This is a genomic window from Actibacterium lipolyticum (assembly GCF_900184935.1).
GTDB lineage: Bacteria > Pseudomonadota > Alphaproteobacteria > Rhodobacterales > Rhodobacteraceae > Actibacterium_A > Actibacterium_A lipolyticum.
On record NZ_FXYE01000001.1, the window covers coordinates 1470864 to 1584054 of the forward strand.

The 113191-nt window shown below is 57.6% G+C and carries 111 protein-coding genes, 1 tRNA gene and 2 riboswitches (1 of these 114 running past the window's edge); of the genes, 58 read left to right on the forward strand and 54 right to left on the reverse strand.

The genetic code is table 11. The annotated features are described in order from the left end of the window. The 4 genes in view from COL8621_RS07255 to COL8621_RS07270 are tightly spaced (at most 10 nt apart) and all read left to right on the forward strand, a layout consistent with a single transcriptional unit that may run on beyond the window. On the forward strand, positions 1-672 hold the 3' portion of the coding sequence (locus COL8621_RS07255; protein WP_093966585.1) for a carbohydrate ABC transporter permease. It extends 318 nt beyond the left edge of the window; the window shows 672 of its 990 coding nt (coding positions 319-990); its start codon lies beyond the left edge, outside the window; it ends in the stop codon at positions 670-672. A 10-nt stretch (positions 673-682) separates the two neighbouring features. Next, on the forward strand, positions 683-1819 hold the full coding sequence (locus tag COL8621_RS07260; RefSeq protein WP_093966586.1) for a carbohydrate ABC transporter permease: 1137 nt from the start codon (positions 683-685) through the stop codon (positions 1817-1819). Beyond that, complete coding sequence (locus COL8621_RS07265) at positions 1816-3471, forward strand: alpha-glucosidase family protein (protein WP_370804573.1); 1656 nt, start codon at positions 1816-1818, stop codon at positions 3469-3471. Before COL8621_RS07260 ends, COL8621_RS07265 begins: the two co-directional genes overlap by 4 nt. Before the next feature lie 8 nt (positions 3472-3479). After that, complete coding sequence (locus tag COL8621_RS07270) at positions 3480-4565, forward strand: ABC transporter ATP-binding protein (protein ID WP_093966587.1); 1086 nt, start codon at positions 3480-3482, stop codon at positions 4563-4565. A 48-nt stretch (positions 4566-4613) separates the two neighbouring features. Here the strand turns inward: COL8621_RS07270 and COL8621_RS07275 are convergent, their stop codons facing one another. From COL8621_RS07275 to COL8621_RS07285, 3 genes are read right to left on the reverse strand one after another with little or no spacing between them, the layout of a single operon-like run. After that, the gene (locus tag COL8621_RS07275) at positions 4614-6014 is read right to left on the reverse strand and encodes a TRAP transporter large permease (protein WP_093966588.1); all 1401 of its coding nucleotides are present in this window, start codon (positions 6012-6014) and stop codon (positions 4614-4616) included. A 7-nt stretch (positions 6015-6021) separates the two neighbouring features. Then, on the reverse strand, positions 6022-6654 hold the full coding sequence (locus tag COL8621_RS07280) for a TRAP transporter small permease subunit (protein WP_093966589.1): 633 nt from the start codon (positions 6652-6654) through the stop codon (positions 6022-6024). A 56-nt stretch (positions 6655-6710) separates the two neighbouring features. Continuing rightward, positions 6711-7715, reverse strand: a complete 1005-nt coding sequence (locus COL8621_RS07285; protein WP_093966590.1) for a C4-dicarboxylate TRAP transporter substrate-binding protein — start codon at positions 7713-7715, stop codon at positions 6711-6713. 121 nt (positions 7716-7836) lie between these two features. Between COL8621_RS07285 and COL8621_RS07290 the strand changes: the two genes are divergently transcribed. The 5 genes from COL8621_RS07290 (at position 7837) to COL8621_RS07310 (ending at position 14935) form a co-directional block, all read left to right on the forward strand. Continuing rightward, entirely contained in the window at positions 7837-8613 is a 777-nt protein-coding gene (locus COL8621_RS07290; protein WP_093966969.1) for an HpcH/HpaI aldolase family protein, read from the forward strand. Between the two features lie 84 nt (positions 8614-8697). Then, complete coding sequence (locus COL8621_RS07295) at positions 8698-9669, forward strand: TDT family transporter (RefSeq protein ID WP_093966591.1); 972 nt, start codon at positions 8698-8700, stop codon at positions 9667-9669. A gap of 77 nt (positions 9670-9746) precedes the next feature. After that, entirely contained in the window at positions 9747-11201 is a 1455-nt protein-coding gene (guaB, locus tag COL8621_RS07300; RefSeq protein ID WP_093966592.1) for an IMP dehydrogenase, read from the forward strand. 49 nt (positions 11202-11250) lie between these two features. Further along, complete coding sequence (locus COL8621_RS07305; protein ID WP_093966593.1) at positions 11251-12423, forward strand: RsmB/NOP family class I SAM-dependent RNA methyltransferase; 1173 nt, start codon at positions 11251-11253, stop codon at positions 12421-12423. Positions 12424-12652: 229 nt separating this feature from the next. Further along, positions 12653-14935 (forward strand): ATP-binding response regulator, encoded by a 2283-nt coding sequence (locus tag COL8621_RS07310; protein ID WP_093966970.1) that lies wholly within the window; start codon positions 12653-12655, stop codon positions 14933-14935. Between the two features lie 12 nt (positions 14936-14947). Here the strand turns inward: COL8621_RS07310 and COL8621_RS07315 are convergent, their stop codons facing one another. Next, entirely contained in the window at positions 14948-15556 is a 609-nt protein-coding gene (locus tag COL8621_RS07315; protein WP_093966594.1) for a hypothetical protein, read from the reverse strand. Positions 15557-15736: 180 nt separating this feature from the next. Between COL8621_RS07315 and recA the strand changes: the two genes are divergently transcribed. The 3 genes from recA to COL8621_RS07330 all read left to right on the forward strand — a co-directional run bounded on the left by recA (position 15737) and on the right by COL8621_RS07330 (position 19881). Beyond that, positions 15737-16807, forward strand: a complete 1071-nt coding sequence (recA, locus tag COL8621_RS07320; protein ID WP_093966595.1) for a recombinase RecA — start codon at positions 15737-15739, stop codon at positions 16805-16807. Between the two features lie 130 nt (positions 16808-16937). Next, a complete protein-coding gene (alaS, locus tag COL8621_RS07325) occupies positions 16938-19592 on the forward strand; it encodes an alanine--tRNA ligase (protein WP_093966596.1) in 2655 nt (884 codons plus the stop codon). 1 nt (position 19593) lies between these two features. Continuing rightward, positions 19594-19881 (forward strand): DUF1330 domain-containing protein, encoded by a 288-nt coding sequence (locus tag COL8621_RS07330; RefSeq protein ID WP_093966597.1) that lies wholly within the window; start codon positions 19594-19596, stop codon positions 19879-19881. A gap of 40 nt (positions 19882-19921) precedes the next feature. Here the strand turns inward: COL8621_RS07330 and typA are convergent, their stop codons facing one another. The 7 genes from typA to COL8621_RS07365 form a co-directional block, all read right to left on the reverse strand. Then, positions 19922-21742 carry a translational GTPase TypA gene (gene typA / locus COL8621_RS07335; RefSeq protein ID WP_093966598.1) on the reverse strand — a complete coding sequence of 607 codons (1821 nt, stop codon included), beginning with the start codon at positions 21740-21742 and terminating at the stop codon, positions 19922-19924. 81 nt (positions 21743-21823) lie between these two features. Next, entirely contained in the window at positions 21824-22159 is a 336-nt protein-coding gene (locus COL8621_RS07340) for a DMT family transporter (RefSeq protein ID WP_093966599.1), read from the reverse strand. A 10-nt stretch (positions 22160-22169) separates the two neighbouring features. Further along, positions 22170-22787 carry a YitT family protein gene (locus COL8621_RS07345; protein ID WP_093966600.1) on the reverse strand — a complete coding sequence of 206 codons (618 nt, stop codon included), beginning with the start codon at positions 22785-22787 and terminating at the stop codon, positions 22170-22172. A 103-nt stretch (positions 22788-22890) separates the two neighbouring features. Continuing rightward, entirely contained in the window at positions 22891-24105 is a 1215-nt protein-coding gene (locus COL8621_RS07350) for an NADP-dependent isocitrate dehydrogenase (RefSeq protein WP_093966601.1), read from the reverse strand. A 115-nt stretch (positions 24106-24220) separates the two neighbouring features. Further along, positions 24221-24799: an HD domain-containing protein gene (locus COL8621_RS07355; RefSeq protein ID WP_093966602.1), complete on the reverse strand. Its 579-nt coding sequence runs from the start codon at positions 24797-24799 to the stop codon at positions 24221-24223. Then, entirely contained in the window at positions 24796-25029 is a 234-nt protein-coding gene (locus COL8621_RS07360) for a hypothetical protein (RefSeq protein ID WP_093966603.1), read from the reverse strand. Before COL8621_RS07360 ends, COL8621_RS07355 begins: the two co-directional genes overlap by 4 nt. A gap of 21 nt (positions 25030-25050) precedes the next feature. After that, positions 25051-25704 carry an alpha/beta hydrolase gene (locus tag COL8621_RS07365; RefSeq protein ID WP_093966971.1) on the reverse strand — a complete coding sequence of 218 codons (654 nt, stop codon included), beginning with the start codon at positions 25702-25704 and terminating at the stop codon, positions 25051-25053. Between the two features lie 156 nt (positions 25705-25860). On the opposite strand from COL8621_RS07365, the gene iscR reads away from it, so the two are divergent. The 12 genes from iscR to COL8621_RS07420 all read left to right on the forward strand — a co-directional run bounded on the left by iscR (position 25861) and on the right by COL8621_RS07420 (position 34513). Next, positions 25861-26322: a Fe-S cluster assembly transcriptional regulator IscR gene (gene iscR, locus COL8621_RS07370; RefSeq protein ID WP_093966604.1), complete on the forward strand. Its 462-nt coding sequence runs from the start codon at positions 25861-25863 to the stop codon at positions 26320-26322. A 3-nt stretch (positions 26323-26325) separates the two neighbouring features. Beyond that, entirely contained in the window at positions 26326-26781 is a 456-nt protein-coding gene (locus COL8621_RS07375) for a hypothetical protein (protein ID WP_093966605.1), read from the forward strand. Further along, entirely contained in the window at positions 26782-27843 is a 1062-nt protein-coding gene (locus COL8621_RS07380) for a cysteine desulfurase family protein (protein ID WP_093966606.1), read from the forward strand. A gap of 39 nt (positions 27844-27882) precedes the next feature. Next, on the forward strand, positions 27883-29412 hold the full coding sequence (gene sufB, locus COL8621_RS07385; RefSeq protein WP_093966607.1) for a Fe-S cluster assembly protein SufB: 1530 nt from the start codon (positions 27883-27885) through the stop codon (positions 29410-29412). A 34-nt stretch (positions 29413-29446) separates the two neighbouring features. Further along, on the forward strand, positions 29447-29758 hold the full coding sequence (locus tag COL8621_RS07390; RefSeq protein ID WP_093966972.1) for a heavy metal-binding domain-containing protein: 312 nt from the start codon (positions 29447-29449) through the stop codon (positions 29756-29758). A 10-nt stretch (positions 29759-29768) separates the two neighbouring features. Further along, complete coding sequence (locus COL8621_RS19370; protein ID WP_268875509.1) at positions 29769-29903, forward strand: hypothetical protein; 135 nt, start codon at positions 29769-29771, stop codon at positions 29901-29903. Positions 29904-29966: 63 nt separating this feature from the next. Further along, positions 29967-30722: a Fe-S cluster assembly ATPase SufC gene (gene sufC / locus COL8621_RS07395; protein ID WP_093966608.1), complete on the forward strand. Its 756-nt coding sequence runs from the start codon at positions 29967-29969 to the stop codon at positions 30720-30722. Beyond that, the gene (gene sufD / locus COL8621_RS07400; RefSeq protein WP_093966609.1) at positions 30722-32011 is read left to right on the forward strand and encodes a Fe-S cluster assembly protein SufD; all 1290 of its coding nucleotides are present in this window, start codon (positions 30722-30724) and stop codon (positions 32009-32011) included. Before sufC ends, sufD begins: the two co-directional genes overlap by 1 nt. Continuing rightward, positions 32012-32524, forward strand: coding sequence for a YIP1 family protein (locus tag COL8621_RS07405; protein WP_093966610.1), 513 nt, complete (start codon positions 32012-32014; stop codon positions 32522-32524). Then, entirely contained in the window at positions 32524-33126 is a 603-nt protein-coding gene (locus COL8621_RS07410; RefSeq protein WP_093966611.1) for a Yip1 family protein, read from the forward strand. The genes COL8621_RS07405 and COL8621_RS07410 overlap by 1 nt, the downstream gene beginning before the upstream one ends. Next, positions 33119-34339 (forward strand): cysteine desulfurase, encoded by a 1221-nt coding sequence (locus COL8621_RS07415; protein ID WP_093966612.1) that lies wholly within the window; start codon positions 33119-33121, stop codon positions 34337-34339. The genes COL8621_RS07410 and COL8621_RS07415 overlap by 8 nt, the downstream gene beginning before the upstream one ends. A 97-nt stretch (positions 34340-34436) precedes the next feature. After that, positions 34437-34513, forward strand: a tRNA-Arg gene (locus COL8621_RS07420). A 15-nt stretch (positions 34514-34528) separates the two neighbouring features. Here COL8621_RS07420 and cobF read toward each other — a convergent pair. The 7 genes from cobF to cbiE form a co-directional block, all read right to left on the reverse strand. Continuing rightward, positions 34529-35284, reverse strand: coding sequence for a precorrin-6A synthase (deacetylating) (gene cobF / locus COL8621_RS07425; RefSeq protein ID WP_093966613.1), 756 nt, complete (start codon positions 35282-35284; stop codon positions 34529-34531). A 66-nt stretch (positions 35285-35350) separates the two neighbouring features. After that, complete coding sequence (locus COL8621_RS07430) at positions 35351-36028, reverse strand: energy-coupling factor ABC transporter permease (protein ID WP_093966614.1); 678 nt, start codon at positions 36026-36028, stop codon at positions 35351-35353. A gap of 85 nt (positions 36029-36113) precedes the next feature. Beyond that, positions 36114-36327: riboswitch (cobalamin riboswitch) on the reverse strand. A 17-nt stretch (positions 36328-36344) separates the two neighbouring features. Continuing rightward, the gene (gene cobA, locus COL8621_RS07435; protein ID WP_093966615.1) at positions 36345-37070 is read right to left on the reverse strand and encodes a uroporphyrinogen-III C-methyltransferase; all 726 of its coding nucleotides are present in this window, start codon (positions 37068-37070) and stop codon (positions 36345-36347) included. Then, complete coding sequence (locus COL8621_RS07440; protein WP_093966616.1) at positions 37067-38377, reverse strand: cobyrinic acid a,c-diamide synthase CobB; 1311 nt, start codon at positions 38375-38377, stop codon at positions 37067-37069. Before COL8621_RS07440 ends, cobA begins: the two co-directional genes overlap by 4 nt. Then, a complete protein-coding gene (cobM, locus tag COL8621_RS07445; RefSeq protein ID WP_093966617.1) occupies positions 38377-39159 on the reverse strand; it encodes a precorrin-4 C(11)-methyltransferase in 783 nt (260 codons plus the stop codon). Before cobM ends, COL8621_RS07440 begins: the two co-directional genes overlap by 1 nt. After that, the gene (locus COL8621_RS07450; protein WP_093966618.1) at positions 39156-39518 is read right to left on the reverse strand and encodes a cobalamin biosynthesis protein; all 363 of its coding nucleotides are present in this window, start codon (positions 39516-39518) and stop codon (positions 39156-39158) included. The genes cobM and COL8621_RS07450 overlap by 4 nt, the downstream gene beginning before the upstream one ends. Then, positions 39515-40702, reverse strand: a complete 1188-nt coding sequence (gene cbiE / locus COL8621_RS07455) for a precorrin-6y C5,15-methyltransferase (decarboxylating) subunit CbiE (RefSeq protein ID WP_093966619.1) — start codon at positions 40700-40702, stop codon at positions 39515-39517. Before cbiE ends, COL8621_RS07450 begins: the two co-directional genes overlap by 4 nt. Here cbiE and COL8621_RS07460 point away from each other — a divergent pair. Beyond that, entirely contained in the window at positions 40701-41450 is a 750-nt protein-coding gene (locus tag COL8621_RS07460) for a cobalt-precorrin-6A reductase (RefSeq protein ID WP_093966620.1), read from the forward strand. The genes cbiE and COL8621_RS07460 overlap by 2 nt on opposite strands. Here COL8621_RS07460 and cobJ read toward each other — a convergent pair. Genes cobJ through COL8621_RS07495 form a run of 7 tightly spaced genes read right to left on the reverse strand, consistent with a single transcriptional unit; the run spans position 41426 to position 49317 of the window. Further along, complete coding sequence (gene cobJ, locus COL8621_RS07465) at positions 41426-42163, reverse strand: precorrin-3B C(17)-methyltransferase (protein ID WP_093966621.1); 738 nt, start codon at positions 42161-42163, stop codon at positions 41426-41428. The two genes, COL8621_RS07460 and cobJ, sit on opposite strands and share 25 nt — an antisense overlap. Then, positions 42160-42879, reverse strand: a complete 720-nt coding sequence (locus COL8621_RS07470) for a precorrin-2 C(20)-methyltransferase (RefSeq protein WP_370804574.1) — start codon at positions 42877-42879, stop codon at positions 42160-42162. The genes cobJ and COL8621_RS07470 overlap by 4 nt, the downstream gene beginning before the upstream one ends. 2 nt (positions 42880-42881) lie before the next feature. Further along, a complete protein-coding gene (locus COL8621_RS07475; RefSeq protein WP_093966623.1) occupies positions 42882-43511 on the reverse strand; it encodes a precorrin-8X methylmutase in 630 nt (209 codons plus the stop codon). Beyond that, positions 43511-44665 (reverse strand): precorrin-3B synthase, encoded by a 1155-nt coding sequence (cobG, locus tag COL8621_RS07480; protein ID WP_093966624.1) that lies wholly within the window; start codon positions 44663-44665, stop codon positions 43511-43513. Before cobG ends, COL8621_RS07475 begins: the two co-directional genes overlap by 1 nt. Next, positions 44662-47907, reverse strand: coding sequence for a cobaltochelatase subunit CobN (gene cobN / locus COL8621_RS07485; RefSeq protein ID WP_093966625.1), 3246 nt, complete (start codon positions 47905-47907; stop codon positions 44662-44664). The genes cobG and cobN overlap by 4 nt, the downstream gene beginning before the upstream one ends. A gap of 6 nt (positions 47908-47913) precedes the next feature. Continuing rightward, positions 47914-48948: a cobalamin biosynthesis protein CobW gene (cobW, locus tag COL8621_RS07490; protein ID WP_093966626.1), complete on the reverse strand. Its 1035-nt coding sequence runs from the start codon at positions 48946-48948 to the stop codon at positions 47914-47916. Between the two features lie 6 nt (positions 48949-48954). Then, entirely contained in the window at positions 48955-49317 is a 363-nt protein-coding gene (locus COL8621_RS07495; RefSeq protein WP_093966627.1) for a DUF1636 family protein, read from the reverse strand. A 98-nt stretch (positions 49318-49415) separates the two neighbouring features. Further along, positions 49416-49637, reverse strand: a riboswitch (cobalamin riboswitch). A 37-nt stretch (positions 49638-49674) separates the two neighbouring features. Between COL8621_RS07495 and cobO the strand changes: the two genes are divergently transcribed. Together cobO and COL8621_RS07505 are read left to right on the forward strand one after the other, a co-directional pair. Continuing rightward, positions 49675-50295 carry a cob(I)yrinic acid a,c-diamide adenosyltransferase gene (gene cobO / locus COL8621_RS07500; RefSeq protein WP_093966628.1) on the forward strand — a complete coding sequence of 207 codons (621 nt, stop codon included), beginning with the start codon at positions 49675-49677 and terminating at the stop codon, positions 50293-50295. Positions 50296-50566: 271 nt separating this feature from the next. Beyond that, the gene (locus COL8621_RS07505) at positions 50567-52012 is read left to right on the forward strand and encodes a cobyric acid synthase (RefSeq protein ID WP_093966629.1); all 1446 of its coding nucleotides are present in this window, start codon (positions 50567-50569) and stop codon (positions 52010-52012) included. Here the strand turns inward: COL8621_RS07505 and bluB are convergent. From bluB to COL8621_RS07530, 5 genes are read right to left on the reverse strand one after another with little or no spacing between them, the layout of a single operon-like run. After that, a complete protein-coding gene (bluB, locus tag COL8621_RS07510) occupies positions 52009-52632 on the reverse strand; it encodes a 5,6-dimethylbenzimidazole synthase (protein ID WP_093966630.1) in 624 nt (207 codons plus the stop codon). The two genes, COL8621_RS07505 and bluB, sit on opposite strands and share 4 nt — an antisense overlap. Beyond that, positions 52619-53605 carry a threonine-phosphate decarboxylase CobD gene (gene cobD / locus COL8621_RS07515; RefSeq protein WP_093966631.1) on the reverse strand — a complete coding sequence of 329 codons (987 nt, stop codon included), beginning with the start codon at positions 53603-53605 and terminating at the stop codon, positions 52619-52621. Before cobD ends, bluB begins: the two co-directional genes overlap by 14 nt. A gap of 12 nt (positions 53606-53617) precedes the next feature. Continuing rightward, the gene (gene cbiB, locus COL8621_RS07520) at positions 53618-54559 is read right to left on the reverse strand and encodes an adenosylcobinamide-phosphate synthase CbiB (RefSeq protein ID WP_093966632.1); all 942 of its coding nucleotides are present in this window, start codon (positions 54557-54559) and stop codon (positions 53618-53620) included. Continuing rightward, positions 54556-55383 carry a hypothetical protein gene (locus tag COL8621_RS07525; RefSeq protein ID WP_093966633.1) on the reverse strand — a complete coding sequence of 276 codons (828 nt, stop codon included), beginning with the start codon at positions 55381-55383 and terminating at the stop codon, positions 54556-54558. Before COL8621_RS07525 ends, cbiB begins: the two co-directional genes overlap by 4 nt. Next, complete coding sequence (locus COL8621_RS07530; protein WP_093966634.1) at positions 55371-55961, reverse strand: histidine phosphatase family protein; 591 nt, start codon at positions 55959-55961, stop codon at positions 55371-55373. The genes COL8621_RS07525 and COL8621_RS07530 overlap by 13 nt, the downstream gene beginning before the upstream one ends. 51 nt (positions 55962-56012) lie before the next feature. On the opposite strand from COL8621_RS07530, the gene cobU reads away from it, so the two are divergent. Genes cobU through cobS form a run of 3 tightly spaced genes read left to right on the forward strand, consistent with a single transcriptional unit; the run spans position 56013 to position 58310 of the window. After that, the gene (gene cobU, locus COL8621_RS07535; RefSeq protein WP_093966635.1) at positions 56013-56528 is read left to right on the forward strand and encodes a bifunctional adenosylcobinamide kinase/adenosylcobinamide-phosphate guanylyltransferase; all 516 of its coding nucleotides are present in this window, start codon (positions 56013-56015) and stop codon (positions 56526-56528) included. Next, positions 56521-57546: a nicotinate-nucleotide--dimethylbenzimidazole phosphoribosyltransferase gene (gene cobT / locus COL8621_RS07540; protein WP_093966636.1), complete on the forward strand. Its 1026-nt coding sequence runs from the start codon at positions 56521-56523 to the stop codon at positions 57544-57546. Before cobU ends, cobT begins: the two co-directional genes overlap by 8 nt. Positions 57547-57563: 17 nt before the next feature. Beyond that, complete coding sequence (gene cobS, locus COL8621_RS07545) at positions 57564-58310, forward strand: adenosylcobinamide-GDP ribazoletransferase (protein ID WP_093966973.1); 747 nt, start codon at positions 57564-57566, stop codon at positions 58308-58310. 7 nt (positions 58311-58317) lie between these two features. On the opposite strand, the gene COL8621_RS07550 is transcribed toward cobS, so the two are convergent. From COL8621_RS07550 to mepK, 5 genes are all read right to left on the reverse strand, one after another. Beyond that, a complete protein-coding gene (locus tag COL8621_RS07550; RefSeq protein ID WP_093966637.1) occupies positions 58318-59175 on the reverse strand; it encodes an NAD-dependent epimerase/dehydratase family protein in 858 nt (285 codons plus the stop codon). Beyond that, the gene (locus tag COL8621_RS07555; RefSeq protein WP_176438462.1) at positions 59172-60005 is read right to left on the reverse strand and encodes a glycosyltransferase; all 834 of its coding nucleotides are present in this window, start codon (positions 60003-60005) and stop codon (positions 59172-59174) included. The genes COL8621_RS07550 and COL8621_RS07555 overlap by 4 nt, the downstream gene beginning before the upstream one ends. Then, positions 60005-61225 (reverse strand): NAD-dependent epimerase/dehydratase family protein, encoded by a 1221-nt coding sequence (locus tag COL8621_RS07560; RefSeq protein ID WP_093966639.1) that lies wholly within the window; start codon positions 61223-61225, stop codon positions 60005-60007. Before COL8621_RS07560 ends, COL8621_RS07555 begins: the two co-directional genes overlap by 1 nt. 163 nt (positions 61226-61388) lie before the next feature. Beyond that, positions 61389-61904 (reverse strand): hypothetical protein, encoded by a 516-nt coding sequence (locus COL8621_RS07565; protein WP_093966974.1) that lies wholly within the window; start codon positions 61902-61904, stop codon positions 61389-61391. A 95-nt stretch (positions 61905-61999) separates the two neighbouring features. Next, positions 62000-62566, reverse strand: coding sequence for a peptidoglycan L,D-endopeptidase MepK (gene mepK / locus COL8621_RS07570; protein WP_093966640.1), 567 nt, complete (start codon positions 62564-62566; stop codon positions 62000-62002). A gap of 336 nt (positions 62567-62902) precedes the next feature. On the opposite strand from mepK, the gene COL8621_RS07575 reads away from it, so the two are divergent. The 4 genes from COL8621_RS07575 to COL8621_RS07590 all read left to right on the forward strand — a co-directional run bounded on the left by COL8621_RS07575 (position 62903) and on the right by COL8621_RS07590 (position 67187). After that, positions 62903-64513, forward strand: a complete 1611-nt coding sequence (locus COL8621_RS07575; protein WP_370804576.1) for a L,D-transpeptidase family protein — start codon at positions 62903-62905, stop codon at positions 64511-64513. A gap of 77 nt (positions 64514-64590) precedes the next feature. Then, positions 64591-65682: a UDP-3-O-(3-hydroxymyristoyl)glucosamine N-acyltransferase gene (gene lpxD, locus COL8621_RS07580; RefSeq protein ID WP_093966642.1), complete on the forward strand. Its 1092-nt coding sequence runs from the start codon at positions 64591-64593 to the stop codon at positions 65680-65682. Between the two features lie 33 nt (positions 65683-65715). Next, positions 65716-65982 carry an acyl carrier protein gene (locus tag COL8621_RS07585; protein WP_093966643.1) on the forward strand — a complete coding sequence of 89 codons (267 nt, stop codon included), beginning with the start codon at positions 65716-65718 and terminating at the stop codon, positions 65980-65982. After that, positions 65979-67187, forward strand: a complete 1209-nt coding sequence (locus COL8621_RS07590; RefSeq protein WP_093966644.1) for a beta-ketoacyl-[acyl-carrier-protein] synthase family protein — start codon at positions 65979-65981, stop codon at positions 67185-67187. The genes COL8621_RS07585 and COL8621_RS07590 overlap by 4 nt, the downstream gene beginning before the upstream one ends. 76 nt (positions 67188-67263) lie before the next feature. Here COL8621_RS07590 and COL8621_RS07595 read toward each other — a convergent pair whose 3' ends face one another. Beyond that, positions 67264-67884: an invasion associated locus B family protein gene (locus tag COL8621_RS07595; RefSeq protein ID WP_093966645.1), complete on the reverse strand. Its 621-nt coding sequence runs from the start codon at positions 67882-67884 to the stop codon at positions 67264-67266. Positions 67885-67968: 84 nt separating this feature from the next. Between COL8621_RS07595 and COL8621_RS19130 the strand changes: the two genes are divergently transcribed. Next, complete coding sequence (locus COL8621_RS19130; protein WP_176438448.1) at positions 67969-68145, forward strand: hypothetical protein; 177 nt, start codon at positions 67969-67971, stop codon at positions 68143-68145. Between the two features lie 166 nt (positions 68146-68311). Beyond that, positions 68312-69853, forward strand: coding sequence for a helicase HerA-like domain-containing protein (locus tag COL8621_RS07600; RefSeq protein ID WP_093966646.1), 1542 nt, complete (start codon positions 68312-68314; stop codon positions 69851-69853). A gap of 16 nt (positions 69854-69869) precedes the next feature. Here the strand turns inward: COL8621_RS07600 and COL8621_RS07605 are convergent, their stop codons facing one another. From COL8621_RS07605 to COL8621_RS19375, 4 genes are all read right to left on the reverse strand, one after another. Then, a complete protein-coding gene (locus COL8621_RS07605; RefSeq protein ID WP_093966647.1) occupies positions 69870-71174 on the reverse strand; it encodes an HlyC/CorC family transporter in 1305 nt (434 codons plus the stop codon). A gap of 64 nt (positions 71175-71238) precedes the next feature. After that, complete coding sequence (locus COL8621_RS07610; RefSeq protein ID WP_235823763.1) at positions 71239-72150, reverse strand: site-specific tyrosine recombinase XerD; 912 nt, start codon at positions 72148-72150, stop codon at positions 71239-71241. Positions 72151-72158: 8 nt separating this feature from the next. Beyond that, the gene (locus COL8621_RS07615) at positions 72159-73622 is read right to left on the reverse strand and encodes a hypothetical protein (RefSeq protein ID WP_235823764.1); all 1464 of its coding nucleotides are present in this window, start codon (positions 73620-73622) and stop codon (positions 72159-72161) included. Between the two features lie 61 nt (positions 73623-73683). Beyond that, positions 73684-73818, reverse strand: a complete 135-nt coding sequence (locus COL8621_RS19375) for a hypothetical protein (RefSeq protein ID WP_093966650.1) — start codon at positions 73816-73818, stop codon at positions 73684-73686. 156 nt (positions 73819-73974) lie between these two features. On the opposite strand from COL8621_RS19375, the gene COL8621_RS07625 reads away from it, so the two are divergent. Continuing rightward, positions 73975-74490 (forward strand): shikimate kinase, encoded by a 516-nt coding sequence (locus COL8621_RS07625; RefSeq protein ID WP_370804587.1) that lies wholly within the window; start codon positions 73975-73977, stop codon positions 74488-74490. A gap of 2 nt (positions 74491-74492) precedes the next feature. Then, on the forward strand, positions 74493-75608 hold the full coding sequence (aroB, locus tag COL8621_RS07630) for a 3-dehydroquinate synthase (protein WP_093966652.1): 1116 nt from the start codon (positions 74493-74495) through the stop codon (positions 75606-75608). On the opposite strand, the gene COL8621_RS07635 is transcribed toward aroB, so the two are convergent. Together COL8621_RS07635 and ssb are read right to left on the reverse strand one after the other, a co-directional pair. After that, positions 75605-76681 (reverse strand): site-2 protease family protein, encoded by a 1077-nt coding sequence (locus COL8621_RS07635; protein ID WP_093966653.1) that lies wholly within the window; start codon positions 76679-76681, stop codon positions 75605-75607. The two genes, aroB and COL8621_RS07635, sit on opposite strands and share 4 nt — an antisense overlap. A 34-nt stretch (positions 76682-76715) precedes the next feature. Next, positions 76716-77231 (reverse strand): single-stranded DNA-binding protein, encoded by a 516-nt coding sequence (ssb, locus tag COL8621_RS07640; protein ID WP_093966654.1) that lies wholly within the window; start codon positions 77229-77231, stop codon positions 76716-76718. A 208-nt stretch (positions 77232-77439) separates the two neighbouring features. Between ssb and COL8621_RS07645 the strand changes: the two genes are divergently transcribed. Next, positions 77440-78015 carry a lytic transglycosylase domain-containing protein gene (locus tag COL8621_RS07645; RefSeq protein WP_093966655.1) on the forward strand — a complete coding sequence of 192 codons (576 nt, stop codon included), beginning with the start codon at positions 77440-77442 and terminating at the stop codon, positions 78013-78015. A 54-nt stretch (positions 78016-78069) separates the two neighbouring features. On the opposite strand, the gene COL8621_RS07650 is transcribed toward COL8621_RS07645, so the two are convergent. The 7 genes from COL8621_RS07650 to miaA all read right to left on the reverse strand — a co-directional run bounded on the left by COL8621_RS07650 (position 78070) and on the right by miaA (position 87764). Further along, positions 78070-79260: a leucine-rich repeat domain-containing protein gene (locus tag COL8621_RS07650; RefSeq protein WP_141137858.1), complete on the reverse strand. Its 1191-nt coding sequence runs from the start codon at positions 79258-79260 to the stop codon at positions 78070-78072. Positions 79261-79380: 120 nt separating this feature from the next. Then, on the reverse strand, positions 79381-81468 hold the full coding sequence (locus COL8621_RS07655) for a dipeptide ABC transporter ATP-binding protein (RefSeq protein WP_093966975.1): 2088 nt from the start codon (positions 81466-81468) through the stop codon (positions 79381-79383). An 11-nt stretch (positions 81469-81479) separates the two neighbouring features. Next, complete coding sequence (locus COL8621_RS07660) at positions 81480-82880, reverse strand: ABC transporter permease (protein WP_093966657.1); 1401 nt, start codon at positions 82878-82880, stop codon at positions 81480-81482. 11 nt (positions 82881-82891) lie between these two features. Next, positions 82892-83977 (reverse strand): ABC transporter permease, encoded by a 1086-nt coding sequence (locus COL8621_RS07665; protein ID WP_093966658.1) that lies wholly within the window; start codon positions 83975-83977, stop codon positions 82892-82894. A 113-nt stretch (positions 83978-84090) separates the two neighbouring features. Further along, positions 84091-85749 (reverse strand): ABC transporter substrate-binding protein, encoded by a 1659-nt coding sequence (locus tag COL8621_RS07670; RefSeq protein WP_093966659.1) that lies wholly within the window; start codon positions 85747-85749, stop codon positions 84091-84093. Between the two features lie 235 nt (positions 85750-85984). Then, a complete protein-coding gene (locus COL8621_RS07675) occupies positions 85985-86770 on the reverse strand; it encodes an AraC family transcriptional regulator (RefSeq protein ID WP_093966660.1) in 786 nt (261 codons plus the stop codon). A gap of 121 nt (positions 86771-86891) precedes the next feature. After that, on the reverse strand, positions 86892-87764 hold the full coding sequence (gene miaA, locus COL8621_RS07680; protein WP_093966976.1) for a tRNA (adenosine(37)-N6)-dimethylallyltransferase MiaA: 873 nt from the start codon (positions 87762-87764) through the stop codon (positions 86892-86894). Positions 87765-87856: 92 nt separating this feature from the next. On the opposite strand from miaA, the gene pyrH reads away from it, so the two are divergent. From pyrH to lpxB, 13 genes are all read left to right on the forward strand, one after another. After that, positions 87857-88594 (forward strand): UMP kinase, encoded by a 738-nt coding sequence (gene pyrH / locus COL8621_RS07685; protein ID WP_093966661.1) that lies wholly within the window; start codon positions 87857-87859, stop codon positions 88592-88594. A gap of 59 nt (positions 88595-88653) precedes the next feature. Beyond that, positions 88654-89220: a ribosome recycling factor gene (gene frr, locus COL8621_RS07690; RefSeq protein ID WP_093966662.1), complete on the forward strand. Its 567-nt coding sequence runs from the start codon at positions 88654-88656 to the stop codon at positions 89218-89220. 24 nt (positions 89221-89244) lie between these two features. Next, positions 89245-89970, forward strand: a complete 726-nt coding sequence (gene uppS / locus COL8621_RS07695; RefSeq protein WP_268875510.1) for a polyprenyl diphosphate synthase — start codon at positions 89245-89247, stop codon at positions 89968-89970. After that, the gene (locus tag COL8621_RS07700; protein WP_093966664.1) at positions 89970-90761 is read left to right on the forward strand and encodes a phosphatidate cytidylyltransferase; all 792 of its coding nucleotides are present in this window, start codon (positions 89970-89972) and stop codon (positions 90759-90761) included. The genes uppS and COL8621_RS07700 overlap by 1 nt, the downstream gene beginning before the upstream one ends. Positions 90762-90764: 3 nt before the next feature. Beyond that, positions 90765-91943 (forward strand): 1-deoxy-D-xylulose-5-phosphate reductoisomerase, encoded by a 1179-nt coding sequence (gene dxr, locus COL8621_RS07705; protein ID WP_093966665.1) that lies wholly within the window; start codon positions 90765-90767, stop codon positions 91941-91943. 17 nt (positions 91944-91960) lie between these two features. After that, entirely contained in the window at positions 91961-93298 is a 1338-nt protein-coding gene (rseP, locus tag COL8621_RS07710) for an RIP metalloprotease RseP (RefSeq protein ID WP_093966666.1), read from the forward strand. A gap of 101 nt (positions 93299-93399) precedes the next feature. Beyond that, the gene (locus COL8621_RS19380) at positions 93400-93528 is read left to right on the forward strand and encodes a hypothetical protein (protein ID WP_268875511.1); all 129 of its coding nucleotides are present in this window, start codon (positions 93400-93402) and stop codon (positions 93526-93528) included. Between the two features lie 141 nt (positions 93529-93669). Then, positions 93670-96006: an outer membrane protein assembly factor BamA gene (gene bamA / locus COL8621_RS07715; RefSeq protein ID WP_093966667.1), complete on the forward strand. Its 2337-nt coding sequence runs from the start codon at positions 93670-93672 to the stop codon at positions 96004-96006. After that, the gene (locus tag COL8621_RS07720; protein ID WP_093966668.1) at positions 96006-96584 is read left to right on the forward strand and encodes an OmpH/Skp family outer membrane protein; all 579 of its coding nucleotides are present in this window, start codon (positions 96006-96008) and stop codon (positions 96582-96584) included. The genes bamA and COL8621_RS07720 overlap by 1 nt, the downstream gene beginning before the upstream one ends. A 79-nt stretch (positions 96585-96663) precedes the next feature. Then, entirely contained in the window at positions 96664-97122 is a 459-nt protein-coding gene (gene fabZ, locus COL8621_RS07725) for a 3-hydroxyacyl-ACP dehydratase FabZ (RefSeq protein WP_093966669.1), read from the forward strand. Between the two features lie 6 nt (positions 97123-97128). Next, entirely contained in the window at positions 97129-97926 is a 798-nt protein-coding gene (gene lpxA / locus COL8621_RS07730) for an acyl-ACP--UDP-N-acetylglucosamine O-acyltransferase (protein ID WP_093966670.1), read from the forward strand. Between the two features lie 4 nt (positions 97927-97930). Next, positions 97931-98761, forward strand: a complete 831-nt coding sequence (locus COL8621_RS07735; protein WP_093966671.1) for an LpxI family protein — start codon at positions 97931-97933, stop codon at positions 98759-98761. Continuing rightward, positions 98758-99933, forward strand: coding sequence for a lipid-A-disaccharide synthase (lpxB, locus tag COL8621_RS07740; protein WP_093966672.1), 1176 nt, complete (start codon positions 98758-98760; stop codon positions 99931-99933). Before COL8621_RS07735 ends, lpxB begins: the two co-directional genes overlap by 4 nt. 42 nt (positions 99934-99975) lie before the next feature. Here the strand turns inward: lpxB and mnmA are convergent, their stop codons facing one another. After that, complete coding sequence (mnmA, locus tag COL8621_RS07745) at positions 99976-101124, reverse strand: tRNA 2-thiouridine(34) synthase MnmA (protein ID WP_093966977.1); 1149 nt, start codon at positions 101122-101124, stop codon at positions 99976-99978. Between the two features lie 123 nt (positions 101125-101247). Here mnmA and sciP point away from each other — a divergent pair, with 123 nt between their 5' ends. The 5 genes from sciP to COL8621_RS19385 all read left to right on the forward strand — a co-directional run bounded on the left by sciP (position 101248) and on the right by COL8621_RS19385 (position 106878). Beyond that, positions 101248-101535: a CtrA inhibitor SciP gene (gene sciP, locus COL8621_RS07750; protein WP_093966978.1), complete on the forward strand. Its 288-nt coding sequence runs from the start codon at positions 101248-101250 to the stop codon at positions 101533-101535. 86 nt (positions 101536-101621) lie between these two features. Beyond that, the gene (gene ctrA, locus COL8621_RS07755) at positions 101622-102335 is read left to right on the forward strand and encodes a response regulator transcription factor CtrA (protein ID WP_093966673.1); all 714 of its coding nucleotides are present in this window, start codon (positions 101622-101624) and stop codon (positions 102333-102335) included. Between the two features lie 104 nt (positions 102336-102439). Beyond that, the gene (gene ligA, locus COL8621_RS07760; protein WP_093966674.1) at positions 102440-104560 is read left to right on the forward strand and encodes an NAD-dependent DNA ligase LigA; all 2121 of its coding nucleotides are present in this window, start codon (positions 102440-102442) and stop codon (positions 104558-104560) included. Beyond that, positions 104557-106647: an ATP-dependent DNA helicase RecG gene (gene recG, locus COL8621_RS07765; RefSeq protein WP_093966675.1), complete on the forward strand. Its 2091-nt coding sequence runs from the start codon at positions 104557-104559 to the stop codon at positions 106645-106647. The genes ligA and recG overlap by 4 nt, the downstream gene beginning before the upstream one ends. Positions 106648-106755: 108 nt before the next feature. Continuing rightward, positions 106756-106878, forward strand: a complete 123-nt coding sequence (locus COL8621_RS19385; protein WP_268875512.1) for a hypothetical protein — start codon at positions 106756-106758, stop codon at positions 106876-106878. A 179-nt stretch (positions 106879-107057) separates the two neighbouring features. Here COL8621_RS19385 and COL8621_RS07775 read toward each other — a convergent pair whose 3' ends face one another. Continuing rightward, positions 107058-107510 carry an iron-sulfur cluster assembly scaffold protein gene (locus COL8621_RS07775; RefSeq protein ID WP_093966677.1) on the reverse strand — a complete coding sequence of 151 codons (453 nt, stop codon included), beginning with the start codon at positions 107508-107510 and terminating at the stop codon, positions 107058-107060. A 66-nt stretch (positions 107511-107576) separates the two neighbouring features. On the opposite strand from COL8621_RS07775, the gene hisI reads away from it, so the two are divergent. Then, a complete protein-coding gene (hisI, locus tag COL8621_RS07780) occupies positions 107577-107933 on the forward strand; it encodes a phosphoribosyl-AMP cyclohydrolase (protein ID WP_176438449.1) in 357 nt (118 codons plus the stop codon). A gap of 2 nt (positions 107934-107935) precedes the next feature. On the opposite strand, the gene gluQRS is transcribed toward hisI, so the two are convergent. From gluQRS to gyrA, 3 genes are all read right to left on the reverse strand, one after another. Beyond that, positions 107936-108793 carry a tRNA glutamyl-Q(34) synthetase GluQRS gene (gluQRS, locus tag COL8621_RS07785; protein ID WP_093966679.1) on the reverse strand — a complete coding sequence of 286 codons (858 nt, stop codon included), beginning with the start codon at positions 108791-108793 and terminating at the stop codon, positions 107936-107938. Next, positions 108790-110127 carry a methylenetetrahydrofolate--tRNA-(uracil(54)-C(5))-methyltransferase (FADH(2)-oxidizing) TrmFO gene (gene trmFO / locus COL8621_RS07790; RefSeq protein WP_093966680.1) on the reverse strand — a complete coding sequence of 446 codons (1338 nt, stop codon included), beginning with the start codon at positions 110125-110127 and terminating at the stop codon, positions 108790-108792. The genes gluQRS and trmFO overlap by 4 nt, the downstream gene beginning before the upstream one ends. Positions 110128-110296: 169 nt before the next feature. Beyond that, positions 110297-113035 carry a DNA gyrase subunit A gene (gene gyrA, locus COL8621_RS07795; RefSeq protein ID WP_093966681.1) on the reverse strand — a complete coding sequence of 913 codons (2739 nt, stop codon included), beginning with the start codon at positions 113033-113035 and terminating at the stop codon, positions 110297-110299. Positions 113036-113191 lie beyond the last annotated feature (156 nt).

A 113191-nucleotide genomic window follows, 5' to 3' on the forward strand; every position in this document is an offset into this window, starting at 1 on the left:
CGCAACAACTTCCTTTGGTTAATTGTTGTTCCGGCGGCGTCCACGTTTTTCGGTTTGATGGCAGCTACGCTGACAGACCGGATAAAGTGGGGCAATATCGCCAAGTCGCTGGTCTTTATGCCGATGGCGATCAGCTTTGTCGGCGCGTCTGTGATCTGGAAGTTCATCTATGACTATCGCGGCGCGGGCGAGGAAATCGGCGTGCTGAACGCGCTGGCCAAGGTTTTTGGCGTCGCACCGCAGGCGTGGATGACGCTGGAGCCGTGGAACAACTTTTTCCTGATGATCGTGCTGATCTGGATTCAGACCGGGTTTGCCATGGTCATTCTGTCGGCCGCGCTGCGTGGCATCCCCGAAGAGACGATCGAGGCGGCAGTTATCGACGGTGCATCGCCTTTTCAGATTTTCATGAAGATTAAGGTTCCCCAAATCTGGGGCACAATCGGCGTGGTCTGGACGACGATCACCATTCTGGTGCTGAAGGTATTCGATATCGTGCTGGCGATGACAAATGGCCAGTGGGGAACGCAGGTTCTTGCAAACCTTATGTTCGACTGGATGTTCCGTGGGCTGGACTATGGCCGCGCATCGACCGTTGCACTTGTGATTATGGCGTTGGTGACACCGATCATGGTGTGGAACATCCGTAATGCCCGCCGAGAAATGAGCTGAGGGACACAGCATGGATAACATCGTTGGACAACGCTCAGCACTGACGTGGGCCGTAAACTTCGCCGTGATCTTCATGGTGGTTCTGTGGACCGTGCCAACATTTGGCCTATTGGTCAGTTCGTTCCGGGATCGCGATCAGATCACGACAAGCGGCTGGTGGAAGTCGCTGGTGTCGTCAGAGCAGAACATTATCGTCCGCTCGCAAGAGCCTGAAAAGAATGTGAAAGATGGCGACCTTTATGTGCTTGAAGGGAACATCTTCGACGCGACCAGCGGCGAGGTGCGCGCCTTTGGCGTGAACTCTCGTGAACCGATGGCGTTTCTTCCTGGCGCAGTGGCCGAGATGGCCAAGGGACGCACAATGACCGTGGCCGAAAACGGTGACTATCGTATCACCTCAGTCGAAGAGATGACGGGCACGCGCGGAATCCGCATCTTTGCCACCTCGGTCACGCCGCCTAAGTTCACGTTGGACAACTACGAACGGGTGCTGTTTTCCGAAGGTATCTGGCGATCATTCATCAACACCTTCACCGTGACGATCCCGGCCACCGTTATTCCGATCCTTATCGCGGCCTTCGCGGCCTATGCTTTGGCGTGGATGGAATTTCCAGGCAGGGCGCTTTTGGTGGCGGCAATCGTTGGGCTGTTGGTTGTTCCGCTGCAAATGGCGCTGATCCCGCTTTTGCGTCTGCACAACAGCATTGGCATCGGCAAAGAGTATCTGGGGATATGGCTGGCCCATACCGGCTTTGGCCTTCCTCTGGCGATCTATTTGCTGCGCAACTACATCGCGGGATTGCCGCGAGAGATTATCGAAAGTGCCCGCGTCGACGGCGCAACTGATTTCGAAATCTTCCGTCGCATCATCCTGCCCCTAAGCTTTCCGGCGCTGGCGTCTTTCGCGATCTTCCAATTCCTTTGGGTCTGGAACGATCTGCTGGTCGCCACCGTCTTTCTTGGAAATACCGAAGAACAATTGGTTATGACCGGCCGGCTGCGCGAACTTCTTGGGTCGCGTGGCGGGGACTGGGAAATTCTGGCCGCCTCTGCCTTTGTCTCTATCGCGGTACCGCTGTTGGTGTTCTTCACCATGCAACGCTACCTCGTACGGGGGCTGTTGGCAGGGTCGGTCAAAGGTGGATGAAAAGCGAAATGACCCTCAAGACAACAAAACAACTGCCCGGAGATCCGGATTGGTGGCGCGGCGCGGTGATCTATCAAATCTATCCGCGCAGCTATCAGGATAGTAACGGCGACGGCGTGGGGGACTTGTTGGGCATCGTGCGTCGTTTGCCCTATATCGCGTCGCTTGGCGTTGATGCGATCTGGATATCGCCGTTCTTCACGTCGCCGATGAAAGACTTCGGCTATGACGTCAGCGATTACTGCGATGTCGATCCGATGTTCGGAAACTTGGCTGATTTCGATGCCGTTATCGACATGGCGCACCAGCTTGGCATTCGCGTGATGATCGACCTTGTGCTGTCGCACACGTCTGATCAGCACCCATGGTTCGTTGAAAGCCGCGCAAACCGGGATAATGACAAAGCCAATTGGTATGTCTGGGCCGACCCAAAGCCGGATGGCACGCCACCGACGAATTGGCTGTCGATCTTTGGTGGATCATCTTGGCAGTGGGATGCGCGGCGCCTGCAATACTATCTGCACAACTTCTTGGTCGAACAACCCGACCTGAATTTCCATGAGCCTCAGGTTCAGGACGCGCTGCTGGACGTGGCGCGCTTCTGGCTGGATCGTGGGGTGGATGGGTTCCGCTTGGATACGATCAACTTCTACGTTCACGATGATCAACTGCGCGATAACCCGGCACTTCCGCCTGAAAATCGCAACGCAAGCATCGCGCCTGCGGTGAACCCCTATAATCATCAAGAGCATCTTTACGACAAAAACCGCCCCGAAAACTTCGACTTCCTGCGCAAACTCCGCGCTGTGATGCAGCCCTATAACGCGGCAGCCGTGGGCGAAGTAGGCGACGCGCAGCGCGGGCTAGAGATCATGGGGCAGTACACCGCTGGCGATGATCTGATGCAGATGTGTTACGCGTTCGAATTGCTGTCAGGTGACCGCCCAAGTGCGGCATACGTGAAAGACGTGATGGATCAGGTCGCGACCGTGGCTGCCGATGGCTGGGCCTGCTGGGCCTATTCCAATCACGACGTGGTGCGCCATATCACCCGCTGGAACCTTTCGTCGGCTGCGGCGCGGCTGTTCCATACGATGATGGTGTGTTTGCGTGGTTCGGTCTGTATCTATCAGGGCGAAGAGCTGGGCCTGCCCGAAGCGGAGGTTTTGTTCGAAGACCTGCAAGATCCCTATGGCATCGAATTCTGGCCCGAATTCAAAGGGCGCGACGGTTGCCGCACCCCGATGGCGTGGGTCAGTGACAATCAGAACGCAGGGTTTTCTGACGGTGCGCCATGGCTTCCAGTCTCGCACGAGCATTTGCCGCTTTCCGTGGCAGAGCAGGAGGCAGCCCCTGACGCGGTGATCCACCATTACCGGCGTGCAATCGCCTTCCGTCATGCGCACGAAGCGCTGGCAACGGGCGAGATGACCGACCTGACCGTTGACGGCAACGTGCTGAGCTTCATCCGCAAAGGGCAGGGCGAAGAGGTGTTCTGTGCCTTTAACCTGAGTGATCAGCCGGCCGAAATTCGGCTGCCTGATGGCACTTGGGGGACCGTTGGTCAGGATCTGAATTCCGCACAGGCTGACGCAATCGGCAACGCACAACTAGGGCCATGGCAAACATGCCTTGCGCTGAAAAAAGGTTAGGGGGACCAATGGCAAACCTGAAACTCAGCGGCGTGGCCAAATCTTACGGCAATGTCGAAGTCCTGAAAGACATTAACCTTGAAATCGAAACCGGCGAACTGGTGGTGTTTGTTGGTCCGTCGGGTTGCGGTAAATCCACGCTTTTGCGCATGATCGCTGGGCTAGAGCGTATTTCAGGCGGCACCTTGGAAATCGACGATCAGCGCATGAATGATGTCCCTCCGTCGCAGCGTGGTATCGCGATGGTGTTCCAGTCTTACGCGCTTTATCCGCATATGACGGTGCGCGATAACATGGCATTTGCCCTGAAGATCGCCAAAAAGACGAAAGACGAAATTACCGCCGCAGTCGAAAAAGCGGCGCGTATTCTGCAGCTGGAAGATTATCTAGATCGCTTGCCCAAAGCCCTGTCTGGCGGTCAACGACAACGTGTTGCCATTGGCCGCGCGATTGTTCGCGATCCAAAGGTCTACCTGTTTGATGAGCCGCTTTCGAACCTGGATGCGGCGTTGCGTGTGGCCACACGGATCGAGATTGCGCAGCTGAAAGAGGCGATGCCAGAAAGCACCATGATCTATGTGACCCATGATCAGGTGGAGGCGATGACGCTTGCCAGCCGCATCGTCGTATTGGCGAATAAGGGGATCGCTCAGGTCGGCACGCCGCTTGAACTATATGAACGTCCCGAAAACGAATTCGTGGCGCAGTTTATCGGCAGCCCAGCGATGAACCTTTTGCCCGGTAGGGTCATAAAGACGGGCGCGCAAACAACCGTTCAGTTGCAGGGCGAAGGTGTGGCGGTTTCGGATATTGCGACAGTGGCAGACGACCTTGGTAAACCCGTGAACGTTGGCGTGCGCCCCGAAGATTTTGTGCTGACTGACGGCCCGGCCGTGCTGGATGGTAAGGTCGATATTGTCGAGGCATTGGGCGAAGTCACGCTGTTGTATTTTGTCCCCGAACGCGGGCAGGACCCAATCATTGCCAAGTTGCCGGGGATTCACGGTGAGTTGCGCGGGAACAGTGTCAAGCTGACGGCAGACCCGTCCAAGGTTCATCTGTTTATGGATGGGAAATCGCTGCTTTATCGATAAGCGGCAGAACGTTGAACGAAAGGCCCCGCAAACGCGGGGCCTTTTTTGTTAAACTTGGCTTGGTAGCCACAGAACAATCTGCGGTGCGGCAACCAGCACCGCGATGGTGATCGCGTCGGCGATGAAGAACGGCGTGACGCCCTTGAACACGTCTTGCACGCTTAGGTCTTCGCGTACGCCTGCCACCACAAAGCAGTTCAAACCGATGGGCGGGGTGATCAGGCAGAACTCGGCCATTTTGACCACCAGAATTCCGAACCAGATCGCGCACATGGGGCCCGACATGCCAAAGGCGCTATCTGCCGCTGAAACGAACTCGCCCCCGTTCAGGGCCATCACGGCGGGGTAGACAACCGGGAGCGTCAGCAACAGCATCCCGATCGCGTCCATGAACATGCCCAACACCGCATAGGCCAGCAGGATTAAGACAAGCGTCAGCATCGCGGGTTGGTTCAGCGATGTGATCCAGTCAGAGAAGGCCGCGGGAAGTTCTGCGAAGCCTAGGAAGCGGACATAGATCAGCACGCCCCAGATGATCGAAAAGATCATCACGGCCAGCTTGGCGGTTTCTAGCAACGCGTCGCGCAATTGCGGCCACCGCATGCCGCGATAGATCGCCATACAGAATACGACGAACGCGCCCAATGCGCCGCCTTCGGTTGGCGTGCCCCATGCGTCGCCGCCAAACGGGTTGTAGATGAAGAAGATGATGATCAGCACAACAAAGGCAATCGGCGCTGCCGGGGGCAGAGAGCTGAATCGCTCTTTCCAGGTGTAGCCGCCGACGGGGGGGCCGAAATTCGGGACCGTAAGGGCCAAGCCAACGATCAGTATCGCGTAGATGAACGCAGACACAACTCCGGGAATGAACCCAGCGAGAAGGAGCTTGCCAACATCCTGTTCAACAATGATCGCATAGATAACCAAGATCGCCGATGGCGGGATAAGCGAGGCAAGCGTTCCGCCCGCCGCAACAACACCCGCTGCGAACCGCTTGTCATAACCAACCTTCAGCATTTCAGGAATGGCGATGCGCGCGAAAACTGCGGCGGTGGCAACCGATGCGCCAGACACGGCGGCAAAGCCAGCGGTCGCAAAGACCGTTGAAACCGCAAGCCCCCCGGGCAGCCAGCCGACCCACCGTTTGGCGGCCTCGAACAGTGCCTTGGTCAGCCCGGCGTAATAGGCAAGGTAGCCAATCAGGATGAAGGTCGGGATCAGGCTTAAGGCTTGGCTCGATACTTTGGAATGCGGGACTTGGCCTGCAATTTTAACGCTGATTGTCAGGGCTTTGCCAAAGCGTTCGGGGTCATAATCAAACTGGTTCCAGCGCAGCCAGAATAGGCCGACCAGCCCCGCCAAAGCCGCAGCAAAGGCCACACGCATCCCAAGAATGACAAGCACCAGAAGGCCGCCGGTCACATAAAGGCCGATTTCGATGGGTTCCATGATGTTCTTATCCTTGCGCGCCAGAGACGGCTTCGGCCTCTGCTGCGGCTTGTTCTGCTGCCGATTGAACCAAGGGAACCGCAACCGGTTCGACCAAGCCCAATATGAACGCGCGACCGTAACCCCAAAGCTGCAACATCAAGCGCAGCGACAGGACCGAAAACGCGACCGGAACTAGCAATTTCGCGGGCCAAATCGGCAGTGAAATATCCATCGAGCTGTCGCGGCTCCACAAGGGGGCGGCAAAATCAAAGCTGCGTTGGAAGTGCGCCCAGCTGCCCCAAACAAGCAGCACCATCAGCACCAGAATTGCGAATGTTGTGATGAATTCCGCAGCCCAGAGCAAGCGTCCACGAAGGATTCCCACAACCATATCCATGCGGATGTGGCCACCGGCGCGCTGCGTATAGGCGATCCCCATGAAGGCGATCAACGGCATCGCCTGTTCGATCCAATCCACATAGCCGGGAAGCGGTTGGTTGAAAAAGTTGCGACCAGAGACCGAAACGACCGCAAGCAGCATCAACAAAAAGACCGCAGTGCCGCTTACCAGTGCCAGCACGCGTTCAACGCGGTTAAGCGCGACATCCAGACGGCTAAGAAGAGAGCCATCTTCAAGAACTGAAGAGCTGCTTGCCATACCCTATCCCTTAATGTTTGCAGCCCACATTAGATGTGGGCTGCAAGTTTTTGTTTTTATTCGGAAAGGGTCTTCAGAACCAGATCGTAAAGTTCCTGTGCGGGCAGGCCGCGCGCAGTGTTTTCTTCGATCCAGGCTTGTGCCGCTGGCCCTGCGGCAGCTTCGCGGAATGCTGCAAGGTCTTCGTCGGAATAGGTGATCTGTTCGATTCCGTTGCCTTCCAGCTTGGGCCACCACGCGTCCATCGTCGCGCCGTTGTAGTTATCCAAGTAGTGTTGCATCGCCTCGTCGATGGAGCTTGTCAAAGCATCGCGATGCGCATCGGACAGGCTTTCGTAGGCGTCGATATTCACCACAACCGGGCAGTTTACGGTGCCGGGGTTCAGGTTTGTTGTCCACCATTTCGCGGGCTCAATGGTTCCGAACGAAAGATGTGCGTGGGGCGCGAACGCGACCGATTTCACCACGCCGCTGTCAAGCGCCTGACGTGCTTCTGAGGATGTAACGGATGTTGGAACCGCACCAAGCGATGCAAGCGCCGCGCCGACGCCGCCAACGGCGCGTACGGTCAGGCCGTCAAAATCTGCAAGCGTGCGCGGAGGCGTGCCAACACCAGCAACGTTATATTGCGGCAGAGGCGAGGACATCAGCAGCCTCGCGTTCCAGCGTGCCAAATCAGCCTTTGTCGCAGGGTGGTTATAGACGGCGTTGGAAACCTTGATCTCTGCTTCCAAAGAATCGACGCCAAGGAACGGCAGTTCCAGAACGGTGATTGATGGGTTCTTATCGCGGTGATACCCTGCGCAGAACTGGGCCATTTCAAACGCGCCGATCGAGATGCCATCAAGGTTCTCGCGGTTTTTCGATAGACCGCCGTATGAGATGTTCATGGTGAATTCGCCGTTGGTCTTTTCGCTAACCAGTTCGGCCAACTTCTCTACGTGCTCGGTAAACGCGCGACGCTTGCCCCAAAGCGAGACATTCCATTCATCTGCCAATGCTTCTGTCGCAAAGGCAAAGCTCATCCCTGTAAGGACGGTGAGGCCCAGAGTCTTTTTCATGATATTCCTCCCAGAATTATTATTGGTCCGTACCTTAGCGGCGGACCCACTTGCGTAAAGGGAAAATTTGACCTTTTGCGGAACTGACGAAATGCTGCACGAAACTTTACAGGAGTCGCCCATGCCCGCGCCACGCAACGATTTGAAAAAAGCTTTGGCGGACGGGAAGATGCAGATCGGTGTTTGGTTGGCGATGGGCAGCGCGGTATCAGCCGAAATTGCTGGCAGTGCGGGGTTCGACTGGTGTCTGGTCGATGGTGAACACGCGCCGTATGATCTTGCGCTGATCCGCACGCAGCTTCAGGCGTTGGCGGGCCATGATACCTCGGCGGTGGTGCGCGTTCCTGTTGGGGAAGAGTGGGTTATAAAGCAGGTGTTGGATATTGGTGCGCAAACCATCGTTGTGCCGATGGTCGATACCGGCGAACAAGCCCGCGCCGTGGTACGTGCCGCGCAATATCCGCCCAAGGGTACGCGGGGAGTGGGGGCCAGTCTGGCCCGTGCCTCGGGGTTCAGTGCGATCAAAGATTACCCAAAAACAGCGGATGAGCAGATCTGCGTCATTGTGCAAGCCGAAAGCCAACAAGCTCTTGGTAACCTTAAAGATATCTGCGCTGTGGATGGGGTTGATGCCGTCTTTATTGGCCCGGCTGATTTGTCTGCGGACATGGGGTTCCCCGGCGAACCTGGGCACCCGCAAGTCAAAGCTGCGATCAAAGATGCGATCGGGCGCCTACGCGCATCGGGCAAGGCCGTTGGGGTGATCACGTTCAGCCCCGACGAATTTGCCTATTACGCTGATCTTGGGGTCACGTTTCTGGGCGTGGGCGGCGATGTCACGTCGCTTGGTAATGCGTTGCGTGGGCTCGCAAGCGTGGCGCGCGATGCGGTGTCGTAAGGACATGTGCGACCATGCAGCGCCTCGCGCGGGGTCGGGCTTTGTGCACAGTGGAAACGAAACAAACACCGAGGGAGCATCCTGATGTTGCAGGCACCGCAAAAGGTAAGATTTGGCGACCAAGTCCCGCCTGCGATTTTCCCGTCGATTTTCGGGCTGTTGGGGTTGGGCTTGGCATGGCGCCGGGCGACCGACGCGTTTCAAGCCCCAAGCGCGTTTCCTGATCTTATTCTGGGCGCGGTTACGTTGCTGTTTATCTTTGCGACCTTCGCCTATCTGCTGAAAATATCTCGTCGCCCCAAAGTCGTGGTCGAGGATTTGCGGATACTGCCGGGTCGGGCCGGGCTGGCCGCGATGGTGTTGTCGGTTTATCTTTTGGCGGCTGTGTTGGTTCCGATGAACCCGGCGATCGCGCGGGGCGTTCTGGGGGCGGGGCTTTTCGCGCATATCGTTCTGGTGATCTTGGTGCTGCATAGCCTGATCACCGGGCCAGCCGAGCAGCGGCAGGTTACACCGATCTGGCATCTTCACTTTGTTGGATTCATCATCGCGCCATTGTCGGCGATCCCACTTGGGTATCAGGCAGCGTGCGAAGTTGTGCTGTATGTGACGGGGGCAATTGCGGTTGCCATCTGGTGTGTCAGCGCGGTTCAGATTATTCGTCGCGATCCGCCACCACCACTGCGCCCGCTGCTGGCAATTCACTTGGCCCCGGCCAGCCTTCTTGGCACGGTTTCCTTGATGCTGGGCCATATTCCCGCGGCGCTGGTTTTTGCAGGGTGGGGCGCGCTTGTTCTTGCGGCTTTGCTGTTGCGCGCACGCTACCTAACGGCGGCCGGGTTCAGCCCACTGTGGGGGGCGTTTACCTTTCCCCTTGCGGCTTACGCGTCGCTGTTGCTTTTGTTAGCGGCGGCGGTTCAAAGTCAGGGGCTGCGTGTTGCTGGCGGCATTGCGCTGCTTGCTGGTACGCTGATCATTCCAGTCATCGCCGTAAAAGTCATGCAGGCATGGGCAAAAGGCGGATTGGGGGCAAAAACCAACGCCGCGCGCGTATAACCGCGCAAAGGGGCTTCCCTTTCCCTGCAGCCCATGAAATAGGGAAGCGCCAAACGAAAACTCCCAAGGAGCACCCCATGGAGATTCGCGAGGCGCTTACCTTCGACGACGTATTGCTAGTTCCGGCGGCCAGTTCTGTGCTGCCCTCAACCGCTGACACGGCCACGCATGTGACCAAGTCTATCCGGTTGAATATTCCGTTGCTCAGCTCGGCGATGGACACAGTGACCGAGGGCCGGATGGCCATCGCAATGGCGCAAGCGGGCGGCATGGGTGTGATCCACCGCAACCTGACAATTGACGAGCAGCAGCAAGAAGTGCGGCGCGTCAAACGCTTCGAAAGTGGCGTTGTTTACAGCCCGATCACTTTGACCCCGGATCAGACGCTGGCCGATGCAAAAGCATTGATCGAGCGTTACAATTTCACCGGTTTCCCAGTCGTGGACGAAAATGGCCACGTCGTTGGTATCGTCACCAACCGCGATATGCGCTTTGCATCTGACGACAACACCCCGGTTCGGGTGATGATGACGTCCGATAATTTGGCAATGCTGCACGAACCCGCAGACCGTGGCGAGGCACTGAGCCTGATGCGCGCGCGCCGGATCGAGAAGCTGCTGATTACCGATGGCAAAGGCAAGCTGACTGGCCTGCTGACCCTGAAAGACACCGAACAGGCGGTTCTGAACCCACAGGCGTGCAAAGATGAACTTGGCCGCCTGCGCGTTGCAGCAGCGACAACAGTGGGCGACGCGGGCTTCGAACGCTCCGAAGCTCTGATCGACGCTGGGTGCGACCTGATCGTGATCGACACGGCGCATGGCCACTCTGAAGGGGTTGCGATTGCGGTTGAGCGTGTGAAAAAGCTGTCCAATGCGGTTCAAGTTATCGCAGGTAACGTCGCAACCGCCGAAGCCACGCGCGCGCTGATTGGTGCGGGCGCGGATGGCATCAAGGTTGGCATCGGCCCCGGTTCGATCTGTACAACGCGTATGGTCGCTGGTGTGGGTGTACCACAGCTGACCGCGATCATGGATTGTGCGGCAGGGGCGCGTGACAGCGGGACGCCGGTTATCGCAGATGGCGGCATCAAATTCTCGGGCGATTTCGCAAAGGCAATCGCGGCGGGGGCATCTTGTGCCATGGTCGGCAGCATGATCGCTGGTACCGATGAAAGCCCGGGCGAAGTTATCTTGTACCAAGGCCGCAGCTATAAATCCTATCGCGGGATGGGCAGCTTGGGTGCAATGGCGCGTGGCTCTGCTGATCGCTATTTCCAGAAGGATGCGGCGTCTGACAAGCTTGTGCCGGAAGGCATCGAAGGTCAGGTGGCATACAAGGGCTCTGCTGGCGCAGTAGTTCACCAGTTGGTTGGTGGCCTACGTGCGGCGATGGGATACACCGGTAATGCAACCGTTGATGAGATGCGCACGAACAGCAATTTTGTGCGGATCACCGGTGCGGGACTTAAAGAAAGCCACGTGCATGATGTTCAGATCACGCGCGAAAGCCCCAACTACAGAGTGATGTAATGAATACAATGGTTTGCGGTGATAAGTTGAAGTTAAAAGTGGTGGGCGCATGACGCCCGCCGCACGCGTTGCCGCAGCCATTGAGATTTTGGATGATGTGCTTGCCGGTGCTGCCGCCGAAAAGCAGCTAACGACTTGGGGGCGGCAAAACCGCTTTGCTGGCTCCAAGGATCGCGCCGCCATTCGCGACCTTGTGTTCGATGCACTTCGCTGTATGCGCTCCTACGCGGCGCTTGGTGGGGCTGAAACCGGGCGTGGCCTTATGATTGGCGCACTTAGGGCCGCGGGCGATGACCCCGCAGCGCTGTTTACCGGCGAAGGCTATTCGGCGGCGCCATTGACTGAAGCCGAACAAGCGCTGAACGTCGAAATGGGCGGCCTTCCAGAGGCTGTTGCGCTGGATTGCCCCGATTGGCTGGTGAAACCGCTTCAGAACAGCCTTGGCGCAGATTTCGCCGACGTGATGCAGCTTTTGCGTCAGCGTGCGCCCGTTTTCCTTCGGGTGAACCTAAGGAAGTGCACCGTTTCCGAAGCTCAGGAAAGATTGCGCGAAGAGGGGATCGAGACGACCCCCAGTGACATTTCGCCGACGGCGCTTCGCGTGGAAACCAACCCCCGGCGGGTGCAAAACAGCCAGCCATTCCTTGAAGGCTTGGTAGAGCTTCAGGACGCCGCGTCGCAGGCGATCACGGATCACCTTGAAATTAACGAAGGTGCGCGTGTGTTGGATTATTGCGCGGGCGGCGGCGGTAAGACCTTGGCAATGGCCGGACGTGTCACGGCTGAATTCTATGCGCATGACGCGAATCCACAACGTATGCGCGATTTGCCTGCACGGGCGGGCCGCGCTGGCGTTCATGTCGTCGTTTTAGACACGGACGAGGTTGCTGACGCTGCGCCTTTTGATGTCGTGCTTTGCGATGTGCCATGTTCTGGCAGCGGTGCTTGGCGGCGAAGCCCCGAGGGGAAGTGGCGATTGGATGACGCCGCGCTTCAGGAACTTGTTGATTTGCAGTCACAAATTATAGATCTGGCAGCGAATTTTGTCGCGCCGGGTGGGCTGTTGGCATATGCGACATGCTCTTTGTTGAACGCGGAAAACGATGACCAGACAGATGCGTTTTTGGCGCGCAATGCGGGGTGGGAAGCGGTGTCTTCCTTACGGTTCACGCCTTTGGATGGTGGTGACGGTTTCTTCACCAAACTGTTTCGACGCAGTTAAGCACTGGTCACTAAACCCTAGGTTGCTAAGTTGAGGCTCTTAAGGCCGGATTAACTTTATCGCGGCGAAATGAGAGAAACTCGAATCGCAGCGGAGGGCACCCGTGTCATTTCTGGCACCAGATTTTAATCCGATAGCCCGACGGGCAGAGGTGTTTGCAGCCTATTGTGGGCAGTTTTTGCTAATTTCGCTGGCGCTTTTCATCGGGGCGTTTGTTGTCACGGAGCCAATGCTTTCGCTGGGATTGCTTGCATCGGGGACAACCCTGGTTGTGATGGTTGGCGTGCTGTGGGGCACGTCGCGTAGCACACGCAAGGTGGCGACCGCTACAGTTGCGCTTGCGCGTGCCTTTTCTGAAAAAGATGCCGCACCTGGCGTCGCGACCAACGAGCTGGGTCAGGTCACATATCAAAACCCGGCGGCGTTAAAGAGATTTGGCGCTGAAACCAACGAAACGCTTATCCGCGCATTGGGAGAGCTTTTTGCAAACCCGGCGGGCGTCGTACATCGCCTTCAATCGCGCGCGCAGGCCCAAGGCGGCGCATTAGAGGATGTCGTGACTCGGCGCGGTCATGTTCGGGTGTCCGTCCACACATTGAAGGGCGGCGCGTTTTTCTGGCGCTTCGATGAACTGGACGACCGCGGCGGCGGACGCGGGGCAGAGGGGCTTAGCCTGCCTATGCTTACGGTAGGGCGTAACGGCACCATTCTGTTTATGAACGACGCCGCGCGTACGTTTGCTGGTGGGCGCGTCAAATCACTTGGGCAGGTTTTCACCAACCTTCCGATCCGATCCGGCGGTATCAACGAGGTGAAGGGCCGTAGTGGCGCAAAGTCAGCCAGGGTCGTTGAAATCGAAAACAAGGCCGGGCGGCGTGAAGTCTATTTCTTTCCCATCGACATGGCCGACGAAAATAGTGCGCTTGGGGATCAGTTCTTTGATGCCCTGCCAGTCGCGTTGTTAAAGCTTCAGCCAAATGGGCAAGTGACAATGTCCAACCGGCTTGCCCGCGGGCTTTTGGGTCATGGGCCGGGAGAAATTCAGTTCCCTGATTTGGTCGAAGGCTTGGGGCGTTCTGTTCTGGATTGGCTTGCCGAAGTGTCTGAGGGACGTGCCGTGCGTCGGGCTGAGGTGCTGCGTGTAAAGCGGGACGACAAAGAAGTCTTCCTTCAAGTCTCCCTCGAAAAGAACCCGGAGTGTGGAGAGGGTGAGCTGATCGCTGTTTTGCATGATGCGACAGAGCTAAAAACCCTTGAAGCGCAGTTTGTGCAAAGCCAGAAAATGCAGGCGATTGGCCAGCTTGCTGGCGGGGTGGCGCATGATTTCAACAACCTTCTGACAGCGATATCGGGCCATTGCGATCTTCTGTTGCTACGCCATGATCAGGGTGATCCTGACTTCGGCGATCTTATGCAAATCAATCAGAACGCCAATCGCGCGGCCAGTCTGGTTGGACAGTTGCTGGCATTCTCGCGCAAGCAAACCCTGCGGCCTGAGGTTGTGGATCTGCGCGATACGCTGACTGATCTGACGCATTTGCTGAACCGTTTGGTTGGCGAGCGTGTTCAGTTGACCGTTTCTCACGATCCGAACCTTGGGCAAATCCGTGCCGACAAGCGCCAGCTTGAACAAGTGATTATGAACTTGGTCGTAAACGCGCGCGACGCGATGCCCGACGGTGGCGAGATTCGTATTGAAACTGGGATGCACCATCTTACCGAACCGCTTCGCCGTGACAGGGCGGTGGTATCTCCGGGCCACTACGTTTTAGTCCGGGTCATCGACGAAGGCACGGGGATTGCGCCCGATAAGCTGTCGAAAATCTTCGAACCGTTTTTCACGACCAAAGGCGTGGGTGAGGGGACCGGGTTGGGGCTTTCGACTGCTTATGGGATTGTGAAGCAGACCGGTGGTTTCATCTTCGTCGACAGCGCACAGGGCAGCGGGACCTGCTTTACCCTCTATTTTCCGATGCACGAATTTGGAACGGCGCCAGAAGCCGTAGAGGCTGGATTTGAAAGCGTGCCCGCGCAGGTCGATAAGGTTCTGGCCCCTGTGGCGATGGTGAAAGATTCAGCTCAGCAGGGTTCGCGTTCTGATGTTGCAACCCGTCCGGACAACCAGATGACCGATGGGTTCCGTCAGGGAGAGGGTGTGGTGCTGTTGGTCGAGGATGAAGCGCCGGTTCGGGCGTTCGCCTCACGCGCTCTTCGGATGCGTGGGTTCACAGTCCTTGAGGCAGAAAACGCAGAGCAGGCCTTGGAGGCGCTGGAGGATAGCAAGATCGCCGTCGATGTGTTTGTGACCGACGTCGTGATGCCCGGAATGGATGGCCCCAGTTGGGTGCGAAAGGCCTTGGAAACGCGCCCGGATACACGCGTTGTCTTTGTCTCGGGCTACGCCGAGGATTCGTTTTCTGATACGCAGGCGCGCATTCCAAATTCGGTGTTCCTGCCCAAACCGTTTTCACTGAACGAACTGACGACGACAGTAAGGGAGCAGATTCCATAGTGCCTGATAGGGTTACAGGCCGCCGTTGCGGAGTCTTTCATAAAGCTGAAAATCTTCGGCACGCTCGATCAAAAGACGCTCTCGAAGTTCATCAGAAAGATCCAGAGGGCGCGACGGGGATACGTTTATTTGCGGGGGTGTTTCGACGAGGAAGCCAAGTTTTTCCGACAAGAAGTTTTGCAGACCTTCTTGATCGCGGTAATCAAAAAGGTGATCGATTACAACTTTGCCCGAGCCGTCTGAGACAAAGCGCGCCTGCGATCCGACGCTTGCCCAATCGGGCTGATTTTCTGACAAATATCCTTCGACGAACGTGTTGAAGTCCACTTCGGCAGTCGAGTTGGACCGCCCAGCGATTGCGTCACGGCTTCGATAGCGAAACCAGCTTCCCAGCCAGTCGATCGGTTCGCGCATTACGGCCAAGGTTCTGATTTTATTCGCGCCAGCATTTGTTACGGCCGGAAGGAATTTTTGCTTAAAACGGCGCGCTGCCATGTGTTTCGCGTTTGACGGGTGGCGAATAACCATGTCTGCGCGTGAACCCAGCAGGGACTCATACGCCTGAGTGCCAGTTTTGGGCACTGCCAACATCGCAAGCTGTGCCTTCCAAAAAACCATCATCGCGCAAAGCCCCATATTTCCCTTGGTTGTAAACTACTTCTTAACCTTGATGGCCTGAACATCAATACATGAGAATTTTATTGAAATGTTCTCCTTTTGCCCTCATACAGTTGAGAACAAGAGGCGAACACGAGCAATCATTGCCGCCCGGATGCGGGTGTGGAATAAGGATGCATAACAATGGCCACGGCGGATCTTCTGGATATGAGCGACAAGCGCAATACCGATAAACAAAAAGCCCTAGACAGTGCATTGGCGCAGATCGAACGGCAGTTCGGCAAGGGCTCCATTATGAAGCTCGGCGGCGAGAATGCGCTGACAGAGATTGAGGCGACTTCGACCGGATCCCTTGGGCTTGATATCGCCCTTGGCATTGGCGGCCTGCCAAAAGGTCGGATCATTGAAATTTATGGTCCTGAAAGCTCTGGTAAGACGACTTTGACGCTTCACTGCGTTGCGGAAGAGCAGAAAAAAGGCGGCGTTTGCGCTTTTGTTGATGCTGAGCACGCGCTTGACCCGCAGTATGCCAAAAAGCTGGGTGTGAACCTGGAAGAGCTGCTGATTTCGCAGCCGGATACGGGGGAACAGGCGCTTGAAATCACGGATACGTTGGTGCGTTCCGGTGCCGTAAGCGTTGTTGTTGTCGACTCTGTTGCGGCGCTGACCCCGAAAAGCGAACTTGAAGGCGAAATGGGCGATAGCTCTGTCGGTGTGCATGCGCGCCTGATGAGTAAGGCAATGCGTAAGCTGACCGGCTCAATCGCGAAGTCGAATTGCATGGTGATTTTCATCAACCAGATTCGGATGAAAATTGGCGTCATGTTTGGCTCGCCGGAAACGACAACGGGCGGTAACGCGCTTAAGTTCTATTCTTCGGTTCGCCTTGATATCCGGCGCATCGGCTCGATTAAGGATCGGGACGAAGTTGTTGGTAACGAAACTCGGGTGAAAGTCGTTAAAAACAAAGTCGCGCCTCCGTTCAAGCAGGTCGAATTTGATATCATGTACGGCGAAGGAATTTCCAAGAATGGGGAACTACTTGATCTGGGTGTGAAAGCCGGGATCGTGAACAAGTCTGGCTCTTGGTTCTCTTACGGGGATGAGCGGATCGGCCAAGGCCGAGAGAACGCTAAAAACTTCCTGAAAGAACACAAAAGGATCGCGCTTGAGATCGAAGATAAGATCCGCGGCGCACATGGGCTTGAGTTCGATATGCCTGAAGCGGATAGCGACGACATTCTTGAATCGTGATTTGACGCTGCATTTATGAAACGAGGCCGGGGCAAGTAAGTCGCCGGCCTTTTTCTTGCGGTGGACAGGCTCGTCTCACAGGGATAAACGAAGCTGATCCGATTAGCTTGCCCGGAAAGGCCAGAAGAGTATGCCGAGCCTGAACGAAATCCGTTCTACCTTCCTGAACTTTTTCGAAAAGAACGGCCATGAGGTGGTGGATAGTTCCCCACTTGTGCCGCGTAATGACCCGACGCTGATGTTTGCGAATTCGGGGATGGTTCAGTTCAAAAACCTGTTCACCGGGGTGGAGCACCGCGACTATACCCGTGCGACGACCGCGCAGAAATGTGTGCGGGCAGGCGGCAAACACAACGATTTGGATAACGTCGGCTATACGGCGCGCCACCACACTTTCTTCGAGATGCTGGGCAACTTTTCCTTCGGCGATTACTTTAAGCACGAGGCGATCCCATATGCATGGGACCTGCTGACCAAAGACTTTGACATCCCGAAAGAAAAGCTTTTGGTCACGGTGTATCACACCGATGACGAGGCTGCCGAGATTTGGAAAAAATACGCTGGCCTGCCGGACGAACGGATCATCCGTATCGCGACAGATGACAACTTTTGGATGATGGGCCCAACGGGCCCCTGTGGGCCTTCGTCGGAAATTTTCTTTGATCACGGCGAACACATTTGGGGCGGACCTCCGGGTTCTGCCGATGAAGATGGCGACCGGTTCATCGAAATCTGGAACCTCGTCTTCATGCAGTTTGAGCAGTTCGAAGATGGGCGTCGTGAAACGCTGCCGAACCAATCAATCGACACGGGCATGGGCCTTGAACGGATTGGCGCGCTGCTTCAGGGCAAGCACGACAATTATGACACTGATTTGATGCGCAGCCTGATTGAGGCATCTGCACACGCGACTTCGACTGATCCGGACGGCGCGGGCAATGTGCACCACCGTGTGATCGCGGACCATCTGCGCTCTACTTCGTTCCTGATCGCGGATGGCGTGATGCCGTCGAACGAGGGCCGCGGATATGTTCTACGCCGGATCATGCGCCGCGCGATGCGCCACGCGCATCTTCTGGGTGCGAAAGACCCGGTTATGCATCGGTTGGTGCCGGCGTTGGTCACTCAGATGGGCGCCGCCTATCCAGAGCTTGGCCGCGCGAAGGCGCTGATCGAAGAAACGCTAAGCCTTGAAGAAAACCGGTTCATTCAAACGCTCGACCGCGGTCTTCGGTTGCTGGACGATGAGCTTGAGCGGCTGCCTGAAGGCGCGGAACTGCCCGGGGAAGCAGCGTTTAAGCTGTACGATACTTATGGCTTCCCGCTGGATTTGACGCAGGACGCGCTGCGCGAAAAGGGCCGGGCCGTCGACACGGCGGGCTTTGACGCGGCAATGGCCGAACAAAAGGCCAAAGCACGTGCAAGCTGGGCCGGTTCGGGCGAAACCAAAGATGCCACGATCTGGTTTGACCTTGCTGAAGAGCATGGCGCGACGGAATTCCTGGGCTATGACACCGAAATCGCAGAAGGGCAGGTCATTGCTGTCGTCAAAGACGGTGCTGCGTTGACCGAGGCCGCACAGGGCGACAGCGTTCAGGTCGTTGTGAACCAGACGCCATTCTACGCGGAATCTGGTGGGCAAATTGGCGATACTGGTCTTCTGAAGACGGAGTCAGGCGCGGCGCGCATTACAGATACGCGCAAGACCGCCGGGATTTTCATCCACTTTGCCGAAGTGGTTGAGGGCAAGATTCTGCCGGGAGAAGGTGCGGAGTTGCAGGTGGACCATACCCGCCGCAGCGCGATCCGCGCCAACCACTCGGCAACGCACCTGTTGCACGAAGCTTTGCGCGAAGAGTTGGGCGATCACGTCGCGCAGCGCGGGTCTTTGAACGCTGATGACCGTTTGCGTTTTGACTTTTCCCACGCGAAGGCACTGACCGCTGAAGAGGTTGCCAAGGTTGAGGCCGACGTGAACGCGATGATCCGCCAGAATACGGTTGTTGAAACACGGATCATGACCCCGGACGACGCGCGCGAAATTGGTGCTCAGGCGCTGTTCGGCGAGAAATACGGGGACGAGGTGCGCGTTGTTTCAATGGGACGTGCCGACACGGGCAAAGGTGCCGATGGCAAAACGTATTCCATCGAACTTTGCGGCGGGACCCATGTAAAACAGACCGGTGATATCGGGCTGTGCGTGGTGCTGGGCGACAGTGCATCATCCTCTGGTGTGCGCCGGATCGAGGCACTGACCGGGCAGGCGGCGTTGGACCATCTGTCTGCGCAAGACAGCCGTCTAGGCGAAGTCGCTTCGACGTTGAAGGCGCAACCGGCAGAGGTTGTGGACCGTGTCAAAGCATTGATGGACGAACGCAAAGCGCTTGCCAATGAAGTGGCGCAATTGCGTCGCGAACTGGCAATGTCAGGCGGTGGTTCAGATGCGCCAGAAGCCAAAGATATCAACGGGGTAAGCTTCGTTTCTCAGGTGCTTTCGGGCGTTTCGGGCAAGGATCTTCCTGCGCTGGTGGATGAGCATAAGGCGCGTCTTAAGTCCGGTGCTGTCTTGTTGATCGCGGATGCGGGCGGCAAAGCTGCGGTGGCCGCGGGCGTTACCGATGACTTGACTGCAAAGGTTTCCGCCGTTGATCTGGTTAAGGCCGCCGTAGTCGAACTGGGTGGCAAGGGTGGCGGTGGTCGCCCCGATATGGCGCAGGGTGGCGGCAAAGACGCTGCAAATGCAGACGCTGCAATCAAAGCCGCAGAAGCGGTCATCGGAGGCTGATATGGGCGCACTTTGGATCGCACACGTAACCGTCACAGACGAAGAGTCCTATGGCAAATACGCCAAGCTTGCCGGCCCGGCGATTGCCAAACATGGCGGTTCTTTCCTTGCACGCGGTGGGCGGTTTGTTCAGCTTGAGGGGAAAGAGCGCCCGCGCAATGTCGTCGCGCGTTTCCCGTCCCTTGAAGTGGCAGAGGCGTGTTACCACAGCCCAGAGTATCAGGAGGCGCTAAGCCACGCCAAAGATGCTTCGGAACGAGAGTTACTTGTCGTCGAAATCAGCGAATAATTAAAAAAGCCCCGGTCGATGTGACCGGGGCTTTTTTGTATTAGCTTGCAGCGCGCGCTTGGCGCTTACGCTCGTGCGGATCAAGGAAGCGTTTGCGCAGACGGATGGCGTTCGGCGTTACCTCTACCAGTTCGTCGTTGTCGATATAGGCAATCGCCTCTTCCAGTGACATGCGTACTGGCGTCGTCAGGCGCACGGCGTCGTCGGTGCCGGATGCGCGAACGTTGGTCAGTTTCTTGCCCTTCAGCGGGTTAACCTCAAGATCGTTTTCACGGCTGTGTTCGCCGATGATCATGCCGGTATAAACCTGCTCTTGCGCGCCGATGAACATCTTGCCGCGATCTTCGAGGTTCCACAGCGCATAGGCGACAGAAACGCCCGCATCCATGGAAATCAGAACACCAGCACGGCGGCCAGGGATCGGGCCTTTGAACGGTGCCCATTCATGGAACACGCGGTTCAGAACGCCAGTGCCGCGGGTATCGGTCAGGAACTCACCGTGATAGCCGATCAGGCCACGCGACGGGACGTGGGCGATGATACGGGTCTTGCCCGCACCAGCAGGGCGCATTTCAACAAGGTCGCCCTTGCGCGTACCTGTGATCTTTTCGATCACCGCGCCAGAGTATTCGTCATCCACGTCGATGGTGACTTCTTCGATCGGCTCCATCTTCTGGCCGTCTTCTTCACGGAACAGAACCTGCGGACGAGAGATCGAAAGTTCGAACCCTTCGCGACGCATGTTTTCGATCAAAACGCCCATCTGAAGTTCGCCACGACCGGCAACTTCGAACGCTTCGCCGCCGGGTGTGTCGGTGATGCGGATAGCAACGTTAGATTCGGCTTCTTTCATCAGGCGATCACGAATGACGCGCGACTGAACTTTTTTGCCGTCTTTACCTGCCAGCGGGCTGTCATTGATGCCGAAGGTCACGGTGATGGTGGGCGGATCGATAGGCTGCGCCGGGATCGCTTCGGTGACCGAAGGCGCACAGATCGTGTCGGCAACGGTTGCCTTGGTCATACCGGCCAGCGAAACGATGTCGCCTGCTTCAGCTTCGTCAATCGGCTGCTGCGACAGGCCACGGAACGCGAGGATCTTGGTGACGCGGAAGTTTTCCACCAGCGAACCGTCACGCGAAAGCGCCTTAACAGATTCACCAGCCTTCAGTGTGCCGCTTTCAACACGACCCGTCAGGATGCGGCCGATGAAAGGGTCAGAGCCAAGCGTGGTCGCCAGCATGCGGAAAGGTTCGGCCTTATGCTCGATCTGCTTAGGGGCAGGGACGTGCTTCACAATCAGGTCGAACAGCGCGGTCAGGTCCTTGCGGGGGCCTTCAAGGCTGTCGTCGGCCCAGCCAGAACGGCCAGAGGCGTAAAGATGCGGGAAGTCCAACTGTTGGTCGTCAGCACCAAGGTTCGCAAACAGATCGAACACTTCGTCCAGCGCACGGTCAGGTTCGGCGTCGGGCTTATCAACTTTGTTCAGCACCACGATTGGGCGCAGGCCAAGTGCCAGCGCCTTAGAGGTCACGAACTTTGTCTGAGGCATGGGGCCTTCGGCGGCGTCCACCAGAAGGACAACACCGTCAACCATGCTAAGGATGCGCTCTACCTCGCCGCCGAAGTCGGCGTGGCCGGGGGTGTCGACGATGTTGATACGGGTTTCGCCGTATTCAACGCTGGTCGCTTTGGCCAGAATGGTGATCCCGCGCTCGCGCTCCAGGTCATTGCTGTCCATGGCGCGTTCGGTGACGGCCTGGTTTTCCCGGTAGGTGCCGGATTGTTTCAGAAGCTCGTCCACCAGTGTCGTCTTGCCGTGGTCAACGTGCGCGATGATCGCGATATTGCGAAGGTCCATTGGGGCCTGCCTGCGTAAAAAGAAAGAGGTTGGCGCCGCGATACATGCTGCAAACGCAAAAGACCAGAGTCGAAACGACGGTTAATGCGTCGCAGTGTCCGAGAATAGGTGAATTACCACGATTCCAGCGATGATCAGGCCCATTCCGATGGCTCCGGGCAAATCGACCTTCTGGCCGAACACGACCCAGCCAATGGCCGCAATCAACACGATGCCGACGGCGGACCAGATCGCATACACAATTCCGACGGGCATGTATTTCAACGTCAGCGACATGAAATAGAACGACAAGGCATAGCCCACCAACACAACGATCGAGGGCAGGGGCCGCGTGAATTGCTGGCTGGCCTGAAGGGCGGTGGTGCCGATAGTTTCAGTGGCAATTGCAATCAGTAGGAAAAGGTAATGGTTTGGCATTGTGTGGGCCTCATCGGGCGATATAGCGATCGCGGCGGTGATTGGTGGTAATCATTATATTCAACACCAGTGCGCCGATCAGCGAATAGACAACAACGTCAGTCGGAAACAAAAATGCGGCAAGCGTGAAGACACAGGCGTCGAACAAAATCTGGGTCCATCCGGCCTTAAATCCATATTTATCTTGAAGAAAAAGCGCGACTATCCCAACGCCGCCAAGGCTGGCACCGTGTCGAAACAGTGCCAACAGCCCAGCACCGGCTGATACACCAGCCAGCACAGAGGCGGCCAACGGGTCCACCTGATCGAAGACAACGAAATGGGGCATAAGCTCTGCGAAGGTGGAAAGCAGGCCGACTGCGGCGAAGGTTTTCAAGGTGAACCGCAGCCCCATCCGGCGCAGGGCAAGGATGTAGAACGGCAGGTTCAGCAGAAAGAAAACGAGCCCGAACCGGATGCCCGACGTATAGCTGATGACAAGCGAAAGCCCCGCGATTTGACCGGTGATCAATTCAGCGCTGTGAAGCAGGTGGACGGACATCGCAACCAACAGTGCGCCTACCGTGATACCTTGTGCATCCTCCCAAAGGGAGTGCTGTTCTGCGGGGGGTGATCCAAGTAAAAGCATGGGGCAAGCTTTCGACTGCCCGCGCTGATTTGTCCAGTAGGACAAAAACGCATAAGGGCCAACGAAACCGCTGGCCCTTATGATTGATCAGGACTTGGGCGGCTTAACCGGCCAGTGCCTTGTTCAGGTTTTCGTCGATCTTTTCAAGGAAGCCCATCGTTGTCAGCCAGCTTTGGTCTGGGCCAACCAGCAGCGCCAGATCCTTTGTCATGAAGCCGCTTTCGACAGTGTCCACGATGACTTTTTCCAATGTCTCGGCGAACGTCTTAAGAGGTTCGTTCCCGTCCAGCTTGGCGCGGTGTTTCAGTGCGCCGGTCCAAGCGTAAATGGACGCGATGGAGTTGGTCGAGGTCGCTTCGCCTTTTTGGTGCTGGCGATAGTGGCGCGTTACGGTGCCGTGGGCGGCTTCGGCCTCTACGATCTTGCCGTCCGGTGTCATCAGCTGAGAGGTCATCAGACCAAGCGAGCCAAAGCCCTGTGCCACAGTGTCTGACTGAACATCGCCGTCATAGTTCTTACAGGCCCAGACGAAACCACCGTTCCATTTCATCGCGCAGGCGACCATGTCGTCGATCAAGCGGTGTTCGTACCAGATGCCCGCGGCTTTGAACTTTTCTTCGAACTCTTGTTCAAACACTTCCTGAAACAGGTCTTTGAAACGGCCGTCATAGGCTTTCAGGATGGTGTTCTTGGTGGATAGGTAAACCGGCCAGCCAAGGTTCAGGCCATAGTTCAGCGATGCGCGCGCAAAGTCGCGGATCGAACTGTCGATGTTGTACATCCCCATGGCAACGCCGGCTTCTGGGGCGTCGTACACGTCTTTTTCGATCACGGTGCCGTCTTCACCAACGAATTTCATCGTCAGCTTGCCTTTGCCCGGGAACAGGAAGTCGGTCGCGCGGTACTGGTCGCCAAATGCGTGGCGGCCAATGACAATCGGCTGGGTCCAGCCGGGAACAAGGCGTGGAACGTTCTGACAGATGATTGGCGCGCGGAACACGACGCCGCCAAGGATGTTGCGGATCGTCCCGTTGGGCGAACGCCACATCTGTTTCAGGCCGAATTCTTCGACGCGCTGTTCATCAGGGGTGATGGTGGCGCATTTAACGCCAACGCCGATTTCTTTGATCTTGTTGGCCGCGTCGATGGTGATTTGGTCATCGGTGCGATCACGCTCTTCGATCCCAAGATCGTAGTACAGCAGGTCGATATCGAGATAGGGCAGGATCAGCTTTTTCTTGATGAAGTCCCAGATGATCCGGGTCATCTCATCGCCGTCAAGCTCCACGACCGGGTTTTCAACTTTTATTTTGGTCATTCACTGGCCCTCGTTAATTTGGGAAACATTTGCTGACGTCATAACGCAAAGCGATGCCTTGGGAAAGCGGTATGCAAATGTATACAGAATTTTGTGGTGATGAGATGTGGGGGTGTTATCGCGCGCTGAAATGCGCGGTAATCAGCCCCCGAAGGTGTTCCCACAGGGCGGGGGAACCGCGCGCGACTTTCGCGCCGACGCGCTCTGCGATCTGCTGTTCAGAGACATCATAATCGACCCAGCTTCCGCCGCCATTTGCCAAGTTCTGCAGGACGGGTTGCATGCGGTCCACGGATTTGGCGAACACTGCGTCGGGGCTTTGTGCGGCTTCAAACTCATCCCAAAGGGCGCGCATTTCTACCGCTGTGTCAGTGGGTAGAAGGCTGAACAGGCGATCAGCGGCTTGTTGTTCGGCCAGTGCCAGCGCCTCTGCGTCGTGGTCGCCGTGAATGGGCGCGTCGCCTGCATCGATTTCGACCAAGTCGTGGATCAACAGCATGCGTATGACACGGTCGATACGCACGCCGGGTTCGGCGTGTTCAGCAAGCGTCAGCGCATAAAGAGCAACGTGCCAGCTGTGTTCGCCTGAATTTTCTTTTCTGGAATTGTCGCTAAGCGAAGAGGCGCGTGAAACCGACTTTAGCTTGTCGGCTTCGATCAAGAACGCCAACTGCTGCGACAAACGCTCGCTCACTCAGGCGTGTCCGCGCTGGCTGCAGCTTGGATTTTGCCAAGCAGGAATTTCCGTGCGCGGGCTTCTGCAAGCCGCACACGGATAGATGTTAGATACGCTTCTTCGGTGGTTGTTGAACTGTTGCCCAGAACCTTGGCGACTTCGGTAATCAGTTTTTCATCGCCAAGCTTTTCGGCAGCTTCGATTGCGTCTTTTGCCAACGCATCGGCCAGATCTTCAACAACACCCATGTCGCGTCTTTCCTTCTTCGTTTAGCGGGAGGTTTCCGTCAAACGGCGGCGCACGTATTGATCAACATTGCCGATCATCGTGTCCATATGCGGCTCTTCAAAGAAGTGACCGGCACCTTCAACCTCTTCATGGGTGATGGTGATGCCCTTCTGTTCATGCAGCTTTTCAACCAGCGCATGGGTATCCGCAGGTGGCGCTACGCGATCGGCCGCACCGTTGATGATTAGGCCCGAGCTTGGGCAAGGCGCCAAGAACGAGAAATCATACATGTTCGCGGGCGGGGATACGGACACAAAGCCGGTGATCTCAGGGCGGCGCATCAACAGCTGCATCCCGATCCATGCGCCGAAGCTGAAACCAGCAACCCAGCAATGCTTGGCGTTTTGGTTCATCGACTGCAGGTAATCCAGCGCCGAGGCTGCGTCTGACAGCTCGCCAATGCCTTGATCGTATTCGCCCTGACTGCGACCAACGCCGCGGAAGTTAAAGCGCAACACGGTGAAACCCATGTTGTAGAACGCATAGTGAAGGTTATAGACGACCTTGTTGTTCATCGTGCCCCCGAACTGTGGGTGCGGATGCAGAACAATCGCGATCGGCGCGTCTTTCGCCTTTTGCGGATGGTAACGACCTTCAAGCCGCCCTTCGGGGCCGGGGAAGATGACCTCGGGCATATATTTCTCTTCGACTGCGGCGGCGGAACGGCATTCTTGACGAATTCGCTCGGGCAACCTAGAACAATTCTAAATCCGGCTCGTTCGCCGGTTTCGGGTGGATAGGGAGGTAATGACCCTTCTGCCTTCAGTCAACCATTTGCAGGGGGTAACCCGATGAAACTCAGCACTAAGGGCCGCTATGCAATGGTTGCGCTTGCCGATTTGGCACTGCAGCCCGAAGGTGGGCTGACGTCTTTGGCTGAAATTTCAAAGCGTCAGAATGTTTCATTGCCGTATCTGGAACAGTTGTTCGTCAAACTCCGCCGGGCAGAGCTGGTGGAATCAGTGCGCGGACCTGGGGGCGGGTATCGGCTTGCGAAATCTCCGTCTGACATTCGTGTGGCTGATATTCTGTGCGCCGTGGATGAAACGGTCAGTGCGATGCACACAGGCGCGGGTGCGTCTGGTGGCGTGTCGGGCAGCAGGGCCCAGTCGCTGACCAACCGTCTGTGGGAAGGGCTTTCCGCCCATGTCTATGTTTTCCTTCACCAAACGCGCCTTTCGGATGTGGTGAAAAACGATCTGGCCCCATGTCCGGCTGTGCCAAATATCTTTGCTGTGGTGGACGAGGACTAAGCAGTGAAAGGGCTTTCGCATCTTCCTCCGATTGTTGGGCGTAAGGGCATCGACCTTACTGCCTTGCCGACGGACGACGCGAATGTGTTGCATGCCGTTCTGGAAAGCGTCGAGGGGCACAAAAAGTTTTCGGCGCGCATTCACCGGCTTGCTTACGCGGGCCTTACAGACGCCGAGGCGTTTGTGTACCTGTCCCGTCTGTGTGGTTACGGCATCGAAGCCAACCGCCGCAGAAGCTGGTTTGGCGGGCGGGTGTGGAATTATGCCATCGGTCAGTCCGGCCAATATGTCACAATTCCGGGCCGCATCTTGATCAAGCTTTTCCGGGATGCAGAGTTGGCGATTCCCAGCTGGATGCGCCCCGAATGGCAGTATGACCTGCGTTTGGATTACGCAGAGGCATTTCGCCAGACCTATCAAGCGGCGTTCAATGAAATGCACGAGTTGGAGGTAGCATAGATGGCACGCGCTTACCTCGACTTTAACGCAACGGCTCCGGTCCGGCCCGAAGCTAAGGCAGCGATGATTGCCGCGATGGATTTGGTTGGAAACCCGTCATCGGTTCACAGTGAAGGGCGCGCGGCCAAAGCTGCTGTTGAAAAAGCCCGCGAACAGGTGGCCATCGCAGTGGGTTGTAAACCGGTTGAGGTGATCTTTACCGGCGGGGCGACCGAAGCGGCGATGGTATTGGATCGTTTGCCGGGAAATCCCGGCGTGGCAGTGCAGGGCACCGCCCACGATTGTCTGTGGGCGCATCGCAGCGACAGTGCCGACAACGCCAGCGTTTATGCCATGGGTCTGGCCAACAGCGAAACCGGTGTGATCGCCGACGTGCCGCGCAAGGTTGATGGCGCATGGCAGGTTGGCACGCAGTCGTTCGAGTATCTGTTACTGGATGTCGTTCAGGCGATTGGCCGCGTCCCGTTTGCCTTTGGGTGGAGCGGGGCAGACATGGCGCTGATCTCGGCCCATAAGTTCGGCGGGCCAAAGGGCGTTGGCGCGCTGATTTTGCGACAAGGTATTGATACCGCGCCGCTTACTTTGGGCGGGGGGCATGAAATGGGCCGCCGTTCTGGCACGGAAAACGTTGTGGGTATCGCCGGTTTCGGTGCCGCGATCGAAGCCGCGATGAGTGATCTGGAACAAGGGAAGTGGGCGCGCGTTGAAAAGCTGCGCGATACGCTGGAAGCAGCCATTGTAGCCGAGGCCAAAGATACTATTTTTGTTGGGAAAGACGCGCGTCGCCTTCCCAATACCGCGTGTTTTGCGGCGCCCGGTTGGAAGGGCGAAACGCAAGTCATGCAGCTTGATCTGGCGGGATTTGCAGTCTCGGCCGGGTCTGCCTGTTCCAGCGGCAAGGTAAAGGTCAGCCGCGTATTACAAGCCATGGGGTACGACGATGTGACGGCAAGCTCTGCTATCCGCGTGTCCCTTGGCCCCGACACAACAGAAGATGAAATCAGCCGGTTCACCGATGCGTGGCTGGCACGACACGAAAAATTCCGCGCGCGCGCGGCTTGAAGATCAAGCGCCCCAGTGGCGCGGAGAGGAAAGACGACCATGGAATCCGTAGAACCGACCGAATTGGAAGTGCGCGAAGGCGTGGACCGCGAAACGGTTGAAACCGTTAACGCGATGGCCGGAAAATACAAATACGGCTGGGAAACCGAGATCGAGATGGAATACGCCCCCAAAGGCGTAAACGAAGACATCGTCCGCCTGATTTCCAGCAAAAACGAAGAGCCAGAGTGGATGACCGAATGGCGCCTTCAGGCGTTCCGCCGCTGGGAACAGATGGAAGAGCCAACGTGGGCCATGGTCAACTATCCTGAAATCGACTTTCAGGATCAATATTACTATGCCCGCCCGAAAAGCATGGACGTAAAGCCCAAGTCGCTGGACGAGGTCGATCCAAAGCTGTTGGCGACATACGAAAAGCTGGGCATCCCGCTGAAGGAGCAGATGATCCTTGCTGGCGTTGAGGGCGCTGAAGACGCACCGGCCGAAGGGCGCAAGGTTGCTGTGGACGCTGTGTTTGACTCGGTTTCTGTTGGTACGACCTTTCAGGCAGAATTGAAGAAAGCCGGCGTGATCTTCTGTTCGATCTCCGAAGCAATCCGCGAACATCCTGAGCTGGTGAAGAAATACCTCGGCTCGGTCGTGCCGCAGTCCGATAACTTCTATGCCACGCTGAACAGCGCCGTATTCTCGGACGGTTCGTTCGTTTACGTGCCGCCGGGCGTGCGCTGCCCGATGGAACTGTCCACCTATTTCCGTATTAACGCGGAAAACACGGGTCAGTTCGAACGTACGCTGATCATTGCGGATAAGGGCTCTTACGTGTCCTATCTGGAAGGCTGCACCGCGCCCCAGCGTGATGTTGCCCAGCTTCATGCCGCTGTGGTTGAGATCATCATCGAAGAAGACGCCGAGGTGAAATACTCCACCGTTCAGAACTGGTACCCCGGTGATGAAGAAGGCAAAGGCGGCATCTATAACTTCGTGACCAAACGTGCCGATTGCCGTGGTGATCGTTCCAAGGTGATGTGGACGCAGGTTGAAACCGGCTCTGCCGTCACGTGGAAATACCCGTCCTGCATCCTGCGCGGTGCCGAAAGTCAGGGCGAGTTTTATTCTATCGCGATCACCAACAACATGCAGCAGGCCGATACCGGCACCAAGATGGTTCACTTGGGCAAAAACACCAAGTCGCGGATCGTTTCCAAAGGGATCAGCGCGGGTAAGGCCCAAAATACCTATCGCGGGCTGGTGTCCATGCACCCCAAGGCAAAAGACAGCCGGAACTACACCCAGTGTGACAGCCTACTGATCGGTTCTGAATGCGGGGCGCACACGGTTCCATATATCGAGGTCAAGAACAACAGCAGCCGCGTAGAACACGAGGCGACGACGTCCAAGGTGGACGACGATCAGCTGTTCTATTGCCGCTCGCGTGGGATGGACGAAGAAGAGGCCGTCGCACTTGTCGTGAACGGGTTCTGTAAGGAAGTGCTGCAGGCGCTGCCGATGGAATTCGCGATGGAAGCGCAGCAACTTGTGGCGATTTCGCTGGAAGGGTCTGTGGGATAATCCCACAGGCTGTGCCCAACCCGGAGGATTGATGATGATCGTAACAACCACACCCTCGGTCGAGGGGTACCAGATCGCCGAATACTATGGCGTCGTCGTTGGCGAAGCCATCCTTGGTGCGAACGTGTTCCGCGACTTGTTCGCAGGGATCACCGATATCATCGGTGGCCGTTCAGGTGCGTATGAAAAGTCGCTTGGCGAGGCACGGGAAACGGCCCTTCGTGAGTTGGAAGACCGCGCAAGCGCCCTTGGTGCTAACGCGGTTGTCGGCGTCGATCTGGATTACGAGGTGATCAACAACATGCTGATGGTATCGGCATCGGGCACCGCAGTGAAAATCGGCTAGGGCGGTCAGGATGAGCGACGAACATAACCTGATCGAAACGAAGGAGTTGTCGTCGTTTGGTCCTGCCTTCTGGGTCTGCATGAATATGACCGTCGGCGGAGCGCGCGTTCCGCTGATGTCACACCAACATAAACAATCTGCTTAATTCGGTTCCGACGGATTTGACGAAACAAAAGTCCGTAGCCGATCGCAATATGGAAGAGTAAAAATGCTAGAAATCAAAAACTTGCACGTGAAACTTGAAGAGGAAGACAAGCAAATCCTCAAAGGCGTCGATCTGACGGTCGAAGCTGGCAAGGTTCATGCGATCATGGGGCCGAACGGATCGGGCAAATCGACGCTGTCTTATGTTTTGTCTGGTCGCGACGGGTACGAAGTCACCGCTGGTTCCGCCACGCTGGACGGCGAAGACCTGTTGGAGCAAGAACCTGAAGAGCGTGCCGCCGCTGGCCTGTTCCTTGCGTTCCAATACCCCGTTGAGATTCCCGGCGTTGGCAACATGACCTTCCTGCGCACCGCAGTGAACGCACAGCGCAAAGCGCGCGGCGAAGAGGAAATGAGCGCGGCTGATTTCCTTAAGCTTGTTCGCGCGAAGGCCAAAGACCTTAAAATCGACGCTGATATGCTGAAACGCCCCGTCAACACCGGCTTTTCCGGTGGTGAGAAGAAGCGTAACGAGATCCTTCAGATGGCCATGCTTGAGCCAAAGATGTGCATCTTGGATGAAACCGACTCTGGCCTTGATGTTGATGCGATGAAGCTGGTGTCCGAAGGCGTGAACGCGCTGCGCGACGAAAACCGGGCGTTTCTGGTGATCACCCACTATCAGCGCCTGCTGAACCACATTAAGCCTGACGTTGTGCACATCATGGCCAACGGCCGGATTGTGAAAACGGGCGGTCCAGAGCTGGCGCTTGAAGTCGAAGAAAACGGTTATGCCGACATTCTGGCGGAGGTTGCGTAATGGCGCTACCCAAAGCAAAAGAAGACGCGACGGTAGCCCGCATCGCGGGCCTGACGCGGCTGGAAGGGGCCGGTTGGCTGGATGGTGCGCAAGCTGACGCAATCACTCGACTGCGTGCCATGGGGATGCCCGGGCGTCGCGACGAATACTGGAAATACACGGACCCAACCAGCTTGGCGTCGGTTGACCCGGTTCCGGCTGCTGTGTTCGACACATCCGACGAAGCACCGATCTTTGATGGGATCGATCGTCTGAAAGTGGTTTTCGTCGATGGGGTCTTTGATGCGGATGCGTCCGATGACCTGTCGATGGAAGGGATCGAGATTGAGCGCCTTCAGGATGTTGCCAAGACCGATATCCACTGGGCCAAAGACCTGTATGGCGTCCTTGAAACACGCGGGCAAAACCCGGTGGATCGCCCGCTTGCGGTGCTGAACACTGCCTTTGCCACGGATGGTATCGTGATCAGAGCGACGGGCAAGGCTGCGAAGCCCGTTCACATGATTTATCTACATAAATCAGATAGTTCCGACGCGATCCTTCATCATCTTGTCAAGGTCGAAGAGGGCGCAGAGCTTACCGTTCTAGAGAGCGGCCCAGCGGCAGCACGCTTTAACCAAGCGATGGAGGTCGAGGTCGCGGATCGTGCAGATTTCCACCACATTCGCGCGCAGGGTCGTGACCATGAACGCCGTGCGGTGACGCATATCTTTGCGCGTCTTGGCACCGAAAGCCTGTTCAAATCGTTCACGATGACTGCGAACGGTGTGATGACCCGCAACGAAGCCGTGATTGAGCTTACCGGCGATGATGCCTCGGCTCATATCGCGGGTGCTGCGATGGGCGATGGTGACTTTCATCACGATGACACGATTTTCATCACCCATGACGCGGTGAACTGCGAAAGCCGTCAGGTTTTCAAAAAGGTTCTTCGCAACGGGGCAACGGGCGTATTCCAGGGTAAAATCCTGGTGAAAGCGGGCGCGCAGAAAACTGACGGTTACCAGATCAGCCAATCGCTGCTTCTGGACGATGACGCGCAGTTCCTCGCCAAGCCAGAGTTGGAGATTTACGCAGATGATGTGGCCTGTTCACATGGCTCCACATCCGGCGCGATCGATGACGAGGCGTTGTTCTACCTGCGTTCGCGCGGTGTGCCCGCAGGGCAGGCGACTGACCTTCTGACGCTGGCGTTTCTTGCCGAAGCGATTGATGAAATCGCGGACGAAGCGATTGCGGACGAAATCCTGTCGCGTCTAGAGGCTTGGCTGACAAGGCGCCGGGGCTAGATGGCAATCACGACGGAGATATTGCGCAGTTACCGTGCGCCACGTGCGGTCCTGCGACGTCAACTGGCGGGTGGCGCGCGGGAAGACCGCGCGCTTATCTACCTGTTTGCCGCTTGTTTGATCATCTTCATCTCTACGTTGCCGCGCTTGGCCAGAGAGGCGCATCTTGCCCCTGAAATCCCACTGGATGCACGGGTCGGTGGCGCGATGTTGGGCTGGATTTTCATTGTACCGTTGGCAATGTACGGGCTGGCCGCGCTTAGTCATCTGATCGCCAAACTGTTTGGCGGGCAGGGCGGATGGTACGGCGCGCGTCTTGCGCTGTTCTGGGCTTTGCTTGCGGCATCGCCTGTGTGGCTGTTTCACGGCATGGTTGCCGGGTTCATCGGGCAAGGGGCGGCGTTGACTGCGGTTTCGGCTGTCCTTGCAGTCGCTTTCTTCTATATCTGGCTGTCAGGTCTGCGCGAAGCCGAAAGCGTTGCCGAAAACGAATCCACCTCAAAGGGAAGCTGATGAGTGAGACGTTGAAATCGCTGGCCATCATGGCACGTGACACTGTTCGTGACCCTAAAGAGGGCGCGCGTCGCGTGCTTTCCATTCCGATCCCACGGGATGCATTGTGGCAAGCGCTTGCGTTGGTCGTGATCCTTGGGTTGGTGCAGACATATCTGAATGGTGTGTTGATGCCCGGGCCCGTTGATCCGATGACATCAACGTTTCGCGATGCGCCGTTGAAGGGCGCGATCATCGCTGGGCTGGCGACGGTGGCGATGGTTATCGCGCTTCATCGCGTTGGCCGATTGTTCGGTGGCACCGGGGATTTTGACGGCGCGCTAAGGCTTATTGTCTGGCTTCAGGCAATTATGTTGATTTTCAACATGATACAGCTTTTTTTCCTTGTCACGATACCGCCTTTGGCTGTCCTGATGGGGGCTGTGAACCTGGGCCTGCTGCTGTGGCTTTTGACGAACTTCGTCACTGTGCTACACGGGTTTCGGTCGCTGTTTCCCGTGTTCATCATGATCATGGTCACGGCGTTTTTCCTTGGGTTCTTCTTCTTCTTTCTTCTCTCACTCTTTGGGTTAATCACCCTGCCGGAGATCCAAAATGTATGATCTTGCCGCTGTCCGCGAAGATTTCCCAATCCTCTCTCGTGAGGTGAACGGCAAGCCGCTTGTCTATCTTGATAACGGCGCCTCGGCGCAGAAGCCTCAGGTTGTGATTGATGCCGTGACGCAGGCGTATTCCATGGAATATTCCAACGTTCACCGCGGGTTGCATTACCTTTCGAACCTAGCCACCGAAAAGTATGAGGCCGTGCGCGGCACTGTGGCCAAGTTCCTTGGCGCGAAGGATGAGGATGAAATCGTCTTCACCTCGGGGACGACAGAAGGCATCAATCTGGTTGCATATGGCTGGGCCATGCCGCGCCTAAAAGCCGGGGATGAGATTGTTCTAAGCGTGATGGAGCATCACGCAAACATCGTCCCGTGGCACTTCTTGCGGGAACGTCAGGGCGTAGTTCTGAAATGGGTTGATGTGGATGCCAATGGCGACCTCGACCCGGCCAAAGTCCTTGATGCGATCGGGCCAAAGACCAAGCTTGTCGCTCTGACCCACATGTCAAATGTGCTGGGCACGGTTGTGGACGTGAAACCGATCGTTGATGGCGCGCATGATCGTGGTGTGCCGGTGCTTCTTGATGGGTCGCAAGCGTCTGTTCACATGCCCGTCAATGTTGATGAGATTGGCGCAGATTTTTACGCGATCACCGGGCACAAGCTTTACGGCCCTTCCGGTTCCGGCGCGATCCACATCAAGAAAGAGCGGATGGCCGAAATGCGCCCGTTCATGGGCGGCGGCGACATGATCCGCGAAGTGCACAAGGATGTGGTGACCTATAACGACCCGCCCATGAAGTTTGAGGCAGGCACCCCCGGTATCGTTCAGCAAATCGGCATGGGCGTCGCGCTTGAATATATGATGGGTCTGGGAATGGAAAACATCGCGGCGCATGAAAAGGCGCTGACCCAATACACGCGCGACAAGCTGGATGGGCTGAACTGGCTGAATGTTCAGGGAAAATCTGCGACCAAGGGCGCGATCTTTTCGTTCACGTTGAATGGGCCCGCACATGCGCATGACATTTCGACGGTGCTTGATAAAAAGGGCGTCGCCGTGCGCGCTGGCCACCATTGCGCCGGGCCGTTGATGGATCATCTGGGCGTCAGCGCGACCTGCCGCGCGTCATTCGGGCTGTACAACACCACCCAAGAGGTTGACGCTTTGGTGGACGCGCTGGAACTGTGCCACGAGCTGCTTGGCTAGCCGGGCAGGGCAGAAACTGCCCTCGATCAATTTTCCGCCCTGCACGTAGGAGTTACGCGTTGCAGGGCGCTGACCTTTGTCATATATGACCGCTCAGGCACCCGTAGCTCAGCTGGATAGAGCGCTGCCCTCCGAAGGCAGAGGCCAGAGGTTCGAATCCTCTCGGGTGCGCCAAAACTCTATCTAAATTTAGCCGCCACGACGCAGCATGTAGATATCCATCAGCCAGCCGTGCTTGGCGCGGGCTTTTGCGCGGGTGTCCAGAATCGTTTCGCTGATTTCGGACAGGGGGCCGGAAAGGGTGATTTCCTCGGCCATGCCTGCATACGCGCTCCACCAAATGGTGATGCCTTCGGGGGGCAGGGTCTGGAACGCACAGGTGCCGTCCAGCATGATTACCAATGTATCAACGCTCGCGGGCCATCCGCCGTCGCGCAGGCGGCGGCCTGTGGTGATCGTGACAGGTGCGCCGATTTCGTTCAGCGGGATCGCGTGGCCAGCCGTCAGCGCCTGAATGGACGTCATGCCAGGGATCATGGTCACGCGAAGCGGCATCACGGTTTTCACACGCTCAGCGATGCGCAACGTGCTGTCGTAAAGCGATGGGTCACCCCACACGAGGAACGCAACGCGGCCCGTCTTTCCCAACTGGGTTTTGATTTCATTGGACCAAACAGCGGCAATTTCATCATGCCAGTCGTCAACCCCGCCCCGATAATCAGGGTTTTCGGCGTCCCGTTTAGGTAGGTCGAAATCGTGAATTCGTGTGGTGGGGTTGGTCAGAACATCGGCGCAGATGGCGCGGCGCAGTTCGACCAGATCGGATTTGTTTTCGCCCTTACGCGGGATCAAAATCAGATCGGCAGAGTTGAGCGCCTGGATCGCCTGCAGGGTCAGGTGCTGCGGATTGCCGGTTCCGATGCCGACCAGAAGAAGCTCAATCATATCAGACCCCTAAAAAGAAAGACGGCCCCGAATAGGAGCCGTGCTGTCGTAGAATTATGTGCGATTTCAGCCGGCGTTATAAACGCGTGGGGTCATCAGGGCGCTGATGCGTGCGCCTTTCAGCGCCTTGGCACCTGCCAGAACAGCCAGATCAACCAGCGGCTCAATCGCGACGACCAGCATGTATGCGCCACCGAAGGTGGATACGGCTGCGATGTTGCCTGCGGTGAAACCTTGGCCATAGAACGCCCAGAACGCGACCCAAGCGACAACGCCGCCTTGGTATGCTGTGGAAAGCGCCAGCGCCTGACCGTACTTCAGGTCAACATAGGCGGTGTTCGGTGCGATGATCTTTTTGGCCAACGCTTGCAGGGCGAACAGTGGCACCAACAGCGTTGTCAGGTTCATGCCGTACTGTGGCAGGTCAAACGGGGCAAGGAACATGCCCTGCGCCAACAGGCCCAGCGACAGGCCGATGGCCGCTGGGGCCGCGCCAAACATCAAGAACAGGGTCGAGCCGAGGATGAAGTGAACCTCAGACACACCAACTGGATAGTGCGGCAGGATCTGAAAGAAAGTCAGAACCAACAGCGTGGTCATCACGCTGCGGATGGCCAGACCGGAAAAGCGGCTTTCGCGCACGGCGTCAGCGGCAAGTTTCAGCCCGTAAGTGGCAGCACCCGCTGCGGTGGCATAGCTAAGCGCAAGCTTTGCGCCTACGACGATACCTGGTTCGATATGCATGTCTTTTTCTCCCTGCCGTCTCACCCGACGACGATTTTGGTATGAAGCCAGCCGCGCGGCTGGACGATGTCGGTTTGCACGGGCGATCCCATGCGGCGTGACGGCAGGTCTCCTGACTTGCGGGTCGTCGCTTTCCCGGGCCTTCCCAACCAGATGGTCAGTGGCGTTTTCCGGGCACGCTCGCCGTTTACAGTTGCGGGGGCAGTCACGGATTTGGCGCCTGATGGCTACACCTCACCGTGTTCCCTTTTGATCCCTTGGCTTTTTGGCCGCTGGGAACCGTCACTTAACGAATGTCACGCAGGCCAAGCCGCTGTCAAGCGTCGGGCGAAGCCAGTGCGCCATAAAGAATAAGCGCGGGCGTGGTTCCTGCGGAATTGGTAAGATATTCAGCCAATTCTGCGATAGTATGCCGCGCAAGGCGTTGATCAGGCGTTGAAACCGCTTCGGCCAGCAGGGCGGGCGTTTCGGCGGGCAGGCCAGCTTCGATCAGGCGGTTCACCAGCCCGGCAAAGGTGCGTTTTCCCATGTAGACCACCGTTGTCGCGCCCGGATCGGCAAGGGCGGCCATGTTCAACCCTTCGGGCAATTCGCCAGTGACGTCGTGCCCGGTGACATATTGAACCCGGCGCGCGGTCAGGCGGCGCGTCAGCGGAATACCCGCCGCCGCAGCCGCGGCCGAGGCCGCAGTGACGCCGGGGATGATTTCATAATCAATGCCAGCGGCGCGAAGGGCGACAATCTCTTCCTCCAACCGCCCAAAAACGCCTGCGTCGCCTGATTTCAGGCGCACGACCTTTTGGCCGGTAATCGCATAATCCACCAACAACTGACTGACATGATCTTGCTTGGGAGAGGCGCGTCCGGCGCGTTTTCCCACGCCAACCAGATCGGCACCGTCGCGCGCGTGGCCAAGGATCGGGCCAGAGGACAAATCGTCAAACAAAACGGCATCGGCGGACTGAAGGCGATTAACCGCCTTTAACGTCAACAACTCTGGGTCGCCGGGCCCAGAGGATACAAAACTGACGAAGCCGGTCATTCTGCCTCCGCGATCAGATGGAAGAAACTGCCCGTCGCGTTCCCGCGGCACGAGCCGGTTTCAGGAACGTCAGTGCCATTCGCATCACGCACACGGGCCAAGGGCGCGTCGGGTTGTTCAAGGATGGTGGAATAGTGAAACTCATGCCCGCGCAGTTGCGCGCCCGGTGCATAGCCGGGCAGGGGTGCGGCCAGTTCTGCCTGACGATACCCCAGATGCATCTTCCGCTTTTCATAGGATGTCACCAGCCCCAGCAATCCTGCCATTTGGTGGCGCACACCGTCTTTGTCGATCAGGCCCGCGCCCATGGCCATGTAGCCGCCGCATTCGCCGTGAACGGGTTTTGTTTCGGCAAAAGACTGCATCGCGTCACGGAATGTCTGGGCCGCGGCCAGCTTGCCTGCGTGCAGTTCCGGGTATCCTCCGGGCAACCAGCACACATCGGCGCGATCATCTGGTGCCTCGTCGGCAAGCGGGGAAAACGGCATAACCTCGGCCCCGGCAGCGCGCCAGCTTTCCAGAAGATGAGGGTAGACGAAGGAAAACGCCTCGTCGCGGGCAAGGGCGATACGTTGGCCGGGCGGCGGCGTGTTCGTTGGGGTGACGTTAAGTACGTTTGTGGTCTGTGCAGAGGCCCGCAGGGCGGCAATGTCGATATGTTCAGCAATGAACGCGCCCGCCGCGTCCAAAATCCGCTCTAACTCTGGCTGTTCTTCGGCTTGGACCAGCCCAAGATGCCGTTCCGGCATTTCAACGGTTTTCAGGCGTGGCAGTGCGCCGAATACGGTGATCCCCGCAGCCTCCATCCCGGCGCGGACCAACGCTTCGTGGCGGGGGCTGGCGACGCGGTTCAGAACAACGCCTGCCAGTTTGGTGTCGGGCCGCATCGCCGCAAAACCCATTGCCACAGCGGCGGCAGATTGCGCCTGTCCCGATACATCCAGCACCAGCACCACGGGCCAGCCCGCAAGGGCCGCAATATCCGCGCTGGCCCCGGTGCCGGTTTCACCCGGCTGGGCAACCCCGTCAAACAGGCCCATCGACCCTTCGGCCAGAATAAGGTCCGCACCATCAGCCGCGCCCAGCAATCCGGCGATACGCCCTTTGCCCATCGACCAACTGTCAAGGTTCACGGATGTGCGCCCGGCGGCCGCGCGGTGAAACGCCGGGTCGATATAGTCCGGCCCGCTTTTGAACGGCTGAACGGCAACGCCTTGATCACGCAGCGCGCGCAACAGGCCCAGCATCAGGGTGGTTTTGCCCGTGCCCGACGCAGGGGCAGAAATTAACAGGCCAGCGGGCAGCATTATTCACCCTCCGGGAAGCGCGGCTCGGTTCCGACGGGGCGGAAACGGCGGTCATAGTCGCCCGCGTAAAGGCAGCTTTCGTTGAACTCTTCGGCACCAATGGCGTGCCCAACGAGGATCAAGGCGGTGCGCCCGCGTTCCCCTTCGGTGGCTTCTTCAAGCGTTTCCAGCGTTGCGCGTACAATGCGCTGATCGGGCCAAGTGGCGCGCCAAATGACGGCGACGGGGCAATCCGCGCCGTAATGCGGTGTCAGCTCTTCGATGACACGTTCCAACACATGCACGGACAGGTGGATGGCAAGGGTCGCGCCGGTGGCCGCGAAATTGGCCAGCGTTTCGCCGTCGGGCATCGCGCTGGCGCGGCCTGACGTGCGGGTCAGGATTACCGACTGGGCAACGCCTGGCAGGGTAAGTTCCGCGCCCAAAGCTGCCGCAGCTGCGGAAAACGACGGGACACCCGGCGTCACGTCATAGGCAATGCCAAGCGCGCGCAATCGGCGCAGTTGTTCGCCCATTGCCGACCAGACAGACAGATCACCCGAATGAAGCCGCGCGACGTCCTGACCGTTGGCATCGGCTTCGGCGATTTCGGCCATGATTTCGTCCAGTGACATGGAGGCCGTGTTCACAATCTTTGCGCCTTCGGGGCAGTGCGACAACAGCGCCTCGGGCACCAGCGAACCGGCGTAAAGGCAAACCGGGCAAGCGGCGATCAGGTCGCGCCCACGCAGGGTGATAAGATCGGCAGCGCCGGGTCCTGCACCGATGAAATGCACTGTCATTGCGAAATTCCTTCTGCGATCGCGGCAGTTGCCATGCCGTCTTTTGATGATACGCGCGGGCCCAACAGTTGCGCACCGGGGCCTGCGGCGGCAAGGGCCGCAGCCTCAGCCACCGAGCCGGTGCCGAATTGGGCCATGACGCGGTCAGATTGGGTTATGGTTTGTTGGGCTGCAAGCTCGGCTGGCGACACGGCGACAAGCGGCAGGGTCATGCGTTCGCTAAGGGTAACGATCTGCGGCGCTGCTGCTTTCACCTTTGCGGTGGCAAGGGCCTGAACGTTACCGCCAGCGGCTTCTAGCGCCTCTTGCAGCGAAGAAACGGGGGCATTTTCGCGAAAGCCGATCCCTGCAACCCTCATCGTGTCACGCTCCATTGGACGACGGGGCGGGCGCGGGCCCAGCCGCGCATGCGACCCAGCGGTTCGGCCTCTGCCAGTTCAACCCGCATCAGAGAGCCGCCCTTGTCGGCGTGCCAATTTGTGAACAGCATTTCGGTTTCAAGCGTCACCGCATTGCCCACCAGACGCGTGCCTTGCGGGATCCGTTCCCAGACGGCCGTAAGCAGCGCGTCAGAGGCACCGCCGCCAATGAACACAGCGTTTGGGGTGGGCAGGTCGTCCAGACGGTCGATGGCCTTGCCCTCAACCGCGGATAACCGATGCGCCAAGCCGAAATCCGTGGCGTTTTGGGTGATGTTGAGCATTCGATCCGCGCGCGCCTCGACAGCGGTGGAGGTTGCGGACGGCGCGGCAAGGCACCATTCGACCGAGACAGAGCCAGAGCCAGCCCCCAAATCCCAAAGCCGTTCGCCGGGGCGTGGGGCAAGGGCAGACAGCGTTAGCGCACGAATGGGCCGTTTGGTGATCTGCCCATCATGGGCAAACGTATCGTCGTCAAGGCCACAGGCGCGTGACAGCCCCGCCGCGCCACCAGCCAGAAGGCCAACAGCGACGGGATGCGCGATGTCGGAAAGGTCAAAGGCGTCCGCTGAAACGGTGCGAACCCGTTCATTCGGCCCCCCCAACGCCTCCATCACCGTCAGGGTCGACGGGCCGAAACCTTTGCTGGTCAGCCACGCCGCCAGTTCCGCAACGGCGGACCCGTCGCGCATCAAACATATTATCCGTGCGTCGCGGGCAAGGATCGGGACCAGCCGCTCAAACGGGGCTGCGTGCAGGCCGATGCACAGCGTTTCCTCCAGCCGCCATGCCAGGCGCGAGGCGGCAATGGAAAAGGTTGACGGCGCAGGATGGGCCACCCATTCGCCCGGTTCGATATGGGCGGAAAGCGAACCTCCGGCCCCGTGCCAGAACGGATCGCCCGATGCAAGCACGACAACCGGCTGGCCGCGCAGCGCCAAAACGGGGTCTACCGAAAACGGAACGGGCCATTCCCGCCCGCGATCACCTGCATCGCACAGCGCAAGGTGGCGCGGCGCGCCAAAAATAACCTGAGCTTTGGAAACGGCGGAACGGCTTGCATCTGATAGCCCACTCAGACCATCTTCGCCGATACCGACAATCGTCAACCAGGGGTCAACCATGACACGTATCCTTCTTCTCGGCGGCACGACAGAGGCATCGCGGCTGGCCAAAGCCTTGGCTGACGCAGGCGCCGATGCGGTGTTTTCCTATGCTGGCCGCACGAACAACCCCACGCAACAACCTTTGCCCACCCGGGTTGGGGGCTTTGGCGGTGTTGAGGGTTTGGAGGCTTATCTTAACGCCGAAAACATCACGCATGTGATCGACGCGACCCATCCCTTCGCCGCTCAGATGAGCATGAATGCCGTGGCCGCGTGTGCCAACACGGGCGTGTCGCTGTGCGCGTTTGAGCGCGAAGCGTGGACGCCCGACGCTGCGGACGACTGGCAGTTCGTTCCCGATATGGCGGGTGCGGTTGCGGCCTTGCCCGATGATCCCACGCGGGTCTTTCTGGCGATCGGGCGTCAGCACATTGCCGATTTCGCCGTCAAACCCCAGCACGATTACCTGCTGCGCCTTGTCGACCCGCCCGAAGGCGCGCTGCCGCTGCCCAATGCCGAGGCGGTCGTGGCGCGTGGCCCGTTCACGGTCGCGGATGACACCGGATTGATGGAAAATCACGGAACCCAGCTTATCGTCGCCAAGAATGGCGGCGGGCTTGGCGCACGCGCCAAACTGGACGCCGCGCGCGCGCTTGGTGTGCCGGTCATCATCATCGACCGGCCCGCCATTGCGCCACGCACAATCCTGCGCAGCGTGGACGAGGTGATGGGCTGGCTCCCTCATTCCGCGCGCCGTGGGGTGTAAACATATCGGCCAATGCGGCGCGTGTCGGGGTTGCCGACGATCACAACCGTGCGCATGTCGGCCATTTCAGGCGTGGCTTCGCCCAAGGTGACCGTGACGATCTTTTGTTCCGGCGTCGAAACGGCGCGCGCGAATGAAATCAAGCCGTTAGGGCCGCATTCTTCACGCAAAATCTCAAGTGCGCGGGTGAACTGATGTGGGCGGCTTTTTGAGCGTGGGTTATAAAATGCCATCGCAAACCCGGCCTGTGATGCAAGCCGAAGCCGCTTTTCGATCAGATCCCAAGGTTTCAGGTTATCCGACAGGTTGATCGCACAGAAATCATGGCCCAAGGGCGCGCCCATCTGGGCGGCTGCTGCGAACATGGCGCTGATGCCGGGCAGAACGCGAATGTCCAAGTCGCGCCAAGTCGGCTCGCCATTTTCCACCGCTTCGAACACGGCAGAGGCCATCGCGAACACGCCCGGATCACCCGATGAAACGACAACAACACGCTTTCCCTCTGCGGCCATCGAAAGGGCATGGGAGGCGCGTTCAACCTCGACCCGGTTATCGGTTGCGTGCAGGGTCAGCCCGTCGCGTGGCGCGACCCGCGCAACATAGGGAATGTAGCCGACAACATCGGTCGCTTCCGCCAAGGCCGCGGTAACCTCGGGCGTGACAAGCGCATCAGCACCGGGGCCAAGGCCCGCGATTGTGACCCAGCCGCTCATGGTCGCCGCCCATGGCCGTGCACGATGGCGATGGCGAAATAGGGGACGATATCGTCAATTTCGGAAAGCTTTTGAACGGTTTGGCCGGGCATGGTGCCCCGTTCGACCAACCACGCGGCGTCCAGCCGGCCTGCAGCCTTTAGCGCGCGCCGCAGTTTAGGTAGGTTGCGCCCGATCTTCATGAACACAAGCGCGTCAGACCCCTTGGCCCGTTCTGTCAGCTCTTCTTCTGGCAGGGTGGCCATCAGGACGGTCAGAACGTCATCGCCCCATGTGATGGGTTGATCTGTCGCTGTCCAACAGCCCGACATGCCGGTGATACCCGGCACGATCTCAACCTCTGTGCGGCCCTGCAGACGGGAATGGAGGTGCATGAAAGAGCCGTAAAAGAACGGGTCGCCCTCGCACAGAACGATCACATCGTCGGTCTTGGCCAAGGCGGCCAAACGGTCGGCCCAGTCGGCGTAAAACTCTGACAGGATGCGGTTATATTCGGGGTCCGAGAAATGGATTTCGGTCGTGACGGGGTATTCCATCGCGTATTCTGTCGCCTTTGGGTGCAGCATCCCTTCGACGATTTGGCGGGCCTGACCTTTGCGACCGGCCTTGCGAAAGAACGCCACGTGACCCGCGCCGCGGATCAGGCGATCGGCCTTAACGCTCATCAGATCGGGGTCGCCGGGGCCAAGGCCGACGCAGATAACCTTACCGCTCATACTCATTCCTTCCAACTGGCCAGCGCGTTAACCGCAGCCACAGTGATGGCCGATCCGCCAAGCCGCCCGGTTACAACCATTGACGGCACGGGCAGGTCTTCCATCAACGCGTCTTTGGATTCAGCGGCGCCGACGAAACCGACAGGGCAGCCGATGATCGCGGCAGGGCGCGGGCAGGCGGGGTCTTCCAGCATGTTTAACAGGTGAAACAGCGCGGTTGGCGCGTTGCCGATGGCGACCACTGCGCCCTCCAGATGCGGCCGCCACAGTTCCAGCGCGGCGGCGGATCGGGTGTTGCCCATTTCCTTGGCCATGTCGGGCACGGCGGGATCCCGCAGGGTGCAGATGACCTGATTGTCGGCGGGGAGGCGGGGGCGGGTGATGCCTTCGCTGACCATATAGGCGTCACACAGGATCGGCGCGCCATCGGCCAGCGCCTTGCGCGCAATCGCGGCCATATCGGGTGAAAAGCGCACGTCACGTTCCAACCCAACAAGGCCAGCGGCATGAATCATGCGCACCACCACGGATTCTTCGTCTTTGGTGAAACGGGCAAGGTCAGCCTCGGCCCGGATGGTGGCAAAGCTTTCAGCATAGATCGCCGCGCCGTTGGTTTCATAGGTGTGGGGCATCAGGGGCTCTTGAACAGTGTTTCGGGGTGGGTGGTCAGCATATCGGTCGTCAGCCCGGTTTTGACGGGTCCGTCCGATGCGCGACCCTTGTGGATCAAGTCAAATCGGTCGCCGGGTCGGGCGACCAACGTATACTCTGTGGCGGCGGGTCGGGCGCACCCCTTGGTGCAGCCTGACACGTGCAGTTGGGTGCCACTGGGGATGTGCGCGGCCAATGCACGGGCCAAAAGGCGCGTTTCGCCAAGCGCTTGCGGGCAGGCTGGCGCGCCTGTGCAGGCAACGACGTTCAGCAATTGCGCATCAGGCGACGTGATCGTGCCAGCGATGCCCGACATTTCCTGCGCGCCTTCGACCAAGACCATGCGCCATGGTGTTACGCGAAGGGGGCCGCGCTTGGCGATTTCTTCCAAGGTCGCGGCGGTTAACTGGCCGAACTCAAACGCGATCAACGTGCCGCGGGTCGTTGGACCGGGGCTGGGGCGTTCGATGGGCGGTTGGGCGGTTACTGCGGTGAATTGGTCCGGGACTGGTGCTAAATGGCGCGCCATACGTCCACGCCCGTCAGGTGCCCCACCGGTTGCAACGAACCAGTGCGCAAGAGTCAGCGCCACAGACGCCGCGGTGTCTTTGGTTACGATTGCGCCCGTCGTCCGCCCTTCTGCGCGGCAGATCAGTTGACCATTCGCACCGCGTTCAATTCGGATATCGGCCGAGGCGCTGGCCAACACAGGCTGCACCCCGCAATCGACGGCGAAGCCGAATTTGCCGGGCAGGGTGGGCGCGTCCGGCGCGGCCAGGGCTTGCGTCAACGCAGCAGCGATTGTGCGCGTTTCATCCCCATCCTGCCAAAAGGGTGAAACGATGATGTTGCGCCGCGCTTCTTGTTCGGTTGTCTCGTCGATCAGGTCGAGCTGTCTTAGCCCGTCGATAAGCGCCGGATATGTATCCTCGCTTACGCCGCGAAGCTGCACATTCGCGCGTGACGACAGATCGATCAGCCCGTTCCCATGTTCCCGTGAAAGCTGAGCAATGCCAGCGGCTTGGTCTTGGGTTAGCCGCCCGCCACGGGGACGAATGCGCACAACCAACCCATCCCCGGATTGCATCGGGCGCAGGGCACCGGGGCACCAGCCGCGGATCACTGGCGCGCTCATCCTTCGGCCCCGATCGTTGCGGCGATGGAGTTGCGGCGCGTTACCCACAGGCCTGCCTGATGCAACGCATCAAACCGGGCGCGCATGGCGGCAAGGGCTTCGGGGTTTTCGGCTTGCATGAAGGCGACAAGGTCGTCCCGGCCAAGCGTCGCCTCGTGATACATGTCAAACAGATGCGCCGGGACCACGCCCGCCAGATGCGCAAACGCGGCCATGTGATCCAGCGTGGCGGCGATTTCGGCTGCCCCGCGGAAGCCATGGCGCATCATACCGCTGGCCCAATCTGGGTTGGCGGCGCGGGCGCGGGTGACGCGGGCGATTTCTTCGGTCAACGAACGTGCCTGTGGGGCATCGGGGCGCGTGGCATCCAGATGATAAAGCGCGGGCGCGGTGCCCCCCAAACGGGCGACGGCGGCGGCAAACCCGGCCTCGTGCGCGGCATAGTCTGACGCCAGCAGCACATCTGTTTCGGGCAGGTCCTGAAGGTGAACGAAAGCATCCGCCCCCTTAACGCGCTTTTCCAACGCATCGCGGGCGGGCGAAGAGGTGCCGCTGGCGTCAATCGCGTGGGAAGAGGCGTTCAGCCAAGCCTCCCCCGCTGCCGCGCGGGCCTCTGCGGTGTAATCTTCCAGCGCTTCGCCCATGTTCAGGCCGTATTGTCCGGGTTTGGGTCCGAACACGCGCGGGGTGGTGTGCAGATAGGGGTTATCGCCCGCGTCTTCCTCGCGCTCGGCCAAGGCAGCGGCGGCGGCTTCGAACATTTGCGCAAGGCCAGGGAATACATCGCGGAACAGGCCCGAAACCCGCAAGGTAACGTCGATGCGCGGGCGATTTAGCAGGGCCAGTGGTAGCACTTCGAACCCGCTGACGCGTTCTGACCCTTCGTCCCATTTCGGGGCCAGCCCGGCCAGATGCAGGGCCATGGCGAATTCTTCACCGGCAGTCCGCATTGTGGCTGATCCCCACAGATCAATCACCAACCCCTTGGGCCAATCGCCGTGGTCCTGAAGGTGCCTGCGCAACAGTTCTTCGGCCAGTTTCACACCTTGGGAATGCGCGGCGCGCGACGGAACGGCCCGCGGGTCAGTGGTGAACAGGTTGCGCCCGGTTGGCAGAACGTCGGAACGGCCCCGGAATGGTGACCCCGAAGGGCCGGGCGGGACGAAGCGGCCCGATAGGGCAGCGATCAGGCCGCTGGCCTCGCTGGCGCCACAGTCGCCCGTGCCGAATACGTGCAGCCCATCGCCATACTGGCTTTCCTTGATGTCGCAGACGAAGCGGTCGATACGCGTAATCGCCTCGGCCGGGCAGGTGTCGGGTGTCAGGCCAAGGTCGGCTTCAACCCCGGTGCCCTGCGCCTCGGCCCGGATATCTTCGATCAGGCGGTCGCGGCGGGCGGGGTCTAGCCCGTCGGCGGTGGAATATTCATCCAGCAGGCTTTCGAGCCGCCCCATACCTTCGGGCAGTTTCGTCTGCGCCAGCGGCGGGGGCAGGTGGCCAATGGTAACCGCGCCGATACGGCGCTTGGCCTGCGCGGCCTCGCCGGGGTCATTCACGATGAACGGATAGATAACGGGCATCGCCCCGGTCAGCGCCTCGGGCCAGCAATCGTCAGACAGGGCCACGGCCTTGCCCGGAAGCCATTCCAGCGTGCCATGCGCGCCAATATGGATCAGCGCGTCGGCCTGCGCCTTCAGCCACAGGTAAAACGCAACATAGCCATGGCGCGGGGTGCGGGCGAGGTCGTGATAGTCGTCGGCGCGTGTCTTCACCTCGCCCCGTTCGGGTTGCAGCGCGATCAGCGCGTTGCCGGAACGGAGGGCTGCGAAGTGGAAGGTGCCGTTCTTGACCGATGGGTCATTCTCAGCCGCGCCCCAAGCTTCGGTCAGGTCATCGCGAAGAGGTTCGGGCAGCTTGGCCAACGCCGTCAGGTATTCTGCAACCGGCCATTCGCAGGTCTGGGTGAGCATGGCTTTGCCAAGGTCGGCGACTTCAGTGGTTTCGAAACCATCCCCAGCAAGACCGGTAAGGATTGCGTTTGCTGATGCCAGCGCGTCCAGCCCAACCGCATGGGCCAGTTGATGTGCCTTGCCCGGATAGGTCGATAGGATTAGCGCGACCTGTTTGTCGGCGTTGGTCTTTGTGCCCAGCGCGTGCCAACCCGCGACACGATCCGCGATGGCGGCTATCCGCGCGTCGTTTGCACGGTGGGCAAAGCGGGAATATTCCAAATCTGGGTCACGCTTTGACGGAGCCTTGAAGCTGGCAACGCCGGTGAAAATGCGCCCGTCCACCTCTGGCAATACCACATGCATGGCCAGATCGGCGGGGGAGAGGCCGCGCTCTGCCTCGGCCCATTCTTTCTTGCGGGCGGTGGATAGGGCGACCTGAAACACCGGGCAACCGGCGGCGTTCAGGGGTGATGGCGCGCCATCGGCACCTTGGGCGGAAAAGGCAGTGGCGTTGACGATAACCGAAGGGCAAAGCGTTTTGATCTGATCACGCAGCCACGCGGACGCGACGGGTTGTTTCAGACTAGGGGCAAAGGCACCAACAGCGTGAAACCCGCGTTCCTCTAGCGCCGCGATCAGTGCATCAACGGGCGAAGTATCGGCTGACGTCAGGTACGAGCGGTAAAAGCTGACCAGCGCCAGCGGTTTTTCTGATGGTTCCGGGGCGGGTACGACCCCTTGGCCGGGACGGTAAAACCCGAAGTCGGGCACAGTTTTTTCACCCAGTACCGGACCAGCATAAAGCCCAGCCGCCAAAGCCAGTTGCGCCAACGCGGCCTGCGCAGCCACCGCGCCGCCTGCGTCACACAGGTGCTGAAGCCGGCGCAGGGTGGACACGGGCAGAGTGGACAGTTCATCCAGCCGCGCGTCTTCGCGACCATCCGCCGGAAGCACCGCCAGCGCGATGCCCTGACGGCGGGCCATATCCTGAAGCTGGGCTAGGCCATAGGGCCAATAGCTTTCGCCGCCGATCAGCCGCACCAGAATGCCTTTGGCACCTTCCAGTGTCTGTTCGGCGTAGGTATCGACCGACAAAGGATGGCGCAGCGCCACAAGGTTGGCCAGCCGCAAGGTCGGCAGCTTGCCGTCGGCACGATGCCAGCCCGCCGCGAAAGCGCCAAGGTCACTGTCGGAAAACGACAGCACCACCAGATCGGCGGGCGTTTGGCCCAGATCCGTCGGGGTATCGGTTTCCTCTAACCCGTGGCTTTCGCGAAAGACGACATGCATCGTTGGTTAGCCTTCCAGCACGGCGCGGATTGCGGCGGGGTCGATGTCGTGATGTTCGCCAATTACCACCAGCTGGGTTTGGCGCGGAGTGTCGCCCCAAGGGCGGTCATATTGGGCGCGAAGGCGTTCGCCCACGGCCTGAACCAGCATCCGCATCGGTTTGCCCTTTACGGCAACATAACCTTTCACACGCAGAACATGCTGTTCGCGGGCAAGGCGGATGATCGCGGCCTGAAGCGCGTCTGGGTCTTCAACTTCGGGCAGGTCAATCACGACGCTGTCGAAATCGTCATGTTCGTGATCGTGGTGACCATCGTGATGCGAGGGGCGCGCCTCTAGGTCATCTTCGGCGGCGGCGTTCAGGCCAAGGATCACGCGCGGGTCAATCACGCCTTCGCTCATCGGCAAGATGGGCAGGGTGCGGGGCGTTTCAGCCTCGATGACCTTCTTCGCGGCAGCAAGGCCAGCTTCGCCCGCCAGATCGGCCTTGGACAGCAGAATGATATCGGCACAGGCGATCTGATCTTCGAACACCTCGGACAGGGGTGTTTCGTGATCGAGGCTTTCGTCGGCGGCGCGCTGCGCCTCAACGGCTTCGACGTTGGGCGCGAAACGGCCTGCGGCAACGGCTTCGGCATCGGCCAGCGCGATCACGCCGTCAACCGTGATGCGCGAGCGAATGGCAGGCCAATCGAACGCTTTCAAAAGCGGCTTGGGAAGGGCAAGGCCAGAGGTTTCGATCAGGATATGTTCAGGCTGTTCTGGCAGGGCCATCAACGCCTCGATCGTGGGGATGAAATCATCGGCCACGGTGCAGCAGATGCAGCCATTGGCAAGCTCCACGATATTCTCGGCCGGGCAATCGGGTACCGCGCAGGATTTCAGGATGTCACCATCCACGCCCGCCGTGCCGAATTCGTTCACCAGAACCGCCAGACGCTTCCCCTGAGGGTTCATCATCAGGTGCCGGATCAGCGTGGTTTTCCCGGCGCCAAGAAAGCCGGTGATGACCGTAACTGGAATTTTGGAAAGTTCAGACATTCAGGTTTACTCCTGCGGGGGGATGCGGGCGATAGATTGTTTTCGGAAGATGACGGGGCGTTCGCGCCAAGGCACCAGCCCGTCTTCGGTGGCGGCATAGGCGCTGGCACCTTGCACGATTTCTGGGACGTGTTCTGCTGGATCAAGGTTGCCATAAACATAGGTCCAGCGACCCGGGCCACCGGTCAGCGCGATGGAGCAACCGTTGGAACAGGCCGACAGGCATTCGACCCCACGCAAGGTCACACCTTCGGGCAGGTCTGCGGCCTCTAGCGCGTTCAAAAGGTCGGTGCCGGGGCGGGGCGCTTCGGCGTCATCCGGCACACCACGGCGGCAGGTCGTGCAAACATTGATCGTTATCCCGGCCATCACGTGCCTTCCATTTCAGGAGCGAGGGGAGATTGCCAGCCGGGGACCGATCGGATGAGAAAGGCCCAGTGCCGGTCGCGAAACACCCCGTTCGCCCGTTGCGTCAACATGCGTTGGCAGGTCTCCCGGCTTGCGGATTTCGGGGCGTCTGCCCCGGTGGCCCGCCTGCCTTCCCGGCCTTTGGGCCAGTGGCACGGGGACCTCTCCGGTCACGGTCGCGGGGGCGGCTGCGCTTCGACTTGGACCAATGAATGGTCGCAAAGCCTGTCGCATTCCCTCTTCGCCTGTCATAGACAGGAACCAACACCGCCTCACCTGAGGCATGAGCCGCCCCCTTGTCAAGCAAAGGATGATTGCATGAGTGACCCCGCGCCCAACGAAGACGCACGCCACGCCGCGAAGATGGCCAAAAAGAAAGCCGCGCGGGACAAGATCATGGCGACGAAAGAGGGCGAAAAGGGCCTGATCATCGTTCACACCGGGCCGGGTAAGGGTAAAAGCTCCTCTGGTTTTGGAATGATTTTGCGCTGTATCGCCCATGAAATGCCCAGCGCGGTTGTCCAGTTCATCAAAGGCGCGTGGCAAACCGGCGAGCGGACGTTGATCGAAGAGAACTTCCCGGACCTGTGCCAGTTCTACGCAATGGGTGAAGGGTTCACCTGGGAGACCCAAGACAAGGCGCGCGACATTGCCGCAGCCCAAAAGGGTTGGGAAAAGGCGAAAGAGTTGATCCGTGATCCCGAGATCAAGATGGTCTTGTTGGACGAAATCAACATCGCGCTTCGGTACGACTATCTTGATATCGCGGAGGTTGTTGATTTCTTGCAGACTGAAAAACCACCGATGACCCATGTGGTTCTGACTGGCCGCAACGCCAAGGAGGAACTGATTGAGATTGCTGATCTGGTGACAGAGATGACTTTGATCAAGCATCCCTTCCGATCAGGCGTAAAAGGTCAGAAGGGTGTGGAGTTTTAAGGTTACAAGCGGGGGCGCTGCCCCCGCACCCCCGAGGTATTTAGAACCAAGATGAAAGCAACGTTTTGTTAACTTTGATCCGCGAAGATCGGGCTGCGGTACAGGGAGAGGTCCCGATGACCGCGCAAGGTGAAAGCGCCGCGCCCCTATTGCCGTTTACGCATGGGGTGCGGTGCCGATCCGCAATTTGGGCATTATCTTTCATCTTGGCGATAAATACCTCCGCCGGAGGCTCCTACAGCGAAGCCAGATGCAACGTTGGGGGGCTGCAATGACCGCGCTAATGATCCAAGGGGCGGGTTCCAATGTGGGCAAGTCGATGTTGGTGGCTGGGCTTTGTCGGGCGGCGCGGCGTAGGGGGCTTAGTGTTGCACCGTTCAAGCCACAGAATATGTCTAACAATGCAGCGGTGACGGTGGATGGTGGCGAGATCGGGCGGGCCCAGGCTTTACAAGCGCTGGCCTGCGGGGTTGAGTTGCACACTGATATGAACCCTGTGCTGCTTAAACCTGAAACCGATACCGGATCGCAGGTTGTTGTTCAGGGGAAGCGGCTGGCGACGGTCAAAGCCCGTGAATATGCGGCGCTGAAGCCGCGGCTGATGGAAAGCGTGTTGGAAAGCTTTGACCGGCTAAGAGCATCATATGATTTGGTGATTGTTGAGGGGGCTGGCAGCCCGGCCGAGGTTAACCTTCGCAAAGGTGATATCGCGAATATGGGGTTTGCCTGTGCGGCGGGTTTACCTGTTGTCTTGACGGGCGATATTGATCGCGGAGGGGTGATCGCGCAGATCGTTGGCACGCAGGCCGTTTTGGATCATGCCGAAAATGAAATGATCGCGGGGTTTCTGATCAATAAATTTCGCGGCGATCCGACGCTGTTCGATGATGGCTATCGCTTGATCGAAGAACGGACCGGCTGGCGTGGTTTCGGCGTTGTGCCGTTCTTTTCCGAGGCATCAAAGCTGCCTGCTGAGGATGCACTTGATCTATCGCGGGCGCAAACCGGGAAGGGGTTGCGAGTTGCGTGCCTAACGCTGTCGCGTATTGCGAACTTTGATGATCTTGACCCGCTTTCCCAAGAGCCGAACGTTGAACTGTTTATGGTGAAGGCCGGTCAGCCTATTCCCGGCGATACCGATTTGGTGATCATTCCCGGTACGAAATCCACGCGGGGTGATCTGGCCTATCTTAGGGTGCAGGGTTGGGATGTGGATATTGCAGCTCATGTCCGCAGGGGTGGCTTTGTCTTGGGGATTTGCGGCGGCTATCAGATGCTTGGCGACGTGGTGAATGACCCTGAGGGCATCGAAGGCGCGCCGGGACATTCGGCTGGTCTTGGGCTGTTGGCCTTGTCCACAGAGATGACACCTGACAAGCACCTGACCCGTGTCAGCGCTACGCATGCTGCATCAGGGACACCGATGGAGGGGTATGAGATACATATCGGTCGCACGGATGGTGCAGATCGCGCGCGGCCCTTCGCGGTGGTAGGCGGTCAGCCAGAAGGCGCGATGTCGCGCGATGGGCGGATCATGGGCAGCTATCTTCATGGGATGTTCGCGCAGGACCAGTTCAGGGCCGCGTTTTTGGAAGGGCTTGGCGCGCAGACCTCAAACCAAAGCTATTCGTCGGTTGTTGAGCAGACCTTGGATGCGTTGGCTGACCATCTGGAACACCATGTGGATGTGGATGGGCTTTTGGCGCTGGCGCGTTAACGGGTTTCCCATTCCGTTTCGCTGTTTTCCTGCCAGCCCGCGCGGTGCAGAAGCGGTGTGTCGTCCTTGAATTCGGGCAAGCCAACGCAAAGATATGCGCTGAATTCCCAACCTTCTGGTGTGTCGAAAATTTCTTCCACGCGCTCGGGGTCAAGGATTGATACCATGCCGACCCCGATGTTGTGCGCGCGTGCTGTCAGCCACAGGCTGTAGATCGCCATGGCCGTCGATTGGCGCAGTGTTTCGGGCATGGTGCGCCGTCCAAGGCCGCGTCCGGCTGTGGGATCAACGGCGGTGAATATCGCCAGATGCTCGGGTGCGACATCAAGGCCAGCAAGCTTAAGCCGCATATACTCGGCGCGGTCCTGAGTGCCATAAGCGGCGGCGGCGGCGGCGTTGCACCGCTCAAATTCGGCTCGGACCTTGGCGCGCAGTGTCGGATCAGTCACGCGCAGAACACGCCATGGGCGCGCGTTGCCCACGGATGGGGCAAGGTCCATCGCTTCGCGAAGTGGGGCAAGCTGTTCGTCGGTCAGCGGGTCGGGGCGAAAATGGCGGGTGTCACGCCGCCACCGAAGGACGTCTTTCAGCAATTCGGCATGTTGTTCAGCGAATTCCATCGGGTCCCTCCCGCAATGCGGTTTCCAGCCGGGCCCATTCTGCTTCGTCCCCGGGAAGCCCAAGGCGAAGGTAGGTTGGCGACCACGGAAAGCTGCGCGTCCAGATATGGGTGTTGGCCAAGTGGTTCTGTGCGGCGACGGCATTTGGGGTGTCGTAAAGCCGGAACAGCTCGGTTCCGCCGACCAACTGCCAGCCAGCGGTATTTGCCAGCGCATCAATACGTGTGGTTTCACCGATCAGCCGCTTGATGGTCCTTGCGGCCCAAGGCTGATCTGAAAGCGCGGTGCGGCCAATCTGAACGGCGGGGCCGGAAATGGGCCAAGGCCCGGCCATTTCAGACAGGTCTGCGATGTCCAGCGGGTGGCCCAGAACGAACCCAAGCCGCAGCCCGGCAAGCCCATAGAATTTGCCGAAAGATCGCAAAACATAGAGACCCCGCTGCGTGCCCACCATACCTGCGATAGACAGGTCCGGTCGTGCGTCGGCGAAGCTTTCGTCAACGACCAGTTGCCCAACAGATTGGAAAAGCGCCAACAGGTCTGCGGGCTGCATTTCGCGCCCATCGGGGTTGTTGGGGTTCACAAGAACCGCCATGTCGGCCCCGGCTAAATCATTGGGTGCCTGAACCTCTTCCACGGTCCAGCCTGCGGCCTTCAGGCTTGCGGCGTGTTCGTTGTAGGTCGGCGATAGAACCTTGGCGTGGCCGGGTTTGCCTAGGCGCGGGATCATCTGAATGGCGGCTTGCGCGCCTGCAAGCGGCAGGATCGCGGCGTTGGTGCGATAAGCGTCGGCTGCGGCGTCGGAAAGTGACTTGATCGCGACCTTGGTTGGCAAAGCGGCCCATCCCTCTGGTGTTAGGTCGGGAATGGGATAGGGCACGCGATTGATGCCGGTGGACAGGTCGATCCATCCTGTCCGGGTGCCGCCGAATTCGGCAATCGCCCAGTCAATATTCCCACCGTGATCGCGCATTATCCCTCCACCCTAGATCAGCGCAAATAGCGCAAGCAGGGTGCAAAGGGCAAGCATCGCCCTGACATAGAGGGCAAGGCCGCGTTTCAGATCGCTGGGCGTTGGGTCGGGCATCGGGGCGTTCACCCATGGCTCATCTGCGACGTGGCCGTCGTAAACTCTTGGCCCCGACAGACGAACACGAAGGGCGCCTGCCATCGCGGATTCAGGCCAGCCAGCATTGGGCGAACGGTGTTGATGCGCATCACGCCACATGCTTTTCAACGCTGTTACCGGGCGGGCCGACGCGGCAGCGAATAGCAGGCCTGTCAGCCGCGCGGGGATCAGGTTTACCACGTCATCAATACGCGCGGATGCCCAGCCGAATGCCTCGTGTCGGGGGGTGCGATGGCCGATCATGGAATCCAGCGTGTTGATTGCCTTATAGGCCGCAATCCCCGGCAGACCGAGGAGCGCGCCCCAAAACACCGGCGCGACAATGCCGTCGGATGTGTTTTCAGCCAGACTTTCCAGTGCGGCGCGGGCGACGGCGGGTTCGTCAAGCTCTGATGGATTGCGGCCAACGATCATGGCAACCGCTTGGCGGGCGGTCGATAGATCACCCGCGATCAGGGGCCGGGCAACTGCGGCAACATGTTCGTGCATCGACCGCGTCGCGACAAGCGGCCATGCCAGAATGCCAGTCAGCACCGTGCCAAGCCATCCGGCGGGCAGGGCGAGGGTGATCATCAGCGCGGCACCGCCCGCGATTGTTATCGTAATAAGCGCGGTCAAAACCCCGGCCAGCTTTCTGGCCGGCGGCGTCGCGTCGGGCCTGTTCCACAGCTTTTCCAGCGCGTTGATCAGGGCGCCAAGCCACGTCACCGGGTGCCCGATCCGCGCGAACAGAGCATTTGGCCAGCCGATGCAGGCGTCCAATGCCATCGCGATCAGCATTGCAAGGGGCCACATCATACGTGTCCTCCGGCGTTGAACTGCACGATCTGGCGGGCCCCTGCGGCGCGCAGCGCGGCTTTGGCGGATTGTGGCACTTGGTTCGGCGAAAAAATCAGCCCGCGGGCAGAACCTGTGTGGGCGATGACGATGCCCAATGCGCCAAGTTCGGTTGCCAGTGCGATGATCGGGTCATCGGGCGTATGGCGCATGGCCAGCGTGCGCTGCGCAGATTGGGATGACAGATGCGCCAATGCCGAAAGGTCAGCCGCCTTGGCCGCAGCTTTCCATTCCGCAACAAGGTCAGCGATATCTGGAAATTCTGTATCCGCCGGGTCGGTGCGCCGATGGGGGCCGAAAAATCCCCCGATGACATCAAAGGCAGGGAGGGGCGGCAGATGCTCCATCACCTCACCAATACGAGAGGCCCAGAGCAACCTTTCTGGCGCCGGGAACATCAACGGATCACTTGCGCCCTCAACCGCGATGCAGGCTTTGGCAAGGTCTTCGGGGGCGATGTCACTGCCCGTCAGCCGCGCCAAAGCGACCAGCGCAGCAGTGGATGCGCCCGCGCCGCCACCGGCAGGCATTGTGGCGCGCAGATTGATGCGCCCACGCACCCCACGACGAATACGGGCGAACAGCGCGCGCGCCTGCGTCTGGTTAACAAGGCGCTGGCCGCCACCGTGGATGTTTAGGGTTCGGCCCGAATGGAAGGTTCCGCTGACGCTCAGGGCTGGGCAAGGCAACGAGACAAGCGCAACGGGGCCAGCAGGGCCAAGCCGGCCCTGCAACAGTTCGCCGAAATGCCCGGCGACGTGGGTGTCGCTTGTTATTCTGCGCATTGGTTCACGCCCTGCACGGAAAAACCACCCCCGGGGAGGGCAAGGATTTTGGTGATCGAAAGCGGCGCAACCTCAAAGCTAAGGGCGGCGGGGACGGTGCCCATGGCAAGTGCAAGCGTAGCGCGGATTGTGCCCGCATGGGCAACGACGGCCACGCGTTGGCCGCAATGATCCGCGCCGATCTGCGCAATCTCTGGCGCGATGCGGGCGCAGAGGTCAGCAAAACTTTCGCCATTCGGGGGGCGGTGCGCGGCCAGATCTGCCAGTGCAAGGGTACCAAGGTCGGGCAAGTCCGCATAGGCGATGCCTTCCCACGCGCCGAAGTCTTGTTCCCATAGGGCGGGCTTTGTCTGAGCTGCGGCACCTTGCCCAGGCCAAATAGCCTCGGCCGTTTGCAGGCATCGCTGTGCAGGGCTGCAGATGACGGTATCAGGCGTGCCCAAAGCATCGCGAAGCCAGCTGATTTTAACGCCGTCGCTACAATCTGCCGGAAGGTCCGTACGCCCATAGAGCAGACCGTTCGACTGTACCGGAGCATGCCGGATAAGCACCAGCTCTGTCGCTTCGTTGGTCTGCACGGTCGCATATCCTCTTTCGTTTGCCGCCTGTTTCTGCTTTGTCAGCGAGCCATGAGCAAGACGATACTGATAACTGGCGGCGCCCGATCCGGAAAAAGCGCAATCGCCGAGGCGCAGGTGATGAACATCGCCCCGCGCGCGGTCTACATTGCCACCGCGCAGGTGCGCGACGATGAAATGGCCGATCGTGTGGCCAAACATCAGGCACGACGCGGCGCGGAATGGACAAACGTGGCAGAGCCCATCGACCTGATCGGCGCGCTGAAACGAACCGACGGGCAGGGGCCACGGTTGGTGGATTGCCTGACGTTATGGTTGACGAACCTTATGCTGGGCGATCACGACTGGCGCGGGTTGGGGCGCGAACTTGTCGCCGGTCTTGCCGGGCAATCCGATCCGGTGGTGTTTGTGACGAATGAAGTGGGCGGCGGTATTGTGCCCGAAAATGCCCTTGCGCGTGCGTTTCGCGATGCAGCGGGGGAGCTGAACCAATGGGTCGCGGCAGAGGCTGATGAGGTCTATCTGGCTGTCGCGGGCCTGCCCTTGAAGGTGAAACCGAATGACTAAGCCACTTTTCCCGATCACCAAGCTGTCTGATCTGCACGGGCTTGCCGAAGCGTTACCAGCGGCGGATGCAACGGCGGCGGATGCCGCGCGCGCCCGTCAGGCAAGCTTGACCAAGCCGCCCGGTTCCCTTGGTCGTTTGGAGGAGCTGGCAGAGTTTATGGCTATGTGGCAAGGCACCGACCGGCCAAAGATCGACACCGCCCAAGCGCTTGTTTTTGCGGGAAACCACGGCATTTGTGCGCAGGGCGTGAACCCGTACCCCCAAGAGGTGACAGCGCAAATGGTTGCCAACTTCGAAGCGGGCGGCGCGGCGATCAACCAACTGTGCCGCGCAAACGGCGCTGAACTGTCAGTGATTGCGCTGAACCTCGAAAACCCCACCGCGGACTTCACCCAAGCCCCCGCGATGAGCGAGGCTGAATGCCTTGAGGCCCTGAACAAGGGTGCAGCTGCGGTGGATCAATCCGCCGACATCTTGTTGCTGGGCGAAATGGGGATCGGCAATTCCACTGTCGCTGCGGCGCTGACATCTGCGTTGTTCGGCGGCGATGTGGCCGGATGGGTCGGCCCCGGAACCGGGTCGGACGCAGACGGGCAGACGCGCAAATGCCGCGCGATTGATGCGGGTCTGGCCCGACATGCCGATGCAATTGGCGACGCACCGGCCATTCTTGCGGCACTTGGTGGTCGGGAACAGGCCGCCATTTGTGGCGCAGTACTGGCGGCGCGTGCGGCGGGTATTCCGGTGATTTTGGACGGTTTCATCTGCACTGCTGCGGCGGCTGCACTGTTCGCGACAGATCCACGACTGTTGGATCACTGCCTTGTTGGTCATGCCAGCGCAGAGCCGGGCCACCGGTTGTTGCTGGAAAAGCTGAACAAACGCCCTGTTCTTGAATTCGATATGCGCCTAGGCGAAGGGTCGGGGGCGGCTGTGGCGCTTGGGATTATCCGCTCGGCTCTTGCCTGCCACAACGGTATGGCCACCTTTGGCGAGGCTGGAGTGTCCGAAGGATGAGCAGACCGGGCTGGATAATGGCTCGCTTGGCCGAACTGCAATTGGCCATCATATTTTTGACCCGCTTGCCCGCAGGGCGCATGCGGGACGGAAGCCTTAGCATTGGCGCATCCGCGTGGGCATGGCCCGTGGCCGGTGTGTTTGTCGGCGGCATCAGCGCCTTGATCTACGCGGCGGCTTGGGGCCTTGGCCTTCCGGCTGGGCCGTCGGCGGTCCTGGCGCTTGGCGCTGGGATACTTGTCTGTGGTGGGCTGCATGAAGATGGGTTCGCTGATCTTGCCGACGGCTGCGGCGGCGGGCGGGACCGGGCGCAAAAGCTTGAAATCATGCGTGACAGTAGGATCGGCGCCTACGGCGTTCTGGCTGTTATCTTTTCCTTTGGCTTGCGCGCCAGCGCAATAACAAGCCTGTCTGACCCATTGCTGGTCATTCCGTGCCTGATTGGAGTCGCCGCCGCCAGCCGTGCGCCGATGGCGGTGTGGCTTTATCTGTTGCCTGCCGCGCGGGAGGATGGGCTTGGGCATTCTTCTAAACAAATCAACGGCATGGCGGTCATTGTTGCCATTACCTTCGGCTGCATCTTCCTGCTTCCGCTGGGTGGCATTGCGGTGTTGAGCGTCGCGATAGCAGTGGCTATCGGTTCGGGTGCAGTGGCCGCGTTTGCGGTGCGTCAGATTGGGGGGCAGACGGGCGATGTGTTGGGTGCGGTTCAGCAGGTTTCCGAAGTTGCCGCGTGGATCGCATGCTTGGCGGTCCTTGTGTGAAACCCGCTTAGCCCAGCATCTTTGGCAGAGTCTTTTGCAGCTTCTCCAGCCCGCCGGGCGACCAACCCAAGGCACGCAGGCGTTCGGTTTGCATCACGCTGACTGGTGTTTCAGAACGGGCCGGAAGCGGCGCCTGAACTCCGGTTTCTTGGGCAACCATTTCCAGCAGATCGCGCCGATCAAGCAGCAGGTCCGAAACGTTATAGGTGCCCGGAGCCGCGTTCAGAGATAGGTTCGCGGCCGTCGCCAAATCGTCGCCGTGCAGTTCGGTGCCAACACGGGGCGAAATTGGGCGGGCAGCAGCGAAATCTGCGAACAGATTGGCCCATTTATGCATCTGACCGGGGCCAGCGGGCCCGTAGACACCCGTGGCGCGCAGGCAGATCGGCGCGAAATCGGGGCTGGCCATATCGGCAAGGGCCTTTTCGGCCTGCCACTTCACCTCGCCGTAAAGCGTGACGGGTTTGGGCGGCAAGTCTTCGGTTAACGGTGTTCCGTCGGGATAGGCGCCATAGACCGCGCGTGACGACAGAAACACTAATCGCGGAACGCCTGAGCCCTTGGCCGATTGGAAGAGCTTGATCGACCCGTCCAAGTTTGCGCGGATAAATCCATCAGGATCGTCGCCTTCGCCACCACGATAGCGTCCCGGGATATGTGAAAACGCACAGTGAAACACCGCGTCATATCCGGTTAGGTCCGGCGCGTCGCCCAACGCGAACGGTCGGTGCGTGACAGTTTTGGAAAAGAAACCCGTGGGCGGTTCATGCCGGCTGAGAAGGGTGACATCGTCGCCCGCAGCGATGGCGTGTTCCACCAAAAACCGACCCACGAGCCCCGCGCCGCCTGTCACGGCGACCTTCATTTCGCAGGCTCCGGCAAATTGGTGACGTCGGGTATTGGGCCATCACCCGCAAAAGCGGCCCAAAGATCAATCAGTGGCTTCAATTTCTCAACCTTTTCATGGTCTTGCCATGGCTTTTCATACTGAAAATGCAGGATATGGATGTCGTCCCAACTCCACAAGTCCGGCATCGCGAACCAGACATATTGCAGCATGTTGTAATAGACCGGCAGGCCGTGCCAATCGGGAAAGAACTCTTGCAGGAAGGTCTGATCGGTCCGCCGCCAGAACGCGCCGGGTTGATCAAGTTGGATCAGCATTCTTTCAAAGGTGTCTTGGCTGGGGCATGCGGTGAACACGCCCGAATTCATCCGGTGAAAATCCGCAAGGCTTTCATAAACATTCGGGGCGGCGCAAAATTCGGGATAGTCGAACAGCTTGTCGCAATTGCGCAGGACCAATGTGTCAGCATCCAGAAAAACGACCGCTTTGTATTCGATCAGCTGCCACAGCCTCAGTTTAGCGAAGTTATCAAGCGGCGTGTGAAAACCCGGCTTGTTGCCCTTGGTGAACGGCGCGTTGGCATGAAGTCGGTCACGGGCGTGCGCCTGATTGAAGGCATCTGAGGTGGGCAAAAGTTCGGTTTTCACCAAACGCGCACCTAGGGCAGCAAGCGGCGCTAAGTCAGCGTGGCCAACCCCGCCAGTGTGCATGACCACCACGTCAGCCAAGCTTTCGCTTGCTTTAATAGAGCGGACCAAAGCCTTGGCACCCAACGCAAAATCAGCGTTGGTCACCAAGGTCACATAAGCGCGAGAGGACTGCGCCGGTTGTTTGGAAGTTTGGCTTATCATGAAACGGATTTCAGGCGTTTACCTTCTGGGTCGGTTTCGACACGGCTGGCAAGGTCTTTGGTCCATGCCGACACGGCGGGCACCCGGTTGCGATCGATCCGATGCGCATAGCGTTTTGCGACACCCACGACCTCGTCCAACAGACCTTCTTCCAGCGTGATGGGGTTTAGGCCGAGGCTCAGGAATTGATCGTTGCGGACGATTAGGTCGTTCTCCTCTGCCTCTTTGCGTGGGTTCGGAAGATAGGCAATACGCGCGCCAGTCATCTGCGAAATCAACCCCGCCAGATCGCGCACGCGGTGGGTTTCTGTCATTTGGTTAAAGATCTTCACCCGATCACCAGCCGCCGGTGCGTCCGACAGCGCCAATTCGATGCAGCGCACACTGTCTTGCAGGTGGATGAACGCGCGCGTCTGCCCACCCGTGCCATGAACAGTTAGTGGATAATCAATGGCTGCCTGGATCAAAAAGCGGTTCAAAACCGTGCCATAGTCGCCGTCATAATCAAAACGATTGATAAGCTGTTCGTGGCGGCGGGATTGTTCGGTATGCGTGCCCCACACGATGCCTTGATGCAGGTCGGTAATGCGCACGCCGTCGTTCTGGGCATAGAATTGAAACAGGATTTGATCCAAAGATTTGGTCATGTGATAGACCGACCCGGGGCGCGTGGGGTACAGGATGTCTTGCTGTTTTTTCTCGCCCGACAGGGTTTCGATATCGACCGGAAGATACCCTTCGGGGATCGCCGCGCCGATCGTGGAATACCCGTAGACGCCCATGGTACCCAGATGAACCAGATGCGCATCGATCCCGGTTTCAACCATTGCAGTCAACAGGTTATGCGTCGCGCTGACATTGTTGTTGACGGTATAAACCTTGTGGCGGTCAGACTTCATCGAATAGGGCGCGGCGCGTTGTTCGGCGAAATGGATGATGGCGTCTGGCTTATGTTCGGCCAACCACTGGCGCAAACGTTCGTATTCGGTGGCAAGGTCCAGCAGGTGAAAGTTAAGTTCGTGCCCAGTCAGGCTTTTCCATATCCGGCAGCGTTCTTGGATTGAGTCCATCGGCGTAAGGGATTGCACGCCAAGTTCTGTATCAATCCACCGGCGAGAGAGGTTGTCGATAATGTGGATTTCGTGCCCCTGATCGGACAAGTGAAGCGAGGTTGGCCAGCCGCAAAAACCATCGCCACCAAGTACTGCAATTTTCATCGAAATCTCCTCTCGGAATATTTTCAAAAAAATGGCCAATCGGCCTGCCGTTGAAATCTCGGATAAGGATGCAGCATGTAAATGTCATTTGAAAGTTTTGTGTCAAAGTCCGGGAAATCGGCAAGAATTTGCACGCATAGGTTCGACGGTTGACGCGGTGTTGTTAGCGGGCAGTGATGTAGCGTTTCAGCGTTTTGAAGAAAACATTAGCTTTGGATTGTAAGTCACCTTGATCAAATGAAATAAGGCTTTCTAATGTCCAGCTTTCCGTTGGCGATAGCTGGTTTAGAAGCGTGTTGCGAACGTCCTGATCTTCGGGCGAAAGCGGCAGATGTTTTGCCCCCTCTAGCACGACCAGAAGGTCATGTAGTTTTCGCATTATTCGAAAGGCATCAAGGTAGGATGCCAGCAGGCTTGGATCCGTGTGCCACGATGTTCCGCCAAATACCTCTTGGGTGACGCGTTGCCCGGCACCAGAGCAGTTATAGCGCACGCAGCCGCTGAAACCTTCGTGCTCTAGGCGGTCGTGGATTTCGCACAGATGTTGATCGTTCAAATTAGGGCAGGGAACGCCAGCAGGTTTGTCCAAGGCGAAATGGTCGGACTTGTCAAAAGCAAGGGTGATGCAGCACAGCGCGGCGCATCGGGAACAATCGGGAGCAAGAGATACGGGTTTCACGATCGATTCTTTGTGCGCTTGAAAGGGATGGGCATAGAAAACAAAAAACGCCGGAACAATCCGGCGTTTCAAGTGTTTGTATCATGAACGAGTGATTAACTGCCCCAGGAACGGACGACACCGCAATCCATATGTACGAAGTTAGACCCGGAATATTTGCCAACGCCACCGCCGTTGCACGCTTTCGCAGCGCGGAACATTTGGTTGACGGAGCGGCTTTTCATGCGCAGGTCAGCGGCCTGACCTTGCATGTGAAGCGAGTTCTTGGCGACACCGCGCGATTTGGAACGAAGCATGGCGTTGGTCTTTGGGCTGCGATAGCCCGACAGCAACATATATGGTTCGTCCGTATCCATCAGGTTATGCGCCGCGGCAATGATATCGATCGTCCGCAGGTCGATGCTTTTGGTCCCATCCGTGCGCCAGTCGCGCATGAAGTGGTTAATCTCTTTCGCGGATTCTTTGATGTAGTCGCCTTCGATCCAGTAGATCATGTTGATCTTTTCACCGGTCCGCCCGGAATACATCGAAATCGATCGAACATCGCCCGCTCCGCGGAGCAAACCGAAAGCTTTGGAGTAGGTGGGTGCGGCCGCAACAGTTGTTGCTGCGAATGCGCCAAGAATGCCGCGCCGCGTGATACCGTTGGTCATAAGAGTCATGTCTAGTGCGCCTGTCCCGTCGCTGCTCTGCCGCTATCCGCGGCTATTGTGCAATGTCTTCCCCAAGTGCCCTTGGTTTATGGCATATTTCGAATCGTGCTCCAAGCTTTGTTGTGACGAAATTCGCGCATGCCTGAAAAATCGGCAGAAATTTGCCAGAAAGATGGTTCGATGGTGTTTTTTAAGTCCGCGGCAGCAAGGCCACACTTCTTGGGAATGCGACACTGAAGGTGGACAATTTGGTGTTGTGTTAAGATGTGAGTGGACATGCACCTGCGTGGTCGGCGAAAATGGGGCCTACGCGCGAAACAGAAAAGTTGTGTGAGGTTCTTTGACATGTCTTTAGTAACTGCAAGGCCGGTTCTTACCCGCCTAGCTGCCAGTCTTTTGCTTTTTGCGTCGATGGTTTTTGTTGACGTCCCCAGCGCGCAGGCGCAGGTGACAGCGCTTAAACAATCCATCGCGGAAAGTGCTGCAAAAGATCCGGCTCTTGCCGAGTTTTATAAATCACGTGGCTACAAGCCGCTCTGGACCTCCAAATCAGATGCTCAGCGTCGCCGTGCCTTTCTTAAGGCGCTTGGCACAGCCGCAGATCACGGTTTGCCAGTGAACCGCTATGATGCGGATCAGCTTGCCAACCTGTTCCGTTCGGCCAAATCCGCGCGCGATATGGGGCGGGTTGAGGTTGAAGCCAGCAAAATGTTCCTGCAATTCGCACAAGACTTGCAGACTGGTGCCGTCAATCCAGCGCGCGTTGACAGCGGGATCAAACGCAAACCACCACGCCGGGATCGTCTGGCGCAGATGATTGCGTTCTCGAAAAGCTCTCCGCGCGGGTATTTGAAAAACCTGACCCCCAAAAGTGCTGAGTACACGCGCTTGATGAAGGAAAAGATGCGGCTTGAGCGTGTGCTAGGGAATGGTGGCTGGGGCCCAACCGTGGGCGCCAAGGCGCTGAAACCAGGTCAAAGCGGCGCGCAGGTTGTTGCTTTGCGCAACCGACTGATCGCGATGGGCTATATGAAACGGTCTGCTTCTCAGGCTTATGATGCAGAGCTGCAGAAGGCGGTTCAACTGTTCCAGCTGGATCATGGTCTTGCGACCGACGGTGTTGCAGGTGGTGGTACGCTGGCAGAAGTGAACGAGCCTGTCGAAAAGCGGCTGAGCCAAGTCATCGTTGCGATGGAACGCGAGCGTTGGATGTTGCCAGAGCGTGGCCGCCGCCATGTGTTGGTGAATATCACCGACTATCACGCGCAGATCATCGACAACGGCAAAGTCACATTCAAAACCCGTTCGGTTGTTGGCAAAAATGACGAAGACCGCCGCACACCCGAGTTTTCGGATGTCATGGAATTCATGGTCATCAACCCAACATGGAACGTGCCGCGTTCGATTGCGACCAAGGAATACCTGCCACTGCTAAAGCGGAACCCGAATGCTGTCAGCCATCTGCGTTTGGTCGACAATCGCGGCCGCACAGTCAGCCGTGGTTCGGTGAATTTCAGCCAGTACAATGAAAAGACGTTCCCATTTAACATGAAGGAGCCTCCCTCGCAGGGGAATGCGCTTGGGCTGGTAAAGTTCATGTTCCCGAACGTTCACAACATCTATTTGCATGACACGCCGTCCAAGTCCTTGTTTGGGCGTGAAACGCGCGCGTTTTCGCATGGTTGTGTGCGGCTGAGCGACCCGTTTGATTTTGCTTATGCGCTGCTTGCGCGTCAGGAAAAGGATCCGGTCGGTTACTTCAAGTCGCGTCTGAACACAGGCAAAGAAACCCGCGTTGATCTGGTAGAGCCGGTTCCTGTGCACATCATTTATCGCACGGCTGTGACGCAGGCGAAGGGCCGCACTCAGTTCCGACGTGACGTTTACGGCCGGGATGCGAAGATTTTCAACGAGTTGCGCAAGGGCGGGGTAGCACTCCGCGCAGTTCAGGGCTAAATCTCCTTCCAGTAGAACGATAGCGCGTGCAGGTGCAAAACCCTGCACGCGTGTTCGTACCGCCAAGAAGGGTTTAGATGGCTTACACGATCCGTGAAATTGCCGAACAGTTGGGCGCACGCGCCGAAGGTGATTTGAACCTTGAAATTGACTGTGCGGCCGAACCTTCTGATGCGGGTCCTTCTGCGTTAGCTTTGGCGATGGACCCTAAATATGGCGAAGGGCTGGCCAAGGGCCGTGCCCGCGCTGCGATCCTTTGGGAAGGTGCCGATTGGCGCGCATTGGGGTTAGAGGCGGCCATCTATGTGCCGCGCGCCCGTTATGCGATGTCCGGCCTTACGCGGATGCTTGACGCTGGGCCCGAAATCGCGCCCGGTATCCATTCCACAGCAGTGATTGATGAAAGCGCCTCTGTTGGTGCAGGGGCCGCGATTGGCCCATTTGTTGTTATTGGCCCACGTGCGAAAATTGGCGCGAATGCGCGCATCGCCTCTCATGTCAGTATCGCCGAAGACGCGGTGATTGGCGACGATGCGTTGTTAATGCAAGGCGTGCGGATTGGCGCGCGCGTCGTGATCGGGGCGCGTTTCATCGCGCAACCCGGTGCGGTGCTGGGTGCTGATGGGCTTTCTTTCGTGACCCCTGAAAAATCAGCCGTTGAATCGGTTCGTGAAAACATGGGGCAGGTTTCCAAAGCCGCAAAGCAAAGTTGGACGCGAATTCATTCGTTGGGTTCGGTCCGCATTGGTGATGATGTCGAAATCGGCGCGAACGCCGCGATTGACCGCGGCACTATCCGCGACACGCGGATCGGTTCGGGCTGTAAAATCGATAACCTCGTGCATCTGGCGCATAACGTTGTGGTGGGCGAGGATTGCCTGTTTGCCGCGCAGGTTGGCATTGCCGGTTCGACGACCGTGGGCAACCGCGTGGTCCTGGGCGGTCAGTGTGGCGTTGCAGATAATATCTTTATCGGAGACGACGTGATCGGCGGCGGAAGCACCAAATTCCTGTCGAATGTCCCGTCCGGCCGCGCCATGATGGGGTACCCGGCAATCAAGATGGAAGCCAATATTGAACAGTATAAAGGGTTGCGCCGCCTACCGCGTTTGTTCGCACAGGTCGCAGAGTTACAAAAAGCTGTTTCAAAGCTTGGACAGAAAGACTAAATCAGCATCGATGCCAGAGCAGGGGAACAAACCATGCCAGACACTGTGAAGGATAAGGTAGTTCAGATCATCGCCGAACAGGCGGTTCTGGATGTATCCGACGTAACGATGGACAACACGCTGGAAGATCTTGGGATCGACAGCCTTGGCTTGGTGGAATCGATCTTCGCGATTGAAGAGGCGTTCGATATCCAAGTGCCGTTTAATGCCAACGATCCCAGTGAAAGCGATTTTGACATTTCCTCAGTTGCCGCCATCGTTAAGGCAGTTGAGGGGCTGGTGGCCGACCAGAAAGTATGAAGCGGGTCGTCATAACCGGGCAGGGCACGATCAACTCGCTTGGTCATTCTGCGACTGATACTTTCGCTGCGATGGCTGAAGGGCGCTGTGGTATTGGTGAAATCGATATCCGCGATGTTGATCGGCTTGCCATTCGCATCGGTGGGCAAGTGTGCGATTACCACCCGGATGAACATTTCAACCGCCAACAGATCGCCCTGTATGATCGGTTCACGCAGTTCACTCTTTTGGCCGCGAAAGAGGCTTTGGCCCAGGCTGGGCTGACGTTCTCGGGTGAATTGGCGGCTGAATCCGGCGTGGTGCTGGGGAACTCTGGCGGGGGTATGAACACCCTGGATGAGAATTACCGCAGCGTTTACGAGGACGGCAAAAACAGGGTTCACCCGTTTGTTGTGCCCAAGCTGATGAACAACGCCGCCGCCAGCCATGTGTCGATGGAATATAACCTGAAGGGCCCCAGCTTTACGGTTTCGACCGCGTGTGCGTCATCCAACCACGCAATGGGGCAAGCGTTTCAATTGGTCCGTTCCGGCGCAAGCCGCGTGATGGTGACTGGCGGAACCGAAAGCATGCTGTGCTTTGGTGGGATCAAAGCGTGGGAAGGTCTGCGCGTGATGTCTAAAGATGCGTGCCGCCCATTCTCGGCGAACCGGAACGGGATGGTGCAGGGCGAAGGTGCCGCGATCTTCATCTTTGAAGAATACGAACATGCTAAAGCCCGCGGTGCCGACATTCTGGCAGAGGTGATTGGCTTTGCCATGACCTCGGATGCGTCCGACATTGTGATGCCATCCAAACAGGGTGCGGCGCGTGCGATTGCGGGCGCGATGCGGGATGCGCGGCTGAACCCGGAAGATGTGGCTTACATCAATGCCCATGGGACTGGGACGGCGGCGAATGACAAAACTGAATGTGCGGCCGTGGCCGATGTATTCGGCGCGCATGCTGACAACCTGATGATTTCATCCACCAAGTCGATGCACGGCCACCTGATTGGCGGCACGGGCGCGGTAGAGCTGATGGCATGTATCATGGCGCTGCGTGACGGCATCGTTGCCCCGACCATCGGTTACGAAGAGCCTGACCCGGAATGTTCGTTGGATGTTGTGCCGAACGTCGCGCGCGATGCGAAGGTTGACGTTGCGCTGTCCAACGCTTTTGCCTTTGGTGGCCTGAATGCGGTGCTTGCCTTGCGCAAGGTCTAAGCGCCAGTCGCCAGTTAAACGAAAAACGCCGCCCTAAGTTCGGGGCGGCGTTTTCTATTTGTGGGGTGTGCCGCGATTACTCGGCTGTGTTCCAAGCCATCATCGCGTCGAAACCAGCGGTGAACCCGGTCAACGAGATTTTCAGATCAACTGTTTGATCAGGGGCAACAACAGGCACGATCGTCAACTTCGCAGCCGCGCCGCGTTTGAACGCGGAAATGTCGTCAGGCGTAAAGCCGATGCGCGCGAAACAACCTGCCGGGCTGCACCACGAAAACGGATAGCGTTTTGCTTTGGCGCTATCGACAGAAACGCGCAGCTGTTGTGTCAGCAGGGTTTCCAGCGGCGTAACGATGGTTGCGCCCGCTGCGGCACCTTTTTCATTCTGCAGGGCAAAGATGCTGATTTCGGCAACAGAGTTGTCTTCGCCATCGCGTAGCAGTTGGTACAACTGGCACGGGTCTTTCTGGCCTTCAGGTGCGCGCGCGCAACGAAGTTCCCAGTCGCCGTGGGTGGCTTTGGCATAGGTCTGGCCGACTTGGCCTTCGCCGACTTCTTCACCCATCGAGATTGTGGGATCAACCTGCGATGCGGCCTGATCAGTCGTCTTATCTTCGGTTGGTGTTTCCTGTGCATATGCCGCGCCCGAAAGGGCAATCGCGGTCACACAAGTAAATGTCTTAAACAGGTTACGCATAACGTTCCTTCAGCTTGTCAGAACTTTCGTGGACTGCGTCTAACATGAGGCAGCCTTCGTGTCAGGTTGAAAAGCGGTGGGGTGTTGCCAGAACTGGGCAATTTCCTGCCATTTGGTGTGGGCATGAAAAAAGGGCCAAAACTGGCCCTTTTCCCGTTTGTTTTTTTCCCTGTCGGACCGGCCGACTTAGTCATTGATCAGCACGCTAAGACCTTTGATCGCACCCGTCAACAGGGAAAATACAACAGTCGAATGTATTGAATTAGAATGAAAAAAGGGCCGCGCCCGAAAACGCGGCCAGTCTGACAGGGAGGTCATACTTTCCTTGCAAATCTTCTTAGAACGCAAGGGGTATATCTGGTATGGCACAATGAGGTTAAGAATGTATTTTGGGTCGGAATGACCCCATACCCGAGGAGTAGCAGCGGTGAGTGACGGAATTTTTATCGGTGGCGGCGGCGAAGGTTATACCGAACAGCAGTTTCTTTCGCTGGGATATGCCAACCGCCATGGCCTTGTTGCCGGGGCTACGGGCACCGGTAAAACGGTCACCCTGCAAATTCTGGCCGAAGGGTTCTCGGCTGCTGGGGTTCCGGTTTTCCTGTCGGATGTGAAAGGCGATTTGTCCGGTTTGGCGGCGGCGGGGTCTGAAACCTTCAAGCTGCATGATGCCTTTGCGAAACGGGCCGAAACGATTGGGCTTGATCTGGAATACGGCGCCTTCCCAGTAACGTTCTGGGATTTGTTTGGCGAAAAGGGTCATCCCATCCGTACGACGGTTGCGGAAATGGGCCCTTTGCTGATTTCACGCCTGCTTGAACTAAGCGAGGCCCAGGAAGGTATCCTGAATATTGCCTTCCGCGTAGCCGACGAACAGGGGCTGGCGCTGCTGGATCTGAAGGATCTACAATCCTTGCTTGTTTGGCTTGGTGAAAACCGGGGCGATCTTTCGCTGCGCTATGGGAATATTTCAACGGCGTCGATCGGTGCAATTCAGCGCCGGTTGCTGGTGCTTGAAAATCAAGGCGGCACGAAATTGTTTGGCGAGCCGTCGCTGGAACTGGACGACATGATGCTGCTGGACGCCGAGGGGCGCGGGCGGATTAATATTCTGGCCTCGGATCAATTGATGGGCTCGCCGCGGCTTTATGCGACCTTCCTGTTGTGGTTGCTGTCCGAACTGTTTGAAGAACTGCCCGAGGTGGGCGACCCGGATAAGCCAAAGCTGGTTTTCTTCTTTGACGAGGCGCATCTTTTGTTTGACGACGCGCCTAAGGCGCTGGTTGATAAAGTTGAACAGGTCGCGCGACTGATCCGTTCGAAAGGGGTTGGTGTTTACTTCATCACGCAAAACCCGGCTGACGTTCCCGAAGATATCTTGGGCCAGCTTGGCAACCGTTTCCAGCACGCATTGCGTGCGTTTACGGCGAAGGACCGCAAACAACTTCGCATGGCGGCCGAAACCTATCGCGACAACCCGCGCTTCGATACCGAAGAGGCGATCCGCGAAGTTGGCGTGGGCGAAGCCGTGACTTCCATGCTGCAAAAGAAAGGTATCCCCGGCATCGTAGAGCGGACATTGATCCGCCCGCCCGCATCCAAGCTGGGCCCGTTGTCAGATGCAGAGCGGGTTGCCGTGATGGCGTCTTCGCCGGTTGCTGGGAAATACGACACCACCGTTGACGCACATTCCGCGCATGAGATTTTGACCAAACGCGCGACCGATGCGGCCAAGGCTGCGGAAGAGGCTGAAAAGGCCGAAGAAGAGGCAAGCGTTGCCGAGCGTGAGTATAAGGCAGGGCGCCGTTACGACGGTGGCACGCGGGTTGCGCGTTCTTCATCGCGCAAGACGCGGTCCAGTGACAGCCTTGGTGCCGCGATTGGCAAAGTCGTGATGAAAGAGCTGAAGGGCACCACAGGTCGGCGCATCGTGCGCGGAATTTTGGGCGGGTTGTTTAAGGGGCGCTAAGCCGCCCCTTAAACTGTTACAGCGGGCGAATTTGCAGTTTCGTGATCCGGTTGTCTTTGCGCGCGCAAACTTCAAAGCGGAATCCATGAAAGCTGAATACTTGCCCTTCGTTCGGAATCATCTGTGCTTCGTGAATGACTAGGCCGGCCACTGTGTTGGCCTCTTCATCGGGCAGGTTCCAATCGGTCGCGCGGTTTAGATCGCGGATCGTCATGGCGCCATCAACGACAAACTGGCCGTCTTCGGCGCGGCGGATCGGGTGTTCGGCATCAACGTCGAATTCATCCGTAATCTCGCCGACGATCTCTTCCAGAATATCCTCTAGCGTGATCAACCCTTGCAGTGCGCCATATTCGTCGACGACCAGCGCAAAGTGCGTGTGACGGCGCAGGAATTCGCGCATCTGATCGTCAAGCGTGGTGGTTTCAGGCACGAAATACGGCTTCATCGCCACATCAAGCACCTTGAACGCCTTAAGTGCATCCGCAGAGGCATCAGGCCCGCGCATCAGCTTATCCATTGCGCGTAGCAAGTCTTTGGCATGGATCACGCCAATGATGTTTTCGGGTTCGTCGCGGAAAACGGGCAGGCGGGTGTGCGGGCTTTCAAGACACTGAGACAAAAGCAATTCCGGGGCTTCGTCCGCATCCAGCATTTCGATGTTAGAGCGATGAAGCATGATTTCTTCGACGGTGCGATCACTTAGATCAAGCGCGCCAAGAATTCTGTCGCGGTCTTCCTTTTCGACAATCCCTTCGGAATGGCCCAATTGCAGCGCCCCTGCGATTTCTTCGCGCACGGCAAGGATCTGACTGTCAGGGTCCGTTTTCACCCCAAAGAGCGACAAGACCCAACGCACAAAGGCCCGCACCGCAGACACCATGGGCGAAAACACCAAAATAACAATGTTGATCACCGGCGACACCCGCGCAGCCGCGGTTTCCGCGTTGGTAATCGCGTAGGTTTTTGGAAGGACTTCGGCAAAGACCAGCACAAGTAGGGTCATCACCAAGGTGGCCAATGCCACACCGCTGTCACCGAAAGCGCGGGTAAACAATGACGTCGCAAGCGATGCGGCCAAGATGTTCACCAAGTTATTTCCCAAAAGCACCGAACCGATCAGCCGTTCGTTGTCTTCGGTGATCTTCAGCGCGGCTTCGGCGGCCTTTGATCCTTTATCGGCTTGCGAACGCAGCTTACCCCGAGAGGCGGCCGTAAGCGCGGTTTCCGAACCGGAAAAGAAGGCCGACAGGAAAAGAAGGCCCATAATTCCAGCACTGGTTAGCCAAAAGGCTGAATCGAAGATTGGCGCAGAGTCCATTGTTCGTCCCTTGAATGATCACCCCTGTCTTATGGGGCTGGTTCGACGCTCATTCAAGGGGCGCTCAATCCTTGGCGAGGGGATGATGTTCCAACACCAGTTCTTTCAGACGCTCATCCAGAACATGTGTGTAAATCTCGGTTGTTGAGATATCCGAGTGGCCAAGTAACGTCTGAATAACGCGCAGGTCCGCGCCGCCGGCTAACAGATGGGTCGCAAAAGCATGGCGCAATGTGTGGGGCGTGACTCTGGACCGTTCAACGCCACTTGCGACAGCCAGATCTTTGATCAGCCCATAAAAGCTTTGACGCGTCAGGTGCCCGGATTTGCCGCGCGATGGAAACAGGAACTTGCTTGCCTTTTTGCCGTTGGCCTTTGCGCGTTCTTCGGTTTTGTCGCGTTGAAACAGGTATTCGCGCAGCGCTTCGCGGGCCGGTGGCGACAGGGGAACCATCCGTTCTTTTTCGCCTTTGCCGCGGATCAAAAGCATCCGCGGATCGCCCCGTGTGGCCGAAACAGGAAGAGAGACCAATTCGGTCACCCGCATTCCGGTCGCGTATAAAAGTTGCATCAGGCAAGTCGTGCGCAACCTGTCTTTGCTTTCGGATGCGGCGGCCTCTAGCAGCCGATCAACCTCTTCGACGGTCAGGGTCTTGGGCAAACGTTTTGTCTTGCCCGGGCCTTTGATCTGCAAAGCCGGGTTATCGGTGCGCCAGCCTTCTTCGAATGCAAACCTGAACAGTTGTTTGATTGCGGAAAGGCGACGCGCCCGTGTGGCGTGGGAAAGGCCCTGTGCGTCGCAGAAGATCAGATAGGCCTCTACGTCGTCACGTGTGGTGGTTTCGAAGCTGGTATCGTTGTCTTCCAGAAAGCCGGAAAAGTCATTCAAGTCGCGCGCATAGGCAAGTTGGGTGTTTGCTGCTGCGTTAAGCTCTGCAGCCTGTGCATTCAGAAAAGTTTGAATCCATCTTGCCATTTCCGGTGTCATCCGCGCCGCTCCAATATTAACAACTCCAGCGCGGCTCTGCGCGCCGTATCTTCCAAACCAACACGACGCAAAAGCGCCAAACCTTCGGTGACATCCGATACATCGCCACGCGCACCGTCCGTAATTAATCTTATCGCGCGAAGAAGCGCTTCGCCAAGCTTCTGTTGCGCCAGCGCGTCTTCCATTGGCGCACTAAGCGCCGGGTTCGAGAACGCTTCGATCACGGCAGATGCGGTAGCGCCGCGTGCAGATATGCCCTCAATCTGGCCCTTTGCGACGGCTTGCAAAAGCGCGTCTGTGCCGGATGCTTGGTCGCGCGCCGCCGCGATCAATTCATAGGAATCGGATAACAGCCCGATGTGAAACACCATTTCAGCAGTTTCAGCGGGAAGTGGCAGGCGGGATAAGCGTTCGCCGTAAAGTTCGGCAAACGGTGCTTCTAATTCAGCGCTTTCCATTGCGGCCCATGCTTTTGGCAGGGTCTTTGCGATTGCGCCGGGGTCGCCCGACAGCATTGCGACATCAAATTCTTGGACTGCGTCGACTCGTTCCCAGATGCCCCCGGATGCTGCCGGAAGGCGTTGTGTATAGACACCCAACAAGCGGTTGGCCGAAATTGCCCCGCGACGCGCCAGACGTTCGGCGGCTTCGATCTGGGCCTTCCAGCCGGTGGTGCTGCGCAGGTCAGCTTGGGCAAATGCAAGCGGCAAGGATGTTGTGGGAAGTGGTTCGCCGATTGCCTCTAGCATTCTAAAGACCAAGGGGCTGGGCCGCGATGGCGGGACGAACGGCTTTTCGCTGTCGGCCATTTCGGGGTCCAGAAACAGCAACAAAAGCGCGTCTTCCTGATCGCTTAGATACCCAAGCGCTTTGCCGGTTTCCAAGGTAAGCGCGGCGGCATTCCAATCACCACCGCGTGCAAGGCAAAAGATGCGGGCAGGGAAGGTTGGTGCAATTCCGGGTGACGCGCGCATCGCGGCGCAAGCGCGGTCTTCATGGCCGGTCAAAAGTGAAACATCAAACCACCGGCGAAAGAGTTCCGGGTCGGTTGGGCCGGCACGCTCTAACAAAGCTTGGGCTTGTTCCAATGCGCCCAGTTCGAGCAGTTTATCCAACCGCGCCAGCAAAAGCTGGTTCTTGCCGTCGGAATCGATGGGTGGATCCAGTTCGGCCAAAAGTAATGTGTAGAGCAGCTTTTGGATGGCGGGCAGGGTGTCGACATGTTCCGCGCTGATCAGCCTTGCCAATTCGGCGGTTGGCGAACTGCCCCATAAATTCGGAGGAAGGCCCGTTGTTGATGCGGGCAGCAAACCGACGGCGTCAATGCTGGGTGCGCCTAGCGGACGAACGGTAATGGTTTCAGGGGCTGCGCTGTTGGCAATGTCGGCCTCTGGCAGGGCCACAACGGCCGGGGCCGCAGGCGCCGTGACGGAATTCGACAACCAATCGATCGCAGACAAAGGTTCATCTGCGACAGCCGGTATTGCCGAAAGCCCGACGGCCAGCCCGACTAAAAAAGACCTAGTTAACATCCAGCGTTACCGGCTCGCTGATGGTTTGCCGTTCTGGCCGCATATCGCCAAGATAGGCATAGCCAACCAATCCAATGAATCCGATGATCAATAGAATAACCAACCCCTTAAGTATCCGCCCCATATTATCTGCCTTTTTTTGGCACCGTTCACACGGTGTGGTGGTTTCTTGCCGATTATATATGGCATTCTGTCTAAGTTCACGCCATTGAAGGGCAGAATTTTTCAATTTGGCGGGAGGTTGCCCACTTTGGGCTGGAAGTTGAAGAAAACAGTAGTGATGGTCGGCATGATGGGGGCTGGCAAAACGGCAGTTGGCACGAATCTAGCCAAACGACTGGCTGTTCCATTTCTTGATAGCGACGAAGAAATCGAAAAAGCCGCGGATCGGACCATCGCAGAAATCTTTTCACGAGATGGCGAAGCATTTTTTAGGCGCAAGGAAGCACAGGTGATTTCGCGCCTGCTGGAATCTGAACAGTGTATTCTGTCAACCGGTGGCGGCGCGTACTTGTCCGAGGACAACAGAGCAGCGATTGCCGACAAAGGCGTTGCGGTTTGGTTGAAGGCCGATATCGATCTTCTTTGGAACCGGGTGCGCCATAAGACAACGCGCCCGTTACTGAACACAGGAAACCCAGAAAAGACCCTGCGCGATATCTATGACGCGCGTGTGCCGTATTACGAAAAATGCGATCTGCAAGTTCAGGCTCTGCCGCGATATTCAATTGACCAAATGACCGACGCGGTGATCGACGCATTGTTGACCCGCCCGGACGTGCTGGAAAAGGACTAACCATGAGCGTTGAGACAGTACACGTACCGCTTGAGGGCCGCGAATATGATATCCGCATTGGCGCGGGTCTGTTGGGGCGTGCCGGGGCGGAAATCGCACCGCTTCTTCGTCGCAAACGTGTTGCTGTCATCACGGATGAAAACGTCGCCTCTAAACACCTTGAACCGCTAAGCGCGGGTCTAGCAGAGGCGGGAATCGAAATGGTGTCGCTTGCGCTTCCTGCTGGGGAAGCGACCAAGGGGTGGAAAGAATTTTCCCGCACTGTTGAATGGTTGATCGAACAAAAGGTCGAACGTTCGGACGTTGTTGTTGCGCTTGGCGGTGGGGTCATCGGTGATTTGGCCGGCTTTGCTGCTGCGGTGTTGCGGCGCGGTGTTCGGTTTGTACAGATTCCCACGTCGTTGTTGGCGCAGGTCGATAGTTCGGTCGGTGGCAAGACGGGGATCAATTCGCCATTGGGCAAGAACTTGATCGGCGCATTCCACCAACCGTCGCTTGTCTTGGCCGATATCGCGGTCTTGAACACGCTGACGCCGCGCGATTTTCTTGCCGGGTACGGAGAGGTCGTAAAATACGGCCTTTTGGGCGACGCGGATTTCTTTGACTGGCTGGATGCCGAAGGCCCAGCCCTTGCTCGTGGGGATGAGCAGGCGCGCGCGCGTGCGGTAAAACGTTCGTGCGAGATGAAGGCCGAAATCGTCGTGCGCGACGAGACAGAGCAGGGGGATCGCGCGCTATTGAACCTTGGTCACACGTTCTGTCACGCGCTTGAGGCTGCGACCGGGTATTCTGAAAAGCTGCTGCATGGCGAAGGCGTCGCAATCGGTTGCGCCTTGGCGTTCGAACTGTCCTCTCGCATGGGGCTTTGCGCGCAGGAAGAACCATCACGCATCCGCGCACATCTGGACGCGATGGGGATGAAAAAAGACCTTGCCGATATTCCAGGCGAATTGCCGGGTGCAGACGGTTTGTTGGCGTTGATGGCGCAGGACAAGAAGGTGCTGGACGGTCAACTTCGGTTCATCTTGGCCCGCGGTATCGGACAGGCGTTCGTCACATCCGATGTTGACTCCGCCATGGTCCGCGACCTGTTGCAGGACGCATTGTCAGCCCGTTAAGTACCGCGCTGAACGACCATCAGCTCACCAATGTTTTCGCGCGTGATATAACCAATCATCTGGCCCGCCTTATCGGTCACGACCACGGCCGGTGTCGCACCTTCGCGAAGCGCATCCAGCACTGCGTTCAGCGGGGCCATAATGGCGACCGTCGGAATGTTTGGTGTCATCAACTCTGAAACTAACCGCGGATGTGCGTCGCTTGAAAGCGCTTGAAACAGCGCCGTGCGGGTCAGAAACCCGGTCAGGTTTCCAGTGTGGTCAATGACTGGAAATTCATGCTGTGTTGTGCGGATAATCGCGTTTGATGCGGTACGGATCGTATCGTTCGGACCCAAAGTTTCAAACGATGTAATCATCGCATCGCGCGCCAAAAGGTTGTGCGCAACGGACCGCATCGCGACGTCCGAGTTTTCGGCCGCTGCGGCCATGAATACGAAAAGCGCGATCAGCAGCAGCATCGGGTTGCCAGTGGTCAGCCCTAGAAAACCAAGGCCAAAGGCCAAAAGCTGCCCGGCAATCGCAGCGATATTCGTTGCCTTTTCCCGGCTCATGAACAGGGCCAGCGCGGCGCGGAACACCCGACCGCCATCCATTGGGAAGGCTGGCAATAGATTGAACACCGCAAGGAACAGGTTCACAATCGCAAGGCGCCCAAGAAACCCGGCCGCAGTATTTTCAATCGACGAAAGCTGTTCAAGGCTGGGGGATACGCCGAAGATACCGACCAGCACCAAGAAAATCGCCACATTGACCGCAGGGCCAGCCAAGGCGACCGCAATTTCTTGCCATGGTTTTTCCGGCATACGTTCAAGCCGGGCCATGCCGCCGATGGGCAGAAGCGTAATGTCAGGGGTTTTGATGCCATAGCGCCGCGCCGTCAGGGCGTGGCCAAATTCATGCGCTACGACACAAGCGAACAGCGCGATGATGAACAGGATATTTTCAATCGCTGCGGCGGGCCCATCTTGCATATAGGCAGCAACGCCAATCCAGATGAGCAGAAGGAAAAAGGTGGCGTGGATGCGCAGCTCTGACCCAAATAACTTTCCGATTGGAAAAGACCAGGTCATCTGCTGCGCCTCCGCTTTCGTGCCTCGTTACGTCTTAGAACGGGATCTCATCGTCCAGATCGCCTGCGGGTGCCGGGCCGGACTGGCCACCACCGCCGCCACCGTAACCTTGGTCGGCAGGGCCGGAGTCATATCCGCCACCGTAACCGCCGCCTTGCTGGCCACCACCGTAACCACCACCGCCGGAACCGCCTTCGCTGCGTCCGTCAAGCATGATCAAAGTGCCGTTAAAGCCCTGCAGCACAACCTCGGTTGAATAACGGTCCTGACCGGACTGATCCTGCCATTTGCGAGTCTGAAGTTGGCCTTCGATATAGACCTTGGACCCTTTGCGCAGGTACTGCTCACACACGCGAACCAGACCTTCAGAGAAGATGGCGACCGAATGCCATTCGGTCTTTTCACGGCGTTCGCCTGTGTTGCGATCTTTCCATGTTTCCGACGTTGCGATGCGAAGGTTGCATACTTTTCCGCCGTTCTGGAAACTGCGAACTTCCGGGTCACGACCCAGATTTCCGACTATTATTACCTTGTTCACCGATCCAGCCATAGCGCACTCCCGTCGAATCTTTTGCAAATCATCTCTTGGTTACATCACCCCGTTAGGGTTATTGAAAGATCTAACTCACTCCGAAATTCAAAAGGAGAGGGTAGAGAGCATAAGAACAGGTCCATGTGGACTATTATGTCTGCAACTGGGAAATAGGTTTACCGTTCGATGCAAAATTTGAGGAGTGGTTATTTTGTTTACCAGTAAAATGCTCGTTCTGATCGCTGCGATTGTTGTTGCGGCGGCTCCTGTTTCGGCTGACACGACTGTCAGCTCTAAAGCCCGTGCTTTGATCTTTAACTCTCAGACCAAGGTTTTGGATACACGCGCGGCGACGCAGTATTCCAGCTCTGTCCGGTTGAAACCAGAATCCGTCGTGGTTCCGTCTAAATTCAACGCACCACGCTATTCTGGCAAATATAAGGGACAATACCTTGATATGGCCCGCGCAGCGGCGCGCAAGCATAACATCCCCGAAGATCTGTTTCTGCGCCTGATCCAACAGGAAAGCGCGTGGAATGCCCGTGCGCGCAGCCATAAGGGCGCGATTGGTTTGGCACAGCTTATGCCGGGAACGGCCCGTGCGCTGGGTGTCGACCCGCACAATCCGCGCCAGAACCTTGAAGGCGGTGCGCGTTACCTGCGTAAACAATATGACACGTTCCGGTCATGGCGACTGGCGCTGGCTGCGTATAACGCAGGGCCGGGCGCTGTGCAGAAATACGACGGGGTGCCGCCGTATCGTGAAACCCGGAACTATGTGAAGAAGATTTTGGGAAGCTAACGCCCCCCAAAACTCTTTCGCTTGGCCGTAGGATATTGGCCCGTTAACGGACAGCTAGCGTTTGATATCCAGCTTGGTGATATGGGCAAGCACCTCCGTATCCACCCCGGTCATACCTTTCAGCGACAGTCTTGTGAGGTTGGATAGGCCCGCCAACGGGCGCAGGTCAGAAACCGGTGTTTCGCTTAGGTCAAGCCGACGCAATTTTTCCATCTGCGATAGGGCGGACAGGTCAGTCACCTGTGTGTTGCGTAGGTCGAGCTTCTCAAGGTTCACCAATCCGGCCAAGGCAGAGATATCGTTGATCGGGTTTCTGTCGATGTCGAGAGAGACGAGATTTGTCAGCCCGGCCAGCGCAGAAATGTCACTGATCCCGGTTTGATCGGCATAAAGCTTTTGCAGTTCCGCCATCCCGGCCAGTGGTGAAAGGTCCGCAACTGGTGTGTCAAACACAGACAAGGTTTGCAACTTGGTCAAACCCTGAAGAGGCGACAGATCGGTGATTTCAGTGCCCTTAAGGTCAAGGGTTCTGAGGGTCGGGATCTGCGCCAAAGGGGCAAGATCAAGCACCGGTGTGCCAGCCACAAACAGTGTGTTTAATGACGGGTGGCCCGCAAGCGCCGACAAATCTGATATCGGAGTGCCAGAGAGGTTGAGCAATTCGAGGTTCGGAAGGTCCTTAACAAAGGACAAATCCGTGACGTTGCTGTCCAGCAGAGACACCTTCTTAAGGGACTTCAAGTTGGATAGTGCGGAATAGTCGTCAATTTCTGCCCGCATGAGGAACAGTTGTTCGATGTTTGGGATGTCGGCGATCGAAGCTAATGTCGTTGCCTTTACGAAGCGCCCTTCGAACTGCTTTATTCCGCTGTGCCCCTGAAGTTCCGGAAGAAGCGCAAACTCTGGAGGGTTGATCGACAAATATGTGGAATCGGCCGTGATACATAAAGAACCGAATTGAAGGCCCTGAACGCCTTCCTTATCGCAAGGCGCCGCGGTTGCAGGTGCATCAGCGGCAAGTTCCTGAGTTTTCTCCAGAATGAACGCGGTCGTGTTCGGCATCTTCTCCAACGCCGGGTCCTTCGCCGCCTTTTCAATATCCGCGATCAACGCGGTGCCTTGGCCACTGATATGTGGAGATTGGGGCGAGTCCGACATCTGTGATGTCACCATGATCCCGGATAGTGAAACAAGACCGACGCCGACCAATAGCGCCGCCAATGCAAAGACTTTCTTCAATGTCACTCTGTTGTCCTCAATCCATACAACGTTCGTTCACGATGAGGGATAGGAAACAAATTCGGCAAGAATATGATCGCAAGGATCAGTATGTCAGTTTGCAGAACCCAGCGCCCCAAAGGTTGCCTATTCCGCCGCGACCAATTTGATGACAGGTTCCATCGTGGCGAATTGATCGTCTGTCAGGTGGCATTTAATCTGTAAGCCACCCCCTGCGTCACGCATCGGCGGCACCTCTTTTTCGCAAAGCCCGCCCGGCACTTCGGATTTCCAACGGCATCGGGTTTGGAAAGGGCAACCTGATGGCGGGTTCATCGCCGACGGAACGTCGCCTTCAAGCACGATGCGTTTCTTGTGGATGCTGGTATCGGCAATCGGGACGGCCGATAAAAGAGCCTCTGTGTAGGGGTGATAGGGCGGCGCGAAAACTTGGTCGGTCGTGCCCAATTCCACAACGTGCCCCAGATACATGACCATCACCCGGTCACTCAGATAACGAACGATCGATAAGTCGTGCGAAATGAACAACAGCGTGGTCTTCTCTTCGCGCTGAATGTCCATCAGCAGGTCGGTCACCGCCGCCTGAACGGAAACGTCCAACGCCGACACCGGCTCATCAGCCACAACAATGCGCGCGCCGCCCGCAAAGGCACGGGCGACGCCAACGCGCTGTTTTTGGCCGCCGGACAATTGGCGCGGCATTCTGTTTGCGAACGCGCGGGGCAGTTTCACCAGATCCAGCAATTCCAACATCCGGGCATGTCGCGCGGTTTCATCGGCACCAACGCCGAAAATTTCTAGGGCGCGCATGATCTGGCGCCCGACGGTCATCGACGGGTTCAGCGTGTCGAACGGGTTCTGGAACACCATCTGAATGTCGGAAACTGTTTTGGTGTCGCGCTGTTGGATCGGAATGTCCTGAATTTCGCGATTGTCCAACAGGATGGTGCCGTCCGTCGCGGTCTCTAACCCCATCAGCACCTTTGCAAAGGTCGATTTTCCGCAGCCGGATTCCCCGACGATGGCTAGTGTTTCACTTTCGCGGGCCTCAAAGCTTAAGGTTTCGTTGGCCTTTACGACCTTTTTATTGCCGCCGCCAAACAGCGCGCTGGCGGCCACCTCGTAATATTTCTTCAGGTTGTCGATCTTCAGAACGACGTCGCCCACGGCGGCTTTTTCCTTTTTCTCAGCAACGCTGGGCGGTGCGGCCCAATCAATTTCGGTGAACTTCAAACAGCGGGATGTGTGGCGGTCACTTCCGCGCACGGTCGCCATTCGGATGTCTTGTGCATCACATCGCCCGGCTTCGAAATAATCGCAACGCGGCCCAAAATTGCAGCCTGGTGGGCGTTCATGTGGAAGTGGAAAGTTACCCGGAATGGCAACCAACGGGCGGGACGTTTTGTCAGCGCCGGGCAGGGGGATGGATCGAAACAGCGCCTGTGTATAGGGGTGCTGCATTTCATCGAATACGTCTTCGATGGAGCCTGTCTCAACCGCCTCGCCGGAATACATGACGCACAGCCGATCACAGGTTTCCAGAATAAGCCCAAGATTGTGAGAGATGAACAGCATCGATGTGCCGTACTTCTTCCCCAAGTCCTTCACCAGATCGACGATCCCGGCTTCGACCGTCACGTCCAGCGCCGTGGTGGGTTCGTCCAGTATCAGCAACGATGGCTTTGACATCAGCGCCATGGCGATGACGATCCGCTGTTGTTGGCCACCAGACAGTTGATGTGGAAAGCTGTTCAGGATGCGGGCAGGATCGGGTAGGCGAACGTCTTCGACGACTTGCAAGGCCATCGCCCGCGCGTCGGCCTTTGATGTGCCTCCGTGGATCATAGGCACTTCCATCAACTGTTTGCCGATTTTCATCGCCGGGTTGAGAGAGGCCATAGGCTCTTGATAAATCATCGCGATTTCGTTGCCGCGGATGTGGCGCAACTCTTCGGCACTTAACGAATTCAGGTCACGGCCTTTGTATTTGATCGTGCCGCCAACAATGCGCCCGTTCACGCCAAGATCTTGCATCACGCCCAGCGCGACGGTTGACTTTCCGCAGCCGGACTCTCCCACCAGGCCCATTGCCTCGCCGGGTTGGACGGTGCAGGAAAAATCCATCACCGCTGGAATTTCCCGCAGACGGGTAAAGAAACTGATCGACAGGTTTTCGATTTCAAGGATCGGGCCGTCATATTCCAGTTCGGTCATGGTCATGTCCCTTAATCCTTCAAGCTTTCTTCCCGCAGGCCGTCGGCCAACAGGTTCAGGCCCAGCACAAGGCTCATCAGGGCCAGCGCGGGCGGCAGGGCAGGATGCGGATAGATCGACAACAGCCGCCGCCCTTCGTTGATGGTGGAGCCCCAGTCAGGGCTTTCCGGGCTGACCCCAAGGCCGAAGAAGCCCAGCGTTCCCAAAAGGATGGTGGTATAGCCAATGCGCAGACAGAAATCGACGATCAGCGGGCCGCGCGCGTTGGGCAGAATTTCCCACAGCATGATGTACCACGGCCCTTCGCCACGTGTTTGCGCGGCGGCGACGTAATCCCGCGTCTGTATGTCCAACACGATGCCGCGCACGATGCGGAATACCGTGGGGGAGTTCACAAAAACCACCGACACGAACACGATCAGCACATTCCCGGGCATCGAAATAACGCCAAGCGGATCAGCGTTGAACGCCAGCCCAAGGTAGAGCCACCCGCCAATGATCAGCGTCAGGGCCACGTAAAGATTGCGCTTAGCCGGCCGCGTGAAATAGCGCGAGTTCCACAAGATCACCAGAAACAGGATCGGAAACAGGAACAAGACTGCAGCCATATATTTCGGGATTCCCGACGCGACGATTTCAGGTGTGACCAGAAGGTAGAACAGCAAGATCACCGGAAAGGCCAAGACAAGGTTGGCGATGAACGACAGCACGGTGTCGAACTTGCCCCCGAAATAGCCCGCCGGAAGGCCAAGTGTGATGCCGACCATGAACGCGAACAGGGTCGCTGCGGGTGCGATTTTCAAGACCTCGCGCGCGCCCATGACCACGCGGCTGAACACATCACGGGCAAGGTTATCGCCGCCCAAAAGGTAATACGCGAAATCGTCGCGCCCCTCTGGCAGTGGAACCCCGGGCACTTTGTTTTTCAAGCCTGATATAATCTGGATCGGATCATGCGTGGCGATGATGTCTGCAAAAACCGCAACGAAGACCCAGAACATGACCAAGGCAAATCCAACCATGCCGATCGGGCTGTCGAACAGTTTGCCATATAGGCCAAGCCGCCGTTTGAACGTGATCGACAGGGTAAACGTGATCGCCAGTGCCACCCAGACGGGCAACAGCCGGGTTGAGATATGGCCAATGATCCCCTTCGCGCTACCTTGCAGGATTATTCCGCCGCCGATGAAAAGGGCCAGCACCGCGATAAGCCCCAGCAGGCACAGCTTGGTCGCACGCACGGCCCATACATGCGGGCCACGTTCTGCAACCCCATATCCAACACGTGCCGGTGCAGGCAGAACAAGCGAAACGGCGATCTGCACCACGACGGCAACGACAAAGGCGACCGCAAGCGCCAACAGCATTGGGGTCAGGAGGGATAGGGCGCCGGTCCAGGTTAGGTGTTCCATCTCTTTGCCCCTTATGAAATTCGGATGCGTGGGTTCAGGAACACATAGCCGATATCGGAAATCAGCTGCGTTATTAGAACCACCAACACGGCAACGATTGAACAGCTTAGCAGCAGCTCAATATCGTTGTTTGAGGCCGCTTGGACCAAGGTCCAGCCGAAGCCCTTATAGTTGAACAAGGTTTCAACAATCACGACGCCGGTCAGCAGCCACGGAAACTGAAGCATGATGACCGTGAACGGCGCGATCAACGCATTGCGCAGCGCGTGCTTTATGACGATCTCGCGGAAACGGATGCCCTTTAGGCGCGCGGTGCGGATGTATTGGGCCGTCATCACCTCGGCCATGGAGGCGCGGGTCATACGGGCGATATATCCCATGCCGTATAGGGCCATCGTGGCCACGGGCAGGGTGAAGTTCTGAAACGTCACGCCTTCCATCGCGCTAACGGCAGAGCCTTTGAATAAGGTCTTGCCTTCGATCCACCCCCAACTGTGCAAAAGGGGGCTGATCCCAAGTTTAGAGGACGCCAACATTACGATCAGGATAACACCAGACACATATTCCGGCGTCGCGGTGGAGGCGATGGAAAGCGTCGATAGGGACCGATCCAGTTTTGACCCTTCGCGCATGCCGGCCAATATGCCCACGATCAACGCGACTGGCACCATCACGATCATCACCCAAAACATCAGAACGCCCGTCAGGGCCAGCCGCTTGCCGATGATTGATGACACTTCGTCGCGGAAAACCGTGGAATAGCCGAAGTCCCCCTGCAGAACGCCACAATATCGGGGGGCCGTTTCGGTGGGCTGGTCAAAGTCGATACAGCGCCCGGTGACAGTGCCATCATCATCTTGACGTTGCCATCCGGGAACCACACCCAGCCATTCGCCATAGCGCACGATCATTGGCGCGCTGTATCCGTTCTTTTCCAGCCAGCTGGTGACTTCGGTGTCGGTCATGCGCGCGTTGCCGCGGTTCTTGGCCAACTTTTCAAGGTTGGGGTCAAGATTGGTCAGGAAGAAAACCACGAAAGTCAGGCAAAGCGCGGTCAGTAGCATCACGCCGATGCGCCGTAGTATGAACAGTCCCATTAGCGTCCCTGTTTAGTGGGTGGCGGTGGGGCGTCGGTTTCGGTGTTGATCACCGGACACCGCGTAGCATGAAAAAGGGGCCGCGCATGGCGACCCCTTCTTTTCGTCTAGTGTCAGGCCCAGCCAAGCTTGTGGACGTTGACCTCATACTTCGGGTGCATCTGTGCACCCACGATGTCTTCTTTGTGGTGACGATATAGAGAGCGCCAATAGGGCTGAATGGTCACGCCTTCTTCTTGCATGATTTCTTCAAGCCGCTTCATCACGGTGCGGCGTGTGTCGGCATCGGCGATTGCGACGGCCTCGGCCAGTTTGGCGTCGAATTCGGCGTTGGCAAACCCAGTTTCATTCCATGCCTCGCCGGATTTGTAAGCCAGAACAAGGATTTGAACGCCAAGTTCCCGGTGGTTCCAGTTGGTCGAACTAAACGGGTATTTCGTCCAATCGTTCCAGAAGGTGGAGCCGGGGATGATGGTACGCTTCACCTTAAACCCGGCATCGCGCAGCTGTGCGGCGACTGCGTCGGTGGTGTTGCGGCGATAGTCATCGTCGATCGATATGATCTCGTGCTCGTAATCCGCCATCCCGGCTTCTTTCATCAATGCCATTGCGGCAGCGGGATCGTATTTTTGCGGAGGAAGCTGCGCATATTCGGGGTGGATCGGCGCGACGTGATGGTTTTCGGCCACCGTCCCACGCCCGGCGATGCCAAGTTCCAGACACACGGCGTTGTCACAGGCCATTTGAATGGCTTGCCGCACGCGTTTGTCCGCATAGGGCTGTTTGCCGTCGATCTCTGCGATCTGGTTGGGGCGGATCACCACGGTTGCGGCGGTGGTGACTTCGGAATTGGCCCAGCCCATTCCGTCGAAGATGTCGATGAATTCGCCAACGGTTTCATAAGTCATGTCAAATTCGTCGGCTTCGGCACCGGCGAACCAAGCGGCGGGATCAGAGCCGAAATCAAGAAATTCGATCGTGTCGAGGTACGCAGTGCCCCAGTATTCGTGATCGGGGTTCTTAACCAAGGTGGCTTTTACGCCCACCTCATATTCCTGAATCATATAGGCGCCGGTGCCCACACCATGATCCAGCGGGTTGGTGCCGATCAGATCCTTGTGCTGAATCGCGGATGGGTAATCGGCAATTCCGGGGATGATCGTAATGTCGGGGCTGGGCAGGTGCAGCTTCAGCGTAAGGCTGTCTACGACTTCGATTGACCCTTCAATCGCTTGATTGGTTTGAGGGTCGATCAACGTACCCACGCGCGACGCCATTGAATTACCTTCGACAGATTTGTCGGCCCAACCGGCAAAGTTTGCGGCCACATCTTCGGCGGTGAAGTCATCCCCGTTGTTCCATTTCACGCCCTTGCGGACGTTTAGGGTGTATTCGGTGGCATCTTCGTTCACTTCCCAGCTTTCCAGCAGGACGCCGCTGAACGTACCGTCGTTGTTATATTCGACCAGATATTGCAGAAGCCCGCGCGTGATGTTCGCCATTTCAGACCAGTCAAACGAACGCGGGTCTTTCAAGGCTTTCAGAAGCATCTGAATGCGAAGCGTTCCGCCCTCTTTGGGGGCCATTACGTGCGATGCGGCCTGTGCTGGGGCACCAAGCCCGCCCAATGCATAGGCGGTTGTGGTTGCGGCACCTAATGCAGATGCGCGGGTAAGAAATTCACGGCGGCTTAGCTGTCCGTTTTTGAATTCGGTCGCGTACATCGTCACAGCCGGATGAAGCGGTTTTCCGTTGATCGTGGATTTCGTCATTTCTAACTCCCCCAAAAAAATTACGAATTGGTCCAATCGTGTGGGTTCCGCTTAATTCCGCCCAACGGTCTGTATCTTATGAGTCCAGAGTGCGCGTACCCCTTTGCCGGGACCATTCGGCACCAGTTTTAACCATCGGTCAACTTTCATATTCGCCGTGATGTGTATCAAATACGACATCGACTGGCCGGAAAAACGACATGAACTAAACCCAACTGCCGGCGTTGGGCGTGTTTTAGCTGGATCGTCGGAACGCGCCCGGGGTCAGCCCAGTGCGCGACTGAAACGCGCGCGAGAAATAAGCCGGAGACGTGAAACCCAAGCCCAAGGCGATTTGGTTCACCGGCAATTTGGTGTCGGCAAGCATACGCCGTGCTTCAGCAATTTTACGGTCGGCAAGGAAATCCGACGCGGTGGTGCCACAGCTTGATTTACACACGCGCGTCAAATGCGTTGGGGTAACGCTAAGGGCGGCGGCATAGTCCGCGACGCTTCGGCCGGTGTGGAATTCGTTTTCGACCAATTCGCTGTAACGCCGGGCAAGGCGACGGCTTGCATCCACGGTGGCCAAGGCATCGTCATGTTGCAGCATCTGACGTTCAAGCCAGACAGACAGAATACCGGCATAGTGGTGCATCGCGCGAAGCCGGGCAGGGCGGTCCTCTTCGGACTCGCGCTGCAGATGGTCCAGAATAGCGGTGACCTCTTGCTGATCATAGGTGTCGCGGATCCGCAAATGGCAGGGCGACTTTGGTAGCGGCAGGGTGTGTTCTTGGCTAAAGAAGACCGCTGTCCCGAACACCTGCGCGCCCAGTTCAAACGCATGCATGGTTCTGGCAGGGATAAAGACCGCATTATGCGCACCATAACCACGGGTGACACCACCAACGGTCAACCGACCCTGTCCCCGCGTGAACCACAGTAGTTGATCCACCGAATAGCTGCGCATCGCTTCGACGCGCCACCGACCGCCTTGCATCAGGCGATTGATTGGTATCAGGCGTAAGTCTTGTTCTTGCATTGCTTCTACCCCAACGAGGTTTGTGCCGCAAAAACAAGGCTAGGACGAAACAATCGACCGATCAAAGGTCGAATTGTTCGATTTGTGGAAGTTGCGCGGATTGTTGTTTGATTGCGACAGCTTAGCCGAGCGAGATTGGCGTCCAGTCGCGCATGCGTGCTCTGAACCATGTTCGCTGGCGTTTTGCGTACTGGCGCGAGGCCGTTTTCGCAGCCTCAATCGCGGCGTCCAAAGACAGTTCACCACGCAGATGCGCAATAAGTTCAGGTGCGCCGATTGCTTTTGATGACAGGCGGGCAGGATCCCATTGTTCAAGGTTCGCAGCGACCTCGTCCAGTGCGCCCTTGTCCATCATCCGGTCAAAGCGCAGGTCGATACGGTTGGCCAACCAATCGCGATCAGCATTCATGACGAAAGGCTGGGCATCGCTTAGGTTCAACAGCGGCGGCGGCGTATCATCCTGCCACGCGGCCAGACCTTTGCCGGTGTTTTGCAGAACCTCCCAAGCGCGCTGTACGCGCATTGGGTTCAGCTGATCAACGCGGGCGCGGGTTTCTTCGTCAAGCTCGGCCAGCATGCCTTCGTGGCCTTCCTCGGCGCGCCGTGCGTCCGCGATTTCACGCACATGGGCCGGGGTGGGCGGTATTTCTGCAAGCCCTTCAGTCAAAGCAGTGAAATACAAACCTGTCCCGCCAACGATGATCGGCCGCGCCCCTTTGTTCAAAAGCGGCGCAACGTCGCGCAGCCAATGACCAACCGAATATTCGGCGTCAAACGGGACGTGCCCGTAAAGGCAATGGGGCGCTTGGGCTTCCTCTTCCGAATCCGGGCGCGCAGTCAGGATGCGCCAATTGGCAAAAACCTGAAGCGCATCCGCATTCACGATGACACCACCGCTTTTGTCGGCAATCTCAAGCGCAAGCGCCGATTTACCGCTGGCAGTGGGGCCAGCAATCAGCACTGGTTGCTCTGGATTAAGGGTTGGAAGCGCGATCAAGCGGGGAAACCTTCTGTTATGCGTTGAACCTTCCGGGCTTTTCCGACATTTTGCACCCGACGCCAAGTCCAGTACCGGGGTAAGAGAATATGAGCGACGGCAGTGATAACCAACCGACGCCCGCCTACAAGCGTGTGCTTCTGAAAATTTCAGGTGAGGCGCTGATGGGCGACCAAGGCTTCGGCCTTCATCCGCCCACCGTTGAACGCATCGCGAAAGAGGTGAAAATCGTCCGCGATCTGGGCGTAGAGATTTGTATGGTGATCGGTGGCGGCAACATCTTTCGCGGCCTTCAGGGCAGCGCGCAGGGTATGGAACGCACAACCGCCGATTACATGGGGATGCTTGCCACGGTAATGAACGCCTTGGCGATGCAATCCGCGCTGGAAGGGTTGGGGGTTTTCACCCGCGTTGTTTCCGCGATTCCAATGGATCAGGTCTGTGAGCCTTACATCCGCCGCCGCGCCGTGCGCCACCTTGAAAAGGGCCGCGTTGTGATCTTTGCTGCCGGTACCGGCAACCCATACTTCACGACCGACACCGCCGCCACATTGCGCGCCAGCGAGATGACCTGCGAGGCGATCCTGAAAGGCACCAAGGTAGACGGCGTTTACGATATGGACCCCGTCAAACACCCCGAGGCCAAACGGTACGACGACATCACATATGACGACGTTCTGGTGAAAAACCTGAAGGTGATGGATGCATCGGCAATTGCGCTTGCACGGGATAACGACTTGCCGATTATTGTATTCTCGCTGGACGAACCCGGCGGGTTCAAAGGAATACTAAGCGGGCAAGGCACCTATACAATTGTACATGGATAACTGTATAGCACTGTCAACTCTGCAAGCAGCAGCACGAAAAAGAAGAGAGAGTTTTGGGCATGGCTGACGAAGACCTTGAAATTGATCTGGACGATCTGCAGCGCCGCATGGACGGTGCAATGGCCGCATTGAAGCAGGAATTTGCATCCTTGCGGACCGGGCGGGCGTCTGCGTCGATGCTGGAACCGATCATGGTTGAAGCATACGGTCAAAAAACGCCGATCAACCAAGTGGGCACTGTAAACGTACCTGAGCCACGCATGGTTACGGTAAACGTTTGGGACAAATCCATGGTCAACGCCGTGGAAAAGGCGATCCGTGAAAGCGGGCTGGGTATCAATCCTCAGTTGAACGGCACGATCATCATGCTGCCGATCCCGGAACTGAACGAAGAACGCCGCCGCGAACTGACCAAGGTCGCCGCGCAATATGCGGAACATGCGCGTGTTGCTGTGCGCAACGTTCGCCGTGATGGCATGGATCAGCTTAAAAAGGCGAAAACCGCCGGTATGAGCGAAGACGATCACAAGGTATGGTCGGACGAAGTTCAGGAACTGACCGATGCCGCCATCGCCAATGTCGACAAGGCGTTGGAAACCAAACAGCAGGAGATCATGCAGGTTTAACGCATGATCGGGAAGGGGTACCGCTTGGCCGCTACGACACCTTTACAGGGCGGGCCCGCCCATGTTGCCATCATCATGGATGGGAATGGGCGTTGGGCGCAAAGCCGGGGCCGCCCTCGGCTGTTTGGCCATCAGGCCGGGGCAAAGCGTGTCCGCGAAATCGTGAACGCGTGCCCCGAACTTGGTATCCGGTATCTAACGATTTTTGCCTTCTCGACCGAAAACTGGAAGCGGACTCAGGCCGAGGTTTCTGGCCTGATGACGCTGTTCCGCCGCTACATCACCAAAGAGGCGCAGGCCCTGCTGAAAGAGGGTGTGCGGGTGCGGTTCATCGGTGACCGTGATCAGCTGGAACCCAAGCTGGTCAAGTTGATGGACGAGCTAGAGACGCTGACAGCTGGCAATGATCGCGTTCACCTGACAATCGCGCTTAACTATGGTGGTCGCGATGAAGTGGCCCGCGCGGTTAAGCGGCTTGCACATGAAGTTGCGGCTGGCCAGCTTGACCCAGAGGATGTCGACGCTGAAACGCTGGCGAAATTCCTTGATACCTGCGTGTTGCCAGATCCTGACCTAGTAATCCGCACCAGCGGGGAGGCGCGTATCTCTAACTTCCTTCTATGGCAGTCAGCATATGCTGAGTATGAATTCAGCCCGATCTTATGGCCTGATTTTACCGCGGAAGAATTCGGCAAGATCGTCGAAAAATTCTCTGGCCGGGAACGCCGGTTTGGCGCGGTGCCCGTCTGATGGCGAAAGATGGTCAGTGGGATGATTTGACGGTTCGCCTTGCTTCAGCCGCAGGCATGGCTGTTGCGGGTGTGTTGCTGATCTGGCTGGGCGGCGTTTGGTTCGCTTTGCTGACGGCTGCAGTAAGCGGCATCATGATTTGGGAGCTTTCCCGGATGATCGCGCCGGACCGCGCATCGGAAGCGTTGCAATTGGCGTTTCTTGGTGCGGCGGCCGTTTTGTTGGCGCGTGCTTTGCCAGGCTTTTATGCATTGCCGATCCTTGCCGCGCCTGCGTTGGTTGGGATTTCGTTGCTGAAACGGCATCGTGCGATCTTTGTTGCGTTTGCGGTGGCGATCTTGATTGCCGGTTACGGGCTTTCCAGTTTTCGTGATGCAAACGGTGTTGTCTGGCTGTTTTGGCTGGTTCTTGTTGTTATCGCGACGGATGTGTTCGGCTATTTCGCGGGTCGAATGCTGGGTGGGCCAAAGTTCTGGCCGCGCATCAGCCCAAAGAAAACTTGGTCGGGCACCGTTGCTGGCTGGATTGCGGCCGCGCTGATCGGCGTGTTGTTCCGCCAATTCACCAATGCCGGGCCCGATTTGCCTTGGATTTCTGTCGCGCTGTCGATGGCCAGCCAGTTCGGGGACATCGCCGAAAGCGCGGTTAAGCGCAAAATGGGCGTGAAAGACAGCTCCTCGCTGCTTCCAGGGCATGGCGGCTTGTTTGATCGGTTTGACGGTCTGCTTGGTGCGGCATTGTTCATGCTTTTGGTCGCGCAATTGGTCTATGTCCCTGAGGTCAGGTTCTAAGCGATGCGGCGCGTTTCGATCTTTGGTTCGACCGGCTCGATCGGTGAGAACACGATTGATCTGTTGATGCGACAGGGCGGTGCCGACGCGTTCGACGTTGTAGCACTGACTGGCGGGCGCAACATCCAACGGTTGGCAGATCAAGCCAAGGCGCTGCGCGCAGATATCGCGGTGACCTGTTACCCCGAATGCTATGACGCGTTGAAACAGGCTTTGGCTGGCACTCAGATTGAAGTCGCTGCAGGTGCCGATGCAATTGCCGACGCTGCGGCCCGCCCTGCAGATTGGGTTATGTCCGCCATTGTCGGTGCAGCAGGTCTTGTGCCCGGGCTGAAGGCGTTGGAGCAAGGCACGACACTGGCGCTGGCCAACAAGGAAAGCCTTGTTACCGCCGGGCCGCTGCTGATGGCGACGGCCAAACAGCACGGCGCAACAGTTCTGCCTGTGGATAGCGAACATTCGGCAGTCTTTCAGGCGCTTGTCGGCGAAGACATGGCTGCGGTTGAACGCGTTATCATTACCGCATCCGGCGGTGCGTTTCGCGATTGGCCGATCAAGGATCTGGCCGATGCAACGCTTGAACAAGCGTCCTCTCATCCCAATTGGGATATGGGGCAGCGGATCACGATTGATAGCGCCTCTATGTTTAATAAGGCTCTGGAAGTCATTGAGGTTAAAGAGTTCTTCGGCGTTCATCCCGATCAGATTGAGGTTCTGGTTCACCCAGAATCCTTAATCCATGCCCTTGTTGGGTTCTGTGATGGGGCGTTGATGGCGCACTTGGGCGCGCCCGATATGCGCCATGCCATTGGGTACGCTTTGAACTGGCCGCGCCGTGAAAAGCTGCCGGTGGAACGGCTTGATCTGGCGAAGATCGGGCAATTGAATTTCCGCACGCCGGATGGCGCGCGCTACCCCGCCTTGCACCTTGCATGGGATGTGATGAAAACGGGCGGTCTGGCCGGCGCTGCGTTTAACGCCGCGAAAGAGCGTGCGCTGGACGGTTTCATAGCGGGCGAGATCGGATTTTTGCAGATGGCAGACGTTGTTGAGGCCACTTTAGACGCGCTTTCGGGCGATGCTGGCCTGACAAATGCCTCAATCAACCTTGATAACGTCCTCCAGATAGACCATCTGGCCCGTCAAAGGGCTGAACAAGCAATACGCAGCCAAAGCCGGTAGTTGAAAAGGATAAACGCGTGGATTTCATTGGTGGAATGCCGGACTTCGGGAACATTCTTTTCACGTTTGGCGCGTTTGTGGTGGCCCTTAGTATCATCGTGGCGATCCACGAATACGGCCATTACATCGTTGGCCGTTGGTCCGGTATCTATGCCGAGGTCTTTTCGTTGGGGTTTGGCCCGGTTCTGTATTCGCGTGTCGATAAACGGGGCACGAAATGGCAGATCGCGGCATTTCCGTTGGGCGGCTACGTCAAATTTTTGGGGGATGCTAACGCGGCAAGTGACCGCGCAAGCGATGACCTGAAAGACATGGACGCGGCCACTCTGCGCCGCACCATGCATGGCGCGCCCCTTTGGGCCCGTATGGCGACCGTTGCTGCGGGGCCGGTGTTTAACTTCATCCTGTCGATTGTCGTTTTTTCCGGGATGCTGTTCTTTCGCGGTGAAGCGGTAGAGCCGCCAACAATTGCGGAACTTCAAACCGTGCCCGCAAGCGTGGGGCAGGTGGTGTCGGGGGATGTGATCCTTTCGATTGAGGGTCAGCAAACTTCTGATTTCTCGGAGTTTTACGAAGTAACCGACGCGCTGCCGATCGAACCCCTGCTTGATTACACCATCTCACGTGATGGCGCAGAACAGACCGTACAAGGGCCATATCCGTTCCCGCCGCTGGTCAGCGGCATTCAGGCCGGTTCGGCCGCAATGGATGCGGGCATGGAAGTTGGGGACGTTATTGTCGCGATCGACGGGAAAGAGATTTCAGCCTTTAGCGAACTTCAGGACATCGTATCGGCCTCGGAAGGGAAGGTGCTTGTGCTGGACGTTTGGCGCGATGGCGAAGTCGTCGAATTCTCGCTTGCGCCGCGTCGGTCTGATCTTCCGATGCCTGACGGTGGGTTTGAAACCCGTTGGTTGATCGGCATGACAGGTGGGTTGTTCTTCTCTCCCGCGACGCAAACACCCGGGATCGGTGATGCCCTGTCGTATGGGGTGGAGCAAACCTATTTCATCGCGAAGTCCAGCGTTTCGGGCCTGTATCACATGATCACTGGCGCGATCAGCTCGTGTAACCTTCGCGGGCCACTGGGAATCGCGGAAACCTCGGGCGCGGCGGCAAGCCAAGGGGCGACCAGCTTTGTTTGGTTCATTGCAATGCTATCGACGGCGGTTGGTCTATTGAATCTGTTCCCGATTCCAGTTCTGGACGGCGGACACCTTGTCTTTCACGTCTACGAAGCGCTGACAGGGCGCCCGCCCAGTGACAAGGCATTGCGCATTCTGATGAGCATCGGTCTGACGCTATTGCTCAGCTTGATGGTCTTCGCGTTGTCGAACGATCTGTTCTGCCCCTAAGGGCCGTTGGCGGAAAATCTTAGGGGGTTGGCCCAAATATCGCCTCATTCTCAAGTTAACACTTTGGTCATACCCAGTGAATCCTCTGAGGGAGGCCAGTAATGCAAACGATTTCCAACGGCTACCGCGGTCTTTCGCTTTTGTTGGATCTGAATTTGGACCGACTGTTTTCGGTCGTGGCAATCGGCGGTGCGCTGATGGCTGGCGCTTACTTGGGGTCGATCCTTTAAGTTCGGTTTCATGGGTCAATACAGACGGGCGCCTGTTGTGAAAAACAGGGCGCCCTTTTTCGTTGTTTCCGGCTTTTGACAAGGCCCGCTAATCCCGCTACTCAAGTGTATAAATAAAACACGATAGAGCGGGACAGGCTGATGACTACTGTATTGCGTGGTTCTGGACGAGTAAATCAGCCCAGAACCTTTTCATTTCTTCATATCTCAACGTTACTTTTCTTAGCATTTGCAAGTGTTTGCGCGACAATGCCGCAGATGGCGCAAGCGCAGACCTATCGGTTTACCAATGTCGAAATCGAGGGGAACCAGAGGGTCGATGCGAGTACAATTCTAACCTACGCCGGAATCGCTCGTGGTGACGCGATTTCAGCAGGCGAGTTGAACACGGCCTATCAGAACATCGTCAACAGCGGCCTTTTTGAAGAGGTTGAACTGGTTCCAAGTGGTTCGACGCTTGTGATCCGGGTAACGGAATACCCAACGATCAATGTGATCAACTTCGAAGGAAACTCTCGTCTGAAGGACGAAGAGCTTTCGACGATCATTCGCACCCAATCGCGCCGCGTCTATAGCCCCCGTTTGGCCGAGGCTGACGCTGCATCCATCGTGATGGCCTATGAACAGTCAGGCCGCCTTGCCGCGACTGTGGAGCCCAAAATTATCCGTCGCTCTGACAACCGCGTCGATCTGGTTTTTGAAATCACCGAAGGCAAAGTTGTAGAGGTTGAGCGGATTTCTTTCGTCGGCAACCGCAACTATTCCGATGGTCGTCTGCGCCGTGTTCTTGGTACCAAACAGGCCGGGTTGCTGCGCCAGTTGGTGCGCAGCGACACGTTCGTTTCGGACCGGATTGAGTTTGATAAACAGGTTCTTAGGGATTTCTATGTTTCGCGCGGTTATATCGACTTTCAGGTACTGTCGGTCGCATCCGAGCTGACACGTAATCGCGATGGTTTCCTGATCACGTTCAACGTGCGCGAGGGGCAGTCTTTCAAGTTTGGTGAAATCACCACGACCAGCGACCTGGCTGAGGTGGACCCTGATAGCTATCAGAAAATCATCAAGCTGCGCCCGGGCGTTACCTATTCGCCGTCTTTGGTTGAAAACACCATTGCCCGGATGGAGCGTTTGGCCATTCAGCAGGGGCTTAACTTCATCCAGATCGAGCCGCGCGTAACCCGGAATGACCGCGATCTGACGCTGGACGTGGAATTTGCCCTTGTTAAAGGCCCGCGGATTTTTGTTGAGCGGATCGATATCGAGGGCAACGCAACCACGCTTGACCGCGTTATTCGGCGCCAGTTCCGCACTGTTGAAGGCGACCCCTTTAACCCACGCGAAATCCGCGAGTCTGCCGAACGCATTCGTGCACTTGGGTTCTTTTCGGCCGCAGACGTTGATGCCCGCGAGGGGACTTCGCCAGATCAGGTGATCGTCGATGTTAACGTGACCGAACAGCCAACCGGCTCTCTTTCCTTCGGTGTTAACTACAGTGTCGCCAACGGCGTTGGTGCTGCTGTCAGCTTTTCGGAATCGAACTTCTTGGGCCGTGGCCAATTCCTCAGCTTTACCTACAGCTCTGGTGTGGACAATTCGGTTTCAAGCATTTCGTTCGCAGAGCCCGCGTTCCTTGGTCGTGATGTGACATTCCGTTTCAACGCCTCGTATGCGCAAAGTGACAACCAGAACAGCACGAACTATCGCACGCGCCAAATTCGGGTTGCGCCAAGCCTTGAGTTCCCGATTGGCGAGTATTCCCGCCTTGGCGTGCGGTACACGATCTCGGAAGATAACATTTTCCAATACACTGGGAATTCCAGCATTATCGCAGCGGAAGCGACCGAAGGTGCCCTGATTTCCAGCAAGATCGGGTATAGCCTTAGCCGCGATACGCGCCGTACCGGTTTGAACCCGAATGCAGGTGTTCTGCTGCGGTTCAATCAGGATTATTCTGGGTTGGGTGGCGACACAAAGTTCATCGAAACGACTGCGTTGGTCGCGGCCGAAACTTTGGTCTTCAACGAAGATGTCACCTTGCGCGCCGAGTTTGAAGGTGGCGTGCTTGGCATGATCGACGGCAACAGCCGCGTTACGGACCGCTACTTCCTGAATGGCAAAATCCGCGGGTTTGACTCCAACGGTTTGGGTCCACGCGATCCTGCGAAAAAAGGCGGTGAGGCGCTTGGTGGCAATATGTTTGCTGTCGCGCGTTTCGAAGCGGAGTTCCCGGTTGGTTTGCCAGAAGAATACGGCATCCGCGGCGGTTTGTTTGCCGACGTCGGTTCGGTCTGGAGCTTGGACAACACCGACGGCGGTGCCGTTGATGACAGCATGTCACTTCGGTCGTCCATCGGGGTTTCGGTCTTCTGGGACACGCCGATTGGGCCACTTCGGTTCAACTTCTCGAATGCGCTTCAGAAAGAAGAGTATGACGATGAGCAGAACTTCGATCTGACCATCTCCACGCGGTTCTGATGCTTCGGAAAACGGCTATCCTTCTGTGTCTTGGGGCGTTGCTGAACGCACCGCTCTGGGCACAGGAGGCCGCGCGGAATGTCGTGCGTTCCCCGATTGTGACTGTCGATCAAGAACGGCTGTTCAGCGGGTCCGCATATGGCGCGGCGCTGCTTGAAGAAATCGAACGCGCAACCGCTGACCTTTCGGCCGAAAACCGGAAGATCGAGGCAGAGTTACTTGCCGAAGAGCGCGAGTTGACCCAAGAGCGCGGCACAATGTCGACCGCTAATTTCCGCGTAAAGGCAGCGACCTTTGATGAAAAAGTTGTTGCCATTCGCAAGGCTCAGGACGACAAAACACGTGCTTTGGCGGCACGTCGTGACACCGCGCAGAAGAATTTCTATCAAGAGATCCTTCCAATTCTAACTGACATCGTACGTGAACGTGGCGCGGTTGCTGTGCTGGAAAGTCGCGCGGTGATACTATCGGCAGACAGTATCGATATTACGGCCGAAGCGATCACGCGTATTGATGCCAGACATGCAGAACGGATAAAAACCGCCGATGAGCCGGCGGTCAGTGAACCACAAGATTAGCCATCGCTTGTCAGGCGTGCGCGGTGTTGATACTTCCGCCTACGTGCAGCTAAGGCAGATATAGCAGGGACGAAGAACCATGACAGAGCAGCCGACCACAGAAGCAGATATTCATCTGATCAAGCAAATTCTGCCGCATCGCTATCCGTTTCTTTTCATCGACAAGGTGAAAGATATCGTTGAGGGCGAAAGCGCAGTTGGCATCAAGAACGTCACCTACAACGAGCCGCATTTTCAGGGGCATTTCCCGGCTGCACCCATCATGCCGGGTGTAACGATTGTTGAGGCGATGGCCCAAACCGCGACCGTGATGGCCGGTCTGGCAATGGATGTGATTGGCAAGGACGTGCTTGTCTATTTCATGACAATCGATAACTGCAAATTCCGCCGCATGGTTGTACCGGGTGATGTGCTTGAGCTTCATGTAAGCGTATTGCGCCGTCGTACGAAAATCTGGCGCATGAAGGGCGTGGCCAAGGTTGGCGACGAAATCGCATGCGAAGCAGAATTTTCTGCGATGATGGACCTGAAGGAGTAGCGCCGAATGGGCATCGACCCAACTGCACAAGTCCACGCATCGGCCATCATCGAAGAGGGGGCTCAAATCGGCGCAGGTGCCATTGTCGGCCCGTTTTCGGTTATCGGGCCAAACGTGACCCTTGGCGACAGGGTGGAAATAAAAAGCCACGCTGTTGTGACAGGTGATACGGAAATCGGCGAAGAAACCATCGTATTTCCCTTTGCGAACATCGGCGACATTCCTCAGGACTTGAAGTTCAAGGGCGAAAAGACGCGGCTGGTGATTGGCAAGCGAAATCGCATCCGCGAAGGCGTGACGATGAACACTGGCACCGAAGGCGGTGGCGGCGTGACGTGTGTGGGCGACGATTGTTTGTTTATGACGGGTTCGCATGTGGGGCATGACGTTCAGGTTGGTGACCGTGTGGTCATGGCAAACCAAGCCGCGCTTGCCGGGCATTGTGTGATTGGCGATGACGTGGTCATTGGCGGCCTGTCGGGCATTCACCAATTCGTTCGTGTCGGCCGCGGCGCCATCATTGGCGGCGTTACGATGGTGACGAATGATGTGATCCCTTACGGGCTGGTCCACGGACCTCGCGGTATGTTGGATGGGCTGAACCTTGTTGGGCTGAAACGTCGGGGCGCGTCGCGCGCTGAAATCACTGCTCTGCGGGCGGCCTATCAAATGCTGGCGCAAGGGGACGGTGCTTTTCAAGAACGCGCACGTCGCCTGTCGGAAGAGACAGACAGCGAGCATGTCCGCGAAGTCGTTTCGTTCATTCTGGGGGACAGCGACCGTTCCTATCTAACGCCGAGCTGACGTTATGACCAAGACAGCGATCATCGCCGGAACAGGTGTTCTTCCGGGTATTCTGGCGGACCGGCTGGATGAAACCAACACGCCCTATGTGATTGCAGAGCTAGAAGGCTTTGCCATGGAAAACCCGAAGGGACGCCCTGTTGAGCGGTTCATCGTAGAGCGGCTGGCTTTGCTTTTCGACAGGTTCGATGACTTGGGTGTTGAACAGGTCATTTTTGCCGGTGCGGTCAGTCGCCCGGCAATCGACCCAGAGCGGATAGACCCGAAAACGGCCACTTTGCTGCCAGTGCTGCTTCCTGCGTTTCAGCAAGGCGACGATGCGCTGTTGCGTGCAGTGATCGCCTTGTTCGAAGACGCCGGGTTTTCTGTCGTCGGTGTGGATAGTGTCGCGCCAGAACTTGTTCCGGGGGAAGGGGTTCTTACAACGGCCCAGCCGTCTCAGGATGACAAGGCGGACGCAGATCGCGCGGCCAAGGTGGTTGCCGGGATCGGCGCGCTTGACGTGGGGCAGGGTGCTGTTGTGGCGCAGGGCCTTTGCTTGGCGATCGAAACCCTGCCGGGAACGGCGGCGATGTTGCGCTGGGTGGCAGAGGTTGCAAAGACCTGCCGCGCCAACCCGAACGGCGCTAAGGGTGTGTTCTTTAAGGCGCCCAAGCCGGGGCAGGAACGGCGCATCGACCTACCCGCAATTGGCCCTGACACGGTTGTCCAAGCCGACGCCGCAGATTTGGCCGGCATTGTGATTGAGGCTGGGGGCGTGATGCTTCTGGACCCAGAGGCGACCATCGCCGAAGCAAATAGCCGGGGCCTGTTCATCTGGGCGCGCACCCCATGAGCCGGCTATTCCTGATCGCGGGGGAGCCTTCTGGCGACGCGCTTGGGGCGGCTTTGATGGCCGGGTTGAAAGAGCTTGAACCGGGCATTGAATTTACCGGTGTCGGCGGACCATTGATGGAAGCGCAGGGCATGAAAAGCCTGTTCCCTATGGAAGAGCTTTCCGTGATGGGTTTGGCAGAGGTTTTGCCACGCTACAATCAGCTGGTGCGCCGGATCAAACAATGTGCTGGCGAAGTGCTTGATCAGAAACCTGATGCGTTGGTCACGATAGACAGCCCTGATTTCAGCCTGCGTGTCGCAAAGCGCGTGAAAGAGGCGTCTGATATTCGCACCGTCCACTACGTCGCCCCCACGGTTTGGGCGTGGCGCGAAGGGCGGGCGAAAAAGATGGCGGGGATGATCGATCAAGTCCTCGCGCTATTTCCGTTCGAACCGCCCTATATGGAAGCCGAAGGGATGCGATGCGACTTTGTCGGTCATCCCGTCGTGGCGCAGCCGACCGCATCCCCCCAAGAGGTGGCTGAGTTCCGCGAGACATACGGGCTGGCCCCCGATGCGCACGCGCTGTTGGTGCTGCCGGGATCCCGCAAGGGAGAGGTCGGCCGGCTTGCCCCGATTTTCGGAGAGGCACTGCGCCCGCTTCTGGCGCGTCATCCTGCGTTGCATGTGATTGTGCCTGCCGCTCCGGCGGTCTTTGCCGAAGTGAAGGAATGTCTGGCGGACTGGCCCGGCCAGCCGATCCTTCTGGACCCCCAGGGGAAGTCAGAGGAACAGATACTGACCGAAAAGCGCGCGGCGTTTTCTGCGGCGAATGTGGCGTTGGCGGCCTCTGGCACAGTCTCTTTGGAACTTGCAGCGGCGCGCACGCCCATGGTCATCGCCTATGATATGAACTGGTTCAGTTTCCAGATCATCAAGTGGATGATGAAGATTGATACGGTTACTTTGGTCAATATCGTTTCCGAAACCCGCGTCGTGCCCGAACTTCTTGGCTCTGACTGTAAGCCGGAAGCAATCTCAGAAGCTCTTTTGGCGCTGTTGGATGATGACGCGGCACGTCAGGCGCAGCTTGCCGCACAGGATTTGACCATGGAGCGGTTGGGCAAGGGCGGTGCGGCGCCGGGCCTTCGTGCGGCGCGCGCGGTTCTTGATGGGCTGAAGCAAGCCTAATCTGGGCGTAAGACGCTTTGCGCGCGCCTTACGTCGATTGATTTAGTTGCCCCGCCAAATCCAGCCGCCGCCCAAGATCCGGCTGCCGGTCGTTTCATAGAACACACAGGCTTGTCCGGGGCTGACGCCTTCTTCTGGGGTCAGAAGCTCAACCTCGGCTTCGGTCTCTGAAATCGGGCGCAGGATTGCTTCGCGCGGGGGTCGTGTGGAACGCACCTTGACCGAGATGTGCCATTCTTTTTGCGAGGTGATGAGCGCATCGCCCAGCCAATTGATTTCACGCACGGGAACGGTGCGCGTCGTCAGCAGCTCTTTTGGCCCGACGATCACGTGGCGTTTTTCAACGTCCAGTCTGACGACATAAAGCGGATCAGCCAGCCCACCGATGCCAAGACCGCGGCGCTGCCCGATTGTATAATGGATGACGCCGTCATGCGTGCCCAGCACGCGACCATCTACATCAACGATGTCACCCGGCTCTGCCGCGCCGGGGCGCAGCTTTTCGATGACCGACGCATAGTTGCCATTTGGAACAAAGCAGATGTCTTGGCTGTCGGGTTTATCCGCCACCGGCAGGCCGTATTTCTGGGCCAAGGCGCGGGTTTCATTCTTCGACGGCAAATGGCCCAGCGGAAAGCGTAGAAAGGCCAATTGCTCGGGTGTGGTCGAGAATAGGAAATAGGATTGATCACGGGCGGCATCGGCAGCGCAATGAAGCTCTGGCCCTTGATCGCCGGTTTTGCGTTGGATGTAGTGGCCGGTTGCCATGCAATCGGCCTCAAGGTCTTTAGCCGTTTCCAGCAGGTCTTTGAATTTCACCCGTTCGTTGCAGCGAATGCACGGAACAGGTGTCGCGCCAGCCAGATAGCTGTCAGCGAATTCATCGATCACCGCATCTTTAAAGATGTTCTCGTAATCCAGAACATAGTGGGGAAAACCCATTTCTTCGGCCACGCGACGGGCATCATGGATGTCTACACCCGCACAGCAGGCACCTTTTTTCGCAAGTGCTGCGCCGTGATCATAGAGCTGAAGTGTAACGCCAACCACGTCATAGCCTTCTTCGGCCAGTTGCGCGGCCACAACCGAGCTATCGACGCCGCCAGACATGGCAACGACGACGCGGGTCTCTGCCGGTGGTTTGGCAAAGCCCAAAGAGTTCAGCGGATGATCCTTGCTGTCGAGCGGCATGATGTAACCTTTCGGGAATTCCATCGGAATATAGGAAAATGCAAGATAGTCTCAAGCCCCGGTTTCACACCTCCTTAAGTCTGTTTGCCAAAATTGGTCATCAGGATGAGTGAGGGAAAGAAAATGTTCATCAAACGTATCGACGGACCTAGGACAGTAACACTTCCAGATGGCTCTACGATGACGCGGGCGGATCTGCCGCCCGTTGACACCAAGCGTTGGGTCGCAAGCCGAAAAGCAGCGGTGGTAAAGGCGGTGGCAGCCAATCTGATTGATCAAGAAGAAGCGCTGGCGCGGTACTCATTAAGCATAGAAGAGTTCGAAAGCTGGAAGATTGCGGTTGCGCGGCATGGTCCTAAGGCATTGAAAACGACTAAAATTCAAACGTATAGACAATCTGGAGTTGATTAATTAGCTTGTCTACATTGGTAACGTGTAATTAACCATTCTTATTCAGTGTGAGGTTGAGACTAGGGGAATACAACGGAGAGAATTTTATGCGCGTCCTTTTGGTGGAAGACGATCCAACCACATCCAAAAGCATTGAATTGATGCTGACCCACGCCAATCTGAACGTCTATACGACCGACCTTGGCGAAGAAGGGATCGATCTGGCCAAACTATATGATTACGATCTTATTTTGTTGGATTTGAACCTTCCTGACATGAATGGCCATGAAGTTTTGCGCCAGTTGCGGCTGGCACGGGTCGATACGCCGATTCTTATTTTGTCTGGCGAAGACGATACAGACAACAAACTCAAAGGGTTCGGATTCGGCGCCGATGACTATCTGACCAAGCCGTTCCATCGCGAAGAATTGGTCGCCCGTATCCACGCGATTATCCGTCGCTCAAAAGGGCATGCGCAATCGACGATCAGTACGGGCCGGATCACGGTGAACCTTGATGCAAAAACGGTTGATGTCGATGGACGCACGGTTCACTTGACCGGCAAAGAATACCAGATGCTTGAACTGCTGAGCCTTCGTAAAGGAACAACTCTTACGAAAGAGATGTTCCTGAACCACCTGTACGGCGGGATGGACGAACCAGAGCTGAAGATCATCGATGTGTTTATCTGCAAGCTTCGCAAGAAATTGACCCAAGCGACGGGCGGCGAAAACCACATTGAGACGGTCTGGGGCCGCGGTTATGTGCTGCGCGATCCAGAGGTCGCAAACGAACCAGTGCGCGTTGCCATCGGCGCATGAAACGCCGGGCGGGGCGAAATCTAACCGCCCGGTAATCAGATCACATCTGGACCTCCACGGGGCGTCCTCCTATCACTTTCGGAGGAAACCTGCGGAGGGCCGGCATGGCAGGGCAAATACCCGTCGAAAAATTGACCGAAGATCAAGCCAAGGCAGAGCTGGCCAAGCTGGCCAGTTTACTAGCTGAGGCCGATGCTGCGTACCATCAGCATGACGCACCAGAGATTTCGGACGCCGAATACGACGCGTTGAAGAAGCGCAACAAGGAAATTGAAACGCAATTTCCATTACTTAAGCGTGCTGACAGCCCCTCGGAAACCGTTGGCGCAGCGCCAGCAGATGGGTTTTCAAAGGTTCGGCATGTGGTGCGCATGCTGTCCCTTGGAAATGCGTTTGAGGATGAGGACGTATCAGAATTTGATGCGCGCATCCGGAAATACCTTGGCTTAGGCGCGGACGCAGCGCTGGCCTATACCGCAGAGCCCAAGATCGATGGCCTTTCTCTGTCCCTGCGTTACGAAAACGGCAATCTGGTTCAGGCAGCAACGCGAGGCGATGGCGAAACGGGTGAGAATGTCACCGCAAATGCTCGTACTATAAACGATATTCCAGAAAACCTGACAGGCGCGCCAGAGGTTCTGGAGGTACGTGGCGAAGTCTATATGAGCCACGCGGATTTTGATGCGTTGAACGAACGTCAGGCGGCAAAGGGTGACAAAGCCTTTGCCAACCCACGCAACGCAGCCGCCGGTTCTTTGCGCCAATTGGACCCGGCGATCACCAAAGAGAGACCACTTAGGTTTTTCGCCTATGCCTGGGGGGATCTGTCTGCACCGCTGAGTGATACGCAAAAGGGCGCGATTGACCGGTTGTCGGAACTCGGGTTCCAGACCAATCCGTTGACTGACCTGTGCGATGGTCCAACGGAGATGCTGTCACACTATCGCGCGATCGAAGCACAGCGCGCGACTTTGGGCTACGATATTGATGGTGTGGTTTATAAGGTGAATGACCTTGCGCTTCAGGCGCGTCTTGGGTTCCGTTCAACGACGCCACGCTGGGCGATTGCTCATAAGTTCCCGGCTGAACTGGCTTGGACACGGCTTGAGAAAATAGAAATCCAAGTCGGCCGCACGGGCGCAATTTCCCCCGTGGCGCGTCTTCATCCAGTAACGGTTGGCGGGGTGGTAGTGTCGAACGCCACGCTGCACAACGAAGATTACATCGCCGGTCGCGATGCAAAGGGAAACCCGATCCGCGATGGAAAGGACATCCGCGAAGGGGACTGGGTGCAAGTCTATCGCGCGGGGGATGTTATTCCTAAAATCGCGGATGTTGACCTAAGCAAACGCCCCGAGGGTGCGATACCTTATGTCTTTCCAACCGATTGTCCCGAATGTGGATCCGAAGCCATTCGTGAAGAGGGCGACGCCGTTCGCCGCTGCACCGGTGGGTTGATCTGCCCGGCGCAGGCCGTCGAAAAGTTGAAACATTTTGTCTCTCGCACTGCCTTTGACATTGACGGGCTGGGCGCGAAACAGGCGGAACAGTTTTATCGCGAAGGGTGGATCAAGGAACCTGCCGATATCTTCACCTTGGAAGAACGGTTTGGTTCGGGCCTTCAACAGCTTAAAAATCGGGAAGGTTGGGGGGAAAAGTCTGCTCGAAACCTGTTTGATGCCATCGCCGAGCGGCGCACAATTGCTCTGAACCGGTTGATCTTTGCTCTGGGAATCCGGCACGTTGGGGAAAGCGCATCGTCGCTTTTGGCAGGACACTATGGAAGCTGGGCCGCGTTTGAAAGCGCGATGACCGCAGCAACAGTGGGCGAAGGACCGGAGTGGGAAAACCTGATGGCGATCGATGGGGTGGGCGCAGTTATGGCCAAGGCGTTGGTGACAACCTTCCACCAACCGGCCGAACGCGCGTCGATTGACCGGTTGGTGGCCCACCTGAATGTAGAGGATATGGCCGCGCGCGGGAAATTAGACAGCCCGGTCGCGGGTAAGATCGTGGTTTTCACCGGCACGTTGGAAAAGATGACACGGGCCGAGGCTAAGGCGCGGGCCGAAGCGCTTGGCGCGAAGGTTGCGGGCTCTGTTTCGGCCAAGACCGACATTCTGATTGCCGGGCCAGGTGCCGGTTCGAAGGCTAAGAAGGCTGCCGACTTGGGTGTAGAAACCATCGATGAAGACGCGTGGTTGGCGTTGATAGGCGACGCATGAGCCGCCGACCCGACATTCTGTTTCCGCTGTTTGCGGACCTTGAAGGGCTTGACGGCGTTGGCCCCAAGACGGCGAAGAATTTCGCGCAGATGGGGGTCGAAAAGCCGCGCGATCTTCTTTTTACATTGCCGCATTCGGGCGTGGACAGAAGTCGCCGGGCCTCTGTGAGTGAGGTCACGCCGGGCGGCACTGCGACGGTCGAGGTGGAGGTGGGCCTGCATAATCCTCCACGAACCAAGGGGCGCCCTTATCGGGTGCAGGTGGAAGATGCCAAAACAAGCTTCCAGTTGGTCTTTTTCCACGGCAACGGGCCTTATCTTCAAAAACTATTGCCGACGGGGCAACGGCGTGTGGTTTCCGGGAAAGTAGAGCTGTTCGATGGCGTGGCCCAGATGGTGCACCCCGATCACATCTTGCCGCTGGAAGAAGCCGACACCATCCCGCCCTATGAGCCGGTCTATCCGCTGACCGCCGGGATAACCCAAAAAGTCGTTACGAAGGCGGCGATTTCAGCGTTGGAACGTGTGCCCGAACTTGCCGAATGGATCGATCCAGCGCTGAAAGAGCGTGAAGATTGGCCCGACTGGGTTGACGCAATCAAAGCAGTTCATGCACCTGCAAATTCGACTGATTTGGCCGTCACAAGCCCGGCGCGCCAGCGGCTTGCCTATGATGAACTATTCTCGCATCAGCTGACGCTGGCCCTGGCGCGGCAGGCTGTGCGGCGGGGGGCCGGTGTGCCAACCCAAGGCAACGGCAAGTTGCGTGCGAAGGTGTTGGCGGCCTTGCCATATGACCCGACGGGCGCGCAAGAACGCGCGATGTCTGAAATTGGGGCTGATATGGCGCTGCCCAGCCGGATGAACCGATTGCTGCAAGGCGACGTGGGGGCGGGCAAGACACTTGTGGCGTTCATGGCCCTGCTGATCGCGGTAGAGGCTGGCGGGCAGGGTGTGATGATGGCGCCGACAGAAATCCTTGCTCGACAACATCTGGAAAGCCTTCAGCCATTGGCCGAAGACGCAGGTGTGGTGTTGGAACTGTTGACCGGGCGCGACAAAGGTTCTGAACGCAAGGCCAAGCTGGCTGCCTTGGCAAGGGGCGACATCCAAATATTGGTCGGCACGCATGCCGTGTTCCAAAAAGATGTGGTATTCCACGATCTGCGCCTTGCAATCGTGGATGAGCAGCACAGGTTCGGCGTCAGCCAGCGGATGGAGCTTTCCGCCAAGGGGCAGGGCGCGCATGTGTTGGTTATGACGGCCACCCCCATCCCACGCAGCCTGTCGTTGGCGCAATACGGGGATATGGATGTCTCTGTCCTTGATGAGAAACCGCCTGGGCGGAAGCCTGTTAAGACGGCTCTTATTTCGACGGGTCGGATGGATGAGGTGGTGGAACACCTGCGTGGTGCGATCAACGACGGGCGGCAAGCCTATTGGGTGTGCCCTTTGGTCGAGGAAAGCGAAGTCGTTGACATGACGGCCGCAGAAGAGCGGTTCAAACGGCTGCGCGCGGTGTTCGGCGAAGGGCAGGTGGGCTTGGTTCACGGCCAGATGCCCCCGGCTGAAAAAGACGCCGCCATGGCCCGGTTTGTGGCGGGCGAAACCAAGGTTCTGGTCGCCACAACAGTGATTGAGGTTGGCGTGAACGTTCCCAATGCCTCGATCATGGTGATCGAACGCGCGGAAAGTTTCGGCTTGGCGCAGCTTCATCAGCTTCGTGGGCGGGTTGGGCGCGGGTCCGAAGCCTCGACCTGCTTGTTGATGTATCAGGCGCCGTTGACGGAAAGCGGGCGACGCCGACTAGAGATTTTGCGCGAAACCGAAGATGGCTTCCGGATTTCCGAGGAAGACTTAGCGATGCGTGGTGCAGGCGATGTGATCGGAACCGCACAATCCGGGCTGCCGCGCTTTCGGATCGCCGATATGGAGCGACAAGCCGCGCTGATGGCGGTGGCGCAAAGCGATGCGCGCAAACTTCTGAACGATGATCTGTCGTTGGAAACCAAGCGCGGACAGGCCGCGCGTGTTCTGTTGTGGCTAATGGAACAGGATAAATCCATTCGTTTAATTTCAGTAGGTTAGACGGACGGTTCCGCTTTGTTCGCAAATGTTCTTAAAAAGTTCTTTACTTTTGAGGGTGAATTTGAGAACAAAGTAGCAACAGAGGTATCATCGCAAGGAATATTCACCATGCTGACTGAACTGAAAGCCGTTATGAACCGCTCCTCCGCGACCCTTATTCAGGATGCCGCGGGTGCCATGGCTCTTGTTGTAATGCTTCTTGTCGGCCTTCACCTGCCAGGGTTGGTCTGACCCCCAAGTTTACTGCCTGCGATCTGCCGGGTTGCGCATCCTGTCCCCAACATCCGATGCGCCGCTTCTGACACCGCCTGTCCCAAAGCTGCGAAGTCGCCTTGTTCTTCGCCAAAGATCCGGAACATCAGATACGCGACTTGCCGCCGCCTTCTCCCCAAGAAGAGCGGCGGTTTTTTTTATGCGCAGGCGGTTTTTGCGGCTTCGTCAAACGCATCCAATGTGGCGTCCAACGACAGCAAGATCGAAGCGTGACGGTTTTTATATTCGCGAGCGGGTGACAGCACCTCTAGCCCATCGAAGGGGGCTTGGGGCACGGGGCCGTCCTCCTTCAGCATCGCCTTCAGTTGATCACGTGCTGTTTCAACCTCGGCGCGGGTGCGACCGATGATATTTGCCCCAACCACTGAAGCAGAGGCTTGCCCAAGCGCGCAGGCTTTTACATCTTGCGCGAAATCTGTGATTTTTCCGTCTTCAACGACAAGATCGACAGAAACGGTGGACCCACACAGCGGTGCGCGTTTCTTTGCGGATGCAGACGGCGCATCCAGTTGCCCCAGATGGGGGATGTCGGCAGCCAATTCGAGAATTCGCTGTGAGTAGAGCTTTATAAGGTCGTTCTCGGCGCTCATAGCTTTCCCTTTTCGCTGGTTCTCATTAAATAGCCTCAGAACCCGATTTTGCAAAGGTCAGCTGCCATGTCGTTTGATGTATCCACACTAAAGTATGATGTGAACGGTCTGATCCCAGCAATCGCACAAGCCGAAGATGGCGAGGTGTTGATGATGGCTTGGATGAATGCCGAGGCGGTCACCAAGACATTAGAAACGGGCCGGGTCACGTATTGGTCACGCTCGCGCCAAGCCTTTTGGATCAAGGGCGAAACCAGCGGGCACACACAGCGATTGATCGATTTCCGTGTGGATTGTGACCGGGATTGCCTATTGGTCATCGTGGAACAGGCCGGACCGGCATGTCATACGAACCGCCGCAGCTGTTTTTACACAAGCGTCCAAAACGGCGAAGAGGTTGAGCTTTCCACGCCGATGGAGTGAGCCTAAAGCCCAACCATCCGGCGGATATCTTCGGGCGATGCGCCGTCTTGACGAAACAGCCGTATCGCCTTGGAATCGTGACGTTTTGCAAGCCGTTTTCCATCCTCATCGCGGATAAGAAGATGGTGGAAATAGGTCGGTGTCGGCAGATCAAGCAAGGCTTGCAGCAGGACCTGAACAAAGGTCGCCTCATACAGGTCCACGCCGCGGACCACCTCTGTGATGCCTTGGGCAGCGTCGTCCCAGACAGCGGCCAGCAGATAGGAAACGGTCTCAATCTCTTTGCGGCCTAGCACAACGTCACCAGTACCGGAGATAAGGGTTTCGGCGTCTAACTGATGCGTACCGGTATGATCTGGCCCGTTCTCGATAAATCCACAATTACTAGTATTACCAATGGCTTCTACTGCCTTCCTCATATTCAGACGAAGCGCATCACCTGGTTTGCGGCTGTCCAAATCGCGGCCACGGCAGGTTCCCGGATAGACAATCCCGTCAGGGCCGACAAGCGGCGCGCCTTCTTGAGGTGCCGAAAGTGCGGCCCGGATATCGCCACGTGTGCAGCTGCATGGATAGATCAGACCGCGCGCCGCAAGTTGGTCTAGCACCCGGTCATAGTCTTCAAGATGTTCGGATTGGCGTCTGACAGGCGTTTCCCATTCAAGACCCAGCCAATGCAGGTCTTCGTAAATCAGGGTTTCCCATTCCGGTTTGCATCGCTGCGTGTCGGTGTCTTCGATCCTAAGGAGGAATTCACCGCCATGCAGACGCGCGCGATCATACGCCAGCAAGGCGGAATAGGCATGGCCAAGGTGCAGCGGCCCGGTCGGCGAAGGGGCAAACCGGGTGCGATAGGTCACTGCGCCAACCAGCCTTTCCAAAGCTCTTTCGCGCGATCTGTATAGGCCTTGTAGCGGTCTTTGCGGCCACGGCGACCGCCTTTCAGACCTTCAACAGGTGGGAACAGCCCGAAATTAACGTTCATCGGCTGAAAGGTCTTCGCCTCGGCCCCACCAGTGATGTGAGTGACAAGCGCGCCCATCGCCGTTTCAGCGGGCGGCGTCGTCAATTCCTTGCCGGTGATCTCAGCAATAGCAAAGCGAGCAGCCAACAGCCCCATCGCGGCACTTTCAACATATCCTTCCACGCCTGTGATCTGGCCCGCGAACCGGATATTAGGGCGTGATTTCAGACGCATCTGGTCATCCAGCAGCGTTGGCGAATTTAGGAACGTGTTGCGGTGGATGCCGCCAAGCCGAGCGAACTTTGCGTCTTCCAATCCCGGAATCATCCGGAAAACATCGGTTTGTGCGCCATACTTCATCTTTGTTTGGAAGCCGACGATGTTGAACAATGTGCCAAGTGCGTTGTCGCGGCGAAGCTGAACAACGGCATATGCTTTGACATCCGGTTGATGTGGGTTGGTCAGGCCGACGGGCTTCATCGGACCAAAGCGCAAGGTTTCGCGCCCGCGCTCTGCCATCACCTCAATCGGGAGGCAGCCGTCGAAATAACCCGCGGTTTCACCTTCGTGAAACTCGGTCTTATCCGCGGCAAGGATTGCATCAATGAACGCTTCGTATTGGTCGCGGTCCATCGGGCAGTTAAGATAGGCCTTACGCTCTTCTTCCGTCTCGCCCTTGTCGTAGCGGGACTGGAACCAGGCCTTGTCCATATCAACGCTGTCGGCATAGACGATCGGCGCGATTGCGTCGAAAAAGGCCAGCGCCTCGGCACCCGTTTCCGCGCGGATCGCTTCGGCCAAATTGCCCGAGGTCAGCGGGCCGGTCGCGATGATCCAATGACCGTCATCGGGCAGGGCGGCAATCTCTCCCTCTTCGATGGTCACCAACGGATGTTCACGCAGGCGCGCTGTGACGCCTTCGGCAAACTGATCCCGATCCACAGCAAGCGCGCCACCAGCGGGCAGGGAATGTGCGTCGGCCATTTCCATGATCAAACCACCGGCTTCGCGCATCTCCCAATGCAGAAGGCCAACAGCGTTCTGTTCGCTATCGTCTGACCGGAAAGAGTTTGAGCAGACCATTTCCGCCAGATTGCCGGTTTGGTGTGCGAACGTGCCGACATGGGGGCGCATTTCATGAATGACCACGGGAATGCCTGCCTGAGCAGCCTGCCACGCAGCTTCGGACCCGGCCATGCCGCCGCCGATGATATGGAGTTTTTCTGTCATATCCGGCGATTTAGGCGAGAATGGTGGAAAGGGAAAGGGGCAGCACGTGGCTGCCCCGATAAGTTTTCCGTTTTTTCGGTGCCGTCTTTGCAGATGGCGCGCCAAACATGGTCTGCAACAAGAACCCAATCGCCTTAAGAAAGCGGTGGCTTCTTATATGCGTGCGGTCCTATTCGTCGCCTTGTTCGATTTCTTCGTCGCCTTGATCCGCGATCCAAGCAACCGAAACGACCTCTTCCTTCTTGGCGGTGTCGAAGACCTTTACGCCACCAGCGCTGCGCGAACGGAACGAGATTCCGTCAACAGGGCAGCGAATGGATTGCCCAGTCGACGTCGCAAGCATGATCTGATCATCCATTTCGACAGGGAAGGACGCAACGAGGCGACCGCCCCGCATGGCCTTATCCATCGCCTGAACGCCTTGGCCACCACGACCCCGAACCGGGTAGTCATGGCTGGACGACAGTTTGCCCGCGCCACCGGAGGTAATCGTCAAAATCAGATCCTCGGCGGCCGACATTTCGGCGTAACGCTCTTGGCTGAAATCGGCGGCTTCGGCGACGGCCTCTTCCTCATCGCTTTCGGCGTCATCTGCCAGGCCAGCAACGGCACGGCGCATTTTCAAATACGCAGCACGCTCTTCCGAAGAGGCTTCGAAATGCCGGATAACCGCCATCGAGACCACTTCGTCACCTTCACCAAGGCGAATACCACGAACACCGGTGGAATCGCGCCCTTTAAAGACACGCACCGCCGTGGTTGGGAAGCGGATCGCCCGCCCGCTAGAGGTTACAAGCATTACGTCGTCATCTTCCGTACAGATACGCGCGTTTACCAAGCTTGTCTCGTCGGGCAGCTTCATCGCGATCTTGCCGTTCGACTTCACGTTGGTGAAATCAGACAACTGATTGCGGCGCACATCACCTGCCGTGGTGGCAAAGACGATCTGAAGGTCAGACCATTCTTCTTCGGGACGATCGACGGGCATGATTGCAGCAACAGAAACGCCCTGAGGGATCGGCAGGATGTTGATAATCGCCTTGCCCTTGGCCGTCCGCCCACCTTGTGGCAGGCGCCATGTTTTCAGCTTATAAACCATGCCTTCGGTCGTGAAGAACAACAGTTGCGTGTGGGTGTTGGCCACGAAGAGGGTGGTTACGACATCCTCTTCTTTGGTCGCCATCCCGCTGATGCCTTTGCCGCCGCGACGTTGGGCGCGGAAATCTGCAAGGGGTGTACGTTTGATGTAACCTCCGCTGGTGACGGTCACGACCATATCTTCGCGTTCGATCAGATCTTCGTCGTCCATATCGCCGGACCAATCGATGATCTCTGTACGCCGTGGAACGGCGTGTTGTTCGCGAACATCGCGCAGCTCGTCACCGATAATCGCCATGATCCGTTCGCGGGAACGCAGAATATCAAGGTATTCGCGGATTTTTGCTGCAAGGTCCTGCAACTCATCCGTTACTTCCTTGACGCCCATGGCGGTCAAGCGTTGCAAGCGAAGTTCCAGGATCGCACGCGCCTGCGTTTCTGACAGGTAATAAGTCCCGTCATCATTCATCTTGTGGGTCGGATCGTCGATCAGCTGGATGTATTCAGCGATATCATGTGCGGGCCAACGGCGGCTCATCAGCTTTTCGCGGGCTTCGGCCGGATCGTTCGAGGAACGGATCGTCGCAACCACTTCATCAACGTTCGAAACGGCAACGGCCAGACCACATAGAATGTGGCTGCGTTCACGTGCTTTGCGCAGCTCATAAGCAGTGCGGCGCGCGATAACTTCTTCGCGGAAGTCAATGAAAGCAGTCAGGAATTTGCGAAGCGTCAGTTGTTCTGGCTTGCCACCATTCAACGCCAGCATGTTAGCCCCGAACGAGGTCTGCATCGGCGTGAAGCGGAACAGCTGGTTTAGAACAACCTCTGCCGTGGCATCGCGTTTCAATTCAATCACGACCCGAACGCCAACGCGGTCAGATTCATCCTGAATGGAGGAGATGCCTTCAAGCTTCTTATCGCGGACAAGTTCGGCGATCTTTTCGATCATCGACGCTTTGTTCACCTGATAAGGAATCTCATCCAGAACAATGGCATAGCGGTCTTTTCTGATCTCTTCGATCCGTGTTTTTGCACGGATTACGATCGAACCACGGCCTTCAAGATACGCTTTGCGCGCACCGGTACGGCCCAGGATGATACCGCCCGTCGGGAAGTCCGGCGCGGGGACGTATTCCATCAGCTGTTCGGATGTCAGATCAGGGTCGTCGATCAGCGCCAGCGTGGCATCGATGACTTCGCCCAGGTTGTGGGGCGGAATCCGCGTGGCCATACCAACGGCGATACCTTCGGCACCGTTGACCAGCATATTCGGGAAACGCGCAGGCAGGACGGTCGGTTCCATCCGTTCGTTTGCGTAGTTTGGGATGAAGTCGACAGTTTCCTTGTCGATATCAACCAAAAGCTGCTCGGCCACCTTTTTCAGGCGGCTTTCGGTGTACCGATAAGCCGCGGCAGGGTCGCCATCCATGGAGCCAAAGTTGCCCTGACCGTCGATCAGCGGCACGGACATCGAAAAGTCCTGCGCCATGCGGACAAGCGATTCATAAACCGCCGAATCCCCGTGTGGGTGATACCGGCCCATAACGTCGCCCACGGCCGTGGCGCATTTACGATATGGTTTGTTCTGAGTCTGCCCGTTTTCCCACAGCGTATAAAGAATGCGCCGGTGCACAGGTTTCAGGCCATCTCGAAGATCGGGGATCGCACGGCTTACGATCACGCTCATGGCATAGTCCATGAACGAGGTCTGCATCTCTTCCTCGATGGAAATCGTCGGACCGTCGTATTTCGGCGTGTCCGGCGTGTTTTCGTCTTCGTTTTCAGGGGTTTCTGGCGTGTCGTTCACGTAGTGTCCCGTCGGTCGTTGCACGATCTATATATTGTTGAAATTATTATATCTTATCCCGGATATAGGGTGCAATGGGTGGTTGCCCGGAATATGAGCAGCCTCTGAGGGAGAGTGCTAACATACTGTTTTTATTGAAAACTAAATCAGCTCTGG

Excerpts from the sequence above, each read along its gene's own strand:
- recG (WP_093966675.1), top strand. The coding sequence starts at position 104,557 with ATGAGCCGCCGACCCGACATTCTGTTTCCGCTGTTTGCGGACCTTGAA.
- COL8621_RS07720 (WP_093966668.1), top strand. The coding sequence starts at position 96,006 with ATGCTTCGGAAAACGGCTATCCTTCTGTGTCTTGGGGCGTTGCTGAAC.
- COL8621_RS07575 (WP_370804576.1), top strand. The coding sequence starts at position 62,903 with ATGTCTTTAGTAACTGCAAGGCCGGTTCTTACCCGCCTAGCTGCCAGT.
- COL8621_RS07605 (WP_093966647.1), bottom strand. The coding sequence starts at position 71,174 with ATGGACTCTGCGCCAATCTTCGATTCAGCCTTTTGGCTAACCAGTGCT.
- sufC (WP_093966608.1), top strand. The coding sequence starts at position 29,967 with ATGCTAGAAATCAAAAACTTGCACGTGAAACTTGAAGAGGAAGACAAG.
- ssb (WP_093966654.1), bottom strand. The coding sequence starts at position 77,231 with ATGGCTGGATCGGTGAACAAGGTAATAATAGTCGGAAATCTGGGTCGT.
- COL8621_RS07660 (WP_093966657.1), bottom strand. The coding sequence starts at position 82,880 with ATGGAACACCTAACCTGGACCGGCGCCCTATCCCTCCTGACCCCAATG.
- COL8621_RS07670 (WP_093966659.1), bottom strand. The coding sequence starts at position 85,749 with ATGACGAAATCCACGATCAACGGAAAACCGCTTCATCCGGCTGTGACG.
- COL8621_RS07440 (WP_093966616.1), bottom strand. The coding sequence starts at position 38,377 with ATGCTGCCCGCTGGCCTGTTAATTTCTGCCCCTGCGTCGGGCACGGGC.
- COL8621_RS19370 (WP_268875509.1), top strand. The coding sequence starts at position 29,769 with ATGAGCGACGAACATAACCTGATCGAAACGAAGGAGTTGTCGTCGTTT.
- COL8621_RS07525 (WP_093966633.1), bottom strand. The coding sequence starts at position 55,383 with ATGCGCAGAATAACAAGCGACACCCACGTCGCCGGGCATTTCGGCGAA.
- COL8621_RS07450 (WP_093966618.1), bottom strand. The coding sequence starts at position 39,518 with ATGAGGGTTGCAGGGATCGGCTTTCGCGAAAATGCCCCCGTTTCTTCG.
- COL8621_RS07280 (WP_093966589.1), bottom strand. The coding sequence starts at position 6,654 with ATGGCAAGCAGCTCTTCAGTTCTTGAAGATGGCTCTCTTCTTAGCCGT.
- COL8621_RS07305 (WP_093966593.1), top strand. The coding sequence starts at position 11,251 with ATGACGCCCGCCGCACGCGTTGCCGCAGCCATTGAGATTTTGGATGAT.
- cobN (WP_093966625.1), bottom strand. The coding sequence starts at position 47,907 with ATGCATGTCGTCTTTCGCGAAAGCCACGGGTTAGAGGAAACCGATACC.
- COL8621_RS07315 (WP_093966594.1), bottom strand. The coding sequence starts at position 15,556 with ATGATGGTTTTTTGGAAGGCACAGCTTGCGATGTTGGCAGTGCCCAAA.
- cobF (WP_093966613.1), bottom strand. The coding sequence starts at position 35,284 with ATGATTGAGCTTCTTCTGGTCGGCATCGGAACCGGCAATCCGCAGCAC.
- COL8621_RS07260 (WP_093966586.1), top strand. The coding sequence starts at position 683 with ATGGATAACATCGTTGGACAACGCTCAGCACTGACGTGGGCCGTAAAC.
- COL8621_RS07700 (WP_093966664.1), top strand. The coding sequence starts at position 89,970 with ATGGCGAAAGATGGTCAGTGGGATGATTTGACGGTTCGCCTTGCTTCA.
- COL8621_RS07665 (WP_093966658.1), bottom strand. The coding sequence starts at position 83,977 with ATGGGACTGTTCATACTACGGCGCATCGGCGTGATGCTACTGACCGCG.
- COL8621_RS07270 (WP_093966587.1), top strand. The coding sequence starts at position 3,480 with ATGGCAAACCTGAAACTCAGCGGCGTGGCCAAATCTTACGGCAATGTC.
- COL8621_RS07460 (WP_093966620.1), top strand. The coding sequence starts at position 40,701 with ATGACACGTATCCTTCTTCTCGGCGGCACGACAGAGGCATCGCGGCTG.
- COL8621_RS07590 (WP_093966644.1), top strand. The coding sequence starts at position 65,979 with ATGAAGCGGGTCGTCATAACCGGGCAGGGCACGATCAACTCGCTTGGT.
- mepK (WP_093966640.1), bottom strand. The coding sequence starts at position 62,566 with ATGACTCTTATGACCAACGGTATCACGCGGCGCGGCATTCTTGGCGCA.
- cobD (WP_093966631.1), bottom strand. The coding sequence starts at position 53,605 with ATGCGCGATCACGGTGGGAATATTGACTGGGCGATTGCCGAATTCGGC.
- ctrA (WP_093966673.1), top strand. The coding sequence starts at position 101,622 with ATGCGCGTCCTTTTGGTGGAAGACGATCCAACCACATCCAAAAGCATT.
- COL8621_RS07390 (WP_093966972.1), top strand. The coding sequence starts at position 29,447 with ATGATCGTAACAACCACACCCTCGGTCGAGGGGTACCAGATCGCCGAA.
- cobW (WP_093966626.1), bottom strand. The coding sequence starts at position 48,948 with ATGTCTGAACTTTCCAAAATTCCAGTTACGGTCATCACCGGCTTTCTT.
- cobJ (WP_093966621.1), bottom strand. The coding sequence starts at position 42,163 with ATGAGCGGCTGGGTCACAATCGCGGGCCTTGGCCCCGGTGCTGATGCG.
- COL8621_RS07415 (WP_093966612.1), top strand. The coding sequence starts at position 33,119 with ATGTATGATCTTGCCGCTGTCCGCGAAGATTTCCCAATCCTCTCTCGT.
- lpxB (WP_093966672.1), top strand. The coding sequence starts at position 98,758 with ATGAGCCGGCTATTCCTGATCGCGGGGGAGCCTTCTGGCGACGCGCTT.
- COL8621_RS07475 (WP_093966623.1), bottom strand. The coding sequence starts at position 43,511 with ATGCCCCACACCTATGAAACCAACGGCGCGGCGATCTATGCTGAAAGC.
- alaS (WP_093966596.1), top strand. The coding sequence starts at position 16,938 with ATGCCGAGCCTGAACGAAATCCGTTCTACCTTCCTGAACTTTTTCGAA.
- mnmA (WP_093966977.1), bottom strand. The coding sequence starts at position 101,124 with ATGCCGCTCGACAGCAAGGATCATCCGCTGAACTCTTTGGGCTTTGCC.
- guaB (WP_093966592.1), top strand. The coding sequence starts at position 9,747 with ATGGAGATTCGCGAGGCGCTTACCTTCGACGACGTATTGCTAGTTCCG.
- COL8621_RS07380 (WP_093966606.1), top strand. The coding sequence starts at position 26,782 with ATGGCACGCGCTTACCTCGACTTTAACGCAACGGCTCCGGTCCGGCCC.
- cbiE (WP_093966619.1), bottom strand. The coding sequence starts at position 40,702 with ATGGTTGACCCCTGGTTGACGATTGTCGGTATCGGCGAAGATGGTCTG.
- cobU (WP_093966635.1), top strand. The coding sequence starts at position 56,013 with ATGAGCAAGACGATACTGATAACTGGCGGCGCCCGATCCGGAAAAAGC.
- COL8621_RS07645 (WP_093966655.1), top strand. The coding sequence starts at position 77,440 with ATGCTCGTTCTGATCGCTGCGATTGTTGTTGCGGCGGCTCCTGTTTCG.
- cobO (WP_093966628.1), top strand. The coding sequence starts at position 49,675 with ATGAGTGACCCCGCGCCCAACGAAGACGCACGCCACGCCGCGAAGATG.
- sufB (WP_093966607.1), top strand. The coding sequence starts at position 27,883 with ATGGAATCCGTAGAACCGACCGAATTGGAAGTGCGCGAAGGCGTGGAC.
- COL8621_RS19385 (WP_268875512.1), top strand. The coding sequence starts at position 106,756 with ATGCTGACTGAACTGAAAGCCGTTATGAACCGCTCCTCCGCGACCCTT.
- COL8621_RS07365 (WP_093966971.1), bottom strand. The coding sequence starts at position 25,704 with ATGCCCGAGGTCATCTTCCCCGGCCCCGAAGGGCGGCTTGAAGGTCGT.
- COL8621_RS07550 (WP_093966637.1), bottom strand. The coding sequence starts at position 59,175 with ATGAAGGTCGCCGTGACAGGCGGCGCGGGGCTCGTGGGTCGGTTTTTG.
- sciP (WP_093966978.1), top strand. The coding sequence starts at position 101,248 with ATGTTCATCAAACGTATCGACGGACCTAGGACAGTAACACTTCCAGAT.
- ligA (WP_093966674.1), top strand. The coding sequence starts at position 102,440 with ATGGCAGGGCAAATACCCGTCGAAAAATTGACCGAAGATCAAGCCAAG.
- lpxD (WP_093966642.1), top strand. The coding sequence starts at position 64,591 with ATGGCTTACACGATCCGTGAAATTGCCGAACAGTTGGGCGCACGCGCC.
- COL8621_RS07350 (WP_093966601.1), bottom strand. The coding sequence starts at position 24,105 with ATGACCAAAATAAAAGTTGAAAACCCGGTCGTGGAGCTTGACGGCGAT.
- COL8621_RS19375 (WP_093966650.1), bottom strand. The coding sequence starts at position 73,818 with ATGGGGCGGATACTTAAGGGGTTGGTTATTCTATTGATCATCGGATTC.
- COL8621_RS07295 (WP_093966591.1), top strand. The coding sequence starts at position 8,698 with ATGTTGCAGGCACCGCAAAAGGTAAGATTTGGCGACCAAGTCCCGCCT.
- COL8621_RS07735 (WP_093966671.1), top strand. The coding sequence starts at position 97,931 with ATGACCAAGACAGCGATCATCGCCGGAACAGGTGTTCTTCCGGGTATT.
- COL8621_RS07275 (WP_093966588.1), bottom strand. The coding sequence starts at position 6,014 with ATGGAACCCATCGAAATCGGCCTTTATGTGACCGGCGGCCTTCTGGTG.
- frr (WP_093966662.1), top strand. The coding sequence starts at position 88,654 with ATGGCTGACGAAGACCTTGAAATTGATCTGGACGATCTGCAGCGCCGC.
- COL8621_RS07340 (WP_093966599.1), bottom strand. The coding sequence starts at position 22,159 with ATGCCAAACCATTACCTTTTCCTACTGATTGCAATTGCCACTGAAACT.
- dxr (WP_093966665.1), top strand. The coding sequence starts at position 90,765 with ATGCGGCGCGTTTCGATCTTTGGTTCGACCGGCTCGATCGGTGAGAAC.
- fabZ (WP_093966669.1), top strand. The coding sequence starts at position 96,664 with ATGACAGAGCAGCCGACCACAGAAGCAGATATTCATCTGATCAAGCAA.
- COL8621_RS07610 (WP_235823763.1), bottom strand. The coding sequence starts at position 72,150 with ATGGCAAGATGGATTCAAACTTTTCTGAATGCACAGGCTGCAGAGCTT.
- cobM (WP_093966617.1), bottom strand. The coding sequence starts at position 39,159 with ATGACAGTGCATTTCATCGGTGCAGGACCCGGCGCTGCCGATCTTATC.
- cobG (WP_093966624.1), bottom strand. The coding sequence starts at position 44,665 with ATGAGCGCGCCAGTGATCCGCGGCTGGTGCCCCGGTGCCCTGCGCCCG.
- COL8621_RS07360 (WP_093966603.1), bottom strand. The coding sequence starts at position 25,029 with ATGGGTGTTGTTGAAGATCTGGCCGATGCGTTGGCAAAAGACGCAATC.
- COL8621_RS19380 (WP_268875511.1), top strand. The coding sequence starts at position 93,400 with ATGCAAACGATTTCCAACGGCTACCGCGGTCTTTCGCTTTTGTTGGAT.
- sufD (WP_093966609.1), top strand. The coding sequence starts at position 30,722 with ATGGCGCTACCCAAAGCAAAAGAAGACGCGACGGTAGCCCGCATCGCG.
- COL8621_RS07675 (WP_093966660.1), bottom strand. The coding sequence starts at position 86,770 with ATGCAAGAACAAGACTTACGCCTGATACCAATCAATCGCCTGATGCAA.
- COL8621_RS07310 (WP_093966970.1), top strand. The coding sequence starts at position 12,653 with ATGCTTTCGCTGGGATTGCTTGCATCGGGGACAACCCTGGTTGTGATG.
- COL8621_RS07625 (WP_370804587.1), top strand. The coding sequence starts at position 73,975 with ATGGTCGGCATGATGGGGGCTGGCAAAACGGCAGTTGGCACGAATCTA.
- cbiB (WP_093966632.1), bottom strand. The coding sequence starts at position 54,559 with ATGATGTGGCCCCTTGCAATGCTGATCGCGATGGCATTGGACGCCTGC.
- COL8621_RS07505 (WP_093966629.1), top strand. The coding sequence starts at position 50,567 with ATGACCGCGCTAATGATCCAAGGGGCGGGTTCCAATGTGGGCAAGTCG.
- COL8621_RS07775 (WP_093966677.1), bottom strand. The coding sequence starts at position 107,510 with ATGAGCGCCGAGAACGACCTTATAAAGCTCTACTCACAGCGAATTCTC.
- COL8621_RS07655 (WP_093966975.1), bottom strand. The coding sequence starts at position 81,468 with ATGACCGAACTGGAATATGACGGCCCGATCCTTGAAATCGAAAACCTG.
- hisI (WP_176438449.1), top strand. The coding sequence starts at position 107,577 with ATGTCGTTTGATGTATCCACACTAAAGTATGATGTGAACGGTCTGATC.
- cobT (WP_093966636.1), top strand. The coding sequence starts at position 56,521 with ATGACTAAGCCACTTTTCCCGATCACCAAGCTGTCTGATCTGCACGGG.
- COL8621_RS07495 (WP_093966627.1), bottom strand. The coding sequence starts at position 49,317 with ATGGCCGGGATAACGATCAATGTTTGCACGACCTGCCGCCGTGGTGTG.
- COL8621_RS07290 (WP_093966969.1), top strand. The coding sequence starts at position 7,837 with ATGCCCGCGCCACGCAACGATTTGAAAAAAGCTTTGGCGGACGGGAAG.
- COL8621_RS07285 (WP_093966590.1), bottom strand. The coding sequence starts at position 7,715 with ATGAAAAAGACTCTGGGCCTCACCGTCCTTACAGGGATGAGCTTTGCC.
- typA (WP_093966598.1), bottom strand. The coding sequence starts at position 21,742 with ATGGACCTTCGCAATATCGCGATCATCGCGCACGTTGACCACGGCAAG.
- cobA (WP_093966615.1), bottom strand. The coding sequence starts at position 37,070 with ATGACCGGCTTCGTCAGTTTTGTATCCTCTGGGCCCGGCGACCCAGAG.
- COL8621_RS07470 (WP_370804574.1), bottom strand. The coding sequence starts at position 42,879 with ATGAGCGGTAAGGTTATCTGCGTCGGCCTTGGCCCCGGCGACCCCGAT.
- pyrH (WP_093966661.1), top strand. The coding sequence starts at position 87,857 with ATGAGCGACGGCAGTGATAACCAACCGACGCCCGCCTACAAGCGTGTG.
- COL8621_RS07330 (WP_093966597.1), top strand. The coding sequence starts at position 19,594 with ATGGGCGCACTTTGGATCGCACACGTAACCGTCACAGACGAAGAGTCC.
- trmFO (WP_093966680.1), bottom strand. The coding sequence starts at position 110,127 with ATGACAGAAAAACTCCATATCATCGGCGGCGGCATGGCCGGGTCCGAA.
- iscR (WP_093966604.1), top strand. The coding sequence starts at position 25,861 with ATGAAACTCAGCACTAAGGGCCGCTATGCAATGGTTGCGCTTGCCGAT.
- cobS (WP_093966973.1), top strand. The coding sequence starts at position 57,564 with ATGGCTCGCTTGGCCGAACTGCAATTGGCCATCATATTTTTGACCCGC.
- COL8621_RS07345 (WP_093966600.1), bottom strand. The coding sequence starts at position 22,787 with ATGCTTTTACTTGGATCACCCCCCGCAGAACAGCACTCCCTTTGGGAG.
- COL8621_RS07635 (WP_093966653.1), bottom strand. The coding sequence starts at position 76,681 with ATGACCTGGTCTTTTCCAATCGGAAAGTTATTTGGGTCAGAGCTGCGC.
- COL8621_RS07265 (WP_370804573.1), top strand. The coding sequence starts at position 1,816 with ATGAAAAGCGAAATGACCCTCAAGACAACAAAACAACTGCCCGGAGAT.
- COL8621_RS07560 (WP_093966639.1), bottom strand. The coding sequence starts at position 61,225 with ATGAAAATTGCAGTACTTGGTGGCGATGGTTTTTGCGGCTGGCCAACC.
- COL8621_RS07410 (WP_093966611.1), top strand. The coding sequence starts at position 32,524 with ATGAGTGAGACGTTGAAATCGCTGGCCATCATGGCACGTGACACTGTT.
- COL8621_RS07405 (WP_093966610.1), top strand. The coding sequence starts at position 32,012 with ATGGCAATCACGACGGAGATATTGCGCAGTTACCGTGCGCCACGTGCG.
- recA (WP_093966595.1), top strand. The coding sequence starts at position 15,737 with ATGGCCACGGCGGATCTTCTGGATATGAGCGACAAGCGCAATACCGAT.
- COL8621_RS07585 (WP_093966643.1), top strand. The coding sequence starts at position 65,716 with ATGCCAGACACTGTGAAGGATAAGGTAGTTCAGATCATCGCCGAACAG.
- bluB (WP_093966630.1), bottom strand. The coding sequence starts at position 52,632 with ATGGAATTCGCTGAACAACATGCCGAATTGCTGAAAGACGTCCTTCGG.
- COL8621_RS07595 (WP_093966645.1), bottom strand. The coding sequence starts at position 67,884 with ATGCGTAACCTGTTTAAGACATTTACTTGTGTGACCGCGATTGCCCTT.
- aroB (WP_093966652.1), top strand. The coding sequence starts at position 74,493 with ATGAGCGTTGAGACAGTACACGTACCGCTTGAGGGCCGCGAATATGAT.
- bamA (WP_093966667.1), top strand. The coding sequence starts at position 93,670 with ATGACTACTGTATTGCGTGGTTCTGGACGAGTAAATCAGCCCAGAACC.
- COL8621_RS07430 (WP_093966614.1), bottom strand. The coding sequence starts at position 36,028 with ATGCATATCGAACCAGGTATCGTCGTAGGCGCAAAGCTTGCGCTTAGC.
- lpxA (WP_093966670.1), top strand. The coding sequence starts at position 97,129 with ATGGGCATCGACCCAACTGCACAAGTCCACGCATCGGCCATCATCGAA.